A 115,343-nucleotide genomic window follows, 5' to 3' on the forward strand; every position below is an offset into this window, starting at 1 on the left:
ATTTCATTGAATCAAAAGGAGTGTATTCTTATAAATAACTCTCAATTAACTTCACGTACTTGATTACTTAATTACAACTATACGCTTATTTTGAGAAAAGTAAAGCCTTTTTAGTAAATTCTTTTAAATTTATTTTATTTTCAAAAATTGTGAACTGCTATTTGTATTAAAATCAGCTTTAAATTAATCTAATACTTAGAATTTATAAATGTGATTTATTTTATATGCAAAATAGTTTCTAAGTAAGATTTCTTCTAATACAAAGAGAGGATTTGATTACTTTGCATTGAACATTTCGTTTAATATATTAATACCTTGGTCATATACTGATTCCATTTCATATACATATGGGTGAATATCATCCATATTTACATTTTCACTAATTAAGCATTCCCTAGCTAATAAATAAAACGTTCTCATAGGAGCAATAAATTCAATATTTAAATTAATATAATCATCATGAATATGACAATAAAAACTGAGATTGACTAATAAATGATCCACCTCATTCAATAAAATCATTTTTTCATCATTGACATTGCACGACGAATTTTTAAGTAAGATTTCATATAGATTCGTAAGTTTCATATAAAGACTTGTCATATTTCCTTTTAAAAAGCGGAACTCTTTATTTTTATCCATTAGATTTCCACCTACTCATTTATTGTCATGTTTTTATAATTCTGAGCAAAGATTTTTAATATCTATGCTTCTTCGTATTGTTTAAAATATGCTTCATCTAAATGATTGAGATGGATATTCTCTATTTGCAATGTGACATGTCTTAATCCATATTTATCTTTAAGTAATTTAGAAACTTTATTTATTGTTTCATAAGGAGACTTAATATATTCATCACTAAGTACAACATGCGCACTTAAAGAACTATGATTGGTTGTAATGCTCCATAAATGGAATTCATGAACATCAATGACACCTTCTACTGATCTCATATCTTCAATAATGATATCTGTGTTGAAACCGTCAGGCACACGTTCCATTAATACTTTCCATGCATTTTTAATAATTTTAAATCCACCATTAAATATAATTAATGAAATAATAATACTAATAATCGGGTCAATCATATTCCATCCCGTTAAATAAATGAGTACTACTGCTACAATGACACCTACAGAGTTTAATAAATCACCAAAAAAGTGCCATAATGCGCTTTGTATATTAATATTATCTTCTTTTCTTAAAGACGCTACTAAAATCAATGTCAAAACAACATTAACGACTAACCCTAAAATAGCTATGACAACCATAAGACCACTTTCTACAGGTCTTGGATGAATAATTCTCATAATCCCTTCATACATAATACCTAGTGAAATTACTATAAGAGCCAAACCATTTAAAAAGGCCACTATAATTTCTAATCTCATAAAACCGTAAGTATAATTCTTAGTAGGTGCTTTACTTGCAAAATATATTGCTACCATGGAAAGTGCTAAAGCAAGCACATCACTCAACATATGAAATGAATCTGATAACAATGCAAGCGAATTAGATACGATCCCTCCTACAAATTCTACTATTGTAAAAAAGAGCGTGATAATTAAAGATAACCATAATGTTGTCTTAGAACTATTTTGAAATTTACGATGTTCAACATGATGAAAATATTTTGTTTGATTATTCATAGATAGTCTCCTTTGTTAGAAACACATCAATCATATACAGTTTCTTAAGTTATATTTTTAATCTTTATTATTTCCCTTCTTATTTTGGCTAAAGATGTTGAGTATGATAAACACAAATACTGGGAAGAAGATAATGAAAAAGGTCATATCAATTCTCCTTTTGTTAGAATGCAACTCATTAAAATTATTTATTTCATTCTTTCAACTTTATAGTACCAATTGTTCTATATCAATTCAAAATTACACGAATAACTTTATAGTTTCTATTTATATATCAGATAAAATTGTCTTATATAACAAATTAGTATCTATACAATCTATTGTCATTTTAAAATTGATAAAAAGTATTTTAAGTTATCAATCATTATAACTAAAAGTGATTACTAAAAACCCTGTCATAACAGTATTATTAATATATATGTAAATAACAAATAAAGGAGATATGTTTAATGAAAGAAAACTATAATGAAGAACAGCAAAGAAAACAATGGGAACAATTCCAAGAGTTTCAAAGACAACAGGAAAAGCAAAAGTATGCAAAACCTAAATCTAAGAAACCATGGATTTGGGTTGGTGTAGGTTGTCTCGTTTTCTTTATTTTAATTATTATTGGCATTGTTGCATTAACCTTTGGTATGAATGGTGGATTCAAACATCATGCTACCGGTACAAAAAATTATAAAATCGGTGATACCATTAAAAACGGTGATTTAGAAGTTAAAGTTAAATCAATTGAAAATACTAAAGCTGTTGGACCTTCAATTGCACCTACTAATGCGAAAGATACATTTGTTGTCGCAGATGTTTCAATTAAGAATAAGGGAGACAAAGCATTAACAATCGATAGTCAAATGTTTAAATTAAAATCTGGAGATAAATCATTTGAAGCAGATGCCACTGGTTCAGTATCTGCTAACCAAAGTGATGACGGAAGTATCACTAATTCATTTTTCTTAGAACAAATTAATCCTGACAGTACTGCTGAAGGAAAAGTTGTCTTCGATGTTTCTGAAAAAGTTGCTAATACTAAAGATAAAAAACTAGAAATCACATCTAGCTTATTCAGTGCTAAAAGTATAACTGTAGATCTGTCTGATGCTAAAACATCTACAAAAGATAACAAAGATGATGATACTAATAACAACGAAAGTGATTCATCTGCCACATCAGGTTCAGCGGATGACACTTCATCAAGTAATACCGGTAATTCAACTTCATCATCTGCATCACCTTCATCAAACACTGGCAGTCATCAAGACGCTAGTAGTAGTTCGTCCAAAGCAACACCATCTAAAGAAGATTCATCATCTTCAGCACCGAAAGAAAGTGAACCTCAAGAGTCAAAATCAGCTATACCAAATAGTGAAAACACACCAAAATCATCTAATGACGTTACATCAAATAGCGCGCCTTCAAGTGCACCTAGTGACAGTAGTTCAGAGTCAGAATAAAATATTAACATCGTGATCACATTAAAAGATAAATACGTACCAAATCAATGCCACTCATTTTCGGAGTGGCATTTTTATATTTTGAAATATTGCCCTGATATGATATCACTTTAAATTTGATATCGCTATACGTTAGAATGACACCACAATGTTATTAACACATTGTAGCCAAATAATATAAATGAAGGATATTGAGACATGAAGAAACCCTTTTTTATTTTATTATCAAGTTGTTTAATTTTAGGCGCTTGTGGCAACCAAGATTCTGAACAAAAAGATGAACATAAAAAAACTGAACATAAAAAATCAAATGACTCAAAAAAAGACAAAGAAAACTCTAAAAATAAGCGATCTAATGACCCTAAGAAAGATAATATCAAAGATTACGACGAAGAAAAGAAAGATTCAAAAAAAGATAAGGATAAAAAGAAAGATAAAACTAAAAAGCAATCTTCATCTCAAAGCAAGCCTAAGCAAAATAAACAGACACCTACTCAAAATAACGGGCAAAATGCACAACAAGGAAGTCAATCCCAACAGTCTAATGGTCAAAATCAACAACAATCACAATCGCAGCAACCACAACAATCTAATGGCCAAAATCAACAACAATCGCAATCTCAACAACCGCAACAATCCACTGGACAGAATACACAACAATCACAATCTAGTGGTCAGAACACAATGCCCGCTTCAAATTAACTATAGTTAAAACATAGTAATCCGAACTAACTATATAATATTGAAACTATGATTCAAATCCCGCTTTCCTAACATGTTAGGAGCAGGATTTTTAATTTTTCTAAAATATAAATAATAGTATAAAAATAACCCACAATTCTAAGCATTGCAGGTTGAGTCGTACACTCTAATTCTATTTTTTATCAATAAATCTTTAATCCTTTAATGATTTTAAACCGCTTTTTATATCTCTGAATAAATCGCTAGATCCTAACAAATTAGAAACCGTTATCATGATAAAAGCTATTATTTTACCTATCAAATCCATATATATGACCTCCATAGGCTTTTAATTATATTTACCACGAAATAATAGTAATGTAACATAAAACAATCCTATTCTAATTTAAAACGAAATTACATAACATTATGCAATATTAAATAAGGTGTCCTTTCATTTTCAAAGGACACCTTATTTTTTACTTTTTACCAAAGCTTCGAATATTTCTTATTACTTTACTTACCCGACGCCACCACAAATTATGTCTTTCTTTCACCTTACTTAAAGTAATCATATCTTCCTCTAAGATAACAAAATCAAGATTTGCATTTTCTTTCATATGAACAGGATTGGTACTTCTTGGAAGTGGTAAAACACCAATTTGCAAGTCATATCGAATAGATAATTGTGGTACAGATACACCATATTTATCAGCAACGCGTTTAACAACCGGATCGTTTATCAGTTTGCCTGTGGCATTAGGTGAATAAGCCATAATCAAAATATCATGCTTTTCACAGTATTCCATAATATCCCTAGGTGTAAGTCCAATATGTACTTCAACTTGATTAACTGCAGGTTTAATCTTCCCGTTCTTCAGAATATTTTCTAAGTCTGCTATTTCAAAGTTAGAAACACCAATAGAACGAATCTTACCTTCTTCTACCGCTTCTTCCATTGCTTTCCATACTGCAAGATTTTCATCAAAATATGGCTTAGGACTACCTACAAGAAGTTCTCTCCAAGGTTTCGGCGAATGAATTAATACTTGATCAATTACTCCAATATCCAATCTTTCAATAGAATTCTCAATACAAGCTTTAGCGCCTTCATAGGTTTTTACCTCTGGCGGAATCTTTGTAGTGACAAAAATATCTTCTCTTGGAATACTAGATTCACGAATTGCCTTACCTACACCTTCTTCATTTTCATAATGAATAGCAGTATCAATATGACGATAGCCTATTTCAAGTGCCTCTTTCACTGCTAATATCACATTTTCATTAGAAATTTGCCATGTTCCAAAAGCAATTTTTGGCACTTCTAATTGGTTGTTTAGTGTATATTTTTCTTGTAATACCATAAATATCTTCCTCCTTGATTTGTCTCGTTTCATTTCTGTATTTTCTTTGTATTAATGCTATATTTCAATGTCGCATTGATAGAGAGAAAGAATCTGTCACTAATTTTTCAACTAAATGGTATTCTTCATTTCACCAAACAACTGATTTATAACTACTGTATCCCACCTATTAAATAACGTAGTGCCTCCATTGCCTCTTCTTTATCCATCTGATTTTTGCGAATAAAACTCCTGTCCAAAATCATATGAATGGTGTTGGCATAATGTTCTGACATCTGATCATATGATAATTGATACTTTTTAGAAGGTGGACAAGTTACTAGAATAGTATAAATCTGTTGCCTAATATATTTTCTTAACGATTCAGCAAATCGGCCATCATTAGTATTATGTGTCATAATTTTTTCAATATTATCTCTGTATCCATTTAAATAGTCGTAACAACGCTCAAATAGTATATAAGGTCTTTTTTCTGGCGTAAGTGAATCATAATTGTCAACGACCATATCACTAGCTATTCTTTGCCAACAATAATTTAAAAGATCATTAATATCATCAAAATAATTATAAAAGGTTGCTCTTGGATAGTTGGCTTTCTCACACAACTCATTAATAGTAATTTTCTCCAATGGTTTAGTTTTCAATGTCCAAAAGAGTATTTTAGCAAATTCTTTTAATGTTCGTTCTGCAAACTTAGTCATCTTTTTATTTGTATCGTATTTCATTTATTCAAGTACTTTCCTTTTTATAATCGTCTGATATCTATTTGTATGATACCGTCTACCATATAGTAATACAAGCACCATATTGTTGAATTCGTCTATCCTTTTGCAGATTTTAAAATATGTCTATCTATGTGTTTTCATAAAATTTTTCTACAAAACAATAAAAAAGCTACCATTGAAGGTAACTTTTCAATAATAATATAAGTTCTATTTTAAATATGATAAATATATTGCTATTACCACTAATACTAATGCAATTGCACCATGTCCAAACATATTAATTTTAATTTGCGTTTTATTCAAACTCTGTCCCCTATTCATACGCTTATAATTTAATTGATATAAAAATGTCCAAAACGTTGCATATATTAATATAAATAATAATCCTAAAATTATTGCCACATATATACTAATAATAATCATCCTTCATATTATGATGTGATATTACATTCAATAAACAATATAAGAGCTCACCTATTTTGCTTGGCGTTAATAATAATAGACGCTATTCCTAAACAAAATAAATAGAAAACCATCAAATAAATAGCCATATTATCCGTCTTGATATAAAATTTAAACAGAATAAATGATAATAGCGCGACTATGATATGAAATAAACAGTAATAAAAGATTTTTTCCAAAATAATGAATCTTTTATAAAATCCCCCTCTTATACATAGTATTAATCTTCAGATGAATCACCCATTAATTGATATATAACATATACCACAACCACAATAATCGTAAGCAAGTCAAACGAATGTATAAATGCATCGCCAAATGAATGATCTAACCAAAAGAAACGAATTAAGAATAACAAAATTGATTGAAATAAAATAGCAAAGAAAATATTAATTATGGATTTAGCTAATATAAAATTATAAACAATATATATCATTCCTAATATGGTAACAGTCCACATTAATATATGAGGTAGCATCTAATCATCCTTTAATAAGCGTTATAACAAAGTCATAATAATGAATTATTTAGCTCAATGCTCTACGAATTCAATTATTTTTATTAAATTGAGCATTAATATAAATTAATAAAATACCAATCAACATAAAAATCAAATGTCCTATTCCACTAAAAATTTTAGATTGGTTCAGATTTAATAAATGAAAAATAATTGGTTGCAATATGATTAATAATAATAGGTACAAACCTAATTTAATTGAAGTAAAATACTTTGCCATATTAGCACCTTCTTTTATTAAAACATTAACAAACTTTAGTTATTTCGTCATTAAAGTGATGAAGTCAAATTATTGAATGATGCTTTTAATATTTCATAATTACTAATATAAATGATCCCTTTTTAACACTTATGTATTAGAATTGGACACTTAAGAAATCCACAACAACTCTGTATGAATTACTCTAAACTGAAAATATAGTCCAATTGCAAGATAAAACTATATATTTAGGAGTGAATAATCGTGTTCGAAAATAAAGATGATATTACATTACTATATCAAGCTATTTCAGAACTAGCTGAAATCATAGGTCATCATCCCTACAACACAAAATCAATTAGCCTTTTATGTTTGGATTTAGGTATAACACTCGAAGAATATCAAAAAGTACTGATAGCATTCTTAAAATTAGCACATAGTAAAAATACAGAAGAAATGGAAATAAATGATTTTAAAAAGATATTAATTCAGTATATTGAAAAATATGATGACCTTACAGATTCTCAAACATTACGATTTATTGAAGGCTATGCACGTAACTATATTCCCGAACTACTGCCATACGCTGAGAAACTTTATCATGAAATACGCGTATAACTAAATGAAGTTGATTGGTGCAATACACTATTTGTGAATCAAATCAAAAAAGCCCACAACCACATGGGTTGCAGGCTATATAATGGAGACGGCGGGATTTGAACCCGCGTCCAGAGGTCCTGATACATATCTTTCTACGTGTGTAGTTTATCATTAAGTTTCGCATAATGAGAGGTGATAAACAACCAACATTATGCTAGTTTGATTGGTTTTCATCTAAACAGATTTCAAACGGCAGTGTTTAGCATATCCTACTTAGGTTGAATCGCGTTAACAGCACATAGGAGATGCTGTTAGGCGATGCAGAGTGCTATTACGCAGCTACTGCGAAATTATTGTTTGATTTGCCAGTTATTATAAACTGAGTGTGTTAGTGACGGAGACAACCCTCCGACACGCTTAATAAGCTCTGGGGACCCCTGTCGAATCCATAAACGTCCCCGTAATAAAATGTACTTTGTAGAAATCGAACATATCATTAATATCATTGTCACTCAAACTTGATAAACAATGTCTAAGTCACCTAACATATAATATTCTTACTTGACCGCTTTTCTAACAAAGCACTTATTAATATATCAAATGTAGCCCGTGTAAGCAATAGTATTGCTTAATAACGGGCTTTTACTGCGCGATCCATATCACGTTTGACTGCTTTTTCTTTTAAAGCTTGTCGTTTGTCATATTTTTTCTTACCGCGAGCAATACCTAATAATACTTTGCATTGACCATGCTTTAAGTACAATTTTAGCGGAATAATAGAATATCCAATTTCTCGTGTGCGGTCACCTAATTTAAAAATTTCTCTTTTATGAAGGAGCAATTTACGTGATCGTAATGGATCATGGTTAAATCGGTTACCTTCTTCATATGGTGCTATATGCATATTATTTAAATAGATTTCACCGCGTTTTACTTGGGCATAGCTATCTTTAAGATTGGCACTACCTCTACGTATAGATTTAATTTCTGTACCTTGTAACACAATCCCCGCTTCAATCGTATCTTCTATATTATAATCATGTCTTGCTTTACGGTTTTCAGCTAATGTGCCTGGTGATTTTTTCTTAGCCATTCTGTCTCACCTCTTTGCTGCTTATTTTTTCTTTTTACGTGATTTTTTCTTAACGCTTTTATCTTTATAGAATGGTTTATGCTTCGTGTTGCCTTTTTTATCTTGTTGGCGTGCATTTTTACCTTTACGTTGTTTACGCTTATTTTTGCCATTTCCTTTATCATCAGATTTTGATTTATCTAATGATTTACCACGTGTTTTTGCTTGAATGGTCTTACCACGTGCTGGTCGTTGGCTTCTATCATTCTTAGGTAATGGCATTCCGACGATTTGGAAGTCAATCATGCGTTCGTCCACATCGACATGTGTCACTTTGACTTTGACAGCATCACCGATACGGAAAACTTTGGCTTGGCGTTCACCAATTAATGCCATTTGACGTTCATCAAATTGATAATAATCATCAGTCATATTTGAAATATGAACCATACCTTCAATGGTATTTGGTAATTCAATGAACATACCAAAATTAGCTACAGAACTAATGATACCTTCGAATTCGTCACCAATGTGTTGAATCATATATTCAGCTTTCTTCAACTCATCTGTATCACGTTCTGCTTCAATCGCACGACGTTCCCGTTGAGATGTGTGTTCAGCAAGTTCTGGTAGTTTATCTTCCCATTTATGTTGTTCCTTTTTATCCATTGAATGTTCAATAAGGTATTTACGAATTAAACGGTGCACCGTTAAATCTGGGTAACGACGTATAGGTGATGTGAAATGTGTGTAATATTCTGCAGATAGACCAAAGTGACCTAAGTTCACATCATCATAATGCGCTTGTTGCATTGAACGTAACATCATGGTTGAGATAACCATTTGTTCTGGTCGTCCTTCAACTTCTTCTTGAATATTTTGAAGCGTTGTCGGATGAATATCTTCACCTGTCCCTTTAATCATAATGCCAAAGTTCGTAATAAAGTCAAAGAACTGTCTCAAGCGTTCTGATTTAGGTTGTTCGTGGACACGATAGATAAATGGTACTTCTAGTTTATTAAAGTGTTCAGCTACGGTTTCATTAGCCGCTAACATGAATGACTCAATTAAACGTTCACCTTCACCACGTTCACGCACTTGTACATCTGTTGGGATACCATCTTCATTAACAAGCACTTTCGCTTCGTTAATGTCGAAATCAATTTCACCACGACGTTTTCTCATATTTACTAAACGGTTAGATAAATCTTGTGCCAAGTCAAGCATTGGTGTGACTTCACTATATTGACGACGCACATCTGGATTTTGTTCAGTAATAATTTGGTTAACCGCATCATAAGTCATTCTGTAGTTAGAATGGATGACACTATCAAAAATGTCATGGTTCACTACTTCACCACGTGCATTGATTTCCATACGACAGCTTAACGTTAAACGATCAACTTCAGGATTTAATGAGCAAATACCGTTACTTAATCTATGTGGAATCATTGGAATAACTCTGTCTACTAAGTACACACTTGTAGCTCTGTCATAAGCTTCTTTATCTAAAGCTGAATCTTCAGTTACATAATAACTTACATCTGCAATACTTACCGTTAATTCCGTATTACCATTTTTTAATTTTTTAACGCTAATGGCGTCATCTAAGTCTTTAGCATCTGCGCCATCAATTGTAATGGTTAATTCGTCTCTTAAATCATGACGTCCTTCGATTTCAGAAGGCTCAATTTCATCAGGAACATCTTCAGCTTCTTTAAGTACATTATCTGGGAATTCTATTTCAATACCATGTTGATAAATGATAGATAAAATATCTACACCAGGATCGTTTTTATGGCCTAGTATAGCTGAAATGTGGCCTTCCGGGTTATCTGTTCCATCAGCATATTTAGTGATTTGCACTAATACTTTATGCCCATCTACTGCACCTAAGCTTTGACCCTTAGGAATAAAGATATCCTGCATAATACGTTTATCATCTGGAATGACAAACCCGAAATGTTTCGCTTCACTATAAGTACCTACTACTTGAGTGACAGAATGTTTTTCGATGGATTTGACTTCACCTTCTGTCTTGCCTTTAAAGTCGCCTCTACCTTTGTGAACTTCTACGATGACGGTATCTCCATCTAAGGCTCTATTGATTTTTGTGGGCGGGATGAAAATGTCATCTACACCCTCTTCTTCTGATCTTAAGAACGCAAATCCCTTTTTATTCTGACTTAACGTTCCTCTTACTAATTTCGAGTTAGACTTACCAGATTGCTTTCGTTGATATCTATCTGTCTTCGTACGTTCAATTAAACCAGTTTGTTCTAGTTCAACAAGCACCTTTATTAAATCTCTGAATGAGTCGGCACTATTTAAACCTAACGCATCTTGAAAATCTGATACTGACATGGGTTCGTAGTCAGGTTGTTTAATCATTTCTTCGATGGATTGTTTTAAATTCATTATGCCCCTCCTTTCTAATTATCTTGTTTATTTTTATTCTGACCAATCTAATGATTCTAAAAATGCGTATATATCCTCAAAGACTTGTTCTTTTTCTTTATCGATTGTAATTACATGTCCTGAGTTCGCATACCATTTAATATCTTTATCATCAGAATCTACAGTTTCATATATATAATTTGCTGATTGAGGATCAATCATTTTGTCTTGTTCTGCTTGTACAACTAATATTGGGTCCATCACTTCATCTACTTGATCTTTAACGCCTTTCATTGTAGCACTTAATTCTTCAAGTGTTTCAGTTGGATGGAAATGTTCCATTTCTTGATCAATGGTCGCTTGATCTTTACCCTCATATTTCTTGAAATTTCTAGCATATTCTAAAAATCCGTCGTATATTGTGCTCGATGACTTATCATCCATAGGAGCGCACATAGTTATAATACCCTTAACATCTCTGTTTAAGCTTAATTTTAAAGCAAAAACGCCACCTAATGATAATCCCGCAACTGCGATTTCATCATATCCTTGATCAACTAAATATTGATAGCCATCTAAGACATCTTTAAACCATACGTATGGACTTGATTTTAATATCTCTTCAGGTGGTGCAGCATGGCCCTCATATTGTGGCGCATAAGATGTATAGCCCTTTTTCTGTAAGAAACGGCCTAATTGTCTTACATCCGAAGAATTACCTGTAAATCCATGTAATAACAATACTGCACGCTTGCCCTCTTCGAAAAAGAAAGGCTTAGGTAGTTTAATTTGCATGATGTTCATCCCTCTTCCAAAAGTATTCATAAACCATTTTTATATCAAACGACTTCCCTTTATTACTCAATATCTCTATCATTCATTTTCTCTTTATTATAAATAAAAAAGCCCGACATGAACATCGTCGGACCTTATAAACCAAGATAACTTATGCCAATCATAAGTAAAAAGAATATTACAGATAAAATTATTGTTAATCTATGCAAGAATAAATCGACGCCACGTTGTTTTTGTTTACCAAATAACTGTTCTGCGCCGCCACTGATAGCACCTGAAAGTCCATTACTTTTTCCTTCTTGGAGTAATACAACAGTCACTAATGCAATACAATCTATAATTAATAATACGACGAAAAATGTATGCATAAAAATTGTCCTCCATTCATTATATACGAATCGAATTATAACACATATTCGTATTGTTTATCAATCTTCTATCGATTGAACGTACTTTTACGCTTAATTGATACGACTAACATATATGCTGCTAAAATAAGTGAACCAATCACTACAATTAAAATAGGTAATATGGCGATCACACTTTTAACATCTAGTATCGCTTGTACAACCATGTATAAATTGACGAGTGTAAAGAAAGCATTCGAAATATATACTGCAAACATAAACCACCATAAATAAGGATGGCGATTCCAATATGCAATGACACCTGATAAATATGCTAATAAATACATGACACCGTCAAATCTGAAACTATTTAATACTTGATTCACTGAATTAGTCGTTGTCTTTTGACCTGCTAGTGATAACAATGTTTTAACTGTTGTAGCATCTAACACGATAAAATTATGAATGATTAACAATATGAAAAATATAAGTGAACTGATAGCTATTACATTACCTGTAACGACTTCTCTTTTTGTTGTTTCAGCCATTATCGTTCTCCTTTTACAATTGAATACTTACATTATTATACCAGTTTGTATATATAAGTTAAATCATACTTATTGATGCACTTATAAATGATCAACTACAATGACATATTAAAAACCCGTTACAGCCTCAACTCTGTAACGGGTTATGTTTCTAGGATGCACATCCTAGACTTTTAGCGTGAACTCAATAATTTAAATGTTAAAACAAAACTTATTTATCTAAATTGTAGAATGATTTAATACCATCAAATTTAGCAGTTTCGTATAATTCATCTTCAATACGTAATAATTGATTGTATTTAGCGATACGGTCAGTTCTTGATAATGAACCAGTTTTGATTTGACCAGCGTTTGTAGCAACAGCGATATCAGAAATTGTTGTATCTTCTGTTTCACCTGAACGGTGAGAAACTACTGCTGTGTAACCAGCTTTTTGAGCCATTTCGATCGCATCGAATGTTTCAGTTAAAGTACCGATTTGGTTAACTTTGATTAAGATTGAGTTACCAATACCTTGTTCTATACCTTTAGATAAGATTTCAGTGTTAGTTACGAATAAATCGTCGCCAACTAATTGTACTTTATCACCGATACGTTCTGTAAGTTGTTTCCAACCTTCCCAGTCGTTTTCGTCCATACCATCTTCAATAGTGATGATTGGGTATTTGTTGATTAATTGTTCTAAGTAGTCAACTTGTTCAGCTGCACTACGTTTAGCACCATGTTCACCTTCGAATTTAGTGTAATCATAAACACCATTTTCGTAGAATTCTGATGAAGCACAGTCAAATCCTAAGAATACTTCTTCACCTGGTTTGTAACCAGCTGCTTCGATAGCTTGGATAATTGTTTCTACAGCATCTTCTGTACCTTCAAATTTAGGAGCGAAACCACCTTCGTCACCTACTGCAGTTTCTAATCCACGTTTACTTAAAATTGATTTTAAGTTATGGAAGATTTCAGCGCCCCAACGTAATGATTCTTTGAATGATTCAGCACCTACTGGTAAAATCATGAACTCTTGGAATGCGATTGGTGCATCTGAGTGAGAACCACCGTTAACGATGTTCATCATTGGAACTGGTAATTGTTTACCGTTAAATCCACCTAAGTATTTGTATAAAGGTTGACCTAATAAGTCAGCTGCTGCTCTAGCTACGGCGATTGATACACCTAAAATAGCGTTAGCACCTAATTTACCTTTATTTGAAGTACCGTCTAATTGAATCATCATTTTGTCGATAGATACTTGATCTAATACTGAGAATTCACCTTCAACGATTTCTGGTGCGATGATTTCATTTACGTTTTCAACAGCTTTAGTAACACCTTTACCTAAGTAACGTGATTTGTCACCGTCACGTAATTCTACTGCTTCGTGTTCACCTGTAGAAGCACCTGATGGTACTAATGCACGGCCGAATGCGCCACTTTCAGTTAATACTTCTACCTCAACTGTTGGGTTACCACGTGAGTCTAAGACTTCGCGAGCGTAAACATCTGTAATAATTGGCATGTTTAATTTCTCCTTTAAATATATGATTTAAAGCTATTATAGCTTTATTTATTTAATTAATAAAATGATAATACATGTTGTTAACGAAAAGTTAACAAACAAGGGAACTTAATCCCTTATTTGAAACATATTTTCTATAAATTAATGATTAATTAAAGATTCGCCTGTCATATCTTCAGGTTGTTGAACATTTAATAAATCTAATAATGTTGGAGCTAAGTCGCCTAAACGACCAGTTTCTCTTAAAGTTACGCCTTCTTTTGTAACAATAACTGGAACTGGGTTAGTTGTATGTGTAGTCATTGGTTGGTCATCATCTGTTAAGACTTGGTCAGAGTTACCATGGTCTGCAGTGATGATCGCATGACCACCCATGTCGATAATTTTATCTACAACTTCACCTAAACATTCATCAACAGCTTCGATAGCTTTGATTGTTGGCTCTAACATACCACTGTGACCTACCATGTCTGGATTAGCAAAGTTTAACAAGATTAAATCTAAGTCGCCTTTGTCTAATTCTTCTAATAAGGCATCTTTTACTTCGTATGCACTCATTTCTGGTTTTAAGTCGTAAGTTGCAACTTTAGGTGAATCGATTAAACGTCTACGTTCACCTTCAAATTCAGCATTACGACCACCACTCATGAAGTAAGTAACATGAGGGAATTTTTCTGTCTCAGCAATACGTAATTGTGTAAGATTATTATCTTGAGCAACTTCACCAATTGTATTTTTAAGATCTACTTTTTCAAATACAACTTCAGCATCAACGTCATCGTTGTATTTTGTAAATGTAGCGTAGAATAAGTCGTTAACTCGTTCTACTTTGAAACCTTCAAATGCTTTATTAGTGAATACTTCTGATAATTGTGCAGCTCTGTCTGGACGGAAGTTATAGAAAATAACTGCATCTCCGTCATTAACGCCATCATTTTGTCCTTCAACGATAAATGGTTCAACAAACTCATCTGTTAAATCTTTAGCATAGTTCGCTTCTACACCTTCTTTAGCAGTAGCGAATGTAGGACCTTCAAAATTACGAATTGCGTTGTAAGCTTTTTCTTCACGATCCCAACGTTTATCACGGTCCATTGCATAATAACGTCCAGATACTGAAGCGAATTGGCCTACACCTAATTCTTTGAATTTAGCTTCTGTTTCTTCGATATATTTAATTGCAGATTTTTGATCAACGTCACGTCCATCTAAAAATGCATGTACATATACTTTCTCAACACCTTGCTTTTTAGCTAATTCTAAAATCGCAAATAAGTGTTTATAATGACTGTGAACACCGCCATCTGATAGTAAACCGAATACATGTAATGCTGAATTGTTGTCTTTCACATGTTTTACTGCGTTATTTAACACATCATTTTCGAAGAAATCTCCGTCTTCGATTGATTTGTTAATACGAGTTAAACTTTGATAAACAATACGTCCAGCACCAATATTCATGTGTCCTACTTCAGAGTTACCCATTTGGCCTTCAGGAAGACCAACATCTAATCCACTTGCCTCTATTTGAGTAGTTGGATATTTATTGTAGTAACGATCAAAATTAGGTTTGTTTGCTAATTTTACAGCGTTACCGTGTTCACTTTCACGATTTGCAAAACCATCTAAAATGATTAAGGCAGTTGGTTTTTTTGCCATAATTATTTTGCACCTTCTAACAATTGTTCAAAATCTTCTACTTTTAATGAAGCGCCGCCTACTAATGCGCCGTCGATATCTGATTGAGCCATATATTCTTTGATGTTGTTAGGTTTAACACTACCACCATATTGAATACGAGTTGCATCAGCTACATCTTGGCTTGATAAGTCTGCAATTGTTTTACGAACATGTGCACACATTTCATTAGCATCTTCAGATGTAGATGATTTACCAGTACCGATAGCCCAGATTGGTTCATATGCAATCACAACTTGTTTAAGTTGCTCATTTGATAAACCTTCAACAGCTTTCTTAACTTGGTTACCTACAACTTCATTAGCTTTTCCACTTTCACGTTCTTCATCTGATTCACCAACACAAATGATTGGTGTCATGCCGTGATTGAAGATAGCGTGCGCTTTTTTATTAACTTCTTCGTCTGTTTCGTGGAATAAGTCACGACGTTCAGAGTGTCCGATGACAACATATTTCACGCCTAAATCAGCTAATGCTACTGGAGAAGTTTCTCCTGTGAAAGCGCCATTATCTTCAAAATATGCATTTTGAGCACCGATTTGTAAGCCTTTAGCTTTACCATCTTTAACTGCTGTGATTAATGCATCTAATTGAATTGTTGGTGCACAAATTACTGATTCAACTTCTTTAGGATCAGGTAATGTTGATAATTCATTAACGAAATCTTTAGCTTCTTGAACTGTTTTGTTCATTTTCCAGTTACCTGCGATAATTGGTGTTCTCATTCAATACACTCCTTAATATTTTAATGTTTATTGGTATACTATATATCTTTCAACATTCGTTTTCCCGAATATACCTGAGAAAAACACAACATTTTATAGATATTATTTATTGTTGATTGCTTTAATACCAGGTAATTCTTTACCTTCTAGGTATTCTAATGATGCACCGCCACCAGTAGAAATGTGAGTGAAGTTATCTTCGAATCCTAGTGAGATTGCTGCTGCTGCAGAATCACCACCACCGATAATTGTCACGGCATCTTTTAAGTTAGCGATTGACTCACATACACCGATAGTACCTTGAGCAAAGTTACTAAATTCGAATACACCCATAGGTCCATTCCATACTACTGTATGCGCACCTTGTAATTCTTTGTTAAATAATTCAACAGTTTTAGGACCAACATCCATTGCTTCTTGGTCTTTAGGAATATCATCAATTGATACTTCAGTGATTTCTGCATCATTTGAGAATTCTTTTGCTACTTTAGCATCAACAGGTAATACAATTTGGTCTCCATTGCTTTCTAATAATTCTTTAGCAAAGTCAATTTTGTCTTCTTCTAATAAAGATAATCCAATTTCTTTACCTTGTGCTTTAAGGAATGTATAAGCCATTCCTCCACCGATAAGGATTTTATCAGCAATGTTTAATAAGTTTTTGATTACGCCGATTTTATCAGAAACTTTAGCACCACCAAGGATGGCTACCACTGGTTTGTGTGGATCGTTTACTACGCCACCAATGAATTTAATTTCTTTTTCCATTAAGAAACCAGCTGCAGTTTCTAAATGAGTAGAAATACCTACGTTAGAGGCATGTTCACGGTGAGCAGTACCGAATGCATCGTTTACAAATACGTCACCTAATGAAGCCCAATATTTACCTAATTCTGGGTCATTTTTAGATTCTTTCTTACCATCTAAATCTTCAAAACGTGTATTTTGTACTAATAATACATCGCCAGCTTTAAGATCTTTGATTGCAGATTCTAATTTTTCACCACGAGTTTCAGGTACAAATACTACGTCTTTATCTAACTTTTTAGATAAGTCATCTGCAACAGGTTTTAATGTTAATGATTCTTTGTCGCTTTCTTCTTTTACTTTACCTAAGTGAGAGAATAAGACAACTTTACCACCTTGTTCGATGATATATTTGATTGTTGGTAATGCTTGAACAATACGGTTGTCATTTGTGATTTCACCGTCTTTTAAAGGTACGTTGAAGTCCGCACGAACTAATACCGTTTTGTCTTTAAGTTCTAAATCAGAAACTATTTTTTTAGCCATTTTCATTTCCTCCTTTAATTAGGAAAATATATATTAAAAAATAAGCGGAGAAGCGTTTGTGCTCCCCGCTTACTCATAAGCTTTATTATAAAATTTAACAGTTAAGAGCACTAGTTAAATTAACTATGCTTTAATTATTTAGATAACTCAGCTAATTTGTTTAAAGTACGTACTAATTGAGCAGTGTATGACATTTCATTGTCGTACCAAGCAGCAACTTTAACTAATTGACGACCACCAACAGCCATTACACGAGTTTGAGTTGCATCGAATAATGAACCGTAAGTCATACCAACTACGTCAGAAGATACGATTTCGTCTTCAGTGTAACCGAATGATTCGTCAGAAGCTTGTTTCATTGCTTCGTTAACTTGTTCAACTGTTACGTCTTTTTCTAATACTACTGTTAATTCAGTTAATGAACCAGTTGCAACTGGAACACGTTGTGCACCACCGTCTAATTTTCCGTCGATTTCAGGAATTACTTTACCGATTGCTTTAGCAGCACCAGTTGAGTTAGGGATGATGTTTTCTGCTGCAGCACGAGCACGACGTTTGTCGCCTTTTCTGTGTGGAGCATCTTGAGTATTTTGGTCACCAGTGTATGCGTGGATAGTTGTCATTAAACCTTCAACTAAACCGAACTCATCACTTAACACTTTAGCTACTGGAGCTAATGAGTTAGTAGTACATGATGCACCTGATACTACTGTTTCAGAACCATCTAATTCATCGTGGTTAGTGTTGTAAACGATTGTTTTTAAGTCACCAGTTGCTGGAGCTGAGATTAATACTTTTTTAGCACCTGCATCAACGTGAGCTTGTGCTTTATCTTTGTCAGTATAGAAACCAGTACATTCTAATACTACGTCGATATCTAAGTCTTTCCAAGGTAATTTGCTTGCATCTGGTTCATCGAATGATTTAACTTCTTTACCGTTAACGCGGAATCCACCGTCGATAACTTCTACTTCACCAGTGAAGCGACCTTGCATAGTGTCATATTTTAATAAGTGTGCTAACATATCGTCATCAGTTAAGTCGTTTACTGCAACTACTTCTAAACCTTCTACGTCTTGAATTCTTCTAAATGCTAAACGACCAATTCTACCAAAACCATTAATTGCTACTTTTACTGCCATTATAATGGCCTCCTTTAATAATGATATTTAAAAAGCTTTGAACTTTTTATTCCTAATTTAATATTACTTTCGCCGCAGCTTCATCAGTGATTAACACTGTATTGTCAGGGGCAATTGATAAGTAAGCTTTAATTGCTTCACCTTTAGATTGACCGCCTGCTACTGCATAGATAAAGTCTTTGGACTCAAGATCTTCTAATTGTAATCCGATTGTCTTTACTTTGTGGACGATATGACCTTGAGCATCAAAGTAATAACCAAATGCTTCACCCACGGCTTGGTGATGTTGAAGCTTATCAATCACATCTTTATGTGACTGTCGTCGATGCGCCATCTTCAGCGCATCACCAATACCATGTATCGTTACATTTGCTTGTTTAATTTTATCCAATGTATGACTGACTGAAGGTTCTAACATTAATGTATTATATGTAGACTCACTTACGTTATCAGGTACATATAATGTTGTGTAATAACCACCTGCTTGTTGTGCCATACTTGATGCAATTGTATTGGCTTGATATACCATATTTTCACCAAGTCCACCACGAGCAGGTACGAAGAACACATTAAATGGTAATAAATGAATAGATTCACTTACATAAGCCATTGTTGAACCACCAGTTACTGACACAATTGCGTCTTCGTATAAACTACTTTCTAATAACTGTCCAGCCTGTCTGCCCATTTCTCTTTTAACTGATTGTTTCTCGTCTGAATCACCAGGGACAACATGAACTTCTTTTATGTTGTACTTCTCTTTAATGGCATTAGCCATTTTATGATCATCTGAATAATGATTAAAGTAATCATTTAATTGATTGATTACCTCTTTACCCTTTTCAGTGATTTCCATTCCTGTTGATTTAACTTTGATTAGTTCTTGTTTTTTTAACAAATCTGTTTCAGAACGTAGAACTCTTTCCGTCAAATCCATATGTTCACTTAAACTACGTCGTCCAACTGGCTCATTTTGAGAAATAGTAGCTAAGATTGAAAAACGACGATACATCTTTTCGACCAAATCTGGAATAAGTTGCTGTTGAATTTCGATCAAATCTTTCACTACTCTTTCCTCCTTGTATGTTTCTAAAGGATGAGTCAATATTGCTTGAATCATAGAGGATTGACGTTTGAAGTCCCACGTGGGACAAAATCTAACCTCTTTACAATTGCAATAGTACTATTATGCGAATTAAAATGCAAGTAAATCCGCTCAAAATTTTCCAAATATTGTGTAAAGCGATTTCATTTACTTTAGGTACAGTTACGTGAATTCAATCACTTATTCAAGGTATTTTAAGCTTTTTATCAACTTTTAGTTGCACACGACTCAGTTGATAAATATTGTGCTACACATTGATAATATTACCCTTTATGTTACGAGTTAACCATATCACTATAAAGCAATTATTCTTTTATAATATTGTGCTTTTCATTTATAATCCAAATAAGGACAACTCTTTTTGAAAGAAGGTTTAATTTATATTGAGTACAGACGACGAAAATAAAATAGAAGTTATCGATCCAACTGACCCGCGTTATAAAGATGATGAACATTTTCATCAAAATCGCTATGACGATAACAAGTCCAGTAACCAAATTTATACATATGGATGTACACACACGGGGTGTGGATGTTCTATTGGTTGCTCTACATTGATGCTCATTTCCCTTATTATCACAATGTTTATTTATTGGTTATTTTAATGCACATTACTGTAATAATTTTTTTAATATAAAAATGCCGATAAGGTCAGTACATTAACTTGCGAATCGCAATTGTACGAAATACCTTATCGGCCTTTTAATACTTATTCATCAGATTTATTGTTAGATGAACTATTTTGACTTTGTGAACTTTGTCTATTATTTGATTGTTGTGATGCACTGCGTTGTGTATTATTGTTTGAGTTATTCTGCGTTGATTGTTGTGCACTTGGCTTTTCTTGGGTACTTGGTTTTTGTTGTGTGCTTGGTTTCTCTTGAGTACTTGGCTTTTGTTGTGTGCTTGGTTTTTCTTGAGTACTTGGCTTTTCTTGGGTACTTGGCTTTTCTTGGGTACTTGGTTTTTCTTGCGTGCTTGGTTTCTCTTGCTTGCTTGGTTTTTCTTTAGTTGGTGCTTCCTTAGTTTTATTATCTACTTTTGGTTTTTGTTGTGTCTTAGGCTGTTGTGATTTTGGTTGTTGAGTAGAAGGTTGTTGCTGTGTTGTTGGTTGTTGTCTTGTCTGTTGTTGTGATGGTTTTTGTTGTGTATTTTGCTTTTCATCAGACTTTTTGTCAGATGATTTTTCTTTTTTCTCTTTGTCGTCTTTGTCTTTTTTATCTTTTTGTTCTTGCTTCGTCTCATTATTTAATCGTTCATTAGCTTTCTTTGAATGATCTACAAATGAAAATATAGCAAATGTTAAGCCACTCAGTAGCAATAATACGATAATGATACTAATTATTTTCGCGATGCAACTCATACCTTTTTTACCTTGATTGTCGTACTCATTAAAATCTTGCTTTGACATATTCTCCCTCACTTTAAACATGGAATATCATATATAATAAATAAATTTATATCTTAAGTTGTCGTTATGTTTTATTCATCAAAAATTTATATTTAGGATTTCAATAGGATTAGCAAATTACTATTTACATAATCTTATCTCATTTATGATAACATCATAATGAAGAAGAAACATCTATTTTAAACTTTTTTAATATAAATTTAATAGGAACGGTTTGTGATAATAATGAAAAAATTGTTTGAAGAACATTTAGAGACTAATACCAATGATGACCACAAAATTACAATAAAAAAGATGTTGATAACTAATGATCAACATCAAAATAAATCACCCATTTTAAGCAATAGCTGCTATTATGCCTTCATTTTATTGGCACTGTTCACTTTCATTTGGTTTTTTCATTAAAATTAAAGTTTATTAATTAAATGATTATTTCTATTATAAATATGCACACAATTTTTTATTAAGTTTATTTCTGTAAAAAGATGTAAAAATCATTTAGAATAATAATAAAGAGAGAAAAAAGACCCATACGTTGCTCGCATGGGCCCACTACTAAAGGGAGTCAAAATTTACCTTCGCTAGTATATTATGGGGTATACTCATACTTATTAAGAGATGTTTAATTAATTTCCGAAGGTACAAATCAATTATAACTTAACAAAAAAGTTTTTAAATACGAATCTAAAAAAGTATTTGACATATTGTTGGCTAAAAATTGGATAAATTTTGAATAATAATAATCACTACTAACTATTAACTAAGTTAGAATTTTTTATTGAGGTGAGATAATGAAACAATATTTAATAACTGGTGGAACTGGCATGGTAGGTTCTCATTTAGTGAGTGAAATTAAGAAATCAAATGCTCATATTACTATTTTGACTCGACATGATGAACAATCAAACGATGCTCGGGTTTCATATGTGAATTGGTCTAAAGATGGTTGGGAAAGTAAAGTGCCTGATATCGATATCGTTATCAATCTAGCTGGTGCAACACTCAACCAACGTTGGACAAAAGACTATAAACAAACATTAATGTTAAGCAGAATTCAATCTACACAGGCCCTTTTTGAATTATTTAAAAAAAGAGAAAAGAAGCCAGAAGTATTATTTAATGCTAGTGCTATGGGATATTACCCTCCTAATTATCACCATAGTTATACAGAACTTTTTAAAACATTACCGTTTGACTTTTTATCAGATATTGTTTATCAATGGGAAAGATTTGCTAAGCAATTCGAAGCACTAGGAACAAGAGTCGTTTTAGGTCGCTTTGGAATGATCTTATCTAATGATGGTGGCGCTTTACAAACTATGAAATTACCTTATCAATTTTATGTTGGTGGTAAATTAGGATCTGGTTTCCAGTGGTATTCATGGATTCACATTGATGATTTAACACGTGCAATATTATTTACAATCGGTAATGACAAAGCCAAAGGACCTTTTAACTTAACTGCACCAATACCTGAACGTCAAAATTTATTCGGTTATACGTTAGCTCGTGCAATGCATAAGCCACATGAAACATGGGTTCCAAGCTTTGCGATGAGACTAGTACTTGGTGAAATGTCTACCGTTATTTTAGATACGCAAAAGGTATTACCAAATAAACTCGAAGCACTAGGATTTAATTTCATGTATAATAATCTTAAAAATGCACTAGATGATTTAATCAGAAATTAAATTAAGAGGTACAACAACAATGGAAAACAATCAAAATGACAAACTCACATACATTTTAATGATCATAGCAGGCTTAATCTGTATTTTGAACGGTGTCTTAGTATTTGATCAAACAGTAATTATGATATTACTCTCCATCCTATTTATTATTGTAGGACTCATAATGTCGTTTATTTCAATTAATGGATTGAGACATAAGTTAAAATAGTTAACGCCATACAAATCTATATAAGTAAAAAAGAAGTCAGGACCTTAAATGATTGTCCTGACTTCTTTTTATTGAACTTCGATTAATATGTCTAATTAAATAGAAATATTATTGTTTACCTTCTGGTTCCATAACTTCATCAACTAAGCCGTATGCTTTAGCTTCTTCAGCTGTTAAGAAATTGTCACGATCAGTATCTTGTTGAATTTTTTCTATAGATTGACCTGTTCTTTCAGCTAAAATACGATTTAATTTTTCACGAGTTTTTAAGATATGGTTGGCAGCAATCTCGATTTCAGTTGCTTGACCTTGTGCACCACCTAATGGTTGGTGAATCATTACTTCAGCGTTTGGTAAAGCATAACGTTTACCTTTTGCACCTGCTGCTAATAAGAATGAACCCATTGACGCAGCCATACCAATACAAATTGTTTGAACATCTGGTTTGATATGTTGAATTGTATCATAGATAGCAAAGCCAGCAGTCACGCTTCCCCCTGGTGAATTGATATATAAGTAAATATCTTTTTCAGAGTCTTGTGCTTGCAAGAATAATAATTGAGATACAATTGAGTTAGCAACATTATCATCAATTTGTGAACCTAACATAATAATACGGTCTTTTAATAAACGTGAATAAATGTCATACGCACGTTCACCACGATTTGTTGTTTCGATAACTGTAGGAATTAAATTCATCTATATTTCCTCCTTGTAATAACTGTTACTTCATATTTTAACTTAAAAGTCAAAAATGGTCAAAAATAAAGTTCTTTTATTTTAATTGCTAATTGACGTTAAGTGAATTACTTTTGTACACTAGAAATAACTATTTTTGATTGTACTTATTTTATAACGTTTAGTACAGAAATAAGCTTTATCTATTTTCCCCTTGTAGTGTAATGGATAACACATAAGATTCCGGTTCTTAGAATAGGGGTTCGATTCCCTTCGAGGGGACTAATTATATTGTTAAAGACAATCACTGATTGTGCAGTGAATCAAATTAACAGAAAAAAGCCATGGCTTCATATAAAGAATACATGATTACACAACGTATTCTATATATGAGACATGGCTTTTAGTTTTATCACTTCAGTATGATATATTTTTCCGGATTACATTCCACTAGGATAGTGAGTCTTTTATAGTTCAATCTTCTCACCGTTTCGGATTTTATCTGCTAATTCGTTTAATTTTCTTAAACGATGATTCATACCTGATTTAGAAATAGGCCCTGTGGAAATCATTTCCCCTAATTCTTTTAAAGAAATTTCTTGATGTTCAACTCTTAATTTCGCGACTTCACGCAAACGATCTGGCAAATTGTCTAAACCAATTTCTTGGTCAATTAATTGAATACTTTCAACTTGTTTCATAGCTGCACTCACAGTTTTATTTAAATTTGCTGTTTCACAATTTACTAATCGATTAACTGAATTTCTCATATCACGTACAATTCGGACGTCTTCAAATTTGAGCAGTGCTTGATATCCACCAATTAAACTTAAAAAGTCAGATATTTTTTCCGCTTCTTTCAAATACACAATACTACCTTTTTTTCTTTCAAGATGTTTGGCATTTAATTCGTAACTATTCATCAATTTAGTTAATCCTTCAGAATGATTCTCAAATTGAGAAAAAATTTCTAAATGATATGAAGATGTTTCAGGGTTATTTACAGAACCCCCTGCTAAAAATGCGCCACGCAAGTAACTACGTTTCATTTCATCATCTTGAATCATCTCTGGATCAATTTCATGTGTAAATACACCTTCTTTTAAAATACCTAATTCGTCAAGAATCTCTCTAGCTTTCATCTTTGTACGACAAATGTATATATTATTTTTCTTCAATTTCATTTTTTTACGTACTAATATTTCTACTTCAACATTAAAGATACGCTTAATCAACGAATAGATTCTTCTAGCAGTTGTGGCATTTTCAGTTTGAACGTTTATCACAAACTGTTGATTGGACAGACTAAGTGCCCCATTCATACGAATTAATGCACTGAGCTCTGCTTTCGCATTAGCTTCATCTACATCTATACGAGTTAATTCATTTTTCATATCTGATGCAAAGCTCATAGAACACTCATTCCTTCCTATCATTGTCTACATGATTTATTCGCAATGACTCTTTTCTAAATTAATCTCATTTAAATTATTTTTCATACTGAATTAACTGACTCTACTTCATTCTAATATATTCTCATCATGACTACTGCTGACGTTTGCTGTTAGGGTCAAACTGAATTGTACTAATTAATTCAAGTGCGACTTCATATATCAAAGTAGATAATACTTTGGTATTGTGTCTAACTAAATGTTCGTCTGATATTTCAATTAGATTAGATGCCGTAATCACTTTAATACCGTCCTGTTTTAATTCATCAACGTTAACAGCAACGGGTTCTGAATGCTTTTCTCTGTATTTTTGTAAAACATTGTCATTAAATTGATCCGTACAACAAATGACGTAATCGACAAATGATTGTCCTGCTTGTCGATGTAATGCATTAATATGTTCTTTCACATTATAACCATCTGTTTCACCTGGCTGTGTCATTACGTTAGACACATATAGTTTAGGTGCAGAAGAATTTAATAATGCCTGCGAAATACCTTTCACACATAAGTTAGAGATGACACTCGTATACAACGAACCTGGACCTAAAACAATTAAGTCTGCTTCTTCTAACGCTTCCACTGCTTCTTCCATAGGTTCAACATCATCCGGTTCTAAAAAGACTTTGTCTATCTTTTTCTGCATTTTAGGAATTTTAGATTCACCGTAAACAATGTCTCCATCCTCCATAATGGCATTTAATTGCACACTTGAATTGGTTGATGGAATCACTTTACCTTTAATATTTAATACTTTACTTAATTCTTTAATTGCATGTCCAAAATCATTCGTAATATTGGTCATACCAGCAATTAATAAATTTCCTAACGAATGTCCACTGATTTGATTTTCTTCAAATCGATATTGAAATAATTGTGTTAACACTGATTCCGAGTCACTAAGCGCTGCAATAACGTTTCTAATATCACCAGGAGCTGGGATATCCATTTCATTTCGAATTTTACCTGTACTACCACCATCATCTGCGACCGTTACAATAGCGGTAATATCAATTGGAAATTCTCTTAAACCTCTTGCTAATACTGATAAACCAGTTCCCCCGCCGATTAATACTACTTTCATTCTTCTCATTAGTGCTCGCCACTTTCAATATGTGCATCTCTGTGATGAACATAAACGTTATAATCAAAAACCTCATTTAGATATTCACCTAAACGTTTACTTAAAGCTACTGAACGATGTTGGCCACCAGTACATCCAATAGCTATGACTAATTGAGATTTATCTTCTTTCTTGTAACCTGGAATCATGAATTTTAATAAATCAGTTAGTTTATCAAAGAATATTTCAGTTTCTCTCCATTTCATTACATAGGTATACACTTCTTCGTTTAATCCAGTTAATGGACGTAACTCTTCTACATAATAAGGATTAGGTAAAAATCGAACATCAAATACTAAGTCAGCATCCATTTGAATACCATGTTTAAATCCAAAGCTCGTCACATTAATCGTAAATGTTTCAAAATCGTCATTCTCATAATAATTAACTATGCGTTCTTTTAATGCTTTAGGTTTAAGTTGGCTCGTATCAATCACATAATTGGCGATACTTCTAATTTGTGAAAGCTGTCCACGTTCTTCATTAATGGCTTCAATTAATGAACGTTGTCCCTTTTCATTTAATGGATGTGCACGTCGTGATTCTTTATATCTTGAAATTAACTTTTCTGTTGTTGCTTCTAAAAACATGACATCTACGATAACATCATTTCTACTTTTGATTAAATCTATTTCTTTCACAAGTGATTTAAATAATTCTTTACCTCTTAAATCTATAGCAATTGCCACTTTTTGTAATGAAGGATTACCTTGCTCCATTAATTCAACAAATTTAGGCAATAATACAGGTGGTAAATTATCTACACAAAAATAGCCTATATCTTCTAAACTTTGAATGACTAGAGATTTACCAGCACCTGACAAACCAGTTACTACTAATAGTTCACTCTTTCCCATTTCTTTTTCAGAATTCATCATTTCATTGGTCACCGCCAGTTATTTTGAAATTTATACATTAATAGCTTCATCATACCACACTCAAATTCACAAAGGAACGTTCCTAAGACTTAGAAAAAGCTAGAACAACAAATGGATTATTGGCATTATAATCCTCCCATTGCTCTAGCTTAAATTACTGTTGTGATAAATGGTATTTAATTTATGCTTCTAATTTATCTTTAATAGCTTCTATATAATCTGCTGCACTTTGAGCTGCGATACTACCGTCGCCTGTTGCAGTAACAATTTGACGTAACCCTTTATCTCTTACGTCACCAGCAGCATAAATACCTGGTACGTTAGTACTCATATCTGCTTCAGTTACAATATAACCATTTTCATTTGTAATACCTAAATCAGTAAATGGTGCTGTTAGTGGTTTCATACCGATATAAATGAATACACCATCTGCATCATAAGTGACTTCAGAACCATCTTTAGTTGATTCCAAAGTAACAGATCCTACTTTACCGTCTTTGTCATTGATTGTTTTTAAAGTATGACTCCAAATAAAATCAATTTTATCATTTTTAAATGCACGGTCTTGTAAAATACTTTGTGCACGTAATTGGTCTCTTCTATGAACAATAGTAACTTTATCAGCAAATTTTGTTAAGAATGTACCTTCTTCAACAGCTGAGTCACCGCCACCAATAACAAATAAACGTTTGTTTTTAAAGAATGCACCGTCACATACAGCACAATAACTTACACCACGTCCACCTAATTCTTGTTCTCCTGGTACGCCGATTTTTTTATATTCAGCTCCAGTTGAAATAATCACTGCGTGTGCTGTAATTTCTTTGTTTCCTAAGTTAACGACTTTATAGTCGCCTTTATCTTCGATTGATTTAATATCACCATATTGATACGTAGCACCAAATTTTTTCGCATGTTCAAACATCTTAGTAGATAAGTCTGGTCCAGTAATCATTTCGAATCCTGGGAAATTCTCTACCTCTTCTGTATTTGCCATTTGGCCACCTGGCATACCACGTTCAATCATAACTGTGTTTAAATTGGCACGTGAAGCATAAACTGCAGCCGTCATACCAGCAGGGCCTGCACCTATAATTGCTACATCAAAATCTACTTCAGTCATTTACTTGCCCTCCTACTAAATAATCATTAAACGCATTATATATCAAAATAAGTATTTCATAAATTTATATGCTCAACATATAAGTTATCGTTTTATCTAGTTTGTAATGACTAATATCAAACCATTCTTTAATTTGCTTCTTAGTCAACTTCTGATTTGTTTGTTGGTAATACAAATATAAATACGCACCTATATATCTTTCTACTTCAGTTAAATCTGCTTGATCAGCAATAATTGATTCAGCTTGATCTATCCATTGAACAAATAATGATGTATCATTTCGAAATTGGTCGAATTGATACAGTTTTTGCATACCACGATGAATGAAGTCCAATTTATTCAAGGTTAAACCTTGAACTAAATATGTTAAATATAATTTTTCATAATCATTTAATGTTTCTAAAACAGCCCATATATCTTCTGTTATCAATATTTCTTTACCATTCAATTGATTTAATAGGAAGATTCCATACAATCTATAGTGACTATCATCATCCATTAATAATGGTAAAATTCGTTGATCAAATACATGTTTGCTTTCCTCTATAACCCAAGGTGGAAATCCTACATCCACTTTAGAAATTTGCAACAGTTTATTCCAAAATTGGATACTCTCATCTTTATTTCCTAGGTAATAGTAATTGTAACTTAAAGCATTGAACATTTGTATCGAAGCAAATTTACCTTTTTTATACAGTGGAAGCAGTAACTTCTGTGAGGCATGATATTGTTTCAAATAACTTAATACAATGCCTAGTTTAAAGCTTTCATCATCATTCATTGGTACAACTTTACTTAATATATTCAAGTAACGTTTATACTTGTCTTTTTCATTTGTATTATAAAGTAATAACGTATAATGACAAAGTGCATGCACATCTGTATTATCTTCATTTAATAGTTCCTCAAACATGTCTTTAGCTATATCATATTTACTTAAATATAAATAACACATCGCTAATAAATTTTTAATAACACGATGATTTTGTATAGTTTCGTTTTGATTTAATATATATGATTTTGCTTGTTCTAAACGACCTTGTGAAAATAAAAATTGGAACAATAATTGAACAGCAAAAAGTTGTGCCTCTACTTCAATTTGATGCTCATTAGAATACGAAACATCAAACGTTTCTTCTAATTCATCACGAAAGTCTTGATCGTTTGTGATTAATACATAATTAATACCAAACAAGAATGCCTTGTTTGGTTCATTTAATTCAATGTTCAACTGACTCAATTCATAAAAACTATCAGCCACGTGTCTATCATTAATAATATTTTCATAGAATAAATGTTCTGCACGACTACCAAAACCTAGTTTAACTAAACATTGAGCGTAGTTTAATTGAATATCAAAATCTTCAGGTGACAATTCTAGCACTTTACTATAATAATCAGCTGCTTTTTTAAAATCTTGTTGCTTCCACTTTTGAGCTGCCATTTTGCGATAAAACGGTTCATCAAAAGCCATTGAAATAATTTTATTATTTTTATCTGCCAAAGATTGTCACCTCCATATTCATTGTATTTGTATAGGATTTCCAAATGCGACCGAATTACTCGGTACATCTTTAGATACAACTGTTCCTGCACCAATTTTTACATGATCTCCAATAGTGACACCTGGAAGTATAGTGACATTGGCACCAATTAATGTATGACTGCCAATCGTTACCTTTCCAATGTTAAATTCGTCTACTAAAATTTCATGCGTTAATATTGTAGTATTATAACCAATCACACTATTATTGCCAACTGTTATTAGCTCTGGATAAAACAAATCTGGTACTACTTTAAATGCGAATACAGAATAATTTCCAATATCCATACCTAATAATTGACGATACATATGACTTTTCAATTTTAAGTTTGGCATGTACCGACAAATCTCGATAATAATCGTTTGCCTTAATACTTTAGGAAATTTGACTAATCGATAAATATGCCATAACGGATTCATATTAGTGGCTTGATATCCACGGTGAGGCTTTAATTTTCTCATATTTGAATTACACCTTCTGCTTAGGCCAACTTAATGGGCCAGCATTTTTGTATGTGGGTGGTTGATATTTGAAACGTCTATATAACATTAATGCCACACTGATAATAATTAAAATCACAGATACTAACTGAGCCACTCTAATATGACTTGTTAACATTAAGCTATCTGTCCTAAGCCCTTCTACAAAGAAACGGCCGATCGAATACCAAATTAAGTATAAGAAAAATGTTTCGCCTAATTTCATGTGTTTTCTAATTGTAACTAAAATAATAAATCCTAAAACATCCCACACTGATTCATATAAAAATGTTGGGTGATAATAATGACCATCAATATACATATTATCAATAATGAATTGAGGTAAGTGCAACTGTTCTAAGAATGATTTAGATACCATACCACCATGCGCCTCATGATTCATAAAGTTACCCCAACGTCCTATGCCTTGTGCCAAAATAATACTTGGTGCAACAATATCTCCAATTTGAAATGGATTTAAATTTTTTATTTTACAAACTATAATACCAGTGATAAAACCACCTATTAATCCACCATGAATGGCTATACCACCATGCCAAATTTTTGGTATTTCACCTGGATTTTGCATGTAGTAGGGCCATTGGAAGATAACGAAATAAATACGTGCCACTATGAAACCAAATATTGCACAGTAGAAGATAACATCTACAAGTGTATCCTTATGTAACCCTATTCTCTTTAATGCTTCTTGTGCTACAAAATAACCTAATAAAATGCCGCAAGCAATAATAATGCCGTACCATCTTATTTGTAGTGGGCCCAAATGAAATGCAATAGGATCAATATAACTTAACGTTAAATTCATCATCTAACTACTCCTCACCTTTATGACTGTTACGAACAATTTCATCATTCAAGCGTTCACTAAATTCTTCAGCTGTATTGATGCCCATTATATTTAAACGATAGTTCATTGCGGCAACTTCAATGATCACTGCAACATTTCGTCCAGGTCTAACTGGAATAGTCTTTTTAGTTATTTCTGTATCTAAGATACGTAATGTTTCTTCATTGAGACCCACACGGTCATACAATTTTTCTTTATTCCAATTCTCCAAATTAATATTCAAGCGAATTTGCTTCTCAGTTAAGATTGAACCAGCACCGAATAATGTCATTACATTAATAATACCTAGACCTCGAATCTCTAATAAATGTTCAATCAGTTTTGGAGGTTTACCAATTAATTCATCTTTTGTAATTTCTCTAATTTCAACGTTGTCATCTGCAACAAGTCTGTGTCCTCTTTTAACTAGTTCTAAAGCTGTTTCACTTTTACCAATACCTGAATCACCTGTGATGAGTACACCCACACCATAAACATCAACAAGTACACCATGTAATGATGTTGTCTTTGCTAATTCATGTTCTAAAAATGTTGTTAAACGACTCATAAGGCTTGTCGTTGCGTCTTTAGCAACAATGAGTGGCGTGTTAAGTTCTTTTGCAGCTTCAACAAGTTCATTAGGTGGTTCTAAGCCTCGTGTTACAATAATTGCAGGAGTGTCTGGTCGACATAACTTTCTCATTCTTCCTTGTCGCTCGTCATCCGGTAATAAGTTGTAAAAAGATAACTCAGTCGTTCCTAGTAATTGAATTCGATCTGAAGCATAATGTGAGAAATATCCAGCCATCTCTAAACCAGGGCGAGAGATATCTGTATTCTTAATCGGTTTATTTAATCCTTCTTCACCGGCTATTAATTCTAAATTTAATACTTCAACTAATCTTTCAGTTGTTAACATGCGTTCACCTCTATATTGAATTGTTACTACAAATTCACTTTCTTTAATCATATCAAAAATCAAACTACTATCTATATTAAAAAGTTATATTAACTCAATGTTTAGAAAATAGTCATGATTGATTAACGTAAAAACCGTTAAATCTCTGACATTTTTTTGCTTACACGTCAGTAATACCATATTGATATTTCATTTGAATATGTATTGAATGAAAAAATAATTTAAAAAAGATGATTCCAGTATACTCTGAAATCATCTTAATATAAATTATAACATCATTCTTTTATGATTCATCTTCTTTTCTATCTCTTTCTAAAACTGTTTTCAAATATTGACCTGTATATGAACCTTCGACATTGGCAATATCTTCAGGTGTTCCTGTAGCAACAATGGTACCGCCACCATCGCCACCTTCTGGCCCTAAATCTATAATGTGATCAGCTGTTTTGATAACATCTAAATTATGTTCGATAATGACAACTGTGTCACCATTTTCGACAAGTCGGTTTAAAACTTTTAATAATCGACTAATGTCATCAACATGTAAACCTGTTGTTGGTTCATCAAGAATATAAATAGAACGTCCTGTTGATCGTTTGTGTAATTCAGAAGCCAGTTTTACACGTTGTGCTTCACCACCCGATAAGGTAGTAGCTTGTTGTCCTAAAGTAACATAACCTAATCCGACATCTACCAATGTTTGTAGTTTACGTTTAATCTTAGGTATATTTTCAAAGAAATGAGTCGCATCTTCTGCTGTCATTTCTAATACATCAGCGATATTTTTTCCTTTATATGTGACTTCTAATGTTTCTCTGTTATAACGTTTTCCATCACAAACTTCACAAGGAACGTAAACGTCAGGTAAGAAATGCATTTCTATTTTGATGATGCCATCACCTTTACAAGCTTCACAACGACCGCCTTTAACGTTAAAACTGAAACGCCCTTTTTGATAACCTCGAATCTTAGCTTCATTGGTTTGTGCAAACACATCACGTATATCATCAAACACGCCTGTATAAGTAGCTGGATTTGAACGTGGTGTTCTACCAATTGGTGATTGGTCAATATCTATAATTTTATCTAATTGGTCAATACCTTTAATTGAATCATAGTCTCCTGGCTTAACTTTAGATTTATTGATTTTTTGTGCAAGAGATTTATATAATACTTCATTTACTAATGAACTTTTACCAGAACCTGAAACACCTGTCACTACAGTCATAAGTGAGAGTGGAATATCTACATCAACGTTTTTCAAGTTATTACTTTTAGCGCCCTTGATGCTAATTTTTTTATTAGTCGCTTCACGTCTGTGCTCTGGCACATCAATTTTCTTTTTACCACTTAAATATTGCCCTGTCAGGGAATTCTTATTTTTCATTACTTGTTTAGGCGTACCTTGAGCGACAATTTCACCGCCATGGTTACCCGCACCAGGTCCGACGTCTACTAAATAATCAGCTGCGCGCATAGTATCATCGTCATGTTCTACAACAATAAGTGTATTGCCTAAATCTCTCATCTCTTTAAGTGTATTAATCAAGCGATCATTATCACGTTGATGTAAACCTATTGATGGTTCATCAAGTACATAGAGCACACCAGTGAGACGAGAACCAATTTGTGTCGCTAAACGAATACGTTGCGCTTCACCACCAGATAACGTACCAGATGCACGGTTTAATGTCAGGTATTCTAACCCAACATTATATAAGAATGTTAGACGAGAAATGATTTCCTTAAGAATTTGATTGGCAATCGCTTGGTCTTGTTCTGAAAGTTCGATATTTTGATAATAATTCAAAGCTTCTTTAATTGAGTATTCAACAACTTCACCAATATTTAATCCTGCCACATAAACTGAAAGAGCTTCTTTACTTAAACGTTGTCCATGACATGTCTCACATGGTAATTCAGTCATATATCGACTCATCATCTCTCTCGTATACTCTGATGGCGATTCATGATAGCGACGATTGATATTATTAACTACACCTTCAAATACCATTTTACGTTTTCTTTGTCCACCGCCAAATCGCTGATTAAATGTAAATTCAATTTCCTTATCTCCTGAGCCGTGCATTAATATATTCTTTTGTCTGTCAGTTAGTTTTTTATATGGTTTATCCATATTAATTTTATAAACTTCACAAACACGTTTTAATAACGTTGGATAGAAATCTGAACTTGTAGGTTCCCATGGTTCAATTGCACCTTCATTAAGTGTCTTATTTGGATCCGGAATAACTAAGTCCATATCAACTGTTAATCGTTGTCCTAAACCATCACAAGTTGGACACGCACCAAAAGGACTATTGAAACTAAACATACGTGGCTCTAACTCACCTATGGAAAATCCACAAATTGGACATGCGTGATTTTCGGAGAATTTTAATTCTTCTCCATCGATAATATCAACTGTTAAACTTCCTTCGGCAAGTTCAAGTGCTGTTTCGATTGAATCAGCTAGTCTTGTTTCAATGCCTTCTTTAACAACTAATCGATCAACAACGACTTCAATAGTATGATTTTTATTCTTATCTAATTCTGGTACTTCATTCACATCGACAATCTCACCGTCAACTCGCAAACGTACATATCCTTTTTTACTTATATCTTCAATCAATTTTTCATGACTACCTTTACGGTGAGAGATAACTGGTGCTAATAGTTGAATTTTAGTTCGAGTTTCTAATTCTAAGATTCTATCTACCATTTGTTGAACAGTTTGCGATTCTATCTCTATGTGATGATTGGGGCAGTATGGTTTACCTACACGTGCATATAACAACCTAATATAGTCATATATTTCAGTCACTGTAGCTACTGTAGAACGTGGGTTCTTACTTGTTGTTTTTTGATCAATTGAAATCGCTGGTGATAAGCCTTCAATTGTGTCAACATCCGGTTTATCCATTTGACCTAAAAATTGACGTGCATAAGCACTTAATGATTCTACATATCTTCTTTGACCTTCGGCATAAATGGTATCAAAAGCTAAAGAGGATTTACCTGAACCAGAAAGTCCTGTCATCACTATCAACTTGTCTTTAGGTAATTCTATATCAACACCTTTTAAATTATGTGCTCTTGCACCTTTCACTACTATGGATGGTTCTCTCATTTAAATGTCACCCTTCTGATTTTAATTCGAATAACATATCTCTTAATTCTGTTGCTCTCTCAAAGTCTAAATCTTTAGCTGCTTTTTTCATTTCTTTTTCTATATTTTCTATCGTTTTTTGACGTTCTTTTTTCGTCATTTTCTTAGGTACTTCTGTTTGTTTATTTTCATTAGTATCATCACTTTCGACAGTAGCACTGATAACATCATGAATTTTCTTATTGATGGTTTTAGGTGTAATACCGTATTTCTCATTATGAGCCATTTGAATATCACGTCGTCTTTGCGTTTCATCAATGGCGTATCTCATTGAATCTGTAATCTTATCTGCGTACATAATAACTTCACCGCGATCATTACGCGCTGCACGCCCAATGGTTTGAATTAAGGAACGATTGGAACGTAAAAATCCTTCTTTATCTGCATCTAAGATAACAACTAATGAAACTTCGGGAATATCTATCCCCTCTCTTAATAAGTTAATACCAACAATTGCATCATACGTACCCATACGTAAGTCTCTTATGATTTCAATTCTCTCGAGTGTTTTAATTTCGGAATGAAGATAATTGACTTTTATTCCTGCTTCTTTCATATATGTTGTTAAATCTTCACTCATTTTTTTAGTTAATGTGGTAACAAGTACCCTTTCATTTTTATCAATTCTATCTTGAATTTCACTTAACAAGTCGTCAATTTGATTTTCTGTAGGGCGTACATCAATTTTCGGATCTAACAATCCAGTTGGTCGAATAATTTGCTCTACCATTTCGTCTGTATGTTCTATTTCATAAGGTCCTGGTGTTGCAGATACATAGACTAATTGATTCGTTTTTTCTTCAAATTCTTCAAATTTTAATGGTCTATTGTCTAATGCGCTAGGCAATCTGAATCCATGATCAACTAAAACTTGCTTACGTGCTCTATCACCGTTATACATCCCTCTCACTTGAGGTAGTGTTACGTGTGATTCATCAATCATGATTAACCAGTCATCTCCAAAGTAATCAAGCAATGTATACGGCGTAGAACCTAAAGATCTTAACGTTAAATGTACGGAGTAGTTTTCAATACCTGAACAGAATCCCATCTCACGCATCATTTCCAAATCATAATTAGTTCGTTGTTCTAACCTCTGTGCTTCTAAAAGTTTATTTTCATCTCTTAATTCTTTTAAACGTTCTTCTAATTCTTTTTCAATTCGTTCAATCGCAACTTTCATCTTTTCTTCACGCGTAACGAAGTGGGAGGCTGGGAAAATTGCAAAATGTTCACGTTCTCTTATAACTTCGCCAGTTAAATAGTTCACTTCTCTAATACGATCGACTTCATCACCAAAAAATTCTACCCGAATACACATTTCTTCTCTAGAAGCAGGGAATATTTCGACTACATCGCCTCGTACTCTAAAGGTACCACGTTGAAAGTCTATATCATTTCTAGTATATTGCACATCAACTAGTTTTCTTAATAATTCGCTACGTTCCATTTCCATGCCCACACGCACACTGACAACTAAATCTTTATATTCTTCTGGATTACCCAAACCATAAATACAACTCACACTCGCTATGATAATAACATCATCTCTCTCAAACAAAGCGCTTGTTGCTGAGTGTCTTAATTGGTCAATTTCATCATTAATAGACGCATCTTTTTCAATAAATGTATCTGTCGATGGTACATAAGCTTCTGGTTGATAGTAATCATAGTAACTCACGAAATATTCCACCCTATTTTCTGGGAAGAATTCTTTGAATTCACTATATAATTGTCCAGCCAATGTTTTGTTATGTGCAATAATTAATGTTGGTTTACCTACTTGTTGTATAACATTACTCATTGTAAATGTTTTACCTGTTCCAGTTGCACCAAGTAGTGTTTGATGTCGCTTTCCTTCTTTAACACCTTTAACAATTTTCTTTATTGCTTCAGGTTGATCACCTTGAGGATCGAACTCTGAATTTAATTTGAATGGATAATGTTCAACCATTACTACATACGCCTCCTGTATTGTTTACAACTCAACTTTTATTACTCAAGATTATTGAAATCATTTTATTCTAAAGATTATCACCGTTTAATACATTATTTATTAATTACTTTCCCTAGTTAACCTATTGTCATACATCATTTTGATGATATCGTTAACGTAAATATTAGCACTGAATTTATTTTCTATTTTAACAAATCTCGAACATAAAATACAAACATTTGTTCGCTAACATTTTTATATTATAAGATAAATAAAAAACAAACATAGCTTAGCAAACTATGCTTGTTCTTATAGACTTTTTATCAATCAATTTGTATGTTAATCAAGTTTTATTCTTCTCTCTTATGGAATTCTAGTTGATCTATGATTAAATAACCCGCTAATAGCGATACAACATCAATAAATATAATCCATTCACTATGAAAAAAGCCTTTATATATTGAGGTTGCGATTAATATTAATGTAACAGAGGTACCAATCCATTTATTTTTAGTCACTACACTAAAAAGCACAATTAAAATACAAGGAAAAAAGGCAGCACATGCATACCAAATCATTTATTTCACCTGTTTCTTTTATTTAGTATTGTCATCGTAGTTTCTCGTAATTCTGTTCTAGGAATGAAGTTTTCTGTTAGCATTTCAGGAATAACATTATCAATAAAATCATGAACAGAAGCTAAATGATCGAATTGCATAATTGTTTCTAAACTCATTTCATATATTTCAAAAAACAAAGGTTCTGGGTTACGTTTTTGTATTTCACCAAATGTTTCATAAAGTAAATCGATTTTATCTGCTACAGCAAGTATTTGCCCCTCTAACGAATCATCTTTACCTTCTTGTAACCTTTGTCTGTAAATGTCACGATATTGTTCAGGGATTTCTTCCTTAATAAAATTCTCTACCATTTCTTCTTCAACTTGTGAAAAAAGCATTTTCAATTCTCTACTTGCGTACTTAACTGGCGTTTTAATATCACCTGTAAACACCTCTGCAAAGTCGTGGTTTAGTGCTTTTTCGTATAAGCTCTTCCAGTCTATAACATTTCCATTATATTCTTCAACAGTACCAAGATATTGAGCAATTTTAGTTACTTTGAACGAGTGTGCAGCAACATTATGCTCAAAATATTTGAATTTACCAGGCAACCTAATAAGCTTTTCCATATCAGAGAGTCTTTTATAATATTGATGTATGCCCATTCCGTGATGCCTCCTTCTCATTTAATCATAGATGATACTTAGTTTCATTATACCAATCATCATCATGATTAAAAGCAATATCTTAATGTTGATTTCAACTTAATCGATTATATGCAAATGAATTAATATAAAAATAAGCAGCAACGTAATCATGTCAATTACGTTACTGCAATATCAAACTTTAATACGTATTCAAATTTAATGAATATAGTTGTAGCTACCTGGATTTGTAATTGTTCTGTAAGATTTCACATTAAATCCACCGTTCCAGTTCATCTCAGATACTGTAACAGTACCATTACTATTTACACTCTCAACTACGCCTACATGACCATAGCCACCTGAACCATTTGTACCAGGGTTAGATTGGAAAACAGCACCTGCAACTGGAATATTATTCACTGTGAAACCAGCATTTCTAGCATTTACTGCCCAACTACCAGCATCTCCCCATAAACTTCCAATAGGTTTCCCTAACTCTGCACGACGATTGAATGCATAATATGTGCAGTTTCCATAATTATATAAATTACCTGAATGACTTACAGAATATAAGCTAGCATCAGTGTCATTACGATAGGATTGATTCGTTGTAGCAGATACTTGTGGTGTTGATTCACTTGTAACATCTATATATTGTTGACTTGTAGTTGATGTTGGTTCTCCAACATAGTAATTGCTTGTATTATAAGTTGTATTATTAACTTGATATTGTGTTTCATAAGGAGAAACAATAATGATGTCACCTGGGAAAATTAAAGGTGTAACCCCAAGATTAAGGTTATATAATTCTTCTAAAGTAATATTATGATTTAAAGCGATTTGATATAAAGTGTCACCAGGTTTGACGATATATTGACTAGCATTCTCAGTTCCAACTGATGCTATGTTTTCAGATGTATTCACATTAGGTACAGCAGTTTCTTCTTGAGCATCTGCAACATTGCTGAATGCGATACACGCTGCTACTGATGATAATGATAATAATAACGTCTTCTTCATTAAATATGTCATTCCTTTGTTGTATATTCTAATTTGTTGAATTTAATATAACACAACATTATTTCAAAATGCTTAATGTTAAATTGATGTAATATAATATTTATACACTATCATTTCAAGTATCATCATACATATCACCATGAACACATATATATCAACTAATTCAGAGTGATTCATTGTTAGTTTAACTTTGTCATAATTATCACGTGAGTAATATTACAAGAGATGTTTTACATAGATTCTGTCTTTTTTTAAATTTAAAAAATAATACATTCTTCTATTTATTTAAATAGCAGTACTTTTCAACTAATAACAGACAGAGCTTAAGATCATTAAATGTCTCAAGCTCTGCTTCATTTATTCATTCATTTATTTATCCATTTGGTGTCTTAAATATGCTTCAATAAACGGACCAATGTCACCATCCATTACTGCATCCACTTTACCTGTTTCCTCATTTGTTCTATGATCTTTGACCATTGAATAAGGATGGAATACGTAAGACCTAATTTGACTTCCCCATCCTATTTCCTTCTGCTCACCACGTATTTCTGCCATTTCACGCTCTTGTTCTTCTAATTTAAGTTGGTACAATTTAGATTTCAACATTTTCATGGCAGCTTCACGGTTTTTAATTTGTGAACGTTCATTTTGGTTATTAACTACAATACCTGTAGGATGGTGGGTAATTCTAATTGCTGATTCGGTTTTATTGATATGTTGTCCGCCAGCACCAGATGCTCTGAAGGTATCAACTGTGATGTCATCAGAATTGATTTCTATTTCAATCTCATCATTATCAAAATCAGGAATAACATCACAAGAAGCAAATGATGTATGACGACGGCCAGATGAATCAAATGGTGAAATTCGAACTAAACGATGCACACCTTTTTCTGCTTTTAAATAACCATATGCGTTATGCCCTTTGATTAATAGTGTCACACTTTTAACACCCGCTTCATCACCTGGTAAGTAATCAACTGTTTCAACTTTAAAGCCGCTTTGTTCGCAATAACGTTGATACATTCTTAATAGCATACTTACCCAATCCTGTGATTCAGTACCACCTGCACCAGGATGTAATTCTAAAATTGCATTATTAGCATCATATGGTCCATCTAATAATAATTGTAATTCAAAGTGATCAATCTCTGCTTTAAATTCGACAACATTATTTTCTAACTCTTGCTTCATATCTTCGTCAAATTCTTCTTGTAACAATTCAACTGTTGCAGACATGTCTTCCACAGATTCTTCTAGTTCATAATAACCATTTACCATTGATTTTAAAGCATTATTTTTATCAATAATATCTTGGGCTCTATTTTGATCATCCCAAAAATTGGGCTCTGTCATCATTTCTTCATACTCTCGGATGTTAGTCTCTTTATTTTCTAAGTCAAAGAGACCCCCTAATTTGATTTAAATTGTCTTTATACGCATCTATATTTCTTTTAATTTCTGATAATTCCATAATGTCTCTCCTATTTCGTTTGGTAATCTATGATCTTTATTTCAATATGATTTATTTTATCAAATTCTTAAATATCACTACACTAGATTCATCATATTATACGCTTATATTCTATCATATATAACCTGAATTACAGTATAAGAATACGAATTATGTTAAAGACTCATAACTTAATCATCGATATTAACTCATTTTCTCAATCAATGAAATAAACACTAAAAAAGCCCAAGACAACATTGTCTCAGGCTTCAACTACATAATACTTATTAACGTACAACTATGCTTGTCCATGACAGTTTTTATATTTCTTACCACTTCCGCAAGGACAAGGATCATTACGACCGATGTCTTCACCTTTAACAATCGGTTGTGGTTTTACTTTTTCTTTACCATCTTCGGCTGAAATATGTTTTGCTTCACCGAAATCTGTTGTTTTTTCACGTTCAATATCATCTTCAACTTGTACCACTGATTTTAATATGAACTTACAAGTATCTTCTTCGATATTTTGCATCATCATATCAAATAACTCGTGACCTTCATTTTGATAATCACGTAATGGGTTTTGTTGTGCATATGAACGTAAATGGATACCCTGACGTAACTGATCCATTGTATCAATGTGATCTGTCCAATGACTGTCAATAGAACGTAATAAAATCATTCTCTCGAATTCATTCATTTGATCGCCAAGCGTTTCTTTTTGTTTAGCATAAGCTTTTTCAATTTTAGACCATACTACTTCAAAGATATCTTCTGAATCTTTGCCTTTGATTTCTAATTCTTTTAATTCGCCTTCTTGTAAGAAGACATCATTAATGTAGTTGATGAATGGTTGGTAATCTAAGTTATCATCCTCTTCATTGATATGATAGTTGATTCCACGTTGTAATGTTGAACGTAACATGGCATCTACAACTTGTGAACTATCATCGTTATCAATGATTTCGTTACGTTCACTATAGATAATCTCACGTTGTTTACGTAGTACTTCGTCATATTCTAAGATACGTTTACGGGCATCAAAGTTGTTACCTTCAACGCGTTTTTGTGCTGATTCTACTGCTCTTGAAACCATTTTAGATTCAATTGGTGTAGAATCATCCATTCCTAATCGGCCCATCATTTTTTGTAATCTCTCTGAACCGAAGCGAACCATTAATTCATCTTGTAATGATAAATAGAAACGACTGTCACCATTGTCTCCTTGACGACCAGAACGACCACGTAATTGGTCATCAATTCGGCGTGATTCATGACGTTCTGTACCAATAACGGCTAAACCACCAATTTCTTCTACGCCTTCACCTAATTTGATATCCGTACCACGACCAGCCATGTTTGTCGCAATGGTAACCGATCCTTTTTGACCAGCATTTGCGACTATTTCCGCTTCACGTTCATGGTTTTTGGCATTTAATACATCATGTCTTACGCCACGTTTTTTTAATAAATTAGAAATATATTCAGATGTTTCTACAGCAACTGTACCCAATAATACAGGTTGACCTTTTTTATGCTTTTCAACTACATCTTCAACAACGGCATCGAATTTCCCTTTTTGACTAATGTATATTAAGTCAGATTTGTCAACACGTTGTACAGGTTTATTAGTCGGAATTTGAGTTACTGTCATATTATAAATATTACGGAACTCTTCTTCTTCTGTTTTAGCAGTACCTGTCATACCTGCCAACTTATTGTACATTCTGAAGTAGTTTTGGAATGTGATTGACGCCATAGTTTTAGATTCATTTTGAATTTGTACGCCTTCTTTAGCTTCAATCGCTTGGTGTAAACCTTCAGAGAAACGTCTTCCCGGCATTGTACGACCAGTAAATTGGTCAACTATAAGTACTTCGCCATCAACAACCATGTAGTCAACGTCTCGTTGTAATGTTACATGTGCTCTTAATGCTGTATTAATATGACTAATAATTTCTACGTTTTGAACGTCATAAAGATTATCAATCTTAAACATACGCTCAGCTTTATCTGCACCTTGTTCTGTTAAGTTTACAGATTTCGTCTTTTCATCATATTTATAATCATCATCTAATTTGAGCATTTTAGCGAAAACATTAGCTTGTGTATAAAGAGATGTAGATTTTTCTGCTTCACCTGAAATAATAAGTGGTGTTCTTGCTTCATCAATTAAAATAGAGTCAACCTCATCAATAATAGCAAAATGCAGTGGTCTCATAACACGCTCTTCTGCATAGTTCACCATGTTATCTCTCAAATAGTCGAATCCTAGTTCGTTATTCGTGCTATATGTGATATCTTGTGCATATGCTTCACGTTTTTCTGTTGTGGTTTTACTATTTAAATTAAGTCCTACAGATAAACCTAGAAATTCGTATAGCTCTGCCATTTCTTCACTTTGAACGCTAGATAAATATTCATTGACTGTAATAACGTGAACGCCTCGCCCTGCTAACGCATTTAAATATGTAGGCATTGTCGCTGTTAACGTTTTACCTTCACCTGTTCTCATTTCAGCAATATCGCCATGATGAATTGCGATACCACCCATTACTTGTACTTTATATGGAATCATATTAAAAACACGTTTAGAACCTTCACGTACGAGTGCATACGCCTCAGGTAAAATTTTATCTAAATAATCATTTTGTTTTTTAACATCTTCAATTTCAGCAAGTTCTTCTTGAAATTTCTTAGTTTTATTTCGAATTTCTTCATCAGTTAAAAGTGCTGTTTCTTCCTCTAATGCGAGTACTTTATCAGCTAACTTACCTAATTTTTTCGTTTCTTTTTTATTGCCGTCAACAATTTTTGATAAAAATCCCATTCTGTTCGCTCCTTTAGCTAAAAACTGCTTGGCTTTCAACAATTAATCTTACCATTTATACCTTTAGAATCATACTTAAATACTCATTAGTATACTTTATTCCCTTTGTCCGTAACATAAACATATTGGCAAACATAGCTTACATACTTTATGCTATTTCACATGGTAATTCAATCAAAATGCCTTTGTGTCTTTTCAATCGATAACATAAATAAATCTAATGAATTGTCAACAAGTTAATTCTAACATGATACAATGTATTATTTCTCGTCTCAAATAAATAAACTTCGCATAAATTGCGAAATTTATTATACAGTACTTCGTTTCTGTTATTTTCAATTAAGATTAGCACAGTATAATGCTTGCGTCTACGAATTCAACATCCACACATCATTCGTATTAAGTCTTTTTACTAAAATCATTATGATTAATTTTTTCAATATCGTATCTAAAAAAGGAGCAAGATGAAGTATTCATATACGAATAACAATCATCTCACTCCCAATGTAACACTATTTAATTATTAAACTGAAATAATTTCATACCTATATTTAAGGTTCACATTGACCCTTATTGTTCAGTTGTTTCAATCAGACCATACTTACCATCTTTACGACGATAAACGATACTAGTACCGTCAGTTTCACGGTCTGTAAAGATAAAGAAGTCATGTCCTAAAAGATTCATTTGTAGCACCGCTTCTTCAGAATCCATAGGTTTTAAACTGAATTGTTTAGAACGGATAATTTCGATATCATTATCATTATTTTCTTCAGCACCGCTAATTTCTTCTGGTGGCGCTTCTTGAACTTCTGCTACAAATACTTCTTGATCGCCACGATCACGGTGCTTACGATTTACACGTGTTTTATACTTTCTAACTTGACGTTCAAGTTTATTAGTAATTAAATCAACACCTGCATATAAATCATCATGTCTTTCTTCTGCTCTTAAAGTTACATCTTTAAGCGGAATTGTCACTTCAACTTTTGTAGTTGAATTTGAATAAGTTTTAACTTTAACGTGGGCAACCGCATTCGGTACATTGTTAAAGTAACGTTCTAACTTACCAATTTTTTCCTCAATATAGTTGCGAATTGCATCTGTGATAGTGAGGTTATCTCCATGAATTTCAAATCTAATCATAGTAATCTCTCCTTTAACCTCTTATATTGGTAATGCTTAATTATATTTTACCACGTCGCCCTCATCTTGCAAACGCAAACACATTGAATTTTCTGACATTTAATGTAGATAATTTACACATTGCGCGGTTAATCGTTAACCCTGTTGTATAAATATCATCTACAAGTAATATTTCTTTACCATCCAACTCAACATTGTTTCTTATAAAGAAGGGATTGGTCTCTCTAAGACGGTCAATTTTATTTAACTCTGCTTGTTTCGGTCTTAATTGTGTACCTAGTACATTTACATAGGCAATACCCTTCATCTTTAATACTTCTTCAACTGGATTAAATGTCCTTTCAATATTACGTTCATCTGGCGATGGTATTGGAATTACATAATCAAACTTACCTTCTGGTAAATTGATGATCGCGGCAAGAACCTTACATAAATAATGATCTTTCAAAAATTTATATTGATGCATCGTTTCTTTCATAATACCATCATAATTAAAATTACATTTTAATCGATATTGAATGTTAAATCGTTCATTCAAAAATTGGCAGTCTTCACAAATATGTTCACCTTTAGTCATTAATTTCAAACACTTTTTACAACGCTTTAATGCATCATTAATCTTTACTTGATTCCATTTTTCAAAGCAAGTCTCACATATAACACAAGGTTTTCTATAAAAATTAATAATAGTTAATTGTTCATTGATCGGATTTAAACATTGTAGGCATTGTTCCATTATATGTCTAACCATCCTTTTTGTTTCGCAAGTTGATTCATTTTTTAATATCTTTTCTAGCTAACATCATTGATAACGACACACCATTATGATAATAAACCACATTCCCGTTTGGGGCTTGCTTCTTTCTACCCACTCGACCTGCGATCTGTATTAATGCCGCTTTAGAAAACTGGTCAGCTTCAATAACTACGACATCCAACTTTTCCATAGTAAAACCTCGTTCAAGAATGGTAGTGGTAAAAACAACCATATGATTGCCTGCCCTTAAAGATTGCACTTTCTCAAAGCGCTGTTCATCTTCACTGTGAATATATATTAAATTAGGTATTTGAGATTGATATGTCTTAAAAGCTTTAATCATATGATCAATATGATTAAAAAACACTAAGGTATAACGTTGATTCTGTATTTGTTTGGATAAGAAATTCAACAATTTAAATTGAACCTGTTTGGGTTTAAACTTTAAATATTGAAAGATAGGTACGGGGAGTGGTTGTCGGTGAAATCGTGCTGGCAATTTTATCACATTATCTTTACTTATCGTTGATAATAATTTCTGTGGTGGTGTAGCTGTCATATAAATATGACATGCGTTCTGTTTGGAAGATGATTGAATGACCTTAAATAAGTCGTCATCCATAGATAAGGGAAATGCGTCTACTTCATCAATGATGATCGTATCAAAGTGATTTTTATATCGGTATAGTTGATGAATTGTTGAAGTGATAAAATGTCCATCGAATTGTTGTTGACTACTTTGATGTATGACATCTATATCTTCGTGAATAAATGCATTTTTAATCCGTTGACTAATTTCTACTACAACGTCAACACGTGGGGATACAATCGCAATATTGTCTCCCTGATTTCTAGCAAACTTAATCCCTTCGAAAATCATTTCAGTTTTTCCAGCTCCAGTAACAGCGTATAACAATAATTTTCTTCGTTCCATAATGGCTTTTACAATTTGTTGAGAGGCATAGCTTTGTTGGTCTGAAAGCTCAAATTCCAGATGATATTCACATGGCGTAACCTTTTGATGACTCTTTATGATTCTATAATCAGTCAAATGATCCATACGACCAAGTTGTATACATTTCCTACAATATACTATGTCCTTATTTATAAAATCTGAATAATAGCGATGAAAATATTTATCATCGTCTGTTTCACATTGAACACAATGCCATCGGTTATTTTTAAATACGACCCCTTTAGTAACAAGCGCCACTTGTTCCAAAGTGATATTCGTTTCCGAATGTATTAACTTACCATAATGTAATATTGATGTTCCCTCCAATAAAAAAAAGACATACCGAATTGTCATTTAACAATTCCATATGTCCTCTCAATCTTCTAATTAAGTCTAATTTGGCGTGCTGTATATCCTAAACCTAACCCACCAGATCCTAAGTGTGCGGCAATAACTGGTCCAAATTCAGAATATGCTACTTGATAATGTGAAGGTGCATTCGCTTTGACAGATTCTAATAACGCTTTTCCATCATCAGTTTTATCACCATTAATCACATAAATGGTCACATCATCATAATCTTTGACTTGATTTAAGACTTTGTCTTCTAATGCTTTGAGTGCTCTCTTCTTAGTACGTACTTTTTCTTCCGGTACAATTTTACCGTCATCAAACTTAAGTACAGGTTTCATTTTTAGCAAAGTACCTACCCAAGCTTGTGCGCCTGTAATACGGCCGCTTTTTTGTAAATTTTTCAAGTCATCTACAATTAAATAAGCACCTGTATGTTCTCTCATATCAGTTAACTCTGCTATGATATCATCTGGTTTATAACCTTGTTCTACCATTTCTATTGCACGTAATACGTAACAACCTTCCATCATAGCCGCAAGCTTACTATCAAATGCATAGACGTTAATGTCTTCAACTAATTCTCCAGCTTGCTTCCCAGATTGATAACTCCCACTAATTCCACTAGATAAGAATACAACTATCACATCTGTGTAACCATCTTCTCTTAATTTTTCATATCTTTGAATCCATTCACCTACAGCCGGTTGACTAGTCGTAGGTATCGTTGCTGAAGAAGCCATTTTATTGTAAAAATGGTCAATATCAACATTTACATCTTCAGTATAGCTTACACCATCATCAAAAGTTACACTTAACGGTGCAACTGGGATATCATATTTATCAATTAAATCTTGAGATAGATAGCTAGTAGAATCAGTCATTACAGCAATCTTCATAGTAGTCCTCCTCAATTATACTCATAGTAATAATACAATATTTTATTAAAAAAGAAAATCTTAATTAAACAATTTATTTTAAGTATTTACAGCGTGTATAATACTAGTATGAAAACAGAGCGAAGATGAAGGTGAAAAAATGACAAAACCAATCATTACTATTAAAGAAGAACATACTATTGAAAATACGATCAATAAATCTCGTTTTATTTCACATATTAAACCTGTAGCTTCAGAAGATGAAGCAAAGGCATTCATTAATGAGATTAAAGCACAACATAAAGATGCAACGCACAACTGTTCTGCATATACTATAGGGCCAGAAATGAATATTCAAAAAGCAAATGACGATGGCGAACCAAGTGGTACGGCTGGTGTACCTATGTTGGAGATATTAAAAAAATTAGATCTACATGATGTGTGTGTGGTTGTAACACGCTATTTTGGTGGCATCAAATTAGGCGGCGGCGGACTCATACGAGCATATAGTGGTGCAGTACGTGATGTCATTTATGATATCGGCCGTGTTGAATTAAGAGCCGCTATTCCAACCACTGTTATCTTGAATTATGATCAAACCGGTAAATTTGAATATGAATTAGGTTCTACTAGCTTTATGCTTAGAAATCAATTCTATACTGACAAAGTTAGCTACCAAATTGATGTCGTTGAAACTGAGTATGATGATTTTATCGCCTTTTTAAATAAAACGACAGCTGGCAATTATGAGCTAAATACTGAAGATATTAAAATGTTACCCTTTGATATTACAACAGATTAAAAAGAAGCTATCTAAATACAGAGTCTCAATTCCGATTAAGTTGAGACTCTGTCTTAGATAGCTATTGTAATATTTAGTGATTATCTTCCTCTTCATATTGATGTTGAGGATGTGGAGGATCACCTTTTTTAGTAATGAGATTTAAGATAGGTCTATAATTATCATCTATTAATCCTGTGAATTCAACAATGAGTTCAATCGTTAAAATAATTAAAATGAACATCATTAAGGCACCTAGAGGTTGAGATAGATACAGAATAATACTAGATAGACTGAATAAGATAGCAATGGAATATATGAGTAATACGGTTTGTCTATGTGTATAGCCTAGTTCTAACAACTTATGGTGCAAGTGAGATTTATCCGCTTGCATAATATGTTGCCCTTTTTTCATTCGTCGAATCATTGCAAAAATAGTATCAATAAATGGTACCGCTAAAATAACGATTGGGAAAAATAAAGCAATAAATGTAATGTTTTTAAAACCTAACAATGAAACAAATCCAATAATAAAACCAATCATTAAAGCACCGCTATCACCAAGAAATATTTTAGCTGGGTGTGAGTTATAGAATAAGAATCCTAATAAAGATCCAATTAACACACAACAAATCATAATAATAAAGATATTCGCCTGTAAGATAGCGATAAATGCAATCGTCATTAATGCTATCGCAGATACACCAGATGCTAAGCCATCTAATCCATCAATTAAATTAATAGCATTTGTAATAGCCACAATCCAAATCACTGTAATTGGAATACTTAAAATTCCAAAATGTATCGTTGGACCCATTGGTAATGAAATAAAATCAATCGTGATGCCATAAAATGCTACCACTAAAGCAGCGACGATTTGCCCAGCTAATTTGATATAAGGTTTAAGATCAAATATATCATCGATTAAACCAACGGCATACATCAAAATTGCTCCGATAACTAATGGCTTCACTTCTCTTTCAATAGGATGACCTAACCACATTCCAATTAAAAATGAGAATAAAATAACTGTGCCACCCATGACTGAAATCGGCTTTGTATGTACCTTACGAAAGTTGGGTTTATCTACTAAATTTAATTTTTTAGACATCGCAATAATAATGGGTGTTATTATTAAACTGACTATCATAGTAAATGCAATGAGTAATAATGTATACATCAGTTCACCTTCATCAAAATTAAGTTAGTTTCTATCATTAAGGGTAAGTTTTAAGAAATCCAACCATTTTTCTTCCTATATTTATAGTTAATATTTAAATTTGAGTCGGTTATTTTGTATGATCTTCCTCTTTAATAACGACTTCTATCAATCTTGTATTTTATCGTAATAACATCAGTTGCTATCATCTTTCCTTATTATTAAATCAACTGTATAATTAGAGTTAATCTAAAAAAGACATCCCAAATTTATAACAACATTCATTCTTCATATATTTCTACATCGATATTAATACTCTCACATGACGAAACTATTTTTTTCATCATATCACTTAAGTTAACATTTTAACATTAATCACTATTTTATGTGATAAATTTTTTAGTCTAACTAATGACAAATTGTAAGTTTTCACTTACAATAGCTAATGGTCAATAAAGGAGTCGGTAAAACTATGTTTGAAGCAATTATATATAATATTTCAGTCATGGTTGCAGGCATATATTTATTTCACAGACTGCAATACTCTGAAAATAAAAGAATGGTTTTTTCTAAAGGATATGTCACTGTTTTAATGACACTTGTTGCACTTTTATTAGCAGCATATCCCATTCCCTTCCGTTTAGAATACTTAGTTCATTTAACGTTTGTACCTTTATTATTCTTAGGGCGTTATACTAACATGGTTTACACATTGGCTTCTGCTATCGTCGTATCATTAGTTGACGTACTTATTTTTAACAACTCAATCATATACGGTATCACTTTAGTCGTTATTGCGGGTGTTGTCAGTGCAGTAGGCCCATTTTTAAAACAAAATGACATTATATCGTTGCTTATATTAAATTCAATCAGTATTATCATTTTATTTATACTTGCATTAGTGAGTCCAATTTATGATTTGATTGAAATTGCAATTTTAATTCCTGTGTCATTCATTATCACAATTGCTTCTGCAATTACATTTGTAGATATATGGCATTTCTTCTCACTCGTTAATCGCTATGAAAATGAAGATAAATATGATTATTTAACTGGTCTTGGGAATGTAAAAGAATTCGATAGACATTTGAATCAAATATCTAAATATACTGAGACACATCATGAAAGCTTAGGCTTGTTACTGATTGACATTGATGGTTTTAAAGATGTAAATGATACATACACACACCAAGCAGGAGATGCTGTATTAAAACAAATGTCTCAACTACTTAAAAATTACGTCCCTAAACAATTCCTTATTTTTAGAAATGGTGGCGAAGAATTCTCTGTCGTGATTAATGATTATACGTTGGATCAAAGCGTCAAACTTGCCGAAAATATTCGACAAGGTGTAGAGAAGTCATCCTTCCACCTACCTAATAAGGAAGTCATTAAACTTTCAGTATCTATAGGTGTCGGATATTTAACACAAGATGATCGCAAATCACAAAGACGCGTCTTTAAGGATGCTGATGATATGGTTCATGTGGCTAAAAGTGAAGGTAGAAATAAAGTCATGTTCAATCCTATTATTAAACTATAAACAAATATTGGATACAGAATCAGAGGTAGAGGCAAAAAGATTTGTCATTTCGTTAATTTATTTATCGAAGTATGAATCTTTCATGTCTCTTCCTCTTTTATTTTATAAACACATTTCTTATTCATCACAGTCACAATATGATTAGATTTAATATAGATGTTAACCAGTGTTATCACCTACTTCCTTCATTACATAATCTTTTCAATATGCCGTACTCTATTGAAAGTTGTTAGCTCAAGATGTAAACTTCAATTATTCATATCATTAAATTAATTAGGAGGTGGTTATTCATGTCAGATTCAATCACTATCATCGATGAGAATAAAGTGATTGATGTCGTGTTGATTGCTGGTAGGATTTTACTAGAAGCTGGTGCTGAAACTTATCGTGTTGAAGATACCATGAATAGAATTGCGCATAGCTATGGCTTGCATGATACATATAGTTTCGTAACTTCAACCGCTATTATCTTTTCACTTAATGATCGTACGAGTACCAGATTAATTCGTATTAGAGAACGTACGACTGATTTAGAAAAAATAGCATTAACCAATAGTTTATCTCGTAAAATTTCTAGCAATCAACTTACTATCGATGAAGCAAAATCTGAATTAATCCACCTTAGAAGTGCATCGTTGCAATATTCATTTTTAATGAATTTATTTGCAGCAGCGATCGCATGTGGTTTTTTCCTATTTATGTTTGGTGGCGTTGCATCAGATTGTTGGATCGCCATACTTGCTGGAGGATCAGCTTTTCTAACGTTTAGCCTTGTTCAACGATATATTCAAATTAAATTTTTCTCAGAATTTGTAGCTGCTGCAGTAGTAATCACTATTGCTGCTGCCTGTTCGAAACTTGGATTGGCAACAAATCAGAACATTATTACTATTGCGAGCGTAATGCCTCTTGTTCCTGGTATTTTAATTACCAATGCTATACGAGATTTACTAGCTGGAGAGTTATTAGCAGGTATGTCTAGAGGAGTTGAAGCAGCGTTAACTGCATTTGCAATTGGTGCTGGCGTTGCTATTGTATTACTAATTTTTTAAGAGAGGCTGTTCATATTGTTATTTTATTTATTTCACTTCACAATAAGTTTCATTTCCACAGTCCTTTTCTCCATCATATTTAACGCACCTCGTCGATTATTGTTAGCTTGTGGATTTGTCGGTGCAGTTGCGTGGACAATTTATCAATTTACTGTTGATATGCAATTTGGAAAAGTTGGCGCTACATTTTTAGGTAGTTTAATTTTAGGCTTACTCAGTCATACAATGAGTAGACGCTATAAGCGACCTGTTATTATCTTTATCGTACCTGGAATCATTCCACTTGTACCAGGTGGTGCTGCGTATGAGGCAACACGCTTTTTAGTTTCAAATAATTACACTAGTGCTGTAAATACCTTTTTAGAGGTAACCTTGATATCAGGTGCGATTTCTTTTGGTATCCTCGTGGCAGAAATCATCTATTATCTCTACACACGTATCAAGCAGTATTATGGTAAAATTAAAGGTAAATCATATAGAAAATCTTATAATATGAATAATCGAGTTTAAGGGGATGTCTAACATGAAAGAACAAATTATCGATAGATTAACGAGATACGTCAAAATAGATACACAATCAGATCCAAATTCAAGTACGACACCATCTACGACAAAACAATGGGATTTATTAAACCTATTGGAAAGTGAGCTTAAAGCATTAGGACTTGAAACAGATATGGATAGCAATGGTTACCTTTTTGCTACATTAGAAAGTAATGTGGAATACGACGTGCCAACGGTTGGTTTCTTAGCTCATGTTGATACATCACCTGATTTTAATGCTACTAATGTTAATCCACAAATTATTGAAAAATATGACGGTAACCCGCTAAAGTTAGGTACGACAGACAGAATTCTAGATCCTAAAGTCTTTCCTGAACTTAAACAAGTCATTGGTGACACATTAATGATTACTGATGGTACTTCTTTGCTAGGTGCTGACGATAAAGCAGGCGTAGTAGAGATTATGGAAGGTCTTAATTATTTACTTCAACACCCAGAAATTAAACATGGTAAAATCCGTGTAGGCTTTACGCCAGACGAAGAAATTGGAAGAGGGCCTCATCAATTTGATGTTGAACGTTTCAATGCTGATTTCGCTTATACTATGGATGGTAGCCAATTAGGAGAGTTACAATTTGAAAGCTTTAATGCTGCTGCAGCAAAAGTGACATGTCACGGTGTTAATGTGCATCCTGGATCAGCTAAAAATGCGATGATTAATGCGATTTCACTTGGCCAACAATTTAATAGTTTATTACCGCCAAGTGAAGTTCCAGAACGTACAGAGGGTTATGAAGGATTTTATCATTTAATGAATTTTGAGGGTAATGTTGAAAAAGCTACATTACAATATATTATTCGAGACCATGATAAAAAACAATTTGATCTACGTAAAAAGCGTTTCATGGAAATACGTGATGATATCAACTCACACTTCGAAGACTATCCAGTCAAAGTGGACGTTGAAGACCAATACTATAATATGGCTGAAAAGATCAAACCACATCAACATATTATAGATATCCCTACAAAAGTATTTAATCGTTTAGGTATCGAGCCTAATACGGAACCTATTCGTGGTGGTACTGATGGATCACAACTCTCATTTATGGGATTACCTACACCTAATATCTTTACTGGTTGTGGCAATTTCCATGGTCCGTTTGAGTATGCTTCCATCGATGTTATGGCAAAGGCCGTACAAGTTATGGTCGGTATCGCAGAAGAAGTTGCAAAATCAAATCAATAATATATCAACACCCCTAAGTGTCTAGTCTAATACACTTAGGGGTGTTGTTTTTATCATTTCTATAATTATTTATTCACATCGAATTGTGTTTTCAATAATTTTAATGCTTGAACTGTATAATGTCTGATTTGTAGACCCATTTTAAAGTCTGTGTATGATTCAGGCATTTCTATAAATGTATTGAACATAGCCGTTACGCCCTTACCTTCAAACAAATCAAATTTATCATCTGTAGCACAAATTGCAATAGATGTCTTATGATGTTTTTCTGTTAAATCAGCAATACGTAATGTAGTCGTTTCTAATAATTGGTCACGTTCATTTAAACCTTCACCAAATATAATTAAATCTGCTTGTTGAACTAAATCTTCCAGGTGTGTAATTTGGTCTACAAGTTCATGACTTGTTAAAATTTCCGCTTGATATAAACCATTTAAAACTGCAGCAATTCCGCCACCAGCACCACCACGTTCGATAGGACCAATCGTTACTCGTAATTCACTTTTAAATAATTCACTAAAGTACCAAACTAAATTGTCAATTTCTGCTGCTTCATTTTGTGTCATCCCTAGCATTGGATACATTTGCATAATCTCACTTTGTTTACCATATAAGCGACTTGAAAAATCTGACATCACTTGAATATTTGCTTCAGCTAGCTTCGGATGGATACCAGAAAAATCTAGACGTCGAATATATTTAATGACATGCGCACCCTTAGTCACATCAACTAAATTTGCCTCATCATCATAGAACTTAGCGCCTAATGCTTGAAGCATTCCTGCACCACCATCAAAGCTACCGATGCCACCAAGCGAGATAATAATGTGTTTGGCATCATTATCTAACGCAGCATTTAAAATTTCACCTAAACCAAAACTCGTTCTTTCTTGAATTGGTTTTTGACCATTTAAAAATAAATTACCCTCAATAATTGTCATACCGCTATCTGTTTGACCATAAATCGCTTCTACATCATTCATGTCAGCATCGTGAGCCGCAACTCGATATTTACTCCCAGATTGCCATAAAAAGACTGAATCCATTAATTCATGTCGTCCATTAAATAGTGGAACTTGAACGATATCAGCCTTTTCAATTTGACTAGCAACCGCTTCTTCGACATATCTGTTTGCTTGATAGCTTGAAATAATACCATTAAATTCGTCCATGGCTACTAAAACTTTCATTGTCTTAACCACCTTGTTTTTATATAATATTGTGCTTTCAATACAATTTAACTTATATTATTAATCTTACATTTATAACATATTCATTAATCTATTTGTGTTGTACACTAACATATTATACATGTGAATGTGCATGATTTCATGATAAACACTATCATAATCTTTATTAAACTATGAGTAATATGAATATTGGTCTATTATATACTATTCTCAATTAAAGCATAAACGATTAACTTACCTTTTTACAATCGCAATTAAAAAGCCATCTTATTACTCTATCCGTAATAAAATGGCTTCCATCTTTTGAGCGAACATCAATGAAGTAATATAACTTTGATGTTCTTTATTCATTTGTTAGTGATTCATTATTCTTCTGCTTGCGCTAATGACGAAACATTGATGTCACTGTGTGACGCATTCCATTTCATTTCACCATCTATAAAGTAAAATGCCTGTGGTGATTCATGTTTGACATTTGTCTTTTCAGCAATGTAGTCCGATAATTTGCGCTCCTGTTGTACTATTAAATAGTAACCGTCCATATCGCGTTCATATAAAAATTTATTAAACTGATCATACGCATTTGCAGAAATTGGACAAGTTTCGCTATGTTTTAAAACAAAAACATATTTATTTTCCTCTAACACTTGTTCAAACTGGTCAATCGAACTCAGCTTTATAGCCATTCTATTCACCTCTAAAAGTATTTATCACATTTTCTGAGCATATGCGTGATATTCATATCCCAAAAATTATATCAGTGGGTACAATTATACACATTTTACTTAGCAATGTTAACCATGGTTATTTAATTTATTTAATTCTAATCAAAATTAATCGCTTTTTTGTTTAACCTTTTTTAATTCCGAATTAAATGCCTTATCTTTCCTATCTATGTCTTTACCCTCTTTTGGTAACTTTTCGACATTAATTTTAGAAATTTTTTCACCAACTTCTATGGTATCAATACGAGTGTCATAATAATTTTGTAAACTATAGTACATCTCAATCGCATTTTTACGTGCATCATTCACATTTTTATCTGATATATTCGTTTGATTGATGTCTTTAATTTGTTTTTCAATTAATGGAGAAATATAATTTTTGATTGCTTTTTTCGCTGATTTAGCATTGCTTGATGATGTATCTAGATGTTTTTGAGCCGTTTCTTTTAAATCTTTATTATTACTTTCCAGTTTTGAAGTTAATTGATCTGCGTCTTCTTGGTTCGAAGCATTTTTGATTTTCTTTTCAACTTGCGAACGATTTTTTTCAAATAACTTTGTGTAATCTAAAATATCTTCATTATCTTTGATTGAATCATTACACAAATCCACAAATTCTTTTACATCATATATCGATTTTTTCTTAGTTTTGACTGTTTTAAGGTATTTTGCTTTTAATACTTTTACATCGTGCGTTTCTGCTGGTAATTGTTTCGCTGATTTTTCATAATCTTTAAATGCAGGTATTAATTGCTCATTTATGTCATCTTGAAGTTTGATAAATTCTTTTCTGTTTTTATCAGTTGTATCTGTCTTACTTAAGTGATCCAATTCTTTTAGATTGATTTCATCCATCACTTTTTCAAGCTTGTCTTGTTTTTGATTAACTTCATCTAATTTACTTTCAAAGTGACTTAAATCTGAATCGGTTTTATTACTACATGCTGTTAAGGCAACGATAAGTAAAAATATCATTGGGATAAGTACTATTTTTTTCATATTTGCACCCCTTACCATTGAACATTATACAAAAACGTATTTATTAAGAAAATGAATTATGTTATAGTATCTCAGACTTTATACCTTATTAATTCAACACAAAGGAGAAAAACCATGTACGGTCATGTTCAACCTCTTATTAAATATCAAAATAATGACTATTTCGACACGCTATATCAAGAAACGCGTACGTTATTATTTAATTTGCTAGATTCACCTGTTAAATATACGCAACATATTGGTGGCACTCGACATTTCAATTATGATACAGAACCTATCCTTGACATACTTATTGGTGTAGATAATTTACATGATATTACGGCGCTAGACGAAAAACGATTAAATTACGCTGGATTTTATCGTTTACACCATTCATATAAAAAGGAAGTCATGATGGCTAAGTTTAATAATCTTAAAGATTTAAAGCAAGAAGTTCGCTTACATATCATTCAATTAGATACACCGTTATTTGAGCAATATCAAAAAGTTGATGAGTTATTAAGTCATCATAAGAAGATTGCTAACCAATTTGCGACTAAAAAGGAGAAACTATTGCATCATATTGATACGATAAGACAATATGAAAATCAAAAACAAACTATTTTTGAAAACATTTATAAACAGTATGGTCATAACACATAAATATGTAAAAGAAAGCTTATTAAATTGATGTAGCAGTCAATATCTATTTCCCAAACGCAAAATTAAATGAATTATGCTTTTTAATTATATAACATATATTTAGAATTAAAAGAACTATGCATTATATACAACGAGAATCAATTATCTTAGCGTTAAATATCTTCATATTTCGCAAATAACAACTAAAATTGATATAATAAAAATATTAGTATTGATCAAAGAAAGGACGTACGGATAGTGAATAAAAACGACATTTTAAAAGGTTTGCAAGAAATTATTCCAAACGACATTATTGAAGTAGATGAACCCCTAAAAAAATATACTTATACTGAAACTGGTGGTAAAGCAGATTTTTACTTATCACCTACTAAAAATGAAGAGGTACAAGCCATTGTAAAATATGCAAACCAACATAATATTCCTGTCACATATCTAGGAAACGGTTCGAATATTATTATCCGTGAAGGCGGTATTAGAGGTATCGTATTAAGCTTGTTATCACTTAAACATATCGAAGTATCAGATGATGCCATTATTGCTGGTAGTGGTGCGGCTATTATTGATGTCTCACGTGTTGCAAGAGATTATGCACTTACAGGATTAGAATTTGCATGTGGTATTCCTGGTTCAATCGGTGGCGCCGTTTTCATGAATGCAGGTGCTTATGGTGGCGAAGTTAAAGACTGTATTGATTATGCGTTATGCGTTAATGAAGATGGAGATTTAATTAAATTAACAACACAAGAATTAGAATTAGATTATAGAAATAGTATTGTACAGAAAAAACATCTCGTAGTGTTAGAGGCAGCTTTCACACTAGAACCAGGAAACTTAAAAGAAATACAAGCGAAAATGGATGATTTAACTGAACGTCGTGAATCAAAGCAACCACTTGAGTACCCTTCATGTGGTAGTGTTTTCCAAAGACCACCAGGTCACTTTGCTGGTAAATTAATCCAAGATTCTGATCTACAAGGCCATCGTATTGGCGGTGTAGAAGTTTCTACTAAACACGCTGGATTTATGGTCAATGTAGATAATGGTACTGCGACAGACTATGAAGATTTAATCCATTACGTGCAGCAAACAGTTAAAGATAAATTTGATGTAGAATTAAACACTGAAGTACGAATCATTGGCGAACATCCTGACACTGAATAAAGATAAATATCGGAGGTTTGTTTCAATGACTAAGGTCTATGGTTCAATGATTGATAATGAAACAAGATGTATACATTATCACTCTTTTTTAGATATTATTGCTATTAAATTCAAATGTTGTGATAAATACTATCCTTGTTATCAATGTCATAATGAACACGAAGCACACCCTATTCAACGTTGGAGTGAAGATGAATTCGACCAACAAACCATTATGTGTGGTGTTTGTAAACATCAGATGACAATTAACGATTACATGATGGTCGAATCTTGCCCCAGATGTCAATCCCACTTCAATCATAGATGTAAATTTCATTACCATCTATATTTTGAAATTTAATATATAAAGCAAAAGCGCTAAAAGCATATTATTTAATGCCTTTAGCGCTTTCTTATATTATTTTACTACTTTTTCTAATTCATCAATTTGTTTCATTGTTGTAGTTGTTGAACCAGATGAGAAATACCAAAGTTTAGGGTCAAGTTCATAAATTTTATGTTCTTTTACAGCTTTAACATTTTTTAATACTTTATTGTTTAATGTCTTCTTAGCTGTTGCATTATTTGCTACAACCTGTCCTCTATCCATAGCTAAAATCACATCAGGATTATTTTTGTTAATATATTCATTATTAACATTTTGACCATGCGGACCTTTACTTACATCTTTATCAACTGGTTTAAAGCCTAGTGTATCAAATACCAATCCACCAAATCGTGAACCTGGGCCGAATGTAGATAACTCACCTTCATTTACTAATAAGTACATCACTTTCTTATCAAATTTAGATGTTTTGTTTTTCATTGTATCTACTTTTTTATCTAATTGTTTAGTTAAATCTTTCGCTTTATCTTCCTTGTCGTAGATTTTACCTAATTTTTCAGTGTTATCCTTCACAGAGTTGATAACATCTTTATTATCCGCACCCATATATACAATTTTTGCTTTTGGTGCAGCTTTTTTAAATTCATCTAAATTTTTCTGATTAGCTGTTCTACCTGAAATAAAAATCACTTCTGGTTTGGCTTTAGCTACTTTATCGAAATTAACTTGTTTTAAGTTACCAGAGTTTATATATTTATCTGATTTAAAATCTTCTAAGAAATCTGGTAGAGATTTTCCGCCTTCACCTTTTGGTAATGCTTTAACTTTACTTGAAAGTCCCATTTCTTTCATATCATTTAATACACCATAATCTAAAACGACAGCATTTTTGGGGTTTTTAGGAACTTCGACCGTCTCTTTAACCTTCTTAGCATCACTGCCATCTTTTTCCTTTCCTTGTGCTTCATAGTTATTTTCTATTTTAACAGTATCTTTCGAATCACTTTTCTTCGATTTCGAATTTGATTGACTATTATTAGATTGATTACCACATGCTGCTAATATAAATACTAAAGATATTATTAAGACTAAAATTGATTTTTTCATTATGTAGTAACTCCTTTTGTAATTTTTCACGATTGGCTGAGTAACATGTTCTTCTTTATTAATTATTTACTCACTATAAGCATCACTCCCTTAGTGGTTTAAATGTTCACTTTATGAAAGAATTTGTTCATCGTAATACAGACATATGCGTTGTCCATTAACCCATTCTACTTTGACATCCATTTCATATAATTCTCTTAATACCTCAGTTTGTAAAACGTCTTCATTTTTTCCAGCACGTACTAATTCACCATGTTTTAATGCAATAATATGATCTGAATAACATGACGCAAAATTAATATCATGTAATACAATAACGATTGTTTTATCTAATTGCTGTGCTAATGTACGCAATGTCTGCATAATTTGAACGGAATGTTTCATGTCTAAATTATTTAATGGCTCATCTAACAGAATGTACTCAGTATTTTGTGCAATTGTCATAGCGATATATGCTCTCTGACGCTGACCACCGGACAAAGTTTTAATATTCCTATCTTTAATGTCGTTTAACTGTAATAAATCTAAGGCATATTTAACTTGCTCTTTATCTTCTTTTTTAAGATGACCTTTACAATAAGGAAATCTGCCAAAATTCACTAATTGCTCTACAGTAATATTCATATCTGTGTGATTAGTTTGTTTTAGTATTGAAATTTTCTGAGCAAGTTCATCCGTCCTATAAAGCGACATTTCTTTATCTTCAATTTTGACTGTGCCACTATCGATACTCATTAATTTTGTAATTGCAGATAGCAAAGTACTTTTTCCTGCACCATTAGGCCCTATCAAAGAGGTAATCTTCCCCTTTTCGATATTGACATTGATATCTTTTAATATGGACTTCTTTTGAATTGATTTATTTAAATTTTGAATTTGGATCAATTTGCATTTCTCCCTTTAACTAATAAGTAAATAAAGTAACTTCCACCTATGAGGTCAATGATGATACTTACTTCTGTAGTAGCTTCGAAAAGATGTTCAACAACCCATTGAGCAATAAATAAACATATCCAACTGAAACATATTGTAGCGGGTAAAATATATTTATGTTCATAAGTTTTCATAAATTCATGAGCTAAATTGACAGTAAGTAATCCTAAAAATGTAATCGGCCCAACTAATGCCGTTGAAATAGATACTAAAATAGCGACAAGAATAAGCATTAATCTTGTTACATTTTCATAATTAACACCTAAATTGATAGCTTGTGCTTTTCCTAGTAATAACACATCTAAATAGGGTATCAGCACTATAGTTATACCTATTAAAATGATTAATAAAATAGCTGAAAATCCGACAAGTTTAGAATTAGAAGCATCAAAGTTAGCAAACATGGTATTTTGAACCGCTAAAAATGACTCTGGATCCATAATTAATTGGATAAAACCAGTAATACTTCTAAAAAATGTGCCTAATATTACACCAATCAATAAAATGAAATAGACCGAAAAATGACCTACTTTAAATAAAACTTGAAACAGAATTAAAGCAAATAACACCATTGTCACTAACGTAATTAAAAAATTGATATACACGTTATTAACGATTGTCGATTGAGTACCTAATAAAAAAACAGGTAATATTTTGACGAATAAATAGACTGAATCTAAACCAATAATAGAAGGTGTTAGTAAGCGATTTGTTGTTATCGCTTGAAAAATGACAACTGACGTGCCAATAGCGCCACCTACTAATATAATTAAGATAAATTTTCTTAAACGACTTTGAATTTGATAATCAAATATTTCGAAATCAATACCTAAAATTAAGTATAAAGTCGCTATAATTATTGTGATTACCCCTAATAAAAAAAGCTTTTTATTAAGATTAGTTAGCATAATTCTCCCTACCTTTCATCAATAAGATAAGGAATATAATCGTTCCAAAAACACCAATAGTTAGACCTATGTTAATTTCATAAGGATAAACAATTAAGCGTCCTACAATATCTGAAATAAGCACAAATATAGAACCTAACATCATCGTATGAGGTAAGGCATGTTTTAAATGGTCCCCTCGATATATTGAAATAATATTAGGAACAATGAGTCCGAGAAATGGTAATGTTCCAACAGTAACGACTACAAGTGCAGTGATTGTTGCAGTTATAAACAATGCGATATTAATGATTTTTTCATAATTCACACCTAAGTTATGGCTAAAATCTTTGCCCATACCAGCAATCGTAAAATGATTTGCAAATATATATGTAATTAATAAGAACGGTATACTTAGATATAGAACTTCATAACGACCACTTGTAATAATAGCAAAATTTCCATTTAGCCAATTTCCAATACTTTGTACTGCATTAGTTCTCAATGCGATAAATGTAGTAAAACTTGAAACAATACCTCCAAGCATAATACCTAATAACGGTATAAAGATGACATCTTTCACTCTAATCAGTTGTACTAATTTCACGAAGAAATAAGTACCACCGACGCTACAAATAACTGCAAATATTAATTTAATAAGTATGTGACCTTTAGGGAATAAAATAAGTGATAAAAGAATACCCAACTTAGCCCACTCCATTGTGCCAGCTGTTGTTGGACTCACAAATTTATTTTGCATCATTTGTTGCATGATTAAACCTGCTATTGCCAACGTACTACCTGATATGAGAATACTAACTGTTCGAGGAATACGACTCGATAAAATGATATTTAATTGATCATCGGTAAGGTGGAAAATATCGGAGATTGATATTTGGCTAACACCGATAAATAGAGAGAGAATCGTAAGCACGACGAGAAAGATGAGTAAAACATATCCCTTTAATAAAAACTTCATAACACTTTCTCCTTGAATAGTTATCCTTGGTAACGATTGTACGATAATGATAATCGTTATCAATTAAAATGTTACAGAATTTCCTTGTCATTTTCAATAGGTTATCTATAAATATTGTTATAAATTAACTTATTTTTATGTTTTTAGTTCATTGCACATAAAAAAAGCTCTAATTTTACTTTCATTGTGCGTACACAAGTATAGTAAAATTAGAGCTAAATCTATTTTATTTTTCATCATCAAATATGAAATCTTCATCTCGTAATGCTTCAACATTTAAAGCTAGTGTATAACCATCACCTTTTACAGAGAAGAAATCATGGTTTTTAGTTGTTGTATCTAAAGCATTTTCAATAATTGGATTGAATTCACGTTCTTCAAAATATGGTTCGAATCCAAGATTTGATAATGCTTTATTTCCGTTGTATTTAACGTAATTAAGCACATCTTCAGCTAAGCCAATATCATCATATAGAAGATGCGTATATGATACTTCATTATCATAAAGTTCTTTTAACAATTTGTACATTTCTTGATCTGCACGTTGTTTTTCACTTTCAGAAAGCTCATTTCTTAAACTTTGTGCATCTAGACCTGTAAACACACCATGTATCGATTCATCTAATAAGATTTTACGAATAATTTCACCAGATGTTGTCATTTTACCTTGACCAGCTAGATAAAGCGGATAATAGAATCCAGAGTAGAATAAGAATGTTTCTAAGAAAACACTTGATACTCTAGCAATATATTGGTCAAAAATTGAGGCTTCTTTCCCCCACAATTTATGGTAGTTTTCGATGATTTTGTCTGATTTGTATTTTAAATGTGGCTCTTCAATTACCCAAGTATCTAATAAATAGTTCGTTTCACTAGATGGTAATAATGTAGTGAAAATATGAGAATAACTTTTAGCATGAATTTGTTCCATCATTGCCATAAACGAATAAACGGCTTTTTTTCTTAAATCAGTTGTGTGAAGCATGATTAATGGCATTCCATCATCTGCTTGATGCGTGTCTAACCCTGTTAAACCAGCTAATGCCTTTTTAAATGTATTTTTTTCGGCTTCAGATAATGTTTTCCAACTTGCAATATCTTTTGATACTTTAAATTCTGTTTCTACCCACATTTGAGAGATATTTTGACGCCAAAACATATTTGTCATATCTTCTTGGGTATTCCAATTGACGGCCTTCATGAATAATAATCCTCCTATCCTTTAATTAAGATGATAGATAGCCATAGATAATCAATTAAACTACCAAAATCCTTATTAAGGTTATGTATTTCAAGGTTAGAACATCTACGTTGCATACTTTGAGAAATACTAAATATGCTCTCTAAAGTCAACGTGTAGTCCCAACCTTTTTAAATCTTAATATTCTATAATCCACTTCAATAATAATACTTACTATTTAATGTATCACGTTTATTTATCGTATTAAATTGCACAACTTGTACATTCTTCTACACTTAATAATTTATTACGTGTGTAATATAAAGATTTTAAACCTTTATGATGTGCATATACATATAATCGAGAAAGTTCACGTGTAGAAATTTCTGAATTAACATATAAAATAGTTGAAATACCTTGATCAACATGTGTTTGAATAGTTGATACTAAATCAATTAATTTCATTTGATCTGTATTAAATGCTGATTTGTAATACCACATTGTTTCAGGTGATAAGAATGGCATTGGATAAAATGTTTCAGCATTACCATAAGTACGTCGCTCGATTTGATCAACGATAGGCATTACTGAGCTTGTTGCATTTTGCACATATGAAATACTTTGTGTTGGTGCAATTGCTAAGCGATAAGCATGATATAGACCGTATTGCTCTACATCTTTTTGTAATGCTTTCCAATCTTCTGCTGTAGGAATTTCAAAACCTTTGAATAATTCGCGTACTTTTTCAAATTGTGGTTCAAATTCTTGTGAAGTATAGAACTCGAAATATTTTCCATTTGCATAATCTGATTTATCAAAATCAAGATATTTTTCTCCACGTTCTTTTGCAATTTGCATTGAACGCTCAATTGAATAATAGTTCATCATCATGAAGAAGATGTTAGCGAAATCTTTAGCTTCTTCTGACTCATAACCAATTTTATTTTTAGCTAAGTAACCATGTAAGTTCATTACACCAAGTCCTACAGAATGTAACTCACTATTAGCTTTTTTAACGCCAGGTGCGTTTTGAATATTCGCTTCATCACTAACAACTGTTAATGCGTCCATACCAGTATGAACCGAATCTCTAAATTTTTGGGATTCCATGACATTCACAATATTTAATGAACCTAAGTTACATGAAATATCTCGTTTAATTTCATCTTCTGTACCATAATCATTAATAATAGATGTTTCTTGTAATTGGAAAATTTCAGTACATAAATTACTCATTTTAATTTGACCAATATCTGAATTAGCATGTACTTTATTCGCATTATCTTTGAACATCAAATATGGATAACCAGATTGTAATTGCGTTTGAGCAATTGTATTTAACATTTCACGTGCATCTTTTTTCTTTTTCTCTACGTTAGGGTTTGCAACCATGTCATCATAATATTTTTCTAAATCAATATCATCTAAAGTCACACCATACTCTTGTTTTACAGTGTGTGGCGCAAACATGTAGAAGTCTTTACCTTCTTTTGCTAGGTCGAAGAATTTAGAAGGCACGATTAAGCCTGTAGAGATAGTTGATAAACGTAAATCTTCATCTGCATTTACTTTTTTAGTATCTAAAAACTCTTCAACATCATAGTGGAAGATGTTTAAATATACAGCACCTGCGCCAGGTCTTTGACCTAATTGATCTGCATAACTAAATCCACCTTCGAGTGACTTAGCAACAGGTAATACACCTTTGGCTACACCTTTTATACCTTTAATTGCTTCACCACGTGCACGTAATTTAGATAAATTAATTGCAACGCCACCGCCAATTTTACTTAATTGTTTCGCGGTTGAATCAATAAAGTTGATAGAATTCAAGCTATCATCCACTTCTAATAAGAAGCAAGAAACTAATTCTCCACGTCTTGCTCTACCCGCATTTAAAAATGTAGGTGTTGCAGGTTGATAACGTTGTTCTACCATAGCTGAAATAAATTGTTTAGCTTGATCTTTGTCTCCATTAGCTAAGTACATTGAAACAATAGCAACGTGTTGATTATAATCTTCTAAATATTGTTGTTTATCATTCGTTTTAAGTGCATAGTCTTTGTAAAATTTACTTGCAGACATGTAACTAGCAAATTGGAAGTTAATTGACTTCGCATATTCTGTGATTTCTACTAAGTCTGAATCACTGTATTTTTCAAAAACATTGAAATAGAAGTTATTGTCTACAAGATAGTGTAAACGTTCAATTTCGCTATCGAAATAAATCGTTTTGTCGTGGATTTCTTCCAAATATACTTTGAGCGCTTCTTGGTCTTTTTCTAAATTAAAAAAACCATTATCTTTTCGTTTTGTAACTTCATTATTTAATTCAATGTGATTGTACTTCTTCTCGTCCATAGTTCTCATTAAAATTACCCACCTTGTTTTTAAATTCGATAACGTCTTTATTAGTGCCTTGCACTTCAAACTTCATTAACAACGGTACATTATAGTCTTCAGAAATAGAGCGCCCTGCTTTAGCAAAATTTTGACCCCAGTTTCTATTACCACTGGCAGCTACCGCTCTGAGATATGAATGATTAACATCTAGAAATGATTGTACTTGTTGAGGTACTTCGCCAAAGCCTATTGTTCCAGTAACTAAAATATATGGTTCATTAATAGGATCCGTACAATTTTCTGATGTAATTTCCATTACATTTTCGATTTCAGCACGTTTAATAAATCTGCGTACATTACCTGAAAATGAGAAATATACTACTTTCATTGGATCGCCTTCTTTCACCAATCTTTAAACAATTAAAAAAGAAGTTCTCCTATCATGACAGGAAAGCTTCCTACAAAATATAGTGTTGTAGAATGAAATGAGTCACTAAAAGAAAAGTTTATAAAAACTATATGACCTTATCTTGATATTAGATTTTATTTTGAACCACAAGATATTGTGGTTGATTAGAAATGTAGATCTATATAGTATAAGTAAACATTTTGTGCGGAAACACTGTAAACGAGAGATTATTCTATAATTACTAGTGTCATTTTGCATTTAAATTAAGATTATTCCATTTATTAGTATCAGCTACAGACACAATATATTGTGTCTGTTTATCAATATCGATACTATATTCTGTGTTTCATTATACATAATACCTAAACTTATTTAAAGTTAAAGTTTTATGTCAAATGTTCGTCTTTTCTTCTGAACATGCACCACTACACCTTTAGTCTTACACAAATAAAAATAAAAAAATTTTTCAGTTAAAATTACTTGCTTTTTATAAAAAATTATACATTAAGCTTAAGGTCTTGATTCTAGCTCAACCCTGTCAAAATAAAGGATACAATCAATGAAGAATCAAAATTAAACTGCAATCGTTTTCAGTTATATGCAATCATTTTAATTCTCACAAATGTTTTGAAACTAGATTATGACTCTTCCTTAACAGAACGTACGTTCGTATTATGATTATATATTTCACCCACTGTTTTTTCAAGTCTTTTATGCATATCGACATCATTTATGCTACTATAATAACGTTAAACTTTTATGAATGAGGCGATAGTATTGAATCCTAAAATCAAAGGTATAATTGCAATACTAATATCTGCGATAGGCTTTAGTTTTATGTCTGTCTTCTTCAGATTATCAGGCGATTTACCTGTATTTCAAAAGTCTCTAGCAAGAAATTTAGTTGCAATGTTCATACCATTATTCTTCATATTTAAATATAAACAACCAATGTTTGGTAAATTAAGTAGCCAACCATTACTTATCTCAAGGTCAACACTCGGTTTAATAGGTGTATTGCTTAATATATATGCACTTGATCACATGGTATTGAGTGACGCTGATACATTAATGAAGTTAAACCCCTTCTGGACTATATTATTATGTTTTATCTTTTTACATGAAAAAGTACGAAAATATCAAATTTCAGCAATGATCGTTGCAATACTCGGTATGTTACTTATTGTAAAACCAGAATTTTCTTCTTCGTTTATACCAGCATTAATTGGACTACTTTCAGGTATATTTGCTGCATCAGCATATACTTGTGTCCGTGCTTTAAGTACTAGAGAAGCACCCTACACCATTGTATTTTATTTTTCACTATTCTCAGTAATTGTACTTATCCCATTTTCAATTTTTACATTTGAACCAATGAGTAAATTACAATTATTATATTTATTCGGCGCAGGTTTATCAGCTGCAGTGGGCCAAATTGGAATCACATTAGCCTATAGTTTCGCAGCAGCAAAAGATATATCTATTTTCACTTATGCTTCAATTATATTTACAGCAATATTCGGCTTCATATTATTTGGTGAAACACCTGATTTATTATCAACAATCGGATATGTTGTCATTATAAGTGCAAGTTACTATATGTTCGAAAAAGCACGTCGCGAATCAAATCAACAACAACAACATTAATCATATGATAAGGAGTGATTCATTTGGCACAAGGACGTCAAAATGATGAATTACAAGATATAACATTACTAGGAAACCAAAATAACACATATAACTTTGATTACAGACCAGATGTTTTAGAAACATTTGATAATAAACACCAAGGTAGAGATTACTTTGTAAAGTTTAATTGTCCAGAATTCACATCACTATGCCCTATTACAGGACAACCAGATTTCGCAACAATATACATTTCATACATTCCTAACATTAAAATGGTTGAATCTAAATCTTTAAAATTATACTTATTTAGCTTTAGAAACCATGGTGACTTCCATGAGGATTGTATGAATATCATTATGAATGATTTAATTGAATTAATGGATCCTCATTACATTGAAGTATGGGGTAAATTCACTCCACGTGGTGGTATTTCCATCGATCCATATACAAATTATGGTCGCCCTAATTCAAAATATGAAAAAATGGCAGAACATAGAATGATGAATCATGATATGTATCCTGAAAATGTAGACAATCGCTAATCTTTTAGCGAATATTAAAAATTAACTTTAGTACATTGAAAACATCTTACAAAGATAATTTCAAATTGTACTAAAGTTTTTTTATTTAATTTTCAAAAAACTCTTGCACTTTATTAAGTTAAAGCGTATTTTTATATATATTAGTACTATAGTTTATTAAATTAATGAGTCTCAATTTTATATGAACATTTCATATAATTAATTCGAAGGAATTGACAGAATTTTCTTATTTATAATTTTTAGAATATTATTGCAACTTTTTAATTTCAATAGTACAATTTTTAAAAACCAATATAACGTTAGTGTTAAGGGAACAGAAAGGTTGGGATGATTATATGAAAGCAAATAATTCCCATGAACAAGCAGTTCAAGAAATACCACAAACAGGGTTTTTTGGACATCCAAGAGGTTTAGGTGTTTTATTCTTCGTAGAATTTTGGGAGAGATTTAGTTATTACGGCATGCGTGCGATGTTACTATTCTATATGTACTACGCTATTGCAGATCATGGATTAGGCATCGATAAAACAACGGCAATGTCAATCATGTCAGTATATGGAGCATTAATATACATGTCATGTATTCCAGGTGGTTGGATTGCTGACCGAATTACAGGTACAAGAGGTGCCACATTAATTGGGGCCGTTCTCATCATTATTGGACATATTTGTCTAAGTTTACCATTCGCAATGGTAGGTTTATTTGCGTCAATGTTCTTTATTATTATCGGATCTGGGATGATGAAACCCAATATATCTAATATTGTTGGTAGATTATATACTAAAGATGATACACGAATGGATGCAGGTTTCGTTATCTTCTACATGTCAGTTAACTTTGGTGCATTAATTTCACCTATCATTCTGCAACAATTCTTAAATGTCAAAAACTTCCATGGCGGATTCTTAATTGCAGCTATTGGTATGGCATTAGGCTTAGTTTGGTACGTATTATTCAACCGTAAAAATTTAGGTCGTGTTGGTATGACACCAACAAACCCACTATCACCTGCTGAGAAGAAAAAATATGGGGCAATTATTAGTGGTATTGTAGCAATTATTATTGTTGTACTCATCGTTACATACTTAACGAATACATTATCTTTCAACTTAGTAAGTAATACTGTTTTAGTACTTGGTATCGTATTACCAATTTCATACTTTACAATAATGATTAGAAGTAAAGATGTTACAGATGTAGAACGTTCAAGAGTTAAAGCCTTTATTCCATTATTTATTCTGGGAATGGTGTTCTGGGCAATTCAAGAACAAGGTTCTAACGTACTTAACATTTATGGTATTGAACATTCAGATATGAAATTAAACTTATTAGGATGGAAAACCAACTTCGGTGAAACGATTTTCCAATCTATTAACCCACTTTTCATCTTATTATTTGCACCTGTTGTTTCATTAATTTGGCAAAAATTAGGTAAACGCCAACCAAGTTTACCTATCAAATTTGTGATTGGTGCTGGTTTGGCTGGTATCTCTTATATCTTAATAGGATTAATCGGTACCATTTATGGAAGTGCTCATTTCTCAGTTAACTGGGTTATCCTTTCATACATCATTTGTGTTGTAGGTGAATTGTGTTTATCACCTACTGGTAACAGTGCTGCAGTTAAATTAGCACCAAAAGCATTCAATGCTCAAATGATGAGTTTATGGTTGTTAACTAATGCATCAGCTCAAGCATTTAACGGTACATTAGTTAAATTAATCGATCCTTTAGGTCAAACGAATTACTTTATTTTCTTAGGTACTACAGTCATCGTCATTACATTAGTCATTCTAGCCTTCTCACCAAAAATTGTGAAAGCAATGAGAGGCATTAGATAATAGATTAGAATACAAGCAGTAAGTCGAAATGATTCGGCTTACTGCTTTTTTAGTTTATAATAAAAATCACTATAAAATTTCATTGATTACCTATAAAAGTGGGTATTGAAATATATTAAACAAGAACTTAAGGAAAGTAGGTATAGACGATGACAAAAAAATATAATCATGGTGTGTTATTCTATCATGAACACAGTGGCTTAAAAGATATCTACCAAGGTCTAGGTGAAGTGACAAAGTCTCTAAGTTCTATGTGTAAACACTTTTCCATTCAATTAAGTGAGAATGAAGGGGATATCAAAGGCTATTGCGAATCTATTAAAAATGGACAGTATGGCAACGACATAGATGTGTTATTCATTTTAGGTGGCGATGGTACAGTGAATGAACTGATTAATGGCGTAATGGAGAATGACTTAGATTTACCTATTGGCATTATTCCCGGCGGCACATTCAATGACTTTACTAAAACATTAAACCTAAATCCAAATCATACATTAGCTAGTCAGCAATTATTATCATCACATATACAAACATATGATGTAATGAAAATTAATGATATGTATGCACTTAATTTCGTTGGATTAGGGTTAATTGTACAAAATGCTGAAAATGTACAAGATGGTTCTAAAGACATCTTTGGTAAATTAAGCTATATTGGTTCTACTGTTAAAACATTAATGGATCCTAGCAAGTTCGACTTCACATTAACGATTGATGGTGAAGAGAAAACAGGTAATACCTCAATGATATTAATTGCAAACGGACCTAATATTGGTGGCAGCAGAATTCCTTTAACAGATTTATCTCCACAGGATGGTCAATTGAACACCTTTATCTTTGATGATCAAAGTTTCAGCATTCTTAATGATATCTTTAAAAAGCGTGATAGCATGAATTGGAATGAAATCACACAAGGTATTGATCATGTCTCAGGTAAACAAATTAAGCTAACTACTGACCCTAATATGAAAATTGATATTGATGGTGAAATTGCTTTAGAGACACCTATAAATGTCGAAGTGTTACCTGATGCCATCAAATTACTCACCTTCCCTGATCAAAATAATAACCAATGATAACAATGCACTAACTCGCAAAAAATAGGAGCTTGACCACTCATCCATATGATCATCTTTGGATAAGGGCTAGCTCCTATTTTTATTTATCATTTAAAAATAATGCTTCTACATCTTTCCAACCATTTACACGCTTATAATCATGATGATTCATATTATGAACTGCAGTATACATAATAGATTCACCTTCGAAAATAGCAAGTTGACGTGGGTTATCATCAATTAAATAGTCCGCGTTAATAATATTTTTACGACCACAAAAAACAAAATGTTGTGGATCTAAAAATGGAAAATGTTCTAATAACCATTCATATTTATCATAAAATGATGTCGGAACATCCATTGCAGCTGTTGCTATATAAACATCATAATGTTCATTTAACTTTTCTACGACTTCTTGTGCGTTTGGCATAACCTTTAAATGTCTAAAGAATCCTGGCTCTCTAAGTATTTCAGTAACTAATCCGTCATGTTCTGGAATAACATGCTTTAATTTTTGTCCATTTAGTGATTCTACTGTGATTCCTAAATTAGCTCTTTCATTAACACCATCAATGATAGCGCCGAGTGTATCAGCGAGTACTTCATCCATATCTATAGCAATTTTCTTACGAGACATTAAATCTACTCCTCAAATGTAATGTATTCCTAAAGTATAGCAAAAGGACGATTCAGACAAAAGATATAACTCACCTAATATATTACTTTAAAATTTAAATTGTTGTAATACGTCAATCATCTTATCATTTTGTTCTGGGAATCCTACAGTAATTCTTACACCAGTAGGAAATGGTCGTGTAATACAGCCTACTTTTAAGAGTGCTTCATAAAGTGCTTTACTTTTATCTGTTTGTACAAATACAAAGTTAGTTTGACTTGGTAAGAAATGTTTACTTTGAGGTATTTGATAAAATTTTGCACGTTCCTCTGCATTTTTAGCAGTGATCTGTTTTAAGTAGTCTTGATCTTCTAATGCAGCTACTGCGGCATATTCAGATAATCGTGTAACATTGAATGGGGGTCTAATGATATTCCATTTTTCAATTGCTTCATTAGTGGCAACCACATAACCTACACGTAATCCTGCTAATCCATATGCTTTTGAAAAAGTTCTTAGTAAAAATGCATTATCAAATGTTTCCTGTAACTTTAAGGTATCAGGATAATCGTCTGCAGTAACAAATTCAAAGTATGCTTCATCAATGAGTACGGGCACATGGCTTGGTACACGTTCTAAAAATCCTTTAAGGTCATCATGATTAAAATATGTTCCAGTAGGGTTATTAGGATTACATAACCACACTAGAGAAGTATTGTCATCAACTTCATTTAAAATACCTTCTAAATCAAATCCACCATTCTTTAATGGAACTTGAATAACCTGAGCAGACTCAACAATAGCATTATGATAATACTGTCCGAATGTTGCTTCACTCGTTACGATTTTGTCCCCTGGCGTTAATACTGCTCTTGAAATCATTAAAATGACTTCATCTAAACCTGCACCAAATAAAATTCGAGATGCATCCACACCTAAATGTTGACTTATCGCCTCTCTAAGTAGTGGTGACCCTGTTTCAGGATAATAATATAACTCATCTAAATGGTTTGATATTGCTTCTTTAGCTTTAGGAGAAGGACCATATAAGTTCTCATTGGATGCTAATTTATATAACTCTTCCTCAATTCCATATGCTTCTTTAAGTGCTCTAGGTGATAAACCAGGTTGATATGCAGATAATTGTTCGAGTTGTTTTTTCATAATAATTGTTGCCCCCTCAAATTGACAGAAATTTCAAAAACTTAATATTAATTATAAACACTTACTATTACATAACTCAATCCATCTTCCAATCAAATGTGATATATAAAATATAAAGATTCAAAAAAGCCTCAATGAGAATGGAACAATTAAATATATTCCATAAGCATTAAGGCTATGTCTATCAAATTATTTTATTTTAATAGACCTTCTTTTTCTAAATAATCTTTAGCCACTTGATAAGGGTCTTGTTTCTTTACTGTCACTTTATAATTCATTTCTTGCATGTCTTCATCTGAAATCTTACCAGCTAACTTATTAAGTGGTTTCTTCACTTCTGGATGATCTTTGATGAATTTTTCTTTAAACATTGGTGCACCTTGATAAGGCGGAAATACATGCTTGTCATCCTTTAATACTACCATGTCATATTGCTTTAATTCCGCATCTGTAGAATATGCATCAATTAAATTAATATCTCCTTTTTCAACTGCAGTATAGCGAAGTTTAGGTTCCATGGTTTTGGCATTTGAAATATTTAGACCATAAGCCTTTTTAACAGCTTTAAATCCATCTGGTCGATCATTAAATTCCAATGTAAAACCTGGTTTCAATTTATCTTCTACTTTAGACAAGTCACCAATGGTTTTAATGTGGTTTTCCTTAGCAAAATCACGTTTAACTGCTAATGCATAAGTATTATTATATTTCATTGGCTTTAACATTGTCATTTTATATTTTTTCTCTAAACTTTGTTTTGCTTGTTGATATACTCTAGGTTCTTGTTTAGATTTTAAATCTTCTTTTGTTAATTCTCCTAAAACTGTACCTGTAAATTCTAAATAACCATCGATATCGTCAGATTTGAGTGCATTAAATAAGAAAGCAGTCTTACCCATTCCATCTTTGACTTCAACAGTATCATCGGTATCTTGCTCAATTAAAATTTTATACATATTTGTAATGACCGATGGTTCTGAACCTAATTTACCTGCTAGTGTAATTTTATCACCTTTTTGGGCAAATAATGGGACGATAATAGCAATCATAATAACTACTATCATTGTTCCTAATACAATTAATAACTTTTTGTACGATAATTTCTCCATAAATCTTAGTATAATATCAAATAATATGGCTAATAACGCTGCTGGAATCGCACCAATTAAAATTAATGATGCATCATTACGATCAATACCTAATAATATTAAATCTCCAAGGCCTCCTGCACCAATTAATGCTGCTAAAGTTGCAGTACCAATTATGAGCACCATAGCAGTTCTAATACCTGCCATAATCACAGGCATAGCTATAGGTAATTCTACTTTTGTTAAACGACGTATTGGTTTCATACCAATACCCTTTGCCGCTTCTATTAGTGATGGATCAACCTCTTTCACACCCGTATATGTATTACGTAATATTGGCAATAATGCATATACAACTAATGCAATGATGGCTGGCAAACGTCCTATACCAAATAATGGAATCATTAACCCAAGTAATGCTAATGAAGGAATGGTTTGCAATATTGCAGCAATATTCATGACAATTTCAGATGTTTTCTTCGTTTTAGTTAATAAAATACCGAGTGGTACTGCAATGATTGTTGCTATTAATAAAGCAATAAATGATATTTGTATATGTTCTATGATTGTTGAGAGTAACTGTCCCTTACGTTCTACTAGCGTTTGCCAAAATTCATGCATGGGTGTTATCCCCCTTTACGCCTGACAAATATTTAAATATATCTTCTCTTTTAATTAATGTTTTATGCTGTGAAGGTTCATCAATCATGACGATAGCATCGTGCTTGATGAATGTTTGATAAATATCATCTAAATATTGTTCATTACTGATTTCTGGATAATTTTCCTTAGCTGCATCCTCATCCAATTGACGTTCAATTTTCAAATCTTTCAACATCACTTTAGATTCAGATTGTTGCAAATGACTACCCATAAACTGTTTCACAAAATCACTTTGTGGCTGTTGCTGAAAACCTAAAGGTGTATCAATTTGTTCGACATGTCCTTCATTCAATAAGCAAATTCGATCTCCCAACTTCATCGCTTCTTGAATATCATGTGTCACAAATACAATGGTCTTTTGAATCTTTGTTTGTAACTCAATCAAATCATCTTGCAGCTTTTCTCTACTTATTGGGTCTAATGCACTAAATGGTTCATCCATAATAATGACAGGTGGGTCTGCAGCTAACGCACGTACTACACCAACTCGTTGTCGTTGTCCTCCAGATAATTCTTCTGGCAACCTATTTTTATATATCTCAGGATCCAGTCCAACCATCTCTAATAATTCATTCACTCTTAAATCAATATCTTTATCTTTCCATTTCTTCATTTGTGGCACTTGTGCTATATTTTCTTTAATCGTCATATGAGGAAATAGCGCGATTTGTTGTAGTACATACCCAATATCCCATCTCATTTCATAAACAGGATAGTCACTGATTGGCTTATCCTTAAAATAAATATATCCCTCACTTAATGGTATTAATCGATTTATCATTTTTAACGTTGTCGTTTTCCCACAACCTGAAGGTCCTATTAATACGAAAAACTCTCCTTCTTTGATATTAAAACTAACATCATCCACTGCAACGTGATTGCCATAGCGTTTCGTCACATTTTTAAATTCAATCACAATTTCACCTTCATTCACTCTAATCAAATAGACATTTTCATCTACTATACCCTGTTTTATATTCTAATTACAAATTAAATTAATTAAATCTTTGGATTTTTTATTTTCATACATAATCTTCTTTCAAAAGATGAAATGGATACCATTTTCAAAGTAAAAAACCCGATGTAACGCACATTCATCATGTGACATACATCGAGTTCATATTTCTTAATTATTTGCATGCGGCTATCATTTAAATACTTGTCTTATATGACTGTATTCTTTCAAGGAATTGTGGGCAATAATGTTTTAATTTATAACTCCCCACACCATCAATATTGATCATATCCTGTTTAGATTCTGGTTTTCGTTTAGCAAATTCTTCTAATGTGTAATCAGAGAAAATACTTACTGGTGCGATACCTAACTTATCACTTAATTGTTTTCTCACTTTAACCAATTCGCTAAATAAAGCCCTATCTACACCTTCTACGGTATTAATAAATACTTTTTCTTTTGATTTTTGTTTAAATGGCGTAGTAAATACTTTTGTATCATCATTTAACAATTTTTTCACTGACTTATCACATATAAGTATTTCATCATTTTCATTTAAAAAGCCTTTGAACCTTAGTTCATCAATTAAATGACTTAATTCAGATGTGGTATATGATTTCATAATACCGTGAGTAGTTAATTGATCGTAATCATTATATTTAATGTAATCTGTTGTTTCACCGCGTAACACTTGAATAATCACGCTATAACTTTCTTGTTGTCTCATTCTTGCAACACAGCTAATAATCATCTTAGCTTCTCTCGTCATATCATAAGTTTTATTCTCTTGAATACAATTACTACATTGTTTACATTCTTCTAATTTTTCATTTGGTTCAAAATAATGCACAATCGTTGCTTCAAGACACTTCTTTGTTTTGGTATATTGGAGCATTTTAGTTAGCTTTTCGCCCATTTTTTCTTTATAATCATCGTCTGCTTGAGATACTGATATAAAATATTCGTGAAGTCCTCTATCACGTTCACTGAATAATAAGATACACTCACTTTTCAGACCATCACGACCTACACGCCCAGCTTCTTGATAATATGATTCTAAATCACCCGGCATATTATAGTGTATAACAAATCTGACATTGGATTTATCTATTCCCATACCGAAGGCATTCGTCGCAATAACGACATTCACACGGTCGTATAGAAAATCGTTTTGAGCAGCTTCTCTTTCTTTATTGGTTAAGCCTGCATGATAAATCGTACATTTAACCTTATGACTTTCGAGTACCTCTTGTAGCTCTTCAACTTGTTTACGTGTCGAGCAATATATGATACCCGCTTCTTCATTATGTTCTGTGACATAGTCTACGACAAATTTTTGACGTTGATATGTTGGATTAACTTTAAATATTAAATTTCGACGCTTCGTACTGGTCTTCACTTCATCGTTGGCGTCAATATTTAACTTAGCCATAATATCTTGTTGTACTTCTGCTGTTGCTGTTGCTGTTAATGCCACAATTGCAAAATCTTGTGGAAGTGTGAAAACCTTTTGAATCACATTTTGATAACTTGGTCTGAAATCATGTCCCCATTTTGAAATACAATGTGCTTCATCAAATGCAACTAATCGTATATTTACTTTTCTTAATTGGCTTAAAAAATATTGATTTTCAAAACGTTCAGGTGCTACATATAAGAACTGAATATGACCACTAATTAAATCTTGCTCAATCTCTTTTTGTTGTTTCTGAGTTAAACTGCTATTTATATAAGCAGCATTAATCCCCATTGCTTTCAATTGGTCTACTTGGTCTTTCATTAAAGATATTAATGGACTAATAACTATTGTCGTTCCACCTAACATTAATCCAGGTACTTGATAACATATCGATTTACCGCCACCTGTAGGTAACACACCTAATACATTTCGATGGTCTATAATTTTTGAAATAATTTCTTCCTGACCTGGACGAAACGTATCGTAGCCAAAATAATGCGATAAAGTTTCTTGCATGATTAAATTCCCCTTATTGTTCTTTTAATTCTTCGAGTTCACTCCATCTTGTGATGTCAGTATCATATGTTGCTTCAAGTTCTTCCTTTTCTTCATTCAGTGCTTTGATTTTTGCATAATCTGCACTAGCTTCTACCATTTCTTCGTCAATTTCAACTAACCTTGTTTCTGTTTGATCAATACGTTCAAGAAGTGCTTCATATTCACGCTTTTCTTTATATGATAGTCCCGATTTTTTTCGAGTTTGTGGCTTATGTTTGGTTTGATTGGCTTCTTGCTTATTCAGAGCCAATTGTTTATCCTGAGCTTTTTTATAGGCTTCATAATCTTCAAATGATCCGATGATTTTTTCCATTTTTCCATCATGAATATACCAATACTCTTGTGCCACTTTATTAAGAAAATATCTATCATGGCTAACAGTAATTACTGAACCGCCAAATTCATCGATATAATCTTCTAAAATAGTTAGTGTTTCGGTATCTAAATCATTTGTGGGTTCGTCTAATAATAATACATTCGGTTTATGTACTAATAAACGTAAGAGATATAGTCGTTTTTGTTCACCGCCAGATAATTTGTATACTTTCTTACCATGAGTTGAACTTGGAAATAGAAAACGCTCAAGCAGTTGTGTTACAGATACGGAAGTGCCATCTTTTTCCATAGCAACTTCGCTTTCTTCGCGAAGATAATCAATCACTCTAATATCTCTATCTAATGTTTCTTCAGTTTGTTTGAAATAAGCCACTTTAACGGTCTGTCCTACTTTTAATTGACCTTCAAATGATTGATCCTCAGATGCCAATATATTTAATAATGTTGTTTTACCTGCTCCATTCGGACCTACTATACCAATTTTTTGACCACTTTGTATGATCTCAGTAATATCTTCAAATAGTACTTTGTCATTGATTGTTTTTGATAAATGATCTAATTCATAAACTTGTTTACCAAGTCTTGAGTGAGCTAAATTCAACTGAGCTTTATCTTGCTTCGTTTGTTGTTTAACTTCAGATTCTAAATCGCTAAAGCGATTAATACGTGCCTGTTGTTTAGTCGTTCTAGCTTTTGCGCCAGCTCTCATCCAAGCTAACTCTTGCTTATATAGTGCTTTTTGCTTTTGTTGCTGTTTCTGTTCAATTTGTTCATTTTCAGCACGCATAGCTATGTAGTCTTCATAATTACCAGGATATGTTTTCAACTTACCTCTATCTAATTCAATAATTCTCGAAGACACTTCGTTTAAAAAGTAACGGTCGTGTGTTACAAATAAAACAGTGTATGGATATTGTTTTACGTAATTAATTAACCAGTTTATCGATTCAAAATCTAAATGGTTTGTCGGCTCGTCTAACAATAATAAATCTGGTTGTTCTATTAATGTCTTCGCTAAAACAACACGCTTTTGTTGACCACCTGATAATGCCTTCACTAGTTTATTTGTATCATTAATGCCTAATTTAGAAAGTATGGTCTTGATTTCAGCATTATAATCCCATGCCTCTTTACGATCCATCATTTCTTGGGCTTCCATCATAATTTGAAATTGCTTGTCGCTTTGATTGATGGCGTATTGACTCACAGCTTTTTCATAATCTTTAATCACCTTTAATGTAGGTGTATCAGAACTTAGTACTGCCTCAAACACTGTCATATCTCCATCAAGATCATGCTTTTGCGATGAATATCGTATTCGATAATTATTTGGATGTGTGATATCAGCTGTGAAGTCTTCATCTATATTACCTATGACCTTCAGCAATGTACTCTTACCTGTACCATTAATCCCTACAAGACCAATCTTTTCATGTTCAGAGATAGATAAATTTAAGTCATCGAATATCACTTTATCTGCATAGGATTTATTTAAATGTTCAATTTTATATGCTTCCATGCTTATCTTCCTTTTACTATCGAATTTTCTATATAATTTTGTTAAGCTTAAATCAGTTCTATATATTATACACCTTTTTAAGCTTAAATGATACAAGGAGACCTAGTTATGGCAGAATTCTTCGAAAATTTGCCTCCTCATTTCCAAGCTTTAATTGCAGGAATCATTACATGGTTATTAACAGCACTTGGTGCAGCTTCTGTCTTTATTTTTAAATCTGTTAATGATAAAGTGTTGAACTCGATGCAAGGATTTGCTGCAGGAATTATGATTGCCGCAAGTTTCTGGTCTCTGTTACAACCCTCAATAGAATTTAGTAAAGACTCAGCAATGCCTTGGTTACCAGCTGCAATTGGTTTCTTATTTGGCGGATTATTTATTCGCGGACTAGATTTTGTTATACCGCATATACACCGTAATGCGAAAGATGAAAATCAACAACAAGAAGGTATTGATACATCTCTAAGTAAAAATGCATTACTTGTTCTTGCGATTACATTGCATAATATACCAGAAGGTTTATCAATTGGTGTTGCCTTTGGTGGCGTAGTATCAGGCAATGGCACTGCCACATTCTTAGGGGCAATTGGTTTAGCGATTGGTATAGGTATTCAAAATATTCCTGAGGGTGCAGCTTTATCTATGCCAATTAAAGCAGCAGGTGCTTCTAGTTGGAAAGCTTTCAACTATGGACAAGCTTCAGCCATTGTAGAACCTATATTTGCTATGATTGGTGCTGGTGCAGTACTCGTTATTACGCCAATGTTACCTTACGCACTTGCTTTTGCTGCAGGTGCAATGATATTTGTAGTAGTAGAAGAACTGATTCCAGATTCTCAATCAGGTAATAATACAGATTTAGCTACGCTAAGCTTAATGCTTGGTTTTGCCATTATGATGGTATTAGACGTTGCATTAGGTTAATCATACATTTTGAAATATGCAATTTCCATATTATTCCTAAAATTAAAGTTTGAAAACGAAGGCAGATAGAACGATTACGAGGCGTGGGAGTTCAATAGAAACCCCCATCCTTTTTTATGCATTACTTTATATTTCAATAATAAAAAACCGAATTGAGCAAGCGCTCAATTCGGTTTTATTGAATTATTTTTTTTCGTTACCTTTTGGTCCTGGTTTATATTCATACTTCGATGGATCTACTTTTTTGAAATCAGGATTTTTATAGAATCTGAATAAGTCACCATTTAATAAACTATCATTCATTTCTAAATCTTTTTCAACTTGTTTTTGATTCTTCTCGAAGTCTTTTGGTTTTTTAGTTAGTAATTCATTATCTTTATTAGAATATAACTTACCATTAACATATTTGTAGTCTTTAGTGATAAAGTCACCATTTCTAAATGGTACGACATCGTTATGTTGTTTAGAGAATAAATCAGTACCAAACATAATATAGTTTTTAGTATCAATACCAACTAAATGTAATATTGTTGGCATAACATCCATTTGTCCAGCGTATTCTTTATTTATTCCACCTGATTTACCTGGAACTTTAATCCAGAAACCAGTACGATTTAAATCAGTAAATTTCGCTGGTGTAATCTTTTCACCTAATAATTTTTCCATCGCATTGTTATGGTTTTCAGAGATACCATAGTGGTCACCATAAATCATGATAACAGAATCATCATATAAACCTTTTTTCTTAAGATCTGTAACATATTCTTCAAGAGCTTGGTCTAAATAATGTGCTGTTTGAATATATCCGTCAACTGTAGAGTCACCTGTATTTGGTTTATCAATTGATGCATCTTTCTCATCTAATGTGAACGGATAGTGGTTAGTTAATGTAATTAAATGTGAATAAAATGGTTTCTTCATTTTAGCTTGATAATTAGCTGAATCTTTAAAGAATATTTTATCTTTTAATCCTAAGTTCTCCACGTTCTCATCTGACATATCATAATACGTTGCATCATAGAAACTATCTATACCAAAATGTTTATAAATTTGGTCTCTGTTCCAGAACGTTTTATAGTCACCATGCATAACGTTTGAAGTATAACCTTGCTTTTGATCTAAAATCGCAGGTAGTGATTGATATGTGTTATCACCTTTTAACGAATATGCAGAACCTTGAGGTAATCCATAAATACTATTATCCATCGTTAATTCGGCATCTGATGTCTTACCTTGACCTGTTTGATGGAAGAAGTTTGGGAAGTAAGTGTAATCTTCTTTACCACTTGAAAGTTTGTTCAAGAACGGTGTTACTTCCTTACCATTAACCTTCTTGTTAATTAAGAAAGTTTGGAAACTCTCTAAATGTATTTTAATAATATTTTTTTTCTTAGCCGCACCATAATATTCTGGGTTAGGCTCAGTACGTTTTTGTTTTGTATAATTAAGCACTTTAGTTAAATCATCTTCTGATGCTAGCGCTTTTTGTTGATTGTTTTCAATCGTTTTTACACCATCATATACTGTAAAGTTAAATGGTCCTAAATATTTAACTAAGTATTTGTGGTCAAATGTACGAGTTAATAACTCTGGACGGTCAGTTTCAGCAAAAGCTAAGTTTAAGAAGAATAATGCAACTGATACAGCCATAACAACTGGAACAAATTTCTTACTAAATGCTTTTGTACTTAACCACTGACGTTTAAAGATTAGAATAAACAGGTAGATAATCGTATCGATAAAGTACACAAAGTCGTACCATTTAAATGAAGCACCTAATGCGCCACCCATTGATTCTACATTCCCTGCTTGATTTAAAGTACTAAACGTTAAAAAATCAGAGAAGAATCTAAAGTATACAACGTTAGCATACAGTAAAAATGTTAATAGGAATCCTCCAACAAAAATGAACCAGAAAGCCTTTTTACCTTTGAAGAATAAGAACACACTTAGTACGAGTGCGATTAAACTGTATGGATTCATCAGTAATATTAAGTTTTGTACTAATCCTTTAACACCTAAAGAAAAATCAACATAATAGGAAAAATATGTCTTCAGCGTGATCGTAAATACGGTCATCAGGAAAAACGCAAAAAGACTTATCTTCTTTTTGTGAGAACTCATGTTTGTTTCCTCCGTTTATTGTTAATAAACCACAAGAACCTTATCAATAACGAATTAAACGTAATTAGGCAATGGTAATTATCTTAAAACAACGCCAGTAAACTTTTATCCTCTAACATGATAATTACGTTTAATATATAAACGCATTGCTTACTTTATTGCGTCGAATTAAAACGAGTTATTTCCACTTTTATTTTAACCCATACCAATGTTGGTCTGCATGATTTAACACAATATATAATTTTTAAAATTCACTAAACATTTCATTTTGACGTTAAAAATAGCTAGTAGATTGATTCAATAACTAGCTAATGTATTGTTGATGTTAATTTTTTATTAAGAAAATATGATGAATGTAATCATATTGTAACAAAATACATAGTTCAATATATTAATATAAAGGAAGCAACCTTAAATATCAAGTAAAAACACACTTTTCAACATATAAACTATGGTTTAAAGTTATACTTTTTATAATGTACCTATATATTATATAGATTTGTTTTTATTAAGCCATCCGTCTTAAGAACGAGCTTCCACTTTACATTAATCGTACCTATTTCAACATTTCTAACTGCATACGATATTCAATGCCATGGAATAATTGATTTAACCAATTACTGTATTTAACGAGATTTTTCTCCGCTGTTTCAATATCTATAAATTGGAATTTTAATTTTGATCCCGTTGGTTTCTGAGCTAGTTTAGTTAAATGATAACTTGCAATCGTCCCTATCTGAGGATAACTTCCTAATGTATAGTGATCATTTAATAGAATAATGGGTGTGCCATCTCTTTTAACTTGGATTGTACCGCGTTTAACGGATTGATGTGCAGGCATATCTTCATAATATGCTTTTACTTTCTCACCTTCTAAAATCATGCCCATTCTATTAGCTTTACTAGTTACTTTATAGTTACGTGATGTAAAACGTTGTAATGCATTTTCTTTAAAATCTTCTGAACCTTTATTTTTAATGACATGAAATACGTCTGACATATAATTAAATGATAACGCATAGCCATCTACACCCCAATCAGTTTGTCGGGACTCAGCTAAATTTTCAAACAGTTTGTGATGTCGCTCACTATATAAGCGTTTCATTTCAATTTCATCACCATTTTGTAATTGTCGACCCTCAAAGCCACCCAATTTCACGTTGAAATCTGTGGATGTAGAACCTAACCATTCATCTAACTTAAAACCACCACCGATAGCTAAATAGACACGTGATGTTCTACTCGTTTCTTTAAACTTCAAAACATCATCTTTTTCCATTAAATATAACTTATATGGAAATACCTTCATTGTTTGTGTCTCGGCTTTAAAGTTACCACCTGCTAATGCGATGAGTGTAGGTTCTGTAAAACGAATCGTTGGCATTTTATGTGTCATTTCAAGTGTTGCTTCATTTTTATCATTAGCTACTAATCGATTGGCAATTTCATGTGACAAACTATCGAGTGCACCACATGGTATCACACCATTATGTTCATATCCGTGTCTCCCAAAATCATGAAAACTACTAAACAAACCGCTATTTTCTATTATGATTGACATGTTTTAAAGTCTCCTAAATCCAATTCGTTTTTATCTTTAGCAATAAATTGTACATTATCGCCCAATTTTAAGAGTGAAAAATCATCTTTGTTTGGAAAGAAAAGTTGTGTTGGTGTATATCCAATTACCAACCAGTCATTATAAGTGTCAGTAGTAACGATACCACATTTCTTGCCTTCAATGACGACTGAACCTGCCGGAATAAATTTCTTTTCTTTACTTGTATGATTCACAAATAATTTTTTATTCATTCCTGTTAAATATGGAAATCCTGGGGAATATCCCATCATTGATACAAAGTAGTCACTTCCTGTATGAAGTGCTTTAAATTGTGATTCATCAATTTTTAAATGTTTTAATAATGATGCCAAGTCTGGCCCATATTCATCTCCATATACAATAGGAATTTGAAATGGCGCTTGTGCTTTATTTTCATGTTTTATTTCCAACTTAATCGATTCAATGAGCGCTTTCATATATAAGAATGGGGATTGTATATGATGATGTTTAATCATGTCTCGTGCATCATAAATAATCATCATATCTGATTCAGTAGGTACAATTTCTGTAATGAACGAATAATTTTTTTTATTCAAATATGATCGCAAGGCTAATAAATCTTCAGTAAGATCTTTTGATACCTTTTTCTCTATTGATATTACGATGGCTTGGTCGCCTTGACTATATATTTTCATACCTTCACCTCAAAAGTCTTTAATGATGATAAAATACGTCCATACGTTCTATAACAAAAGGCATAAGTGATTTAATCAATAAATATACTAATATAATGGCACATATGGTAGTAGCTGTTGCAACGATACGTGCGAATATTTGAGCTCTCTTTTGTAATAATCGATTAACTATGACTTTATTTACAACTGCTACAACAATTAATAATCCTATCCATATTAGTGTCATTATCTACTCCGTCTGTTAATATTTCGCATTTCTTCCATGTTAATTTTATAGGTAAATTGTAACATCGGCAACCTCTCGCAAACTATTTAGTAAAAATACCTCCACTTTCTTTGTCTTCAATTTCTCTATTAATTCATCGACATAATAGTCTCTTTCTTGCAAACAACCTTCATCAATCAAGGATTGTCGCATACATCCTAATAGAAAATCTTCATTATAATGAGGTGTAAAATAATGATCGTTTTCTTTGAACATGACATTACCAATATTAAATTCTAAAATTTTGCCATTTTCATCAAATATGAGTGCTAAATCAGTGTTTAAATCATAAGATACATGTTCTCTATTTGAGGTTTTATTAATTTTCATTAGATGCGACGTATTGGCATGTTCACGTACTAAAGACGCAGTGAAATGTGATTTAGATGTTAGGGGCGCCACTAAATAATCGAAATTCCCTTCTTCTTGTAACATCACTTTCAAACGATAGCTACCTTCAGAATATTCAGCTTGGATCGATTGAATAAGACGGTCCCAATCTAGCTCATTAAAAGCTATATTCAATTTGTTGCTAGATTGACTCATTCTCTGTTTGTGAAAAGTAAGTCGTGCAATATGACCATTCTCTAATTTCATTGTTTCAAATAAGTACATTATAATCTCTCCAGTATCCTTGTCTTATCATAAAATTCTTTGACTTCATCATCTGGATTAGAGTTAATCGTAATCCCAGCACCAACACCATAAATTGCTTGTTGATGTCGATATTCAATCGTACGTATAGGTATATTAAATATCATTTTATCGTTAGGAAGTAATAATCCAATTGTTCCACAATATATGTGTCTTGGAACTTGTTCTAAAGAATGAATTAACTTCATAGTATTTATTTTAGGTGCACCAGTAATAGAACCACACGGAAATATAGCATTTAAGATCATTTCAAGGGTCACATCTGACGATAATTTTCCTGTTACCATACTCGTCATTTGGTGTACCGTATGATACGTTTCGATAAAGAATAATTTATAAACAATAATACTCCCTGTCTTTGCTATTCTAGAAATGTCATTTCTCAATAAATCTACAATCATTACATTTTCAGCTTTATCTTTCTTAGACTGTTGTAGTTGATGGTAGTTTTGTTGATCTTCTTTATTGGTTTCACCTCTCGGCATGGTACCTTTCATAGGTTTACTAACTAACATGTTCTCTTCACCATTAAAGATTCCTTTCTGAAAAAATAATTCAGGAGAAATAGATGCAACTTTGATCTCATCTGTATCTAATAAGGCTGTGTAATTACCATTTGCCTCAGTAGTTAATTGTCGATATAACTGATGAATCGGTAAGTAGATGTCATCAGTCAAACGTGTAGTATAGTTCACTTGATAAGTATCTCCTTCGACAATTGCATGTTGAATGCTTTGTATTTTTTCTTTCATTTGTTGATTTGATTCTATAAATTTAAATTGATGTTTCGGTTGATATGATGCATTATTCAATTTCTTAGATTCATTAATATGATTAGCACCTTTAAAGCTATATGCAATTGCTAAGACACCATCTTCTTCTATATGGCACACGGTCATTTGTGGATTGAAATAACGTGCCGCTTCATATGTTATATATAATGCAACATAATGACCTTGTTGTTGTTGAAATTCTGCAAATCGTATAACGTGCCCCACTTCTTCCATATGGTTAGCTATCTTCTTTTCAATCAATTGATCTAATTCAATATGATAGGTTTCAAATTGATTATCGTCTAAGTAATAGCGATAGTTAAATTTGATAGTCACTATTTTCACCTACAATGTCGATAAAGTTTTGAATCTGGTTTTGGCCTTGTTCGCTTAAAATAGATTCTGGGTGATACTGTAGTCCGTAAATAGGATATTTATCGTGTTGTAATCCCATAATGACACCATCATCTCCTTCAGCTGTAACCTTCAATTCATTAGGAACACAACTTTCATCTGCCTTCAAAGAATGATAGAGCATAACACTGAAGCTATCTGGTAATCCTTTGAATACACCTTCGCCGTTATGTCTTAATAATGTCGTATGACCATGTATAGGTCTATCTCTATGTATAATTGTTCCTCCAAAATATTGGTAAATCATTTGAAATCCTAAACAGACCCCCAAAATAGGTATGTGCTGATAAAAGTCATCCATCACCTTAAATAAAATAGGATAATCACTAGGTCTCCCAGGACCCGGTGATATAACGATAGCTTTGGGCTTCAATTCTTTTAATTCCTCTATATTAATATCCTCTACATCAATGACGTTAACCGTCTCTTGGGTAGCCATTTTAAAATAATTAATTAAATTATAAGTAAATGAATCTTTATTATCTATCACTACTATCATGATTACGCTCCATTACATTAATATTAGTTCTTCTATACGTCTTTAACACTATTATCACAAAAATTCACTTGATTTTACATATGAATTGGTTTATTCTATGTTGCGTACAAAATATATATTTATCAGAGGTTCCTAGCCGAAACCCTCTATAAAAAACTAGACACTGAATTGAATTTCTGATTGCAAATAGACATATCATTTTAATACTTTCTTTAAAATTATATGTGTATTCACAATCTGTCGTCTATCTTTTTTATAGAGATAGGCTTTTTTTATGCCCTAATGTTCGGTTTCAGTGACTAATGATATACAGGAGGAATAATTATGGTGCAACACACTCTAGATCAAAACAAAGCCATTGTCGTCTTTAGCGGAGGTCAAGATAGTACAACATGTTTGTTTTATGCTAAAAAGCATTTTAAAGATGTTACTCTCGTTACCTTTAATTATGGACAAAGACATGATACTGAAATTGAAGTAGCAAAAAAAATTGCTCAAGAGCAAAACGTAGAACACCACATATTAGATATGTCGTTGTTATCGCAACTGACACCCAATGCATTAACACAACATGATTTAAAAATTGAAGATACTGAAGATGGCATACCAAATACATTCGTACCTGCTCGTAATTTACTCTTCTTATCATTCGCTGGTGCATTAGCTTATCAAATTAAAGCTAAACATATTATTACTGGTGTGTGCGAAACTGACTTCTCAGGTTATCCAGACTGTCGTGATAGCTTCATTAAATCCATGAACGTAACATTAAACTTGTCTATGGACAGAGACTTCGTGATTCACACGCCATTAATGTGGTTAGATAAAGCACAAACATGGAAACTTGCTGACGATCTTGGGGTATTAAACTATATTCGTGAAAATACGCTAACTTGTTATAACGGTATTATTGGAGATGGGTGTGGTGAATGCCCTGCCTGCCAATTAAGATCACGTGGACTCGAAAAATATCTTGCTAAGAAAGGAGTACAATAAGATGATTCAACAAATTTATCCTAGTGTCAGTCATCCCTATCAATTCGAACTTAATAAAGACTTTAACTTTTCAGCAGCACATTACATTCCGAGTGAAGACGCTGGGAAATGTATGCGTACTCACGGGCACACATATTTCGTAAATATTACCATAGCTGGAGATGAATTAGACCATAACGGTTTTTTAGTGAATTTTAGTGATTTAAAAAAATTGATACATGACCAATTCGATCATTATTTATTAAATGATTTAGTTCAATTCAAAGGTAAAAGTCCTTCTACAGAAATTGTCGCTCAGACTATTTATCAAATGGTGCAATCATACCTTAAAGATCAAAAAAACCATCCAAAATGCGTCCAAGTTTATTTACGTGAAACACCTACTAGCTATGTCGTATATCGTCCTAAAGGTGATTTATAATGGCTAAAATACCTGTATTAGAAGTATTTGGACCAACAATTCAAGGAGAAGGACGTGTCATTGGTAGAAAAACAATGTTTGTTAGAACTGCAGGTTGTGATTATCGCTGTAGTTGGTGTGATTCTGCCTTTACATGGGATGGTAGTGCTAAAGAAGATATTCAATTAATGTCTGCAGAAGAAATCTATAACAAATTGCGTGAAATAGGTGGCGATAATTTTAATCACGTCACAATTTCTGGTGGAAATCCAGCACTTATCAAAGGTATCCAAGATTTAGTAGATTTATTTGAAGAACATCATATTCAAACTGCCCTAGAAACTCAAGGCAGTAAATTCCAACCATGGATGACACAAATCGATGATTTAACGATAAGTCCTAAACCACCAAGCTCAAATATGAAACCTAATTTGGATATTTTAGATAGCGTTATTGAACAATGTGTACCTGAATCTCTTAATTTAAAAGTCGTTATTTTTGATGAAGATGACTTCGAATTTGCTAAAATGATACATCATCGTTATCCAACAATTCCGTTTTATTTACAAGTTGGTAATCCATATTTAGATGATGACGTCGACAATCATACTGCCAAGCTATTACAACGTTATGAACAATTAGTCGATCGTGTCATGACAAGTAGTGATATGAATAATGTATACGTATTGCCTCAATTACACGCTTTGTTATGGAGTAATATGAAGGGCGTTTAAACTCATTTAATATAACTTTAACAATTTCGAGTGTTATATAATGATTAAGTTTATGTTAATTGATATAATAATTGAATGAAGTATTACGGATAGGAGTACACCATGATTCTATATATATTAATTAATATTGCCGTAGTATTGCTCATTGTAGGAATAGATTTATATTTGCACCAATTTAAACAACTTCGATTTAGTTCAATACTAATAGCTATTTCATTAAATGCTATTATCGATTTAATTGTAGTCGCAAAATATAATTTCATTTCAATCTATACGATGATTTTATTTATTGTATGGGCATTATTACAACTCTATTTAAATAAAAAAATTAACTCTTTCATGATAAAAGACCAAAAGTTCATTGCAGTGATATTTGTAATTGTCATCAGTTTAGCACAGTTTATAACTGATATATCCAGTGAACAATCTGTCTATATGTCGTTACCATACTTAGCTCCAGCTATTTTCATTATTGGTGCAGTATTATTATTTGTAGGTACATTTAATGTATCGGAGCTTAATCATCTACCTATTTTAAAAACAATCAAGCATCCTATGCTAATTGGTACGATATTAATTATCATCTCATTTATAGCTATGATGATACTCACACCTTTTTGGTATGTATTTACTATCATCTATGTACTATTCATATTATTTATCATATGGCAACGTATATTTAGAGGTCCGGACAAAAGCGTTTAGGATTTGAGCAGAACCGAACGATGAGCAAAATTGTTTTCCAAATTTTGTCGAATCGTGAGCGTTTGCCCAACTTGCATTATTTGCAGAAATTGGAATACCAATTTCTCTATGTTGGGTCCCTTCTGCCGATAATCTTGCTTTTGGGACGCCGTTAATCGGTTTCCCAGAAGCACAAAAACTTTATGTCTCAACCTCTTTTTTTCGTTGTCGATAAATCAAATTATAAAAAGCTTACAGCTCATGGACTGATCCATAGCCTGTAAGCTTTTTGTTTAATGAACACGTTCTTTATATTCTTCACTATTTTGTGTTGCTTGATATGTTGGTTGATGTCTATGTGCATCAAATCTTCTAATTTGATGATAGTGTTGAGATTGATTTTTACTAGATTGTGTCTTGTTTGAGTCATTTGACTCCTGTGATATTTCAGATGTTTGTTCAGGTTCAATATTTGTTGCCTGAACAATATATTTAGGTCGCTTTTTCACTTCATAATAGATTCGACCAATATACTCACCAATAACTCCTATGGACATTAACTGAATACCACCTAAAAGTGTAATCGCAGCTATTGTTGTGAAGTAACCAGGAATGTTTACACCTGAAATCATGATATTAATTAAAAGATACAGAAGATATAGTACACTGAGTGAAAATGTAAACATACCTAGATAAATCATCATTCTTAATGGTTTATTATTAAACGAAATTAAGCCATCAATACCATAATTTAATAATTTGGCAAATGACCATTTCGATTCTCCTGCTTCACGTTCTACATTTTCATAGGTGAATACTTTCGTATTATAACCTATCCATTCAAATAATCCCTTTGAAAATCGGTTATATTCATCCATAGATGTCAGTGCTTGTACTGCACGCTTGCTTATTAATCTAAAGTCACCTACGCCATCTTCAAACTGTACATCTTCCACAAAGGCATTTATCAATTTATAATAAGCACGTGTCATCGATTTTCTAGCGACATTTTCTCCTTTACGATCACGTTTTGCTATCACTTGATCATAACCTTCATTATATCCTTCAACCATTTGCGGAATAAATTCTGGCGGATGTTGTAGATCAGCATCTATCATAACTACAGCGTCACAATGTTCACTATGCTGATAGCCTGCCACCATAGCAGCCTCTTTACCAAAGTTTCTACTAAATGAAATATATTTTACGTGGTGGTCGGCTAATGCTAAATTTTGTAGATGATCAATAGTTGAATCTTTACTGCCATCATCTATGAATAGTAAATCGTATTCATATTGTTTATCGCTACTATCTTGCTTTAATATCTCAGTCAGTTTTTCATATGTCTTTAATACGACTTCTCCTTCATTATAACAAGGAATGATGACTCTTATATTCATTCAATGACATCCTTTTCTAGTAATTGATTTAATATTATTTTATCAATTACTTAATAGTGTATTCTACTTAGAGCCTTTGCATTTACAAAATCTTAATATTCCATTAATGTTTATCGCAATATTTATCGAAAATCATTACTTTTGTAAAATTAAACGACCTCAAAAATAACATAAATGTTTTTTTACTCATACAATGATTTATGATGTGTCGCATTACTTCAACTTATTTATTTTAAATCACCTATCGCGACTTCATCTGGATCTTTACCTTGTCTATCATTTCGGTTCAAACTATCAATTTGTGCTACATCTGTAAGTTCAAGATTGAAATCTAAAATATTATAATTTTCCTGAATTCGACTAGGTGTTTTAGATTTAGGAATAATAATGCGATTATGTGCTAAATGCCAACGTAAAACAATTTGTGCTGGTGTCTTTTGATAGCGTTTCGCTATATCCGTAATAACTGGATCGTCCAATAATCCTCTGTTTCTCATTAATGGCATCCATGCAGTGACTTTAATATCATGATGATCACAATAATCTTGTAATTCTTGTTGATTAAAGTATGGATGTAACTCTATTTGATTAATTTGAGGAACTATTTCTGTTTCTTGCATTAGTTTCTCTAAATGATGTTGTTTAAAGTTACAAACGCCTATGGCTTTGACTTTACCTTCATGATAAAGGGTTTCTAGTGCCTTATAACTTTCTATAAATAAGCCATTTTCTTCACAAGGCCAATGAATTAAAAACAAATCTAAATATTCAAGACCTAAATTTTCTAAAGATTGGTTGAAATATTGAATCGTACTGTCATATCCTTGATAATCATTCCATAATTTAGATGTAATAAATAAATCTTCTCTATCAACGTTTGTTTGCTTTAACGCTTGCCCTAAGGACTGTTCGTTACCATAGAAATATGCCGTATCAAATGCACGATAACCTGCTTCAATAGCGGTATTAATCACTTCATTCATTTCTTCATCTGCTATTTTATAAACACCTAAGCCAATCGATGGCATAGGATAACCATTATTTAAATATTGTGTATCATTAATATTCATTTCTACCACTCTCTTTCATATGTCTTAGTTGTTGAAATGCTCGAGCAAAGGTATACCATACTATAATACACGTAAATAAAGACGCTTAAACATTATAGCTTAAGCGTCTTTTCATCAAAGTTAATATTGTTAATCCGTTTATTCCTCATCTGAATTCACTTCATATGATGGGCGTTCTTGATTAAATTCATAATTTAAAGTAACCCATATAATTTGGTGATTTTCAATTTCTGATATGATCCAACGATCGTAATCTGTATCAACGAAATCATCTTTCTGCAGATTTGTATTTTCAGATTGTAGCCATCCACCGATTGTATCAATATCTTCTGAGTCTTCAAATTCAATACCAAATTGTTCATTTAAGTCGTCTAATAACACACGACCATTAATTTGATATTTGTTGTCTTCTAATTTAACGATATCGTTTACTTCGTCATCGTCAAATTCATCTCGGATTTCACCGACAATCTCTTCTAGAATATCTTCCATTGTTAAAATACCTGCTGTACCACCATATTCATCAATAATCAAACTGATATGAACATGTTCACGTTGCATTCTAACAAGTGCATCACTAATACGTGTTGTCTCTGAAATCATCGGTAATTCATGTATATAGTTACCAATTTTGATTGTTTTACCAGATGCATACTCAGTTAAGAATTCTTTAACATTTATAAATCCTTTAACATGGTCCTTATCACCATCTTCAGTAATAGGATATCGAGTAAATTGGTATTCCTTAATCGTTTCTAATAGTTCATCAACATTAAAAGGCTCGTTCAACGTAATCATTTGAGTTCGGGGAACCATAATATCCTTAGCTTGTCTTTCATCAAAAGAAAAGATATTTTGCATATATGCAAGCTCAGTTTGGTTGATTTCGCCACCATTATAACTATTATTAATAATGATTTTGATTTCTTCTTCTGACATTGCATCCGATTGTGCATCCGGATCTACACCAAACACTCTAAGAATCACGCGTGCTGAACCGTTCATTAACCAAATTAAGGGTTTCATTACATTACCAAAGTAATATAACGGTCTAGCATATAGTAACGCCATCTTCTCAGTATGTTGAATAGCGAATGATTTAGGAGCAAGTTCACCTAATACGACATGTAAATATGTGACTACAATAAACGCAATGACAAATGAAACTGTTGTCGTTAATGCGCTTGGTAAATGCATTAGTTCGAATAAAGGATGTAGTAATTTATCAAATGTCGGTTCACCTAACCAACCTAAACCTAATGAAGTTACTGTTATACCTAGTTGGCATGCAGATAAGTAGTAATCCAAGTTAGCAATCATTTTCTTAACGATTTTAGCGCCACTGTTTCCTTCATCTGCTAATTGTTCGATACGCGTAGATCTTACTTTGACAAGTGCAAATTCAGATCCGACAAATACTGTTGTTAATGCAATTAAAAGAAAAAATACAATTAAACTAATTATGGTCGAAGTATCCAATTAATTCCCTATTTCTAGGGATTCACCTCCATATTATCTGTGTCACACATGGTTAACACGTAATTAAAATTTTCGCATTGATTTAAATGATATTTACATGCTAAGACCTTCCCATTGCGACACCCCCCTAAAAAAATGTAATTGATTTTATTCTATCATAAAAATATTTCATTTGGTTGATTTATGTTTATAGAATTACAACATAACATTTAAAACTAATACCCCTATTTAGTCAAGTTATTCATCAAATCTAAAATGTATGAATATAACCATTCTTAATCGTTTTAAGGACAGAAATCATATCGTCAACAATCACTAAATCAGCATCTTTCCCAACCTTAATACTACCTTTGGTTTGATCGATACCTAAGGCTTTGGCTTGGTTCCAACTTGTCACTCGCCACAAGTCTTTAATATTAGCACCTGTATAAGTGATTAAGTTACGCAAACCATCATTCATTTTTAAGATACTACCTGCTAATGCACCTGAATCTAATCGTGCTTCTGCATTTTTAACAATAACATTTTGGCCACCTAGATCATATTCACTTTCTGGCATTCCTTTTGCACGCATGGCATCTGTAATGAGATACATATGTTCATTACCTTTATTTTGGTAAGCCATTGCTACAGCCGCTGGGTGTGAATGCACACCATCAACAATAATTTCTGTATTTAGGTTTTGATTTAACCATGCCGCTCCAAAAACACCTGGCTCTCGATGTCCAAAACCTGTTGCTGCATTATATAAGTGCGTAATATGTTTAGCACCATTATCAACAGCTTCATTTGCTTCATCATATGTAGCTACTGTATGTCCCATTGAAAATATGATGTCGTTATTTAAAGCTTTTAATGTATCAGTTGCACCTTCAACTTCAGGTGCAAAAGTAATAATTTTAATCAATTGATTGGCAGTCTGTTGAAATGTCTTAATCTTTTCAATAGATGGTCTTTGAACATATTTAGGATGTTGTGCACCCACCTTATGTTCTGAAATAAATGGCCCTTCGAGATGAATACCTACAATTTCTGCAGCATCATGCCTATTTTGAATTTGATAATAATCTGCAATATTTTGGAGTGCTCGATGAATGCTATCATCTGATTGTGTCATCGTTGTTGCTAAAAATGACGTTGTTCCTTCAGATAATAGTTGTTCAGATAAATGTTTAAGACCATCCATTGAGGCATCCATCGCATCTTCGCCATAACCACCGTGGATATGTATGTCTATAAATCCTGGAATAACATGATGACCTTGTACATCTACTGTAGGATACGTTTTACTTAAAGTGTTCAATCTATCTTTAGCAGAACCAATTTCAATGATTTTGCCATCTTTAATATGTATAAAACCTTGTTCTATTTTTTGACTTTCTGTATAAATCTGACCGTTTATAAGTAAATATTCCTTCAATATCCATACCTTCTTTTCTAATTCTAATGATTCGATTGTTATTTTACTACAACCTTTCATTTTATTCATATCATACAATTTAAAATTTAGTTTTGTAAAAATATAAATGCCCTTGTCGATTAAACGACAAGGGCTAGAAGTCTATTATTCATCCATTGCTTTAGATGCTTCAATTTCATTTTCTGTTAATTTTGGTTTTAAGAAACCATATATTAAGGCAGAAACTACAGTACCTATAACTAACGCTAATAATGTTTGTAATATATGACTGAAGTCAGTTGTTGCGATTACAAAGATACCACCGTGTGGCGCATTGATTCTTGAACCTAATGCTAATGCAATCGCACCACCCACACCGGAACCAATCATCATAGATGGAATTACACGAATTGGGTCAGCTGCAGCAAATGGAATCGCACCTTCAGTAATGAATGATGCACCCATAACATAGTTAGGTACAATTGAACCTCTTTGTTCTTTTGTGAATTTCTTTCTGAAGATAAGCATTGCTGTTGCAATTGCTAATGGCGGAATCATTCCTCCAACCATTGCTGCAGTAATTGGTGCTGCATTACCTTCTGTAAGTGCTGCTGTTGCGAAAACGTAAGCAGCTTTGTTAAATGGTCCACCCATATCGATTGCCATCATCGCACCGATAACTAAACCAAGTAACATAATATTAGAACCTGAAAGTCCATTTAATCCATTTAACAATAAGTGATTTAACCATGAAGCAGGTGGATTAAACACATAAATCATTAATAAACCTGTAATTGCTACTGACAATAATGGATAAATCAATGTTGGTTTTAAACCTTCTAATGATTGAGGTAACTTACGTGTAATGTACTTAATACCTTGAGTTAAATAACCTGCTAAGAAACCAGCAATGATACCACCAATGAACCCGGAATCACCTGAAATGGCTAACATACCACCAACTAAACCAGCTGCAAATCCTGGTTTATCTGCAATACTACGAGCAATGAAACCTGCTAATACTGGAATGATTAATGCAAAGGCACTATTTTTACCAATATTCCACAGTTGCTCCGCAAATGCATTGTGTTCAGCACTCTTAGGATCAAATGAGTTTGGTCCTATAATGAAGACAATTGCCATTAAAATACCACCAGCAATAACAAGTGGTAACATATTAGAAACACCATTCATTAAATGTTTATAAAATGCTTTTCCGGGACTTAATTTTTCTTCATTCTCTTCCTTATTACCAGAACGATCACCTCTAGCAACAAATGGTCTACGACTTGTATCTAATGCCGTATTAATTAATTCCTCTGGTCGTTTAATACCGTCAGCTACAGGTACTTCGACAACATTTTTACCATCAAAACGATCTGTTTCAACATGTACATCTGCTGCTACAATGATCCCTGATGCTTTTTCAATATCATGTTCTGTTAAATGGTTTTTAATACCACTTGAACCATTTGTTTCTACTTTGATTTTGATACCCATTTTTTCAGCTTGTTTTTTCAAAGCATCGCGTGCCATATACGTATGTGCGATACCTGTAGGACATGCTGTGACAGCTAAAACGTATGGTTCATTATCTTCTGCATCCACACCTGTTGAAGCAGCTGTTGCATCCGCTTCATTTTGTTGTGCTTCTGCTTCTTCTTCTTTTGTTGCTTCATCATCAGCTGCATCAATAATTTGTAATACTTCCTCTGGTGAGGATGCATTAATTAATTTTTCACGCACATTTTCATCCATTAAAATACCTGATAATTTTGCTAATGCATCTAAATGCGTTTGAGCGCCACCTTCTGGTGCAGCAATCATAAAGAATAAATGTGCTGGTTGCATATCCAAACTTTGGTAATCTACGCCTGCTTTCGATTTACCAAATGCAATCGCTGGCGATTTAACAGCGCTAACTTTCGCATGTGGAATAGCAATACCTTCACCGATACCTGTTGTACTTTGAGATTCACGATTATGAATTGCTTCTTTAAACGATGGTACATCGCTTAATTTTCCTGCCTTGTCAAGTTGATGCACTAACTCATCGATAACACCATTTTTGTCTGATGAAGATAAATCCATTGCTATCGTTTCTTTTGTTAATAATTCTGTTATTCTCATATTATTCACTCCCCATCAAGTACAGAAATCGTAACTTGTGATTTGATATTTTCTATTGCCTCTTTTGTTGCTAAATCTGCATCGAACGCAGTAGCAGTTCCCGATGCTACTGCTTGTTTAAATGCATCTTGCACAGATAAACCAGTAGCTAACCCTGCTACCATACCTGCTACCGTACTATCGCCTGATCCAACCGTGTTAATCACTTCACCTTTTGGATTCACAGCTTTAATACTTTGTTGATGATCCACATAAATTGCGCCATCTCCACCTAATGACACAATGACTGACTGTGCACCTTTTTCTAAGATTTGTTTAGCATATTTAATAACATCTTCATCATTTTTAACAGATGTATTAAACATCACTTCTAATTCATCTTTATTAGGTTTAATAAATAGTGGCTGATATTCTAACACTGTTTCAACTAAATCTTTTTCAGCATCTACAACTAGTTGAGCACCTGTTTGTCGCGTAATTTTAGCAATCTGCGCATAAGCATCACTCGGAATACTCTTTGGTACACTACCAGCGACGATAACAGTATCATTGTCTGTCGTTTCTCTAATTTGATTTAATAATGATTGAAATTGTGCATCAGTCACATTAGGACCTTGTGCATTCACTTCTGTTTCTTGACCTGTTTTCAATTTAACATTGATACGCGTATCTTCATCTACTTGCACAAAATCTGTGTGAATATCACTATCTTTTAATGTTTGAGCTATAAAATCGCCTGGGAATCCACCAGCAAATCCTAATGCTGTTGAATCAACCCCCAAAGTCTTTAGTACTCTTGAAACATTTATACCTTTACCACCGGCAAATTTGTTTGTATCTTGAGCACGATTCAACCCATCTATCTTAAAGTCATCTACAAACATGACATAGTCAATGGATGGATTAAAAGTAACTGTATATATCATATTGTCCCTCCTAAAAATTCATATTGTGCCGTAAACGCTTCATTCACATGTTGTAACCCCTGCTTAGATGTAATGATTCGAGTATTATCTTGCACAGGTACTCTAGCAAAGTACACTTGATTAAATTTCGTTTCATCTACAACAACAAAGCTTTCATTAGAAAGGCGCATAGCATTATCTTTAATTAACGCCTCTTGTTCGTCTGGTGTAGTTAAACCATACTTTACATCTATACCGTTCATTCCAATAAACGATTTATCAAAACAATATCGTCTCAATGTTTCTAAGGCACTCGAACCTACTGTAGCGAATGTATTTTCTTTAACTTGACCACCTAACATTAAGGTTTTAATCCCTTTTTTAAGTAACTGTTCAACATGTGTCAAACCATTAGTTACAACAATAATATCTTTTGCATCTATGTAAGGTATCATCTCTAATGTTGTTGACCCAGCATCTAAAAAAACACACTCATTATCTCTAATTTGTCGAGCTGATCGTTTGGCAATTTCTTTCTTTTCTCGTGAATTTTGCGTCAATTTCTCTGTTAATCTTGGTTCGACCATTCGATTATGGTTAAGTGTCGCACCACCATGAATACGTTGTAATTTACCAGCTAATTGCAGCTTAGATAAATCACGTCGAATGGTAGAGGCACTACAACCGGTTCTATCCATTAATTCCTGGAGTGTCAGAAAATCCTTTTTTATAAGTTCTTGTAAAATTAAATCGTGTCGCTTTTCAGATATCAATATAACCACCCCATCTCAATTACCATTATAATGAGCACGCTTACAAAATTCAATCAAAAATTGTCAAAAACAATCAAAAACGTTCATTTTGTGACAAAAATAACACGAAAATACATCTACTAACTTATAGACTAGTTGTGTTCATGTATTTCCGTGTTTGATTGATTATTATATAACTGCATGTGCATTAGTCATGAATGACTGAAGCCACTTTAGCGTTTGTCATTGCTATCAAATCTTTGATAGCGATAATGATTTGCATACCTCTTTGGCCACCACTGATATAAATCTGTTCTCGTTTAAGCGCTGACTGGTCAATAACAGTCGGGAATAAATGCTTCATACCAATAGGTGAACATCCACCTCTAATATATCCTGTCACCTGTTTAAGTTGATCTAAGGGCATTAAATTTAATTTTTTCTCGCCTACTTCGTGAGCAGCCTTTTTCATATCTAACGTTGCATTGACTGGAATGACAAACACGAAGTGATTATGATTGGCATTCTCTAATACAAGTGTTTTATAGACATCTTCAACATCGGCATGCACAAGTGTTGCTATTTGTTCGCCCGTTTGATGTTCTTCAGTTACTTCAAATATGTTAGTTTGATATTCGACTTTTGCTCTATCTAACATACGCATTGCATTTGTTTTTTTGGTTTTACCCATATTCTCACCTCTGGCATTACTTAACTTAATCCCTTATATTTTAACACTTGTTCTTTATATAGTAATTACAAAAAAAGCACATGCCTCCAATTAGTAAGCACGTGCTATCTCATATGTGAATGATTTTCCCCTACTTGCCCGTTGTCATTCACTACTATATTTGATTGTTGTTGATTTTGTTGATTCACATATTGATACTTTGATGATTGATTTTGATAATTAACTTGTTTTAAATCATAATTTTCATTTAAATGATTGCTCGCATAATTTAATGCAATCACTTTACATTCTCTTGGTGTAAAATGATTTTCTGCAGATCTATGATTGTCTTTTTTTAAATATGTAGTCTTTTGTTGATTGTCATTATGATTGTCTTCATTTTTTTCTGATGCCTTCGCTGTTTTAAAATCAGTAAATTTAATTGTTTTCTCTAATGCAGATACTTTATTCGCTTTTGAAAATGTACAAATAGTCTGATGTACTTTAGCTAATGCATTTTGGTTAGTAGCTAAAAATATTAGACCTATTAAACATATCGTCAAAATCACTGCAAAGATACTTAATAATAAGTTTTTCAAATTCATCTCCTTACCCACATTTCTCAATCGATTTTTGTCTATCTTAACATAATAATTTTTAATTTTAGATATGTGGGTCACAATTTAAATAGATTGTAATATTTGTAACAGTAATATTACTGAAGTTGTTATTTTTGTTACATAAAAGCATTAAAAAACGAAATAATTATCTTAAATTAATACATTAAACTGTTTTTTAAGTAAAAAAGTACCACAATCATTCAAAATCGTTCGAAAACAATATTAAAAATTTAAAGGATTTTGTCACGTTATATTAGTGATTTTTTAAACCTTCATATTTTACACATATAAAAACCATTCAACGAAAAACGTTGAATGGTATCTATCATCATTGTGCGATTCGATTTAATCGAGTTCTAATCATCTTTTCAATAAATATAATAACAATACCACTTAATGATACCGCTATAGCCATATATAATGGAAATTCGATATTCACATCAAAAAGTGTACCTGCAACGAGAGGACCAATAAAATTACCCATACTTGTGAATGTTGAGTTAAGTCCTCCTGCAAAGCCTTGTCGATTACCTGCAATATTAGAAAAATAATTCGTTATTGCAGGTCTAATCATATCGAAACCAATAAAGACGATAAAGCTAATGAGCATAATTGTCCAATACCCTTGAGCAATAATAAGCATTACTAGAACAATTGCTGAATATAGTAATGACCACGCAATAAAATTCAATTCAGTTGTAAATTTCATGAATTTATCAAAGAAAAACACTTGGAATAAGGCGCCAAAAATACCGCCTCCTGTGATAGCAATCGAAATATCTTTAGGCGTATAACCAGCTTTATCGGATGTATATAATGAAAAAAGTGTTTCAAATGCAGACAATCCGAATGCTAATACTAATGTTAAAATCACTGGTGTTAAGAACACCTTCCAATTAATTTTAGTTAAGAGTTCTGGATCATATTGAGGGAAACCTGCTGTTGTCATTTTCTTAGGATTGTGAATTACAATTAATGACATAATAAAAGCAATGATTCCCAAACCACCTGCAAAATAGAAAGGTAATCTATGTGAAACTTCTGCTAAAAATCCACCAAAACCAGGACCTAGAATAAAACCAGAATTAATGATTGCTGACATGTAACCAAAGTTCTTTGCTTTATCTTGTGATGGAGAAATATCAGCAATAAGTCCTGTTACACCAGGCATAACCATACCTGCACTAAAACCACCTAACACACGAGAAATAACCAAAATTGTAAATGAGTGACCAACTGCAAACATAAATTCAGATATTGAAAATAAAACAAGACCGATACATATAATTAATTTTTTACCCAGTTTATCAGCTAGTCCACCACCAAATGGTGAAATAATCATTTGCGCTAATGCAAATGAAGCTACCAGTATACCTAAATCACTACCTTTTAATCCTAAATCTTTAAGATAAACTGGTAACACCGGTATAACGAGTCCTATTCCTAAAAATATTAAGAAAATATTAAAGTAGAGTGTAAATAATTGTTTTCTCATAATGGTGTCCCCCTCTCTCGTATTTTACATATCTTTATTCAAAATATGCGGGTCCCTATACAAACATACCTTTTCATCATATTAACACGTTAAAAGTCAGTATATTGTAATATATTTCACAACAAATTAACAGCCGGACGTCTTCTTATTTCCAGTATATAATATGTAGGTGCTTTAAAATGATAATTCTTACTGCTTTTACTTTTTTGGTTGATTACTAAAGCTTAGAACGATATTATTAAAACTCAGTTGTCCAATTTTATTTTAACGGATGAAAGTATTAAATCAAATGACAACCAAAGTATGTTATGAAAGTAGTGTTAATCATGCAACCCCGATATATAGCGAGAATATATTTTATTATTCTGTTTATCATATCTTTATTTGAAACCAAGATTTTCAATTTTATGACGTTAAATTTATTTTTAGCGTATATTCCATACGAACTCTGCTTATTATTAAAATTATTTAAACCTATCAAGAAATTCGAATGGCCTTTATTTGTTGTATTTGGCATGATCTTTTTATTACTCGTACCTAATACCTTCTATATGATTACTGACTTAATTCATTTAAATCAGTTTCAATTCAATTTCTTAGTAGGGTTGAATTTAAAGGAATGGATATTCTTTACTTATTTAATGTTAGGCGTCTTTTTAGCCATGTATGTCATGATCTTGATTTTTATGGAAATTCTACATTTTACCAAACACATCTGGCTTAATCGCATATTAGTTATTATTCTTATGTTTTTAAATGGTTTGGGTATTTATATGGGCCGCTTCTTAAGATTTCATACGGTATATTTAATCAATGAACCATTAAAAATATTCTATGAGGTCCTAGGTGTATTTAACCTAAAAACATTTATCTTTGTGTTATTAATGGTAATAATGCAATCAGCAATCATTTTATTTGTAAAAGGAGTTCGATTACAAAAATGATGTTAAACCTAATCATTTTATTAGCAATCATTATAATTCTACAACTCGTTGTAGGTCATTTTATACACGATATCGGTTTTAGCTATGCTAAAAGTATCGGTCTTATGTTTCTACCATTAGGTATAGGTTTGTTTATTTTACAGGCTTTTCATTTCGAAAGAAAATATCCAAATTGGGACGTCCCACTAGGAGTTAAATTACGATTAAAATATATGTACATTTTAACCTTTTTCGAATATGTTGCTGTATATGTTTGCTTGTTCTGGCTTAAATAGTACATGTGTCATTTCATTTTGAATGAACTCAATTCAAATAACCATCAAAAGAACAGGACTTTAATCACAATGATTTAAACAATGACATTACACGTTGACGGCTATCACTGTGATTAACCATTGGTTCAGGATAATCAATACCCAATTCAATACCTTGTTGTTTTAATAACTGCATATGCTTTTTAGTATCGTGTAATAGATGGCTATCTACATTATTGAATGTGGGTAGCCATTGTTTTATATATAATGCGTTTTGATCAAATCGCTCACTCTGTTTAATAGGATTAAACATCCTAAAATATGGTACCGCATCTGTTCCAGTCGAAGCGGACCACTGCCATCCATGAACATTCGACGCATTATCATAATCAATTAATTTATCTTTGAAATAAGTTTCTCCCCATCGCCAATCTATCAATAAATCCTTCGTTAAGAATTGGGATGTCACCATTCTCATTCGATTATGCATATATCCAGTTTGATTCAATTCTTGCATAGCAGCATCTACAATTGGATATCCTGTTTCACCGTTTTTCCATTTATTAAATTGTTGCTTGTCATTGACCCAATCAATGTTTCGATATTTCTCTTTAAATGATTGATGGGCTGTTTCTGGATACTGTGTCATCAGTACATAATAGAATTCTCTAAAAATTAATTCTCTGATAAATGCTTCATAATTAGATTCGTCACTTTCATACCCCTGTAATAAATCATTAAATACTTGCAATATATCAATCAATCCATATGCTAATGCAATACTAAGTTGACTCGTTAATACTTCAGGTAAATACGCTCTATTTGACTCATAATTTTGAATATCATTATTTAAGAAACTTTGCCATTGTTGTTGTACTTCTTTTTCAGTTAATCCACTATGGCTATCATTAATTTGCGTTGGAGCGTATGCCGGCTCGACTATTTTTGAAATATCACTTAATTCGTAATGTGCTCTATGTCGTTGCATAACATATGGTCGCCATTTTTTATAAAAACTTGTAAATACTTTGTATGGTTCGCCTTGATTGTTAAATGTTTTTCGTGGACTAAAATAATGTTGTACACGAAGCGCATCAACATGGATACCTGCGTCATGAAATCGTTGCTTTTGATGTGGATAATCATATGATTCATGATGATAACTCATGATATCACTTGCCATAACGACTTTATCTAATTGTTGGTTAATACAAAACTCTATTAAATAATCGTAATCTATTACATTCGTTTGAATTTGATAATGATTTAATGTGTTGATAAAAGCATTGAGTGTTCCATGATAAAATGATGCTTTTAATTGTGCTTCATCACCAAATTTTTCTTTAGGTATAATCAATACACATGTATCAGTAGTATCTAATTGATTACAAATATAAGCTAGTAACGGATTATGATGAATTCTAAATACTCTATTTAATATAACGCCAACTTTCATTGCTCAATCACCTATCATTCCTTGTTTTTTTGATTTATACCCTTATCCTAGTAAAATAAATATCTAACTTAAATGATAGATTATCTTTGTAATAAAAATACGTCTAGTTCATTTATAAAAAAAGCTCGACGATCTATTAGACCGCCAAGCTATTTATCTTACATTATTTATACTAAACCTAACCATTTCCAATACGTTAAACTGAATATAATGACTAATATATAGCCGACTATCGTTAATGGTATACCAGATTTCAAGAAATCTTTAACTGTAAATGTATCTGTACCATACGCTAACATATTTTGTGGTGCACTCACTGGTAGTAAGAATCCAAAGCTAATTACAAATTGTTGGATTAAAACAAATCCGATAGATTGATCGCCAAGATGTAATGTTGATGTTAATGAGATAAATACAGGAATGAGTGCAGATGATAAGCTTGTAGCACTTGCAAAACCTAGGTGAATTAAAATATTAAATAAAGTAATAAGTGCTATAGTTGCAATAATCGGTAATCCTTTAAGACCCATTAACCCAAAGGTTTGGTCACTCAACCATTGTGCTGCCCCTGTTTTTAATAATACATTTCCTAATGAAATACCGACACCAAATACTATGATTGTGCCCCAAGGAATCTTATTTTCTACACCTTTCCAGGTAATAACGCCAATTTTAGGTAAGAGCATGATACCTAAGGCAATTAATGTAATTGATGCAGAATCAATTGGATGTAACACTTTTTCAGTTGACCAAAATACCAATAATAATAGAGAGATAACGATTAAACGCCATTCACTTGGTTTCACTGGACCTAATTGGTTTAACTCTTTTTTAATTAACGTTTTTCCACCTTCAATAGATTCACGTTCGGGTGGCATCACTTTGATCATAATAAAATAAAGTGCGATAGACATTAAAACTGACCAAGGCGCAGCGTACATGAACCATTCACCCCATGATACATCATGACCTAAATTCTGATTAATAAAATTAATCGCAACGATATTTTGTGCTGCCGCCGTTTTAATACCAATATTCCAAATAGAAACTGCTTGAACTGACGTAATAATTAATAAAGACGCTAACTTACTCTCTTTAGAAACTTTAAATGCTGCAATCATACCTAATAATATTGGTACGACTGCACCCGCTCTAGCTGTTGAAGAAGGTACAAAGAACGCAAGAACAATTGAAACAAGTATTGCTCCTATGACAATATTTTTAGTTTTATTCCCCACAACAGATAATACTAATAATGCTAAACGTTTGTGTAAGTTGGTCTCCTGCATAGCTGCTGCTAAAAATAATGCAGCTGCAACTAACGCTACCGCTGAAGTAGAAAAGCCACTAAACGCAAGTGTTAAGGCATTATTTGTTCCTAATATTTCACTACCTTTAATAATGGCATCTCCATTTTTAGGGTTGCCAAGTTGCTCAGATAAATTTTGAACAGGACTGAAACCTAATAATAATATAATCAACCCTAAAATCAACGTTGCTGAAACAGGATATGAAACTGCTTCAGTAACCCACATAATGACAGCAAATGCTAGTATCGCTAGAGTCATTTTAGCCATCACTGGCAAACCTGCAGGTGTAGGTAAAAGTAATATGGCTATTAACACGATAAAACTAATGATAATCCATAGTAGTTTATATCCCTTTTTCTCTTTTTTGGTAGTTTCAGTATCGACTACCTGTGAATTTTGATTCCCTTTAGACATAGACACCGGCTCCTTTTTATCTTGACCTTACACTCTAATTATATCAAGAAAGCGCTTTACCTATGCGATTTACTTACAAAAGTCATATAATTCTCACTTTTTAAATATTAAATTATTTAAAATAGACACACTCAATTTATTGTGAACGATAGGTTTTACGATTTGACTTTAATTCATTATTCAAATCTATATTTAAGTGCATCTTTAATATTTTTGACTGATAACGCTGATGTATCTAGTTGATTTTGTTCTTCTTGACTTAAAGTTAATTCTAATATTTCTTCTACGCCATTTTGTCCAAGTTTAATCGGCACTCCTAAGCAGATATCTCGGTATCCATACTCGTCTTCGAGATATGTAATTGCTGCCAATACTCGACATTTGTCTTTTAAAATGGCATCAATCATCTCATAAATTGCGGCAGCAGGTGCGTAATATGCTGAACCATTTCCTAATAACTGGACAATTTCGGCACCACCTTTTCGTGTTCTATCAATAATTTGATCAATGACTTGCTGATCAAGTAGTTCACTTAAAGGGATTCCATTGACTTGTGTTGAGTTGACTAATGGCACCATTGTATCTCCATGACCACCCAATACTAAACCTTGTACATCTTCAACAGAGATTCCTAACTCTTTGGCGATAAATGTTTTATATCTGGCACTATCTAATACACCTGATTGCCCCAATACTCTATGTTTAGGGAATCCAGATGCGACTAATGCAGAATAAGTCATCGCATCAACAGGATTAGTCAATACAATAATAATGGCGTCGGGGGCATATTTTGCGATTTGTTGTGCACTGTAATGAACAATTTCTTCATTTGTTTGTATTAAATCATCTCTACTCATACCAGGTTTTCTAGCAATTTCTGCTGTTATCACTACAATATCCGAGTCTTTCGTTTCTGAATAGTCGGCAGTACCTTTAATATCAATATTAAAGTTAAAAATAGGTCCGCTTTCTTGAATATCTAACGCTTTCCCTTTTACTGCACTTTCAGATTGTGGGCGATCTACAATCACTATGTCAGCGCTTTCATTTTTCGCTAAAATAAAAGCTAATGTTGCACCTGTTTGACCTGCACCGATAATAGAAACCTTTTTACGTTTATTCATCAAATACACTCCCATTTATAAATTGATTAAAAACAAAACTCCGTTATTTCAAATTAATTATAACATTGAAATAACAGAGTTTTTCATTAAATATTGGTATTTTATTTTTTAATTTGTCCAAAAATTTCGTGGTTTATACCAAACACATATAATAATATAAAGAATGCTGCACCACTTAATATTGTTAATACTAAAGTTAATATAAGCGTACGTTTAAAATGACGAATGAATGCAATAAATAGTAATCCTAAATTATAAGCAAAGAGTAAACCAAATAACGTCATTGTTACTTTTATCTCAGGATAAAAAATATTACATAATAGTACGATTATCGCAAAGATTAAATAAGGAATCATAATTAAATTACGTTCAAATTTAAGTTGTTTCTGATGTCTATCTTCATTATTCATTTAATAAAATCCTTTCTAACATTTTATTTATAAAATGTCATGCCCCATTGCTGCAGTGTATATATCAAACCACTCTTGGTCAGTTAAAGTAATCGATAAGCCAGGTAGAGCAGCATCAATTCTTTCAATTTTATGGGTACCTAGCACCGGCATGATATCATTGGGATGTCTATTCAACCAAGCTATCATAATAGCCGTTTCATCAACATCATATTTTTGTGCTAAAGGTTCAATAATGGCACGTACACGTCTCGCTTTATCATCGGATGGATCAAACAATTTACCGCCTGCCAGTGGACTCCAAGCCATTACTTTTACTTGATTTTCATACATTTTGTCCATCACACCATTATTTAAAATGTCTGTTTGATATGGGGACACTTCTAGTTGGTTAATGCTAATATGCAATTTATCATGATTAAGGCTATGTTTTAATAAATCATATTGTGTTTCGTTAAAATTGGATACCCCAAATGATTTGATTTTACCTTCATCGACAAGTTCCTTTAAAGCATCCGTTATTTCATCAGGATTCATTAATGGTGAAGGTCTATGAATCAATAAACTATCTAAATAATCCACATTCAAACGTTGTAATGAATTGTTAACTGATCGAATAATATGTTGACGACTATGATCATAGCGATGACCATCAGTAAACGTTTGAGTTTTAGATGGTAAGACAATACCACATTTAGATAAAACTTGAATGTCATCACGTAAGCTAGGTGATAACTGTAGCGCTTTACCAAATATAGATTCACATTGATAATCCCCATAAATATCGGCATGGTCCATCGTAGTGATGCCACGGTCAACGAGCTGATTGATAAATCGATTCAATTCTTGATCAGTATACTGCCATTCATTTGCTCTCCAAAACCCTTGAATCATTTTTGAAAAATCAACGTACTGATTAATCTTTATTTTATCCATAATCATCACGACCTTATTATTATTTAATTGCTTTCTATTAAATAGAAGCAGTTGAATTTAAAATCAAGTAAATTGTAACATATCCAATTTATTTCTGAGTTGATTAATGTCGATTTGCTCTCCGATAATGACTATTGTTAAAGGCAATTCTTGATTGATGGGACCAAAATCAGGCAACCCATAAGCCAATTGAAATTCAATTGTTTCATTGGGTTGGTCTCTAAATTGCACATATCCTTTAAGTCTCATCACATTTTTCGGTAATTGCATTATAAATTGATAAAATAACTGGCGATCAATCGGGCTCGTAAATGTATATTTCATACTTTGAATACCATGGTGATAGTGGTGTTTATGATTGACAGTTTTATCTATGATTTGATTACTTAATAAATTGATGTCAAATTGTCCATATGTTGTTAATACATTGGGCGCATGGGGATTAATTTGAACCAATTCTTCTTTGATTTTATGTAATTCCTTAGAATCAATACAATCTATTTTATTACAATCTATTTTATTAACGACTAATAAATCACTTATTTCAAGTTGTTCTTCCATTAGTGTTTGAGTAGATATAGTGTAATCATTCCTATTTAAAAATCGTTCAGCATCCACTAAACTAATGATTTGAGGCATATTTATATATTCGATAATAGTCGGATCTTGACATGCAGTAATCATTTCTATAGGATTAGCAATTCCTGTTGCCTCAATAATGATATGATTACAATCACCTTGTTGTATTAGTGATTGAATTTGAGTGATTAAGTCTGTCTTTAAATCGCAGCATACACAACCATTGATGATTGATCGCACTTCGATATTTGCGTCTATATTTTGACTATCAATATCAAATGAACCAAATTCATTCATAATCACTTTGATTTTCTCATCAATTTTTAATAATTCGCTAATATAATGTGTCAGTAGCGTGGTTTTCCCACTACCTAGGAAACCACTTATGATAGAAATTGATATTTTTCTAAAATTATTATTTTTCATTGTAAAATTCCTTTTCTATTACAAGTATTTTTAAAAATGATAACATAAATATTAAATTATCTTTTTGCTTGATTTAACGATAGATATCTTCTAAACTTTAAACATACTTTAATTTTAGCATGACATTGAATCACAGTGTGTTGTGAATTATATTCCGCACAACATAGACGGATTCCAATCCGAATAGAGAGAAAAAAACGGATAGAATGTCTGGAGGAGAACTTTAATGTCTGATCAACATAATTTAAAAGAGCAACTATGCTTTAGTTTGTACAATGCTCAAAGACAAGTAAATCGCTACTACTCAAACAAAGTCTTTAAAAAGTACAATCTAACTTACCCACAATTCCTTGTATTAACTATTTTATGGGACGAGTCGCCTGTAAATGTTAAGAAGGTTGTGACTGAACTAGCACTTGATACTGGTACAGTATCCCCACTATTAAAAAGAATGGAACAGGTTGATTTAATCAAACGTGAACGTTCCGAAGTCGATCAACGTGAAGTATTTATTCACTTGACTGATAAAAGCGAAAAAATTAGACCCGAACTTAGCAGCGCTTCTGAAAAAGTTGCAACTGCATCATCATTGTCACTTGAAGAAGTGGATGAACTTAACCGATTATTAGGTAAAGTCATTGATGCATTTAATGAAGCTAAAGATAATTAATTAAGCTTTTGTCATGGTAATTTAAAGTTAAAGTTTAGAATTTAACACTTTTAAAGTATAAAAATGCTCTAAAGTACTTCTCAGTATTTTAGAGCATTTTTATATTACATTATTGTCATGCCTATATTACTGATTTAACTGCTCCATTTGATATAGATATCCTCTATTTTTAATTAACGTTTCATAAGTGCCTTGTTCTTTGATTTCTCCATCTATCATAACTATAATCCTGTCAAAATCAGGTAATAGTCGTAAGTCATGTGTAGATACAATGATTGTTTCAGCTTCTTTAAGTAATAAATGCATCATTTGAGTTGTATGTTCAATATCTAAACCAGTCGTTGGCTCATCTAACATCCAAATCTTAGCATTTGTTTTAAGTAATAAGCGAGCCATACTTAATCGTTGAATTTCCCCGCCTGATAATGTTTCACCGTTCATCGTCATATACTGTTCTGTTGATAAATGAGATAAATCTAACGAATTTAATACATGTTGTATCTCGTCCTCATTACAATTTGTCAGTAAATTGTCCTTAATAGTGCCATCAAATAATTGTTGGGACTGCAACAATGCATTAATATCATTATATTTAACTTCATCTTCTATTTGAAAGATATCAGACTGGCTATAAATGACGCTACCTTCTTGAACTTGATATAATCCTAACATGACTTGTAGTAGCGTACTTTTACCACTTCCAGATGGACCTATAATGGCTATTTTCTCACCATGATACACATTAAATGAAACTTGATTTAATACAGGTATTTCTTGATTTGCGTACTTAAATGTGACATTATTCAGTTCAAATAAAGGTGCTGACTCGTCATTTGCAACGCTATCTTCCTCTTTTATTATATCGTCGTATTGAATCACTTCATTAATATCATACAATGATTGGTCTGTATCTGCTTTATAATATGCAACATTACTCATAGGGACAGCTTGTTCAAATAATGTAAGTACCATTAATACGATACTTGTTAAATAAACCACATCTAATGTTTGTGAGTGAATTTGCAACGCACCTAAGTATAACGTGCCAAATATAGACACCATTGCAATGATATTAAGCATATAATCATACATTGTTAAAAATCGTTGTTCCTTATTTTGCAAATGATCAAATGATTGCAATTGCTCTAATACATCATTTTTAAATGACGCTTCTTTATTAAAACGTTGTAATTCTTTATAACCTTGACGATAATCGTAGAATCGAGTTAAAAATTGGCTTTGTTGAACTTTAACCAATTGTTTTAATCTTCGTGCCCTCTTACTACTTAATAAAGGAACGAGCCATAATGTCATTAACATACTCACTGCAATTAAGACTGCATGCGCTGGTGATAGAAAGATGTATACAGACATCGTTATCATGGCTGTCATTCCTATCACTATCGGTGGATAATACACTCGTAAATAAATATTTTGTAGTGCTTCCACCCTACTTACCATTCTTGAAATTAAGTCACTCGAATTAAACTTACGATATACATCTGGTATTACTTTAACAAGACCACGGAAAAATTGAACTCTGACGTTTCTCAACATGGTGAATGTCGTTCGATGAGAATATAGTCTTTCATAATATCTAGCAATAGCACGTAAAAAACCAAATAATTTAACAGAAACGACTAATACCATCAACGCATATAATGGTGCACCTAATGCGCTTTGTGTCACCATATAGCCACTTAAAAAGAGCATCGCTAAGGCGACTAAACTTCCTATGATACCTATTATAATTGCAATCACTAAATCCTTATCTATTGTAAATCGTATTTGTGATTTCATGATTCGTCACCATTTTCTTCTTTATTCACTGAAATCAATTGATCATCTTTAATAATGTAGCCATCTTGAATATATAATCGACGGGTTGCCTTTCTAATTGTTGAGTCTCGATGGGCTATAATTAATTGAGTTGTTTCTTTAAAATAATCATCAAGCACACTCTGGATGACTTGTTCCGTTTCAATATCTAATCCTGAAGCTGGTTCATCAAGTACAACTAAATCTGGCTGCATAACAAGCAAGCGACATAATTCTATCCTTCTCATCTGTCCACCAGAGAATGTTTCTCCGCCATCACCTATCATCGTATGGATACCATTTCGTAATGACATTACTTTATCTTTTAACTTTACTTTTTCTAATACATCAATGATTATTTCATCCTTAACATCACTAAACATCGCAATATTGTCTTTAATTGATGCAGTAAAAATATATGGATTCTGACTTAATATCCCCATACGCATATGTTGATATTTAAATGTCACTTCCCCTTCGGTTGGTATTAATGAACGTGTGATAATTTTAGATAATGTCGTTTTGCCAGCGCCACTTGGTCCAACTAAAGCGATATGTTCGCGTTCGTAAATATCTAAATGCGTAGATTCCAATGCAAATCCATGTCCCATTTCAGTATTATATTTAAATGAAACGTTGTTTAATCGAATAAACGGTATTTGACCTTCTTGATAGACAAAATCAGATGGCTTTTTCTTGGTAGGATGATCTAAAAATTCAAATACCACATCACTGGCACCTTCACTTTGTTTCCCAGTATGGAACGCTTGACCCAAATCTTTAATCGAATTATAAAATTCTGGCGCTAAAATAATGGCGATAGCCGCTGTTTTAAAATCTATCGTATGAAATACAACAAGACTTAATGCTGCTTCTAACGCAACAAGCCCTATACCTAACAAACTAATAAACTCTAGCATCAAACCCGATAAAAATGCGCTTTTTAATATTTTCATCGTCAAATCTCTAAATTGAGTGCTATCGTCATAGATGTGTTTTTCAGTACGCTTTGTACGATTAAATAACTTCAACGTAATTAAACCTTGCGTTAGATTAAGGAATCGTTGTCCAAATTGATTTAAGTAAGTCATTTGATCCTTAGATTCATCGCGTGTTTTCAAACCGAAAATGATATAAAACAATGGAATGAATGGTGCTGTTACCAACATAATTAGCGCTGTATTCAAATGAATCCAAAACATCGCAATGATAATTGCCATAGGAATCGTGATGGATTTAAATACTTGTGGTAGATAACTTTGATAAAATGGAGAAATTCCATCGATGGTTTCAGTAATGAGTGTCATCTGTTCACCCACTGGCCGTCCTGATTCTATATGAACCATACGTTGACGCAAGTTATGTTTAACATGACTTGAGAGATGATTACCTAATAATTGATTGATAAAGTTTA

106 protein-coding genes, 1 tRNA gene, 1 other RNA gene and 1 pseudogene (1 of these 109 running past the window's edge) are annotated in these 115,343 nt (G+C 32.4%); 27 read left to right on the forward strand and 82 right to left on the reverse strand.

Going from position 1 to position 115,343, the window contains the following annotated elements:
* Nucleotides 1-276 precede the first annotated feature (276 nt).
* Both AC2D8K_RS04715 and AC2D8K_RS04720 read right to left on the reverse strand, forming a co-directional pair.
* Entirely contained in the window at nt 277-642 is a 366-nt protein-coding gene (locus AC2D8K_RS04715) for a hypothetical protein (RefSeq protein WP_002450877.1), read from the reverse strand.
* A 62-nt stretch (nt 643-704) separates the two neighbouring features.
* Nucleotides 705-1,649: a cation diffusion facilitator family transporter gene (locus AC2D8K_RS04720; RefSeq protein WP_002450878.1), complete on the reverse strand. Its 945-nt coding sequence runs from the start codon at nt 1,647-1,649 to the stop codon at nt 705-707.
* A gap of 449 nt (nt 1,650-2,098) precedes the next feature.
* On the opposite strand from AC2D8K_RS04720, the gene AC2D8K_RS04725 reads away from it, so the two are divergent.
* Nucleotides 2,099-3,100 (forward strand): DUF4352 domain-containing protein, encoded by a 1,002-nt coding sequence (locus AC2D8K_RS04725; RefSeq protein ID WP_002450880.1) that lies wholly within the window; start codon nt 2,099-2,101, stop codon nt 3,098-3,100.
* Between the two features lie 198 nt (nt 3,101-3,298).
* On the forward strand, nt 3,299-3,802 hold the full coding sequence (locus tag AC2D8K_RS04730) for a hypothetical protein (protein ID WP_002450881.1): 504 nt from the start codon (nt 3,299-3,301) through the stop codon (nt 3,800-3,802).
* 458 nt (nt 3,803-4,260) lie between these two features.
* Here the strand turns inward: AC2D8K_RS04730 and AC2D8K_RS04735 are convergent, their stop codons facing one another.
* The 5 genes and pseudogenes from AC2D8K_RS04735 to AC2D8K_RS04755 form a co-directional block, all read right to left on the reverse strand.
* A complete protein-coding gene (locus AC2D8K_RS04735; protein WP_002450883.1) occupies nt 4,261-5,145 on the reverse strand; it encodes an aldo/keto reductase family protein in 885 nt (294 codons plus the stop codon).
* Between the two features lie 152 nt (nt 5,146-5,297).
* Entirely contained in the window at nt 5,298-5,870 is a 573-nt protein-coding gene (locus AC2D8K_RS04740) for a TetR/AcrR family transcriptional regulator (RefSeq protein ID WP_484698125.1), read from the reverse strand.
* 470 nt (nt 5,871-6,340) lie between these two features.
* Nucleotides 6,341-6,528, reverse strand: a pseudogene (locus AC2D8K_RS04745) (hypothetical protein).
* 24 nt (nt 6,529-6,552) lie between these two features.
* Nucleotides 6,553-6,810, reverse strand: coding sequence for a hypothetical protein (locus AC2D8K_RS04750; protein WP_002450886.1), 258 nt, complete (start codon nt 6,808-6,810; stop codon nt 6,553-6,555).
* 70 nt (nt 6,811-6,880) lie between these two features.
* Nucleotides 6,881-7,069, reverse strand: coding sequence for a hypothetical protein (locus AC2D8K_RS04755; protein WP_484698127.1), 189 nt, complete (start codon nt 7,067-7,069; stop codon nt 6,881-6,883).
* Between the two features lie 243 nt (nt 7,070-7,312).
* On the opposite strand from AC2D8K_RS04755, the gene AC2D8K_RS04760 reads away from it, so the two are divergent.
* Nucleotides 7,313-7,666: a hypothetical protein gene (locus AC2D8K_RS04760; RefSeq protein ID WP_002450888.1), complete on the forward strand. Its 354-nt coding sequence runs from the start codon at nt 7,313-7,315 to the stop codon at nt 7,664-7,666.
* Between the two features lie 80 nt (nt 7,667-7,746).
* On the opposite strand, the gene ssrA is transcribed toward AC2D8K_RS04760, so the two are convergent.
* The 12 genes from ssrA to AC2D8K_RS04820 all read right to left on the reverse strand — a co-directional run bounded on the left by ssrA (nt 7,747) and on the right by AC2D8K_RS04820 (nt 20,247).
* Nucleotides 7,747-8,108, reverse strand: a transfer-messenger RNA (tmRNA) gene (gene ssrA, locus AC2D8K_RS04765).
* A 168-nt stretch (nt 8,109-8,276) separates the two neighbouring features.
* Complete coding sequence (gene smpB / locus AC2D8K_RS04770) at nt 8,277-8,741, reverse strand: SsrA-binding protein SmpB (protein WP_002450889.1); 465 nt, start codon at nt 8,739-8,741, stop codon at nt 8,277-8,279.
* A gap of 21 nt (nt 8,742-8,762) precedes the next feature.
* Nucleotides 8,763-11,138 carry a ribonuclease R gene (gene rnr, locus AC2D8K_RS04775; RefSeq protein WP_002450890.1) on the reverse strand — a complete coding sequence of 792 codons (2,376 nt, stop codon included), beginning with the start codon at nt 11,136-11,138 and terminating at the stop codon, nt 8,763-8,765.
* Between the two features lie 33 nt (nt 11,139-11,171).
* Entirely contained in the window at nt 11,172-11,912 is a 741-nt protein-coding gene (locus AC2D8K_RS04780) for an alpha/beta hydrolase (RefSeq protein WP_002450891.1), read from the reverse strand.
* 134 nt (nt 11,913-12,046) lie between these two features.
* A complete protein-coding gene (gene secG / locus AC2D8K_RS04785; protein WP_002450892.1) occupies nt 12,047-12,280 on the reverse strand; it encodes a preprotein translocase subunit SecG in 234 nt (77 codons plus the stop codon).
* 68 nt (nt 12,281-12,348) lie between these two features.
* Nucleotides 12,349-12,807: a hypothetical protein gene (locus AC2D8K_RS04790; protein WP_002450893.1), complete on the reverse strand. Its 459-nt coding sequence runs from the start codon at nt 12,805-12,807 to the stop codon at nt 12,349-12,351.
* Nucleotides 12,808-13,018: 211 nt separating this feature from the next.
* Complete coding sequence (gene eno, locus AC2D8K_RS04795; RefSeq protein WP_002450894.1) at nt 13,019-14,323, reverse strand: surface-displayed alpha-enolase; 1,305 nt, start codon at nt 14,321-14,323, stop codon at nt 13,019-13,021.
* Between the two features lie 141 nt (nt 14,324-14,464).
* Entirely contained in the window at nt 14,465-15,982 is a 1,518-nt protein-coding gene (gene gpmI, locus AC2D8K_RS04800) for a 2,3-bisphosphoglycerate-independent phosphoglycerate mutase (protein WP_002450895.1), read from the reverse strand.
* A 2-nt stretch (nt 15,983-15,984) separates the two neighbouring features.
* The gene (tpiA, locus tag AC2D8K_RS04805) at nt 15,985-16,746 is read right to left on the reverse strand and encodes a triose-phosphate isomerase (protein WP_002450896.1); all 762 of its coding nucleotides are present in this window, start codon (nt 16,744-16,746) and stop codon (nt 15,985-15,987) included.
* A gap of 102 nt (nt 16,747-16,848) precedes the next feature.
* Nucleotides 16,849-18,039 carry a phosphoglycerate kinase gene (locus AC2D8K_RS04810; RefSeq protein ID WP_002450897.1) on the reverse strand — a complete coding sequence of 397 codons (1,191 nt, stop codon included), beginning with the start codon at nt 18,037-18,039 and terminating at the stop codon, nt 16,849-16,851.
* Nucleotides 18,040-18,173: 134 nt separating this feature from the next.
* Entirely contained in the window at nt 18,174-19,181 is a 1,008-nt protein-coding gene (gene gap, locus AC2D8K_RS04815) for a type I glyceraldehyde-3-phosphate dehydrogenase (protein WP_002450898.1), read from the reverse strand.
* 52 nt (nt 19,182-19,233) lie between these two features.
* Nucleotides 19,234-20,247, reverse strand: coding sequence for a sugar-binding transcriptional regulator (locus AC2D8K_RS04820; protein ID WP_002450899.1), 1,014 nt, complete (start codon nt 20,245-20,247; stop codon nt 19,234-19,236).
* Nucleotides 20,248-20,669: 422 nt separating this feature from the next.
* Here AC2D8K_RS04820 and AC2D8K_RS04825 point away from each other — a divergent pair, with 422 nt between their 5' ends.
* Nucleotides 20,670-20,891, forward strand: a complete 222-nt coding sequence (locus tag AC2D8K_RS04825) for a hypothetical protein (RefSeq protein ID WP_002450900.1) — start codon at nt 20,670-20,672, stop codon at nt 20,889-20,891.
* A gap of 104 nt (nt 20,892-20,995) precedes the next feature.
* On the opposite strand, the gene AC2D8K_RS04830 is transcribed toward AC2D8K_RS04825, so the two are convergent.
* Nucleotides 20,996-21,697 carry a DUF4887 domain-containing protein gene (locus AC2D8K_RS04830; protein WP_484698132.1) on the reverse strand — a complete coding sequence of 234 codons (702 nt, stop codon included), beginning with the start codon at nt 21,695-21,697 and terminating at the stop codon, nt 20,996-20,998.
* Between the two features lie 791 nt (nt 21,698-22,488).
* Between AC2D8K_RS04830 and AC2D8K_RS04835 the strand changes: the two genes are divergently transcribed.
* Nucleotides 22,489-23,388, forward strand: a complete 900-nt coding sequence (locus AC2D8K_RS04835; protein WP_002450902.1) for a TIGR01777 family oxidoreductase — start codon at nt 22,489-22,491, stop codon at nt 23,386-23,388.
* A 19-nt stretch (nt 23,389-23,407) separates the two neighbouring features.
* A complete protein-coding gene (locus AC2D8K_RS04840; protein ID WP_002450903.1) occupies nt 23,408-23,596 on the forward strand; it encodes a hypothetical protein in 189 nt (62 codons plus the stop codon).
* Nucleotides 23,597-23,704: 108 nt separating this feature from the next.
* Here the strand turns inward: AC2D8K_RS04840 and clpP are convergent, their stop codons facing one another.
* On the reverse strand, nt 23,705-24,295 hold the full coding sequence (gene clpP, locus AC2D8K_RS04845) for an ATP-dependent Clp endopeptidase proteolytic subunit ClpP (RefSeq protein ID WP_002450904.1): 591 nt from the start codon (nt 24,293-24,295) through the stop codon (nt 23,705-23,707).
* Nucleotides 24,296-24,484: 189 nt separating this feature from the next.
* On the opposite strand from clpP, the gene AC2D8K_RS04850 reads away from it, so the two are divergent.
* Nucleotides 24,485-24,556: transfer RNA gene (locus AC2D8K_RS04850), tRNA-Arg, on the forward strand.
* Nucleotides 24,557-24,741: 185 nt separating this feature from the next.
* Here the strand turns inward: AC2D8K_RS04850 and whiA are convergent.
* The 19 genes from whiA to fakB1 form a co-directional block, all read right to left on the reverse strand.
* Nucleotides 24,742-25,686 (reverse strand): DNA-binding protein WhiA, encoded by a 945-nt coding sequence (gene whiA, locus AC2D8K_RS04855; RefSeq protein ID WP_002450905.1) that lies wholly within the window; start codon nt 25,684-25,686, stop codon nt 24,742-24,744.
* Between the two features lie 133 nt (nt 25,687-25,819).
* Complete coding sequence (locus AC2D8K_RS04860) at nt 25,820-26,818, reverse strand: gluconeogenesis factor YvcK family protein (protein ID WP_484698134.1); 999 nt, start codon at nt 26,816-26,818, stop codon at nt 25,820-25,822.
* Nucleotides 26,818-27,726, reverse strand: a complete 909-nt coding sequence (gene rapZ / locus AC2D8K_RS04865; protein ID WP_484698136.1) for an RNase adapter RapZ — start codon at nt 27,724-27,726, stop codon at nt 26,818-26,820. The genes AC2D8K_RS04860 and rapZ overlap by 1 nt, the downstream gene beginning before the upstream one ends.
* Nucleotides 27,727-27,907: 181 nt before the next feature.
* Nucleotides 27,908-28,849, reverse strand: a complete 942-nt coding sequence (gene trxB / locus AC2D8K_RS04870) for a thioredoxin-disulfide reductase (protein ID WP_002450908.1) — start codon at nt 28,847-28,849, stop codon at nt 27,908-27,910.
* A gap of 64 nt (nt 28,850-28,913) precedes the next feature.
* The gene (locus AC2D8K_RS04875; RefSeq protein ID WP_002450909.1) at nt 28,914-30,353 is read right to left on the reverse strand and encodes a tetratricopeptide repeat protein; all 1,440 of its coding nucleotides are present in this window, start codon (nt 30,351-30,353) and stop codon (nt 28,914-28,916) included.
* Nucleotides 30,354-30,371: 18 nt separating this feature from the next.
* Nucleotides 30,372-30,854: an acyltransferase gene (locus AC2D8K_RS04880; RefSeq protein ID WP_002450910.1), complete on the reverse strand. Its 483-nt coding sequence runs from the start codon at nt 30,852-30,854 to the stop codon at nt 30,372-30,374.
* Nucleotides 30,855-30,861: 7 nt separating this feature from the next.
* Complete coding sequence (gene lgt / locus AC2D8K_RS04885; RefSeq protein WP_037552023.1) at nt 30,862-31,698, reverse strand: prolipoprotein diacylglyceryl transferase; 837 nt, start codon at nt 31,696-31,698, stop codon at nt 30,862-30,864.
* 7 nt (nt 31,699-31,705) lie between these two features.
* Nucleotides 31,706-32,638: an HPr(Ser) kinase/phosphatase gene (gene hprK, locus AC2D8K_RS04890; RefSeq protein ID WP_015365270.1), complete on the reverse strand. Its 933-nt coding sequence runs from the start codon at nt 32,636-32,638 to the stop codon at nt 31,706-31,708.
* A 283-nt stretch (nt 32,639-32,921) separates the two neighbouring features.
* Nucleotides 32,922-35,768, reverse strand: coding sequence for an excinuclease ABC subunit UvrA (gene uvrA / locus AC2D8K_RS04895; RefSeq protein ID WP_207023296.1), 2,847 nt, complete (start codon nt 35,766-35,768; stop codon nt 32,922-32,924).
* A gap of 7 nt (nt 35,769-35,775) precedes the next feature.
* Nucleotides 35,776-37,761 (reverse strand): excinuclease ABC subunit UvrB, encoded by a 1,986-nt coding sequence (gene uvrB, locus AC2D8K_RS04900; protein ID WP_002450914.1) that lies wholly within the window; start codon nt 37,759-37,761, stop codon nt 35,776-35,778.
* A 332-nt stretch (nt 37,762-38,093) separates the two neighbouring features.
* Nucleotides 38,094-38,321, reverse strand: a complete 228-nt coding sequence (locus AC2D8K_RS04905; RefSeq protein WP_002450915.1) for a CsbA family protein — start codon at nt 38,319-38,321, stop codon at nt 38,094-38,096.
* Nucleotides 38,322-38,326: 5 nt separating this feature from the next.
* Nucleotides 38,327-38,968, reverse strand: a complete 642-nt coding sequence (locus AC2D8K_RS04910) for a YfbR-like 5'-deoxynucleotidase (RefSeq protein WP_002450916.1) — start codon at nt 38,966-38,968, stop codon at nt 38,327-38,329.
* A 198-nt stretch (nt 38,969-39,166) separates the two neighbouring features.
* Nucleotides 39,167-39,970, reverse strand: a complete 804-nt coding sequence (locus AC2D8K_RS04915; RefSeq protein WP_002450917.1) for a COG3942 and LysM peptidoglycan-binding domain-containing protein — start codon at nt 39,968-39,970, stop codon at nt 39,167-39,169.
* Nucleotides 39,971-40,339: 369 nt separating this feature from the next.
* Nucleotides 40,340-41,447 (reverse strand): peptide chain release factor 2 gene (prfB, locus tag AC2D8K_RS04920; protein WP_100066969.1). Its coding sequence is split into 2 segments (ribosomal slippage): nt 40,340-41,374 and nt 41,376-41,447, totalling 1,107 coding nucleotides; the frame shifts between segments, so codons are not numbered across the junction.
* 277 nt (nt 41,448-41,724) lie between these two features.
* Nucleotides 41,725-44,259 carry a preprotein translocase subunit SecA gene (gene secA / locus AC2D8K_RS04925; protein ID WP_002450919.1) on the reverse strand — a complete coding sequence of 845 codons (2,535 nt, stop codon included), beginning with the start codon at nt 44,257-44,259 and terminating at the stop codon, nt 41,725-41,727.
* Between the two features lie 570 nt (nt 44,260-44,829).
* Nucleotides 44,830-45,405, reverse strand: a complete 576-nt coding sequence (hpf, locus tag AC2D8K_RS04930) for a ribosome hibernation-promoting factor, HPF/YfiA family (RefSeq protein ID WP_002450920.1) — start codon at nt 45,403-45,405, stop codon at nt 44,830-44,832.
* A gap of 61 nt (nt 45,406-45,466) precedes the next feature.
* Nucleotides 45,467-46,141 (reverse strand): ComF family protein, encoded by a 675-nt coding sequence (locus AC2D8K_RS04935; RefSeq protein ID WP_002450921.1) that lies wholly within the window; start codon nt 46,139-46,141, stop codon nt 45,467-45,469.
* Between the two features lie 37 nt (nt 46,142-46,178).
* Nucleotides 46,179-47,375 (reverse strand): DEAD/DEAH box helicase family protein, encoded by a 1,197-nt coding sequence (locus AC2D8K_RS04940; RefSeq protein ID WP_367948830.1) that lies wholly within the window; start codon nt 47,373-47,375, stop codon nt 46,179-46,181.
* Between the two features lie 125 nt (nt 47,376-47,500).
* Nucleotides 47,501-48,367, reverse strand: a complete 867-nt coding sequence (gene fakB1 / locus AC2D8K_RS04945) for a fatty acid kinase binding subunit FakB1 (protein WP_002450923.1) — start codon at nt 48,365-48,367, stop codon at nt 47,501-47,503.
* A 139-nt stretch (nt 48,368-48,506) separates the two neighbouring features.
* Here fakB1 and AC2D8K_RS04950 point away from each other — a divergent pair, with 139 nt between their 5' ends.
* Nucleotides 48,507-49,148: a YigZ family protein gene (locus AC2D8K_RS04950; protein ID WP_484698139.1), complete on the forward strand. Its 642-nt coding sequence runs from the start codon at nt 48,507-48,509 to the stop codon at nt 49,146-49,148.
* 73 nt (nt 49,149-49,221) lie between these two features.
* On the opposite strand, the gene AC2D8K_RS04955 is transcribed toward AC2D8K_RS04950, so the two are convergent.
* Nucleotides 49,222-50,307, reverse strand: a complete 1,086-nt coding sequence (locus AC2D8K_RS04955) for a glycosyltransferase family 4 protein (RefSeq protein WP_002450925.1) — start codon at nt 50,305-50,307, stop codon at nt 49,222-49,224.
* Between the two features lie 451 nt (nt 50,308-50,758).
* Between AC2D8K_RS04955 and gdpS the strand changes: the two genes are divergently transcribed.
* The 4 genes from gdpS (at nt 50,759) to pepT (ending at nt 54,634) form a co-directional block, all read left to right on the forward strand.
* On the forward strand, nt 50,759-51,829 hold the full coding sequence (gene gdpS / locus AC2D8K_RS04960; RefSeq protein ID WP_049423637.1) for a GGDEF domain-containing protein GdpS: 1,071 nt from the start codon (nt 50,759-50,761) through the stop codon (nt 51,827-51,829).
* A 290-nt stretch (nt 51,830-52,119) separates the two neighbouring features.
* Nucleotides 52,120-52,881 carry a threonine/serine exporter family protein gene (locus AC2D8K_RS04965; protein WP_002450927.1) on the forward strand — a complete coding sequence of 254 codons (762 nt, stop codon included), beginning with the start codon at nt 52,120-52,122 and terminating at the stop codon, nt 52,879-52,881.
* A gap of 15 nt (nt 52,882-52,896) precedes the next feature.
* Entirely contained in the window at nt 52,897-53,391 is a 495-nt protein-coding gene (locus AC2D8K_RS04970) for a threonine/serine exporter family protein (protein ID WP_002450928.1), read from the forward strand.
* Nucleotides 53,392-53,404: 13 nt separating this feature from the next.
* Nucleotides 53,405-54,634 carry a peptidase T gene (gene pepT / locus AC2D8K_RS04975; protein ID WP_002450929.1) on the forward strand — a complete coding sequence of 410 codons (1,230 nt, stop codon included), beginning with the start codon at nt 53,405-53,407 and terminating at the stop codon, nt 54,632-54,634.
* Nucleotides 54,635-54,699: 65 nt separating this feature from the next.
* On the opposite strand, the gene AC2D8K_RS04980 is transcribed toward pepT, so the two are convergent.
* From AC2D8K_RS04980 to AC2D8K_RS04990, 3 genes are all read right to left on the reverse strand, one after another.
* Entirely contained in the window at nt 54,700-55,824 is a 1,125-nt protein-coding gene (locus tag AC2D8K_RS04980) for a glycerate kinase (RefSeq protein WP_002450930.1), read from the reverse strand.
* A 365-nt stretch (nt 55,825-56,189) separates the two neighbouring features.
* Nucleotides 56,190-56,510 (reverse strand): bacillithiol system redox-active protein YtxJ, encoded by a 321-nt coding sequence (gene ytxJ / locus AC2D8K_RS04985; RefSeq protein ID WP_002450931.1) that lies wholly within the window; start codon nt 56,508-56,510, stop codon nt 56,190-56,192.
* Between the two features lie 147 nt (nt 56,511-56,657).
* Nucleotides 56,658-57,548, reverse strand: coding sequence for an EMYY motif lipoprotein (locus AC2D8K_RS04990; protein ID WP_002450932.1), 891 nt, complete (start codon nt 57,546-57,548; stop codon nt 56,658-56,660).
* A 114-nt stretch (nt 57,549-57,662) separates the two neighbouring features.
* Here AC2D8K_RS04990 and AC2D8K_RS04995 point away from each other — a divergent pair, with 114 nt between their 5' ends.
* From AC2D8K_RS04995 to AC2D8K_RS05005, 3 genes are all read left to right on the forward strand, one after another.
* On the forward strand, nt 57,663-58,190 hold the full coding sequence (locus AC2D8K_RS04995; RefSeq protein ID WP_002450933.1) for a GrpB family protein: 528 nt from the start codon (nt 57,663-57,665) through the stop codon (nt 58,188-58,190).
* A gap of 234 nt (nt 58,191-58,424) precedes the next feature.
* A complete protein-coding gene (gene murB, locus AC2D8K_RS05000; protein WP_080548089.1) occupies nt 58,425-59,351 on the forward strand; it encodes a UDP-N-acetylmuramate dehydrogenase in 927 nt (308 codons plus the stop codon).
* 25 nt (nt 59,352-59,376) lie between these two features.
* Nucleotides 59,377-59,691, forward strand: a complete 315-nt coding sequence (locus tag AC2D8K_RS05005) for a CHY zinc finger protein (protein WP_037551980.1) — start codon at nt 59,377-59,379, stop codon at nt 59,689-59,691.
* Between the two features lie 57 nt (nt 59,692-59,748).
* On the opposite strand, the gene AC2D8K_RS05010 is transcribed toward AC2D8K_RS05005, so the two are convergent.
* The 7 genes from AC2D8K_RS05010 to nrdI form a co-directional block, all read right to left on the reverse strand.
* A complete protein-coding gene (locus tag AC2D8K_RS05010; protein WP_002450935.1) occupies nt 59,749-60,783 on the reverse strand; it encodes a ferrated catecholamine ABC transporter substrate-binding lipoprotein SstD in 1,035 nt (344 codons plus the stop codon).
* A 111-nt stretch (nt 60,784-60,894) separates the two neighbouring features.
* A complete protein-coding gene (locus AC2D8K_RS05015; RefSeq protein WP_002450936.1) occupies nt 60,895-61,668 on the reverse strand; it encodes an iron ABC transporter ATP-binding protein in 774 nt (257 codons plus the stop codon).
* On the reverse strand, nt 61,665-62,624 hold the full coding sequence (locus AC2D8K_RS05020; RefSeq protein ID WP_002450937.1) for an iron chelate uptake ABC transporter family permease subunit: 960 nt from the start codon (nt 62,622-62,624) through the stop codon (nt 61,665-61,667). The genes AC2D8K_RS05015 and AC2D8K_RS05020 overlap by 4 nt, the downstream gene beginning before the upstream one ends.
* Entirely contained in the window at nt 62,614-63,582 is a 969-nt protein-coding gene (locus tag AC2D8K_RS05025) for an ABC transporter permease (protein WP_002450938.1), read from the reverse strand. Before AC2D8K_RS05025 ends, AC2D8K_RS05020 begins: the two co-directional genes overlap by 11 nt.
* A 226-nt stretch (nt 63,583-63,808) precedes the next feature.
* The gene (gene nrdF, locus AC2D8K_RS05030) at nt 63,809-64,783 is read right to left on the reverse strand and encodes a class 1b ribonucleoside-diphosphate reductase subunit beta (protein WP_002450939.1); all 975 of its coding nucleotides are present in this window, start codon (nt 64,781-64,783) and stop codon (nt 63,809-63,811) included.
* Nucleotides 64,784-65,026: 243 nt separating this feature from the next.
* Nucleotides 65,027-67,132: a class 1b ribonucleoside-diphosphate reductase subunit alpha gene (gene nrdE / locus AC2D8K_RS05035; RefSeq protein WP_002450940.1), complete on the reverse strand. Its 2,106-nt coding sequence runs from the start codon at nt 67,130-67,132 to the stop codon at nt 65,027-65,029.
* Nucleotides 67,095-67,493 (reverse strand): class Ib ribonucleoside-diphosphate reductase assembly flavoprotein NrdI, encoded by a 399-nt coding sequence (gene nrdI, locus AC2D8K_RS05040; RefSeq protein ID WP_002450941.1) that lies wholly within the window; start codon nt 67,491-67,493, stop codon nt 67,095-67,097. Before nrdI ends, nrdE begins: the two co-directional genes overlap by 38 nt.
* A 798-nt stretch (nt 67,494-68,291) precedes the next feature.
* Between nrdI and AC2D8K_RS05045 the strand changes: the two genes are divergently transcribed.
* The 4 genes from AC2D8K_RS05045 to AC2D8K_RS05060 all read left to right on the forward strand — a co-directional run bounded on the left by AC2D8K_RS05045 (nt 68,292) and on the right by AC2D8K_RS05060 (nt 72,605).
* The gene (locus AC2D8K_RS05045; RefSeq protein ID WP_002450942.1) at nt 68,292-69,161 is read left to right on the forward strand and encodes a DMT family transporter; all 870 of its coding nucleotides are present in this window, start codon (nt 68,292-68,294) and stop codon (nt 69,159-69,161) included.
* 23 nt (nt 69,162-69,184) lie between these two features.
* Nucleotides 69,185-69,685, forward strand: a complete 501-nt coding sequence (gene queF, locus AC2D8K_RS05050) for a preQ(1) synthase (protein WP_002450943.1) — start codon at nt 69,185-69,187, stop codon at nt 69,683-69,685.
* A gap of 335 nt (nt 69,686-70,020) precedes the next feature.
* Nucleotides 70,021-71,526: a peptide MFS transporter gene (locus tag AC2D8K_RS05055; RefSeq protein ID WP_002450944.1), complete on the forward strand. Its 1,506-nt coding sequence runs from the start codon at nt 70,021-70,023 to the stop codon at nt 71,524-71,526.
* A 149-nt stretch (nt 71,527-71,675) separates the two neighbouring features.
* Nucleotides 71,676-72,605, forward strand: a complete 930-nt coding sequence (locus AC2D8K_RS05060) for a diacylglycerol/lipid kinase family protein (protein WP_075778905.1) — start codon at nt 71,676-71,678, stop codon at nt 72,603-72,605.
* Between the two features lie 82 nt (nt 72,606-72,687).
* Here AC2D8K_RS05060 and AC2D8K_RS05065 read toward each other — a convergent pair whose 3' ends face one another.
* The 6 genes from AC2D8K_RS05065 to AC2D8K_RS05090 form a co-directional block, all read right to left on the reverse strand.
* The gene (locus AC2D8K_RS05065; protein ID WP_002450946.1) at nt 72,688-73,224 is read right to left on the reverse strand and encodes a 5' nucleotidase, NT5C type; all 537 of its coding nucleotides are present in this window, start codon (nt 73,222-73,224) and stop codon (nt 72,688-72,690) included.
* An 87-nt stretch (nt 73,225-73,311) separates the two neighbouring features.
* Entirely contained in the window at nt 73,312-74,367 is a 1,056-nt protein-coding gene (gene hisC, locus AC2D8K_RS05070; protein WP_002450947.1) for a histidinol-phosphate transaminase, read from the reverse strand.
* 194 nt (nt 74,368-74,561) lie between these two features.
* Nucleotides 74,562-76,076: an ABC transporter permease/substrate-binding protein gene (locus AC2D8K_RS05075; RefSeq protein WP_002450948.1), complete on the reverse strand. Its 1,515-nt coding sequence runs from the start codon at nt 76,074-76,076 to the stop codon at nt 74,562-74,564.
* On the reverse strand, nt 76,069-77,034 hold the full coding sequence (locus tag AC2D8K_RS05080) for an ABC transporter ATP-binding protein (RefSeq protein ID WP_037552026.1): 966 nt from the start codon (nt 77,032-77,034) through the stop codon (nt 76,069-76,071). Before AC2D8K_RS05080 ends, AC2D8K_RS05075 begins: the two co-directional genes overlap by 8 nt.
* Before the next feature lie 235 nt (nt 77,035-77,269).
* On the reverse strand, nt 77,270-79,051 hold the full coding sequence (recQ, locus tag AC2D8K_RS05085; protein ID WP_100066970.1) for a DNA helicase RecQ: 1,782 nt from the start codon (nt 79,049-79,051) through the stop codon (nt 77,270-77,272).
* A 10-nt stretch (nt 79,052-79,061) separates the two neighbouring features.
* Nucleotides 79,062-80,951, reverse strand: a complete 1,890-nt coding sequence (locus tag AC2D8K_RS05090) for an ABC-F family ATP-binding cassette domain-containing protein (protein WP_172852467.1) — start codon at nt 80,949-80,951, stop codon at nt 79,062-79,064.
* Between the two features lie 102 nt (nt 80,952-81,053).
* Here AC2D8K_RS05090 and AC2D8K_RS05095 point away from each other — a divergent pair, with 102 nt between their 5' ends.
* Nucleotides 81,054-81,869, forward strand: a complete 816-nt coding sequence (locus AC2D8K_RS05095) for a ZIP family metal transporter (RefSeq protein ID WP_002450952.1) — start codon at nt 81,054-81,056, stop codon at nt 81,867-81,869.
* Between the two features lie 183 nt (nt 81,870-82,052).
* Here the strand turns inward: AC2D8K_RS05095 and ltaS are convergent, their stop codons facing one another.
* From ltaS to AC2D8K_RS05130, 7 genes are all read right to left on the reverse strand, one after another.
* Nucleotides 82,053-83,993 carry a polyglycerol-phosphate lipoteichoic acid synthase LtaS gene (ltaS, locus tag AC2D8K_RS05100; protein ID WP_002450953.1) on the reverse strand — a complete coding sequence of 647 codons (1,941 nt, stop codon included), beginning with the start codon at nt 83,991-83,993 and terminating at the stop codon, nt 82,053-82,055.
* Nucleotides 83,994-84,549: 556 nt separating this feature from the next.
* Nucleotides 84,550-85,554 (reverse strand): 5-oxoprolinase subunit C family protein, encoded by a 1,005-nt coding sequence (locus tag AC2D8K_RS05105; RefSeq protein ID WP_002450954.1) that lies wholly within the window; start codon nt 85,552-85,554, stop codon nt 84,550-84,552.
* A complete protein-coding gene (locus AC2D8K_RS05110) occupies nt 85,542-86,249 on the reverse strand; it encodes a 5-oxoprolinase subunit B family protein (protein WP_002450955.1) in 708 nt (235 codons plus the stop codon). The genes AC2D8K_RS05105 and AC2D8K_RS05110 overlap by 13 nt, the downstream gene beginning before the upstream one ends.
* Nucleotides 86,250-86,268: 19 nt before the next feature.
* Nucleotides 86,269-86,475: a hypothetical protein gene (locus AC2D8K_RS05115; RefSeq protein ID WP_002450956.1), complete on the reverse strand. Its 207-nt coding sequence runs from the start codon at nt 86,473-86,475 to the stop codon at nt 86,269-86,271.
* Nucleotides 86,476-86,520: 45 nt separating this feature from the next.
* Nucleotides 86,521-87,129, reverse strand: a complete 609-nt coding sequence (locus tag AC2D8K_RS05120) for an aminotransferase class IV (protein ID WP_002450957.1) — start codon at nt 87,127-87,129, stop codon at nt 86,521-86,523.
* Nucleotides 87,129-88,277, reverse strand: coding sequence for an aminodeoxychorismate synthase component I (pabB, locus tag AC2D8K_RS05125; RefSeq protein WP_002450958.1), 1,149 nt, complete (start codon nt 88,275-88,277; stop codon nt 87,129-87,131). Before pabB ends, AC2D8K_RS05120 begins: the two co-directional genes overlap by 1 nt.
* Nucleotides 88,261-88,854 (reverse strand): anthranilate synthase component II, encoded by a 594-nt coding sequence (locus tag AC2D8K_RS05130; RefSeq protein WP_002450959.1) that lies wholly within the window; start codon nt 88,852-88,854, stop codon nt 88,261-88,263. Before AC2D8K_RS05130 ends, pabB begins: the two co-directional genes overlap by 17 nt.
* A gap of 324 nt (nt 88,855-89,178) precedes the next feature.
* On the opposite strand from AC2D8K_RS05130, the gene queC reads away from it, so the two are divergent.
* From queC to AC2D8K_RS05150, 4 genes are all read left to right on the forward strand, one after another.
* Entirely contained in the window at nt 89,179-89,850 is a 672-nt protein-coding gene (gene queC / locus AC2D8K_RS05135; RefSeq protein WP_484698144.1) for a 7-cyano-7-deazaguanine synthase QueC, read from the forward strand.
* Between the two features lies 1 nt (nt 89,851).
* A complete protein-coding gene (gene queD / locus AC2D8K_RS05140) occupies nt 89,852-90,271 on the forward strand; it encodes a 6-carboxytetrahydropterin synthase QueD (RefSeq protein ID WP_002450961.1) in 420 nt (139 codons plus the stop codon).
* On the forward strand, nt 90,271-90,984 hold the full coding sequence (gene queE, locus AC2D8K_RS05145) for a 7-carboxy-7-deazaguanine synthase QueE (RefSeq protein WP_484698146.1): 714 nt from the start codon (nt 90,271-90,273) through the stop codon (nt 90,982-90,984). The genes queD and queE overlap by 1 nt, the downstream gene beginning before the upstream one ends.
* A gap of 102 nt (nt 90,985-91,086) precedes the next feature.
* Nucleotides 91,087-91,689, forward strand: coding sequence for a hypothetical protein (locus AC2D8K_RS05150; RefSeq protein ID WP_002450963.1), 603 nt, complete (start codon nt 91,087-91,089; stop codon nt 91,687-91,689).
* Nucleotides 91,690-91,961: 272 nt separating this feature from the next.
* Here AC2D8K_RS05150 and AC2D8K_RS05155 read toward each other — a convergent pair whose 3' ends face one another.
* From AC2D8K_RS05155 to norA, 10 genes are all read right to left on the reverse strand, one after another.
* Nucleotides 91,962-93,068, reverse strand: a complete 1,107-nt coding sequence (locus AC2D8K_RS05155; RefSeq protein WP_002450964.1) for a glycosyltransferase family 2 protein — start codon at nt 93,066-93,068, stop codon at nt 91,962-91,964.
* 227 nt (nt 93,069-93,295) lie between these two features.
* Nucleotides 93,296-94,138: an aldo/keto reductase gene (locus tag AC2D8K_RS05160; RefSeq protein WP_002450965.1), complete on the reverse strand. Its 843-nt coding sequence runs from the start codon at nt 94,136-94,138 to the stop codon at nt 93,296-93,298.
* A 138-nt stretch (nt 94,139-94,276) separates the two neighbouring features.
* Nucleotides 94,277-95,617, reverse strand: coding sequence for a hemolysin family protein (locus AC2D8K_RS05165; protein ID WP_002450966.1), 1,341 nt, complete (start codon nt 95,615-95,617; stop codon nt 94,277-94,279).
* 250 nt (nt 95,618-95,867) lie between these two features.
* Nucleotides 95,868-97,037 (reverse strand): N-acetylglucosamine-6-phosphate deacetylase, encoded by a 1,170-nt coding sequence (nagA, locus tag AC2D8K_RS05170; RefSeq protein WP_484698180.1) that lies wholly within the window; start codon nt 97,035-97,037, stop codon nt 95,868-95,870.
* Between the two features lie 144 nt (nt 97,038-97,181).
* Nucleotides 97,182-99,146 (reverse strand): PTS fructose transporter subunit IIABC, encoded by a 1,965-nt coding sequence (locus AC2D8K_RS05175; protein WP_002450968.1) that lies wholly within the window; start codon nt 99,144-99,146, stop codon nt 97,182-97,184.
* 5 nt (nt 99,147-99,151) lie between these two features.
* Nucleotides 99,152-100,072 carry a 1-phosphofructokinase gene (gene pfkB / locus AC2D8K_RS05180; protein ID WP_002450969.1) on the reverse strand — a complete coding sequence of 307 codons (921 nt, stop codon included), beginning with the start codon at nt 100,070-100,072 and terminating at the stop codon, nt 99,152-99,154.
* Nucleotides 100,069-100,824, reverse strand: coding sequence for a DeoR/GlpR family DNA-binding transcription regulator (locus tag AC2D8K_RS05185; RefSeq protein WP_484698147.1), 756 nt, complete (start codon nt 100,822-100,824; stop codon nt 100,069-100,071). The genes pfkB and AC2D8K_RS05185 overlap by 4 nt, the downstream gene beginning before the upstream one ends.
* Nucleotides 100,825-101,011: 187 nt before the next feature.
* Nucleotides 101,012-101,494, reverse strand: coding sequence for a Cys-tRNA(Pro) deacylase (ybaK, locus tag AC2D8K_RS05190; protein ID WP_002450971.1), 483 nt, complete (start codon nt 101,492-101,494; stop codon nt 101,012-101,014).
* A gap of 104 nt (nt 101,495-101,598) precedes the next feature.
* On the reverse strand, nt 101,599-102,078 hold the full coding sequence (locus tag AC2D8K_RS05195) for a hypothetical protein (RefSeq protein ID WP_037551992.1): 480 nt from the start codon (nt 102,076-102,078) through the stop codon (nt 101,599-101,601).
* A 343-nt stretch (nt 102,079-102,421) separates the two neighbouring features.
* Nucleotides 102,422-103,588 carry a multidrug efflux MFS transporter NorA gene (gene norA, locus AC2D8K_RS05200; protein ID WP_002450973.1) on the reverse strand — a complete coding sequence of 389 codons (1,167 nt, stop codon included), beginning with the start codon at nt 103,586-103,588 and terminating at the stop codon, nt 102,422-102,424.
* 326 nt (nt 103,589-103,914) lie between these two features.
* On the opposite strand from norA, the gene AC2D8K_RS05205 reads away from it, so the two are divergent.
* Both AC2D8K_RS05205 and AC2D8K_RS05210 read left to right on the forward strand, forming a co-directional pair.
* A complete protein-coding gene (locus tag AC2D8K_RS05205; protein ID WP_002450974.1) occupies nt 103,915-104,532 on the forward strand; it encodes a DUF1361 domain-containing protein in 618 nt (205 codons plus the stop codon).
* Entirely contained in the window at nt 104,529-104,807 is a 279-nt protein-coding gene (locus AC2D8K_RS05210) for a hypothetical protein (RefSeq protein WP_002450975.1), read from the forward strand. The genes AC2D8K_RS05205 and AC2D8K_RS05210 overlap by 4 nt, the downstream gene beginning before the upstream one ends.
* 64 nt (nt 104,808-104,871) lie before the next feature.
* On the opposite strand, the gene AC2D8K_RS05215 is transcribed toward AC2D8K_RS05210, so the two are convergent.
* From AC2D8K_RS05215 to AC2D8K_RS05240, 6 genes are all read right to left on the reverse strand, one after another.
* On the reverse strand, nt 104,872-106,242 hold the full coding sequence (locus AC2D8K_RS05215) for a cryptochrome/photolyase family protein (protein WP_002450976.1): 1,371 nt from the start codon (nt 106,240-106,242) through the stop codon (nt 104,872-104,874).
* Nucleotides 106,243-106,409: 167 nt separating this feature from the next.
* Nucleotides 106,410-107,966 (reverse strand): SLC13 family permease, encoded by a 1,557-nt coding sequence (locus AC2D8K_RS05220; protein ID WP_002450977.1) that lies wholly within the window; start codon nt 107,964-107,966, stop codon nt 106,410-106,412.
* Nucleotides 107,967-108,142: 176 nt separating this feature from the next.
* Nucleotides 108,143-109,090: a malate dehydrogenase gene (mdh, locus tag AC2D8K_RS05225; protein ID WP_002450978.1), complete on the reverse strand. Its 948-nt coding sequence runs from the start codon at nt 109,088-109,090 to the stop codon at nt 108,143-108,145.
* A 101-nt stretch (nt 109,091-109,191) separates the two neighbouring features.
* Nucleotides 109,192-109,500, reverse strand: a complete 309-nt coding sequence (locus tag AC2D8K_RS05230; protein ID WP_002450979.1) for a hypothetical protein — start codon at nt 109,498-109,500, stop codon at nt 109,192-109,194.
* 27 nt (nt 109,501-109,527) lie between these two features.
* Nucleotides 109,528-110,436 carry an aldo/keto reductase gene (locus AC2D8K_RS05235; RefSeq protein WP_002450980.1) on the reverse strand — a complete coding sequence of 303 codons (909 nt, stop codon included), beginning with the start codon at nt 110,434-110,436 and terminating at the stop codon, nt 109,528-109,530.
* Nucleotides 110,437-110,499: 63 nt separating this feature from the next.
* A complete protein-coding gene (locus AC2D8K_RS05240; RefSeq protein ID WP_484698150.1) occupies nt 110,500-111,441 on the reverse strand; it encodes a CobW family GTP-binding protein in 942 nt (313 codons plus the stop codon).
* A gap of 226 nt (nt 111,442-111,667) precedes the next feature.
* Between AC2D8K_RS05240 and mgrA the strand changes: the two genes are divergently transcribed.
* Entirely contained in the window at nt 111,668-112,111 is a 444-nt protein-coding gene (mgrA, locus tag AC2D8K_RS05245; RefSeq protein ID WP_002450982.1) for a global transcriptional regulator MgrA, read from the forward strand.
* Between the two features lie 126 nt (nt 112,112-112,237).
* Here mgrA and cydC read toward each other — a convergent pair whose 3' ends face one another.
* On the reverse strand, nt 112,238-113,911 hold the full coding sequence (cydC, locus tag AC2D8K_RS05250; RefSeq protein WP_484698152.1) for a thiol reductant ABC exporter subunit CydC: 1,674 nt from the start codon (nt 113,909-113,911) through the stop codon (nt 112,238-112,240).
* Nucleotides 113,908-115,343: the 3' portion of an ABC transporter ATP-binding protein/permease gene (locus AC2D8K_RS05255; RefSeq protein ID WP_002450984.1), read on the reverse strand. Its footprint extends 202 nt past the window's final position; the window shows 1,436 of its 1,638 coding nt (coding positions 203-1,638); its start codon lies off the right edge, out of view; its stop codon occupies nt 113,908-113,910. Before AC2D8K_RS05255 ends, cydC begins: the two co-directional genes overlap by 4 nt.

This window comes from Staphylococcus sp. 510 (assembly GCF_057219715.1).

What these genes read in the sequence shown, in the direction of transcription:
- AC2D8K_RS05075 (WP_002450948.1), bottom strand. Translation starts at nt 76,076, where the DNA reads ATGCATGAATTTTGGCAAACGCTAGTAGAACGTAAGGGACAGTTACTC.
- whiA (WP_002450905.1), bottom strand. Translation starts at nt 25,686, where the DNA reads ATGAGCTTTGCATCAGATATGAAAAATGAATTAACTCGTATAGATGTA.
- fakB1 (WP_002450923.1), bottom strand. Translation starts at nt 48,367, where the DNA reads ATGAAGATTGCTGTAATGACTGATTCTACTAGCTATCTATCTCAAGAT.
- gdpS (WP_049423637.1), top strand. Translation starts at nt 50,759, where the DNA reads ATGTTTGAAGCAATTATATATAATATTTCAGTCATGGTTGCAGGCATA.
- queE (WP_484698146.1), top strand. Translation starts at nt 90,271, where the DNA reads ATGGCTAAAATACCTGTATTAGAAGTATTTGGACCAACAATTCAAGGA.
- AC2D8K_RS04730 (WP_002450881.1), top strand. Translation starts at nt 3,299, where the DNA reads ATGAAGAAACCCTTTTTTATTTTATTATCAAGTTGTTTAATTTTAGGC.
- AC2D8K_RS05160 (WP_002450965.1), bottom strand. Translation starts at nt 94,138, where the DNA reads ATGAATATTAATGATACACAATATTTAAATAATGGTTATCCTATGCCA.
- AC2D8K_RS04840 (WP_002450903.1), top strand. Translation starts at nt 23,408, where the DNA reads ATGGAAAACAATCAAAATGACAAACTCACATACATTTTAATGATCATA.
- AC2D8K_RS05110 (WP_002450955.1), bottom strand. Translation starts at nt 86,249, where the DNA reads ATGAAAATATATAGTCAAGGCGACCAAGCCATCGTAATATCAATAGAG.
- AC2D8K_RS04740 (WP_484698125.1), bottom strand. Translation starts at nt 5,870, where the DNA reads ATGAAATACGATACAAATAAAAAGATGACTAAGTTTGCAGAACGAACA.
- AC2D8K_RS04950 (WP_484698139.1), top strand. Translation starts at nt 48,507, where the DNA reads ATGACAAAACCAATCATTACTATTAAAGAAGAACATACTATTGAAAAT.
- AC2D8K_RS05025 (WP_002450938.1), bottom strand. Translation starts at nt 63,582, where the DNA reads ATGAAGTTTTTATTAAAGGGATATGTTTTACTCATCTTTCTCGTCGTG.
- AC2D8K_RS04810 (WP_002450897.1), bottom strand. Translation starts at nt 18,039, where the DNA reads ATGGCTAAAAAAATAGTTTCTGATTTAGAACTTAAAGACAAAACGGTA.
- AC2D8K_RS05095 (WP_002450952.1), top strand. Translation starts at nt 81,054, where the DNA reads ATGGCAGAATTCTTCGAAAATTTGCCTCCTCATTTCCAAGCTTTAATT.
- AC2D8K_RS04755 (WP_484698127.1), bottom strand. Translation starts at nt 7,069, where the DNA reads ATGGCAAAGTATTTTACTTCAATTAAATTAGGTTTGTACCTATTATTA.
- norA (WP_002450973.1), bottom strand. Translation starts at nt 103,588, where the DNA reads ATGAGAAAACAATTATTTACACTCTACTTTAATATTTTCTTAATATTT.
- AC2D8K_RS05215 (WP_002450976.1), bottom strand. Translation starts at nt 106,242, where the DNA reads ATGAAAGTTGGCGTTATATTAAATAGAGTATTTAGAATTCATCATAAT.
- pfkB (WP_002450969.1), bottom strand. Translation starts at nt 100,072, where the DNA reads ATGATATATACAGTTACTTTTAATCCATCCATTGACTATGTCATGTTT.
- AC2D8K_RS05055 (WP_002450944.1), top strand. Translation starts at nt 70,021, where the DNA reads ATGAAAGCAAATAATTCCCATGAACAAGCAGTTCAAGAAATACCACAA.
- AC2D8K_RS05065 (WP_002450946.1), bottom strand. Translation starts at nt 73,224, where the DNA reads ATGTCTCGTAAGAAAATTGCTATAGATATGGATGAAGTACTCGCTGAT.
- AC2D8K_RS05240 (WP_484698150.1), bottom strand. Translation starts at nt 111,441, where the DNA reads ATGAAAAATAATAATTTTAGAAAAATATCAATTTCTATCATAAGTGGT.
- ytxJ (WP_002450931.1), bottom strand. Translation starts at nt 56,510, where the DNA reads ATGGCTATAAAGCTGAGTTCGATTGACCAGTTTGAACAAGTGTTAGAG.
- AC2D8K_RS04835 (WP_002450902.1), top strand. Translation starts at nt 22,489, where the DNA reads ATGAAACAATATTTAATAACTGGTGGAACTGGCATGGTAGGTTCTCAT.
- secA (WP_002450919.1), bottom strand. Translation starts at nt 44,259, where the DNA reads ATGGGATTTTTATCAAAAATTGTTGACGGCAATAAAAAAGAAACGAAA.
- AC2D8K_RS04790 (WP_002450893.1), bottom strand. Translation starts at nt 12,807, where the DNA reads ATGGCTGAAACAACAAAAAGAGAAGTCGTTACAGGTAATGTAATAGCT.
- AC2D8K_RS05175 (WP_002450968.1), bottom strand. Translation starts at nt 99,146, where the DNA reads ATGAGAATAACAGAATTATTAACAAAAGAAACGATAGCAATGGATTTA.
- secG (WP_002450892.1), bottom strand. Translation starts at nt 12,280, where the DNA reads ATGCATACATTTTTCGTCGTATTATTAATTATAGATTGTATTGCATTA.
- AC2D8K_RS04830 (WP_484698132.1), bottom strand. Translation starts at nt 21,697, where the DNA reads ATGTCAAAGCAAGATTTTAATGAGTACGACAATCAAGGTAAAAAAGGT.
- hpf (WP_002450920.1), bottom strand. Translation starts at nt 45,405, where the DNA reads ATGATTAGATTTGAAATTCATGGAGATAACCTCACTATCACAGATGCA.
- gpmI (WP_002450895.1), bottom strand. Translation starts at nt 15,982, where the DNA reads ATGGCAAAAAAACCAACTGCCTTAATCATTTTAGATGGTTTTGCAAAT.
- AC2D8K_RS05150 (WP_002450963.1), top strand. Translation starts at nt 91,087, where the DNA reads ATGATTCTATATATATTAATTAATATTGCCGTAGTATTGCTCATTGTA.
- AC2D8K_RS04735 (WP_002450883.1), bottom strand. Translation starts at nt 5,145, where the DNA reads ATGGTATTACAAGAAAAATATACACTAAACAACCAATTAGAAGTGCCA.
- AC2D8K_RS05155 (WP_002450964.1), bottom strand. Translation starts at nt 93,068, where the DNA reads ATGAATATAAGAGTCATCATTCCTTGTTATAATGAAGGAGAAGTCGTA.
- AC2D8K_RS04990 (WP_002450932.1), bottom strand. Translation starts at nt 57,548, where the DNA reads ATGAAAAAAATAGTACTTATCCCAATGATATTTTTACTTATCGTTGCC.
- uvrB (WP_002450914.1), bottom strand. Translation starts at nt 37,761, where the DNA reads ATGGTTGAACATTATCCATTCAAATTAAATTCAGAGTTCGATCCTCAA.
- AC2D8K_RS05020 (WP_002450937.1), bottom strand. Translation starts at nt 62,624, where the DNA reads ATGCTAACTAATCTTAATAAAAAGCTTTTTTTATTAGGGGTAATCACA.
- AC2D8K_RS05210 (WP_002450975.1), top strand. Translation starts at nt 104,529, where the DNA reads ATGATGTTAAACCTAATCATTTTATTAGCAATCATTATAATTCTACAA.
- queC (WP_484698144.1), top strand. Translation starts at nt 89,179, where the DNA reads ATGGTGCAACACACTCTAGATCAAAACAAAGCCATTGTCGTCTTTAGC.
- hisC (WP_002450947.1), bottom strand. Translation starts at nt 74,367, where the DNA reads ATGAAAAAACAACTCGAACAATTATCTGCATATCAACCTGGTTTATCA.
- lgt (WP_037552023.1), bottom strand. Translation starts at nt 31,698, where the DNA reads ATGAATTTAACGTTAAGTTATATTGATCCTATTGCATTTCATTTGGGC.
- ybaK (WP_002450971.1), bottom strand. Translation starts at nt 101,494, where the DNA reads ATGGGTAAAACCAAAAAAACAAATGCAATGCGTATGTTAGATAGAGCA.
- nrdI (WP_002450941.1), bottom strand. Translation starts at nt 67,493, where the DNA reads ATGAAAGTAGTATATTTCTCATTTTCAGGTAATGTACGCAGATTTATT.
- AC2D8K_RS05010 (WP_002450935.1), bottom strand. Translation starts at nt 60,783, where the DNA reads ATGAAAAAATCAATTTTAGTCTTAATAATATCTTTAGTATTTATATTA.
- AC2D8K_RS04905 (WP_002450915.1), bottom strand. Translation starts at nt 38,321, where the DNA reads ATGATTTGGTATGCATGTGCTGCCTTTTTTCCTTGTATTTTAATTGTG.
- AC2D8K_RS04860 (WP_484698134.1), bottom strand. Translation starts at nt 26,818, where the DNA reads ATGAGAAGAATGAAAGTAGTATTAATCGGCGGGGGAACTGGTTTATCA.
- AC2D8K_RS05130 (WP_002450959.1), bottom strand. Translation starts at nt 88,854, where the DNA reads ATGATAGTAGTGATAGATAATAAAGATTCATTTACTTATAATTTAATT.
- smpB (WP_002450889.1), bottom strand. Translation starts at nt 8,741, where the DNA reads ATGGCTAAGAAAAAATCACCAGGCACATTAGCTGAAAACCGTAAAGCA.
- mdh (WP_002450978.1), bottom strand. Translation starts at nt 109,090, where the DNA reads ATGAATAAACGTAAAAAGGTTTCTATTATCGGTGCAGGTCAAACAGGT.
- AC2D8K_RS05205 (WP_002450974.1), top strand. Translation starts at nt 103,915, where the DNA reads ATGCAACCCCGATATATAGCGAGAATATATTTTATTATTCTGTTTATC.
- AC2D8K_RS04935 (WP_002450921.1), bottom strand. Translation starts at nt 46,141, where the DNA reads ATGGAACAATGCCTACAATGTTTAAATCCGATCAATGAACAATTAACT.
- hprK (WP_015365270.1), bottom strand. Translation starts at nt 32,638, where the DNA reads ATGTTAACAACTGAAAGATTAGTTGAAGTATTAAATTTAGAATTAATA.
- AC2D8K_RS04915 (WP_002450917.1), bottom strand. Translation starts at nt 39,970, where the DNA reads ATGAAGAAGACGTTATTATTATCATTATCATCAGTAGCAGCGTGTATC.
- rnr (WP_002450890.1), bottom strand. Translation starts at nt 11,138, where the DNA reads ATGAATTTAAAACAATCCATCGAAGAAATGATTAAACAACCTGACTAC.
- clpP (WP_002450904.1), bottom strand. Translation starts at nt 24,295, where the DNA reads ATGAATTTAATTCCTACAGTTATCGAAACAACAAATCGTGGTGAACGT.
- trxB (WP_002450908.1), bottom strand. Translation starts at nt 28,849, where the DNA reads ATGACTGAAGTAGATTTTGATGTAGCAATTATAGGTGCAGGCCCTGCT.
- AC2D8K_RS05005 (WP_037551980.1), top strand. Translation starts at nt 59,377, where the DNA reads ATGACTAAGGTCTATGGTTCAATGATTGATAATGAAACAAGATGTATA.
- mgrA (WP_002450982.1), top strand. Translation starts at nt 111,668, where the DNA reads ATGTCTGATCAACATAATTTAAAAGAGCAACTATGCTTTAGTTTGTAC.
- AC2D8K_RS05105 (WP_002450954.1), bottom strand. Translation starts at nt 85,554, where the DNA reads ATGTCAATCATAATAGAAAATAGCGGTTTGTTTAGTAGTTTTCATGAT.
- AC2D8K_RS04780 (WP_002450891.1), bottom strand. Translation starts at nt 11,912, where the DNA reads ATGCAAATTAAACTACCTAAGCCTTTCTTTTTCGAAGAGGGCAAGCGT.
- AC2D8K_RS04715 (WP_002450877.1), bottom strand. Translation starts at nt 642, where the DNA reads ATGGATAAAAATAAAGAGTTCCGCTTTTTAAAAGGAAATATGACAAGT.
- gap (WP_002450898.1), bottom strand. Translation starts at nt 19,181, where the DNA reads ATGGCAGTAAAAGTAGCAATTAATGGTTTTGGTAGAATTGGTCGTTTA.
- AC2D8K_RS05220 (WP_002450977.1), bottom strand. Translation starts at nt 107,966, where the DNA reads ATGTCTAAAGGGAATCAAAATTCACAGGTAGTCGATACTGAAACTACC.
- queD (WP_002450961.1), top strand. Translation starts at nt 89,852, where the DNA reads ATGATTCAACAAATTTATCCTAGTGTCAGTCATCCCTATCAATTCGAA.
- rapZ (WP_484698136.1), bottom strand. Translation starts at nt 27,726, where the DNA reads ATGATGAATTCTGAAAAAGAAATGGGAAAGAGTGAACTATTAGTAGTA.
- pepT (WP_002450929.1), top strand. Translation starts at nt 53,405, where the DNA reads ATGAAAGAACAAATTATCGATAGATTAACGAGATACGTCAAAATAGAT.
- AC2D8K_RS04910 (WP_002450916.1), bottom strand. Translation starts at nt 38,968, where the DNA reads ATGGGCATACATCAATATTATAAAAGACTCTCTGATATGGAAAAGCTT.
- AC2D8K_RS05235 (WP_002450980.1), bottom strand. Translation starts at nt 110,436, where the DNA reads ATGGATAAAATAAAGATTAATCAGTACGTTGATTTTTCAAAAATGATT.
- eno (WP_002450894.1), bottom strand. Translation starts at nt 14,323, where the DNA reads ATGCCAATTATTACAGATGTTTACGCTCGCGAAGTCTTAGACTCACGT.
- AC2D8K_RS05230 (WP_002450979.1), bottom strand. Translation starts at nt 109,500, where the DNA reads ATGAATAATGAAGATAGACATCAGAAACAACTTAAATTTGAACGTAAT.
- AC2D8K_RS04965 (WP_002450927.1), top strand. Translation starts at nt 52,120, where the DNA reads ATGTCAGATTCAATCACTATCATCGATGAGAATAAAGTGATTGATGTC.
- nrdE (WP_002450940.1), bottom strand. Translation starts at nt 67,132, where the DNA reads ATGAGAACTATGGACGAGAAGAAGTACAATCACATTGAATTAAATAAT.
- AC2D8K_RS04980 (WP_002450930.1), bottom strand. Translation starts at nt 55,824, where the DNA reads ATGAAAGTTTTAGTAGCCATGGACGAATTTAATGGTATTATTTCAAGC.
- cydC (WP_484698152.1), bottom strand. Translation starts at nt 113,911, where the DNA reads ATGAAATCACAAATACGATTTACAATAGATAAGGATTTAGTGATTGCA.
- AC2D8K_RS05115 (WP_002450956.1), bottom strand. Translation starts at nt 86,475, where the DNA reads ATGACACTAATATGGATAGGATTATTAATTGTTGTAGCAGTTGTAAAT.
- AC2D8K_RS05120 (WP_002450957.1), bottom strand. Translation starts at nt 87,129, where the DNA reads ATGTACTTATTTGAAACAATGAAATTAGAGAATGGTCATATTGCACGA.
- AC2D8K_RS04720 (WP_002450878.1), bottom strand. Translation starts at nt 1,649, where the DNA reads ATGAATAATCAAACAAAATATTTTCATCATGTTGAACATCGTAAATTT.
- AC2D8K_RS05195 (WP_037551992.1), bottom strand. Translation starts at nt 102,078, where the DNA reads ATGAATTTGAAAAACTTATTATTAAGTATCTTTGCAGTGATTTTGACG.
- AC2D8K_RS05060 (WP_075778905.1), top strand. Translation starts at nt 71,676, where the DNA reads ATGACAAAAAAATATAATCATGGTGTGTTATTCTATCATGAACACAGT.
- AC2D8K_RS04725 (WP_002450880.1), top strand. Translation starts at nt 2,099, where the DNA reads ATGAAAGAAAACTATAATGAAGAACAGCAAAGAAAACAATGGGAACAA.
- uvrA (WP_207023296.1), bottom strand. Translation starts at nt 35,768, where the DNA reads ATGAGAGAACCATCCATAGTAGTGAAAGGTGCAAGAGCACATAATTTA.
- AC2D8K_RS04995 (WP_002450933.1), top strand. Translation starts at nt 57,663, where the DNA reads ATGTACGGTCATGTTCAACCTCTTATTAAATATCAAAATAATGACTAT.
- ltaS (WP_002450953.1), bottom strand. Translation starts at nt 83,993, where the DNA reads ATGAGTTCTCACAAAAAGAAGATAAGTCTTTTTGCGTTTTTCCTGATG.
- AC2D8K_RS04955 (WP_002450925.1), bottom strand. Translation starts at nt 50,307, where the DNA reads ATGTATACATTATTACTCATTGCATTTACTATGATAGTCAGTTTAATA.
- nrdF (WP_002450939.1), bottom strand. Translation starts at nt 64,783, where the DNA reads ATGAAGGCCGTCAATTGGAATACCCAAGAAGATATGACAAATATGTTT.
- AC2D8K_RS04880 (WP_002450910.1), bottom strand. Translation starts at nt 30,854, where the DNA reads ATGAGAAAATTAAAGCCTCACCGTGGATATCAAGCCACTAATATGAAT.
- tpiA (WP_002450896.1), bottom strand. Translation starts at nt 16,746, where the DNA reads ATGAGAACACCAATTATCGCAGGTAACTGGAAAATGAACAAAACAGTT.
- AC2D8K_RS04750 (WP_002450886.1), bottom strand. Translation starts at nt 6,810, where the DNA reads ATGCTACCTCATATATTAATGTGGACTGTTACCATATTAGGAATGATA.